Source organism: Zunongwangia sp. L-65 (genome assembly GCF_056859415.1).
Genome location: NZ_JBSXOK010000062.1, coordinates 1 through 115343 on the forward strand (window position 1 = coordinate 1; position 115343 = coordinate 115343).

Sequence of the window (115343 nt, forward strand, 5' to 3'; positions counted from 1 at the left end):
AGTGAGTAGTGAGTAGTGAGTAGTGAGTAGTGAGTAGTGAGTAGTGAGTAGTGAGTAGTGAGTAGTGAGTAGTGAGTAGTGAGTAGTGAGTAGTGAGTAGTGAGTAGTGAGTAGTGAGTAGTGAGTAGTGAAATTAAAAAACCAAATGTGAATCGTATGCTTTATTTCAAAAAAATTTACAGATTTCAACTTTAAAATTTAACCTTCAACACTGCCAACTTTCTACTGTAATTGCGAACTAAAATTACTCCGCTTTAATTACTATCGGCATTTTAAAAGCTGTAGAAACCGGAATTCCTCTTTTACTGGCTGGATAAATTTTAGGTAACGAATCGATACTTTCCCTTAGCCAGTTTTCTATTTTTGGTAATTGATTGGTCACTGTGCTATCTATGGCTGAAATAGAATCGATTTCTGGTTTTCCTTTTTTGGTGATTTCAAGGTAAATATAAATCGTATCGTCAATACTTTTACTAACTACCGGCTGTTGCTTTTCTAAATAAGCATAAATATTGTTGGCCACGGCTGTTTCAAAACAATTTCTGGCGGCAGTCAGTTCAGTTTCCTGCTGGCATTCTTCAAAAGCCGGATATTCATCGACTTCTTTCCAATTTAGAGACTTTGATTCCTGCTCTAAAACTTCTTCTGAAGAGATTTTTTTCGTCTCAAAATTGCAGGAAATAATTAATAATGCTAAAACTGGAAGTACTCTTCTTTTCATCAAATCTTCGGCTTGTAACTTCAAAAATAATCAAATTGCGCTTAACCCCAAGATTAGATGAATTTTATACTATTTTTTCTGGTTTGCCAGGTTTGTAGAATCATTTTCAACTTCTGCTAAAGAATCTTTTGAATTCGCTTTATCCAGTTTATCTTTTGCCATATGCTTTTTTTCTTTTAAATCGCTGATTCTGTTTTTAGTAAGATATAGCATGTCTTTAGCTAAATAGTTGGAATCTTCTCCGTAATATTTATCCCAAAAGGCCTGATAATAATTTATTCGGGTATCCACATCTTTAAAATAATTATCGGCCGCGACCGCACGCTCATAAAGCGCTCGGGTATGATCTGGATTTTCCTTTAAGGTTTTTTGAAACCAATCGAATGCTTTTTTATACGCTTCTAGGTACTTATAAGTTAGGGCCAGGGAAAAATACTCGGCATCCATAGGCTGATCTTTGATTTTGATAGCCATTAATAAATGTTGTTCGGAATTCTGAAAATCTTTCATTAATGCATACATTTTTCCTAGTAAAAAGTGCGTAGAAGAGTTTCCCGGCTCATATAATAAGGCTTCTTTATAATTTTCAATGGCCTGATCAAAATTACCATCTTTATAATAGGCGTATGCCAATTTAGTATGAATAAATTCGCTACCCTGCCCTAATTTAATGATCTTCTCGTAATGCGGAATAGCCTCGTAAAAGACGGCCATTGCCGAGTAGGTTTGCGCCGTTATTGAAAGTAATGATACATTATTTTCGTTTTTTGCCAGCCCCATTGCTGTATAAGCTAATGCCTGCTGATAATCCTTATTCCTAAGACTTTCTTTGGATAGTTTATATAAGGCATTTTGGTGATACTGGTCATATTTATGAGTTTTTTTATATAAGTCTAAAGCAATGCTATCATTCCCCAATCGCTCGTTTGCCAAACCTCTGGAATAATAGAATTGCGCATTCTCAGGAAAACGAAGGCTTATTTTTTTATATAAACTATCAGCCTCCTTTAATTGATTTAGACTTAAAAGTGTTTCCCCATAATTTAAAGCCGTAATTACTCGGTTCGAATCCAAATCAAGGATTTTCCTATAGGTCTTTAACGCTTTTTTCTCTTCACTATTCGCTTTGTAATATTTAGCCAGATCTTTTAAAATTTTTACTGAAGAAGTATCTTCTTTTTCCATTAACAAAACCGCTTCCTCATACTTGCCTACGGCATATAAACTATCGGCAATTTTTGTATTGGACTGTGCGTAAATCGAAAGACTTACAAAAACAAAAAAAACAGTAATATTTAAACGCATAAATTATACTTTTAGATAAAACGGAAGCACCTGCTTTCGCTTTTCATATTCTGAAATAAGAGTATCTCGAAATTCCTGATTATTAAACATGAATAAATACATCGCTCCCCGTGCTTCCAAAAGACGCTGTTCCTGGTTTTCTGAAAACTGAATTTTATTTAAGTTTTTCATCCCTCTTACAAATTGGTCATAAAGATTATTTCCCTTCTGAAAATTCTCTAATATAGCAGCTACCGAAAAAGCTTCGATAAAAGGATGTTTAATTGATGGGTTCGCTGAATTACCATTTAAACCACCACAAACTTTTCCTTCATATCGGTCTTGTTCGTCTATTCCCTTGATATAAAAATACTTTGAAGCCACATCGGTTAATTGATCTATAGTAACTGTATCTATAAATTTTCCATTATTTATTTTCTCAGAAATTTTATCCATTAAATCACCAAACTGGGCATCTGCATTTAAAAAACGGTAAAATTCATTGTGAAGTGAAACACTATCTTCTATTCCTTTTAGCTGAGAAAACTCACGAAAACCTGAATAATCGGTAAAAAGATTCAATAAAATCACTTTGTTTGCCTCGGTAAGTTCGTATAAAGGATCTGATTCCTCTAGCTTTTTAAGCGTAGGTTTTGGAAATTTCTGGTCTCCAAATTCCAGCATTTCAACACCAAAGATTTTCTCGTAATTATTTCTAATATCAACTTGTTTCGTTTGCGCCGACATAGTTTTTAAACAAAGAATCAGTACGACAAGAAGTAAGCCTCTCATTACATTTCTCCATTTAAAATAATCGGCAGCGAGTAAATCACATTTACTTTTTCAGAATTGTGTTCTCCCGGGATTAATTGCGGAAGCGCTTCTACGGCTTTAACCGCGGCGGTTTCTATAGCTTCACGGTTATTGCCCGCCAAAATCGCTCTGGCCCTTGCTTTTTCTATCTTTCCTGAAGCTGATATCCTAAACTGAACTACAATTCGTTGCATTCCCCTATTTTTCAGTCTTTCACTTAGATTTTTTTTGATCTCTTTATAAACAAAATTGCTTATTTTTTCTGAAGTACAGGTTTTTTGCTCTGTTTCAGATAGCTCTGCACAGCCTTTAAAAAGCGGAATTTGATCGACTACCGCAAAAGGAAAATCTATGGGCTGATTTTCGTTATTTTCAGCAATTATTTCAACATTAGCTGTGTTTTGTACGGGAGTAGCGCTTGCTTCAGAAACTTTATTTTGAATCGTATTCGCCGATACATTGGCCACAAAAATCAACATGGCAAAAGTTAACGGAATGGCAAATAAATATTGAAGTTTAGCCAAAGATCGGCTTTGTTTTTTCTGTATCATTTTGATGCGTTTTTTTAATGATGAATTATTTAAAAACTGACTCGAAAATATAAGATCTTCACTATCAAAACTAGCATTGAGTAAATACTGAAAATAGTTAGATTTCGAAGTCTTTTTTACCGACTCGGTGTCGGCAAGATACTCGTGGATCATCACAATTTTAGATTGATACACGAACACCATCGGGTTAAACCAAAAAACAACCTTAAAAACCTCAAAAATCAATAAATCTAAGCTATGTAATTGCTTGGCGTGTACTTTTTCGTGTACCAGGATCTGATCTCGCTCTAATGCTGAAAGTTCGCTTCCTAAAAAAATGGTTTTAAAAAAGGTAAAAGCAGTTTTCGTTTGCGGTAACTCTATAATTCTAAATTGACCTTCAGTACTTTTAAGATTTTGTGTAAAAAGTGACTTCAATTTAAACAATTTCAGGCTTAAAAAGATTGCGCTTATCACAACTCCAATCACATAAGTTACCTCCCACCAGTCTATAAAAATTTGCTTCGAAATTATCGAATTTCGGCTGGCTTCTGATTTTATTTCAGGTGCGGTAATATCTAAAATCTTTTGCGCCCTAAAAGCGCTTAGCCTTTCTGGAGAAACCACATCATAAAAAAGATCGAATTTCAGTAAAGGTAAAATAAGCGACAAACTAAAAGAAAGCAGCAAATACCAGCGATTATAGGAAAAAAAAGTAGTTCGTTTTAAACTAATCTCGTACACCAGCCAAAATAAAAACTGGAACACGATCACCTGAATACAATACTGCAACATCTTTTAATTTTTAAATGAAAACTGCCCGAAAATGGGCAGTCCATTATTTTAATTAATAATTAACCGTTCGTAAAACTTATTGGTAATGAATATACAACACCTACAGCTTTTCCTCTTTGTTTACCAGGAGTCATCTGTGGAAGGGAATTCACCACTCTTTTGGCCTCTTCTTCTAATTCTGGCACGGGAGCTCTGGCTCTAATATCACGAATATTTCCAGTTTCATCAATTTTAAACTGAACGATTACTCTAACCAAATCTCCTTCTTCCAAAAGATCCTTCCCTATTTTTGTATCAAATTCTTTTGCAACAAACTCTGCTATTTTTTGAGACATACATTCCTTACGTTCTTGATTAGATTTTAAATATTCACAACCGGGAAAAACAGGAACTTCTTCGATAACCGCGAATGGAACATCGTTGGTATCTGCCCACCCTCTAACTTCATATACTTTATTTTCCTCTTTGAAACTAGTCCCTTCCATTTTTTCTTCGACTGCTTGTAACACCTTTACTAGTTCGATCTTTTCATCTTCAGAAAGATTATCCTTATTTTGAATTTTTGAAATAAGATTATCGATATCTCCTGTTGGATCATCTGAGCTTACATCACGTTCATCTGAACAGGATACGTAAATCAACATCATAGCGAGCAAAGGAAGTACAAGTAAAAACTTGAATTTTGCGATGGTTTTTGATTTGCTTTTTTGTAACATAACTATTCGTTTTTTGATTAATGATTGATTAAAAAATTGATTGGTGAATGAGAGATTTTGAGTATCAAAAGCGCTGTTAAGCAACTGATTGAAATAATGCTTTTTAGAGGTTTTTTTTACGACTGCTTCATCGGCTATAAATTCGTGAAGTGCGGCTATTCTATTCTGAAAAAGATAAACTAAAGGATTAAACCAAAACAGCACTTTTAAGATCTCGAAAAACAATAGATCCAGGCTATGTTTTTGCGATACATGAATAAGCTCATGCGCCAAGATATGTTCGCGTTCTTTTGCTGAAATGTCGCTACCCAGAAATACAGTTTTTAAAAATGTAAATGCCATTCTGGAATTGGGAATTTCAACAATTTTAAAGTCTTTTTTATCTTCAGCTTTAAACTGAAATAACTTCCCTATAACTCGCCATCTTTTTAAGAATAACAACAAGCTCATAAAACTACCCAAAGCATAGGCCACCAACCACCAATTTACTGCCCCTGTCTTTTCAGCTTTAATATGTACTGTAGGTAATTGTTGAACTTGCGGCTGATTACCTCCTATAAACACCTCGGGCAATTTAATCGTATTATTAATTGCCGTGATGGCAGATGCAGGTACAACTTCAGATAATGCAGTAAAACTTGCAAATGGCAATATTAATGATAGTACAGGTGTTAGCAAGAGATACCAACGGTTCGCCGTAAAAAAAGTTTCTTTTTTTAGAAAAGATTCGTACACCAGTAAAAATACCAGTTGAAAAACTATAATCTGAATAATATACCGCCACATGATTATTTATCGTCTTTATTGATTTCTTTTAAAATGGCTTCTAGATCCTTAGTATCCATTTCGTTCTTTTTCATAAAAAAGGAAACCATGCTTTTAAAAGACCCATTAAAATAGTTATTGATAAGCTTGGTCATACTCTGGTCGCTATAGGTATCTTTCGCTACAACAGGAAAATAGATGTATCCTTTCCCCTTTTTACGATGATCTACAAATTCTTTGTTTTCCAAAATTCTTACAATGGTTGAAACGGTATTGTAAGCCGGTTTCGGCTCTGGCATCTCCTCGATTATTGTGGCAACATTGGCCTCTTTTAATTGCCAGAGAATTTGCATAATTTCTTCTTCTGCTTTTGTTAACTGCTTCATTCTTTATGTTATTAATAGAATCTCACTTAATCATCGATCCTTAAATACTATGCCTTTTAAGAAATAAAATTGTTGTAAAAAGACCACACTGCACCTGTTTTGATTGAAACTATATTATTGATTGATACTGCTAATATAAACTAATAGATTAGTTTAAACTAATCTATTAGTTGAAAAATTCAAACTTTAACATTTCACCCTTCTCCTTAAAACCAAACAAAGCCTTCTGTAAATTTTATTTTCATTCAACTTTAATAGAAAACTAACATAAATAGCTTGTAAAAGCACTATCTTGAAATTACAAATTATTAGATCTACAAATACCTGATATGAAAACTTTGCAAGACCCGAAGCAATTAGATTCGGCGATAAAAAACCTGGAAGAAATCCAATTAAAATTCAGCAAAAACAAACCGCTTATTTTTCTAGACTTTGATGGCACCCTGGCGCCAATTGTAGAGAATCATGAGGATGCAGGGATGGATGATGAAACCAGAGAAATTGTGAAGCAACTTTCTAACAAATACGCTATTGCCGTGGTTAGTGGTCGCGGATTAAGTGACGTGCGTGATAAAGTTGGACTCTCTGATATTTACTATGCCGGTAGCCACGGATTTGAAATTGCCGGGCCTAATAATTTTGAGAAAGATAATGAAGAGGCTAAAAAAATGCTCCCGGTTTTTACCCAAATCGAGCAAAAACTCCGGCAGGAATTAAACAAGATAGACGGTGTTCGCTTTGAGCGGAAAAAGTTCACACTGGCGATCCATTATCGACAAGTAGCGGAAGAAAAGATTTCAGAATTTCACAATCTCATAGAAAATGTGGTCGAAAATTATCCAGACTTGCATAAAGGCGATGGTAAAAAAGTGGTCGAAATAAAACCGAATATCGATTGGCATAAAGGCAAAGCAGTTAATTTTCTTCGCAAAGAATTAAGTACACATAAAAATCCATTTTCCATTTATCTGGGAGATGATACGACAGATGAGGATGCTTTTAGGGAAATGGAAAATGGCATTGGAATCCTTGTGGGGGAACATGGCAATGATTCTTACGCCGATTATCGTATTGAAAACATCGAAGAAGTAAAACAATTTTTAAGTGCGCTATTATAAGAATAGGTAATATTCTAAAAACCTTTGAACTATACTAAAATTGAACAATTTTATTCATAATTTTTAATCATGACGATCCTTCTTATAAGTCTGTCAGTTATTTGTTTAGTCGTTGGTATTATTGGCAGCGTATTACCGGTTTTGCCAGGCGTACCCATTAGTTGGCTGGGATTGTTATTTTTTTACATTATCCCAGGCATCAGCATTGATTACTGGTTTTTAGGAATTACACTGATTGTTGCTATCGCAATCTACGTACTGCAAATTATGATTCCTGCCATGGGAACCAAAAAATACGGCGGTAGTAAAGCAGGAATGATTGGCACCACCATAGGTTTAATTGTTGGTATTTTCACCCCAATTCCTTTCGCGATTTTAATTGGTCCTTTTGTGGGTGCATTCATTGGTGAAATTGTAAATAAATCTGATTCTAAAACTGCTCTACGGGCAGCTTATGGTAGTTTTATAGGGTTTTTGGCTTCTACCTTTATGGAATTTATGGTAGCACTAATTTTCTTTATTCTTTTTATTTACAAAGGATGGAGCTATAGAGATTTCATTTTTAGCTATTAATCCTTAAATATATCTGGGGATAGCTACCCTAAATGTCGTTCCTTTACTTTCTTCTGAAGTTATTTCCATTTGCCCGCCCATTTCCAGTACCAAATGTCTAACCAGTTTTAACCCCAGTCCATAATGATCTTCACCAACCAAACCTTCTTTAGCCTGCATTGATGAATCCATTATATCGGCAATAGCTTCTGGCTGCAGAAAAGTCGATCCATCCTCAATCTCTACACTAAGCTTTGCCATATCTGAGGTTCCGCTATTTTTTAATCCAATCACTACTTTAATTTCTGAAACTTTACTGGCATAGATAATCGCATTAGAGATAAGATTACCGGAAATTTGGGTAATTTTTTGCCGTGAAAATTTTTGTTTATGATTTCCAGGCAATAAATCTATGCTTAGTGATACATTTTTAGATATTGCCAAACTACTATACAAAGCCAGTAACTTATTCTTTAGTTCGGTTATCGTAATACTTGCTTTTGCAAATTCCAGAAAGTCACTATTGTTTTTCTCTAAAATGCCACTAATAATATCCAGAAGTTCTGTACTACTTTGCCCAGAGAGATGAAGATACTGCTTTAAGACGGCAACTTCATCCTCATCTTCGGCAAGTTTACTTAATCCTAAAACTCCACTTACCGGTCCTCTAAGATCATATCCTAACTCTCGCTGTGCGGCATGCATGTCATGAAAACGGCGATTTACTTCGGCCATTTTTTTAATTCCTTCCAGTTTTTCAACAATTTCAGCGCCTATGAGTTTTAAAGACTGTTGCTGATCTTTATTTAATGTATGCCCAACCTCATCAATAATACAAAGCGCTCCAATCGCATTCCCTTCAGAAGTTCTTAACGGTACTCCAAAATAATATCCATACTTGTCATCCAGGGGTACATTAAACTTATCATTATCTCTAAAATTTTTGACTTCCAAAGACTCTTTCTCTCCGATGGTAAATTGACAAACCGATAATTCTCTACGCATAACTGTGGGATCCATTCCGTTCGCAGCAATGGACCACTGCCAGTAAGAATCTAAAATATTCACTAAAGAAAGTTCTGCTCCTGTGATACCAGAAGCTAGTTCCGTTAAATTTTTAAACATTTCCTGTAGGTTCTGGTAATCCAGATCTAGTTGAGAAACTTCGAGAATTCTTTTAAACTCGGCTTCAGAAGAATCGTTGGGTTCTATCATACATGTGGTTGAAAGTCAAAGTAAATTACGTATTTTCAATCACATAGACAATATAAATCTTTTTCAGCAGTGAAGAGGCTCGCTTTTGCTAAAATCAAAAATAGCATATGCAATCCTAACACTAGACGATATAAAAGTATATGTTAATTCGACTAAAATTAGCTAAGACTATAATTAACAAAGGTTTATACGCCAATATTTAAGATCATAGATTGTGTTCCATACTTTTACTTTAAACCAAAAAGACTATTATTATGAAAAAGAATGTGATTAAATTATCCGCACTTGCTATTGGTCTTACAGTTGTTGTAAGTTTGTCTTCTTGTAAGCATACAGAATCTGATAAAGAGGCTCCGTTAGCTAATAAAAGTGATATGGAAATAGAGCAAAATGAAAATACAGATAACTCTTATCCAGCCAATCCAACCGCAGAATATCTAGCTTATGTAGATCGATCTACGCTTGAACCTGGAGAAGACCTTCATACCAAAGAAGCTATAAATAAGTTAGCAGCAGCCGTTGAAGAAAAATCACAGAACCTTAAAGCGACTCCAAATGATAGCCTAACAGCTATAGTGCCTAATGTGGATGACAATAATATCGAAACAGATACTACAATTACGACAGATAGTTTTTATTCTAAAGGACATGTAGTTGTAAACGTACTGGAAAATCTACAAAAAGAAAACTTCCCAGAATTATCTGATGATATTAACGAATTAAAAGAAAGTTGGAACAAATTAGAAAAAGCAAAAAAAACAAATTATGGCGAAATGGCCGTAAATTCTTTTTTTAATAAAGCGGCAGATCTTTTAGAGGAAATGAATACAAACACTCCAGATGGGACAGTCTCTGCCAGTTACGTGGGTAGTGATTCCACTCAATACAGCACCAAAGGGGATACCATCAAAATGAAGAAGCAATAATTAACATCAAATAAATTTAAAGTTGTAAGGGTCGTCTTTAGGCGACCTTTTTTAGTGGATAAAAATAAATAACCAATTTAAAATATACGGTGCTAATAAGGCCGTAATTAAACCATTAAAACACATCGCCAAACCGCTATAGGTTCCTGCAGAAATACTAATTTCAAAAGCTTTCGCCGTACCAATACCGTGAGCTGCTGTGCCTAAAGCGGCACCAATAGCTTTTTTATTTTTCACTCCAAGTCTTTTAAGCACTATAGATCCAAAAGCATTCCCCAGGATTCCGGTAATAATTACGATTCCCGCGGTAATCTCAGGAATACCTTCAAGAATTTTAGTGATCTCTATTGCAATAGGTGTAGTGACTGATTTAGCCGCTAACGAGCGACTAATAATGTCTGGAGTACCACAAAGAATTAAAATTAGGATTACTGAAATCATACCAATTAAACCACCAACAAAAACCGCAATAAGAAAAACTTTTAAATCATTTTTTACTTCTTCTAGTTTCTCATATAGAAATACACCTAATGCCACCACTGAAGGTCCTAAAAAAAAGCTAATGTATTTTGCGCCATTATTATAGGTTTCAAAATCGATATTAAACATCAGTAATACCATAATGATCAGTACCACCGAAACGAAAACCCTGTTGAAAAAGATTCGACCTATTCTCTCCTGCAGTTTCCCTGAAATAAAATAAGCTAAAAGAGTTAGCGTAACTCCGAATATAGGAAGGCTAAAAAAAACTGTCATTTTTTATCCAGTTTTTGATAAACCGCACCTGTCACATATAATGATAACAGTGTACTTAATAGCACTGCAATTGTCACCGGCATCCAGTACTCTGCAATTAGATTGGCGTAAACCATTAAGCCCACTCCGTAAGGTATAAAGAAAACAACCAGATATTTCACTAAAAAATCGGAGGCTGGTTTTACATCTTTAAGCTTTATAAGCTTAAAAAATAAGGCAAGAAAAATAAGAAGCATCCCAATAATATTTCCTGCAACAGGAACGTCTAAAAAATAATGGATCAATTCCCCTAAAAATAAAAAGCAAAAAATATAGATTAAAGATTTAAGCATTATTCGTACAAATTGTTGACATCTGCATGATGCAATTCTACAAGAAAATCTGCTATTTTTTTAGTTACCGCTTCTATAAATTTTTGACCTTTTTTAGCTGTTGCATTTTTAGGGTTGCCTACTCCGGTATCTTTAGTAACTGCTGTCCATTGTCGCTGGCTACTTACCCATCCTTCTCTTAATCCCTTTATTTTATAATTTTTAGCACTGCCATCACCAGCTTCTTCTAACGGCAAAACAAGATCTGGTGCCAGATGCATCACTACCGATGTTTCTAGTTCCCCTGCATGATCACCAGGATCATCAAAATAGGCTTTAGCATCTAAAGCCTGAAACCAATTTAATGTACAGGTAAAAATAGTGGGAAATTCTATACTTAGTTCGCGTATCATTTGTTTAAAATGATTCCCGCCGTGGGAATTAAAAATAACCAGCTTATTGACTCCACTTCGATGCAATACCTGGGCTACATCTTTTAAAATCGCATATTGCGTAGAAGGATTTAAGTTCATACAAAAAGGAATGTCCATTTGCCCTGTATTAACACCAAAAGGAATAGTGGGAAGCAACAATACTTTAGCCCCTTGCTCCCAGGCTTTACGGCAGGTTTCTTTGGCCACGCCATGAGCTTCAATATTATCGGTAGCATAGGGTAAATGGTAATTATGAGCCTCTGTCGCTCCCCAGGGTAAAATAGCTATTTCGTAGTGTTCGTCTTTTACATTTTTCCAATTGGTTTCAGCAAGGATATAGGGTTTCATAGATTTCTTTTATTTTAAAAGAATGGGGAATAATCATAGTTTCTTTTATCCAGCTTCCCCTTAAGATTGATATTAAAACGTGATTTAAAACTATACCAGTTTAAAGAATCCTGATTAGACCATAAAACTTCTGATAAGGCAGGCAGTCTTGGTAACAAATGTTTAAAAGCCAATTCTTCTGAAAAAATATAGTCTGACCTTAAAGTTGCCTCTGCTCCTAAAATAGTAGAATGTTTTTGAAATGTCCTATGATAAAGATAAACATCCTTTGTATTTAAATATCCTCCAAAGGATATTTGATCCTTATCTTTTTTCTTTGTAGGATATTTTGAAAAATCCAAAAAGTTTTGATTATCTAAAATAATAACATTCTTGTGTTTACCTGATTCCTTCTGAATATCCGCCATTAAAACCACTTGTGATCTTGATGTAACTGATACCGATGCTATGTCACCAATAATCATCTTTTTACCCGAGGTTTCACTCCAGTTTTTTAAATTATTAATAAAAAAATCATCCAAATCACTGGTCTTTTGAAAGCCTAGATTTTTTAATTCCTTATCCTTTATGTATTTAGAACGCCCCCCTAGACCCGAAACTTGTATATATTTAGAAGGAAACAAACCTTTTAGCTCATTAAAAACAGATTTAAAAAACAGTAAAGATTCAGAAGTAGGATAAATATAATTATCAAACTCTCCCCACTCTGTTTTCACATTATATTCCTTTTGGCCGCCCAACCCGGGATAAGCTGCAAGAATCGCCGAAGCATGACCAGGAAAACTAATTTCAGGAATAATTTCTATATGCCTGTCCTTAGCATAATCGACTATTTCACGAATATCCTCCTGCGTATAAAAATGAAAGTATTCTTTACCATCACCTTTAAAAGGATTAAAATTTTTACCTTCGATTGTTTCTGCTCTTCTAGCTCCAATAGCAGTAAGTTCAGGATAGCTTTTTATTTCTATACGCCACCCCTGATCATCTGATAAATGCCAAATAAAATAGTTCATTTTATGCATGGCCAGCACATCGATATACTTCTTAATAAAATCAATAGAAAAAAAATGTCTGGAAACATCTAATTTCATACCGCGAAATAAAAATTTGGGAGAATCATAGATCTCACAGGTCGGCACAGTCATGTTGTTTCCTATTATCCCTCTTTTTACATAGGTTATCAGTTTATTCTCTGAACCTGCATTTTCTTCTTCAGCAATATCTGGCATTAATTGCCTTAGCGTCTGAATTCCATAAAAAACGCCTTTTTCATTTTTGGCTACGATTTTTATATAATCCTTAGTAATCTTTAAACTATAACCTTCCTCCTCTTTCATTTTTCTATCTATCATTAAATAAATTCCATACTTATTTAAATGATCCATATCTTCATCTAAACGATATCGTATATTATTTGGTTGCCCTTTAAGGAAAGATAGCAGATAATAGGCCTCTGAAATTGTTTCTACAGCAGTATAAATTTTTGTTTTCGAATTCATTTGAAACTTCCCTTTTTCCATCTTAACGATAGAATCCGGAAGTGGAATTACTGCAAAATTTTTATCAGAATTGGACAAGTCAGCCAATACACGCTTCATGCCTTCATTTGGTTCTTCTTTATTCGCACATGAGGCCAAAACAAAAAGTAACATTATGAAAAAGTGATTTTTCATAGGGGTTTGAGGTAGAAAGATTAGGTTTCGGAAAATTACAACTTTGATATTGTAAAACTCACAAGGATATTTTAAAATTTGACAATTCTTCAGTAGTTTTCATAAGCTAAATTTTAAATTTGCAGCAAAACAAAGCATGTTCGATTTTATAATTATTGGGGCGGCGCAGGCCGGTCTTGCCATGGGCTATTATTTAAAAAAAGCGGGATATAATTTTCTTATTCTTGATAAAGAAGAGGAAATTGGCTCCTCATGGCTTAACCGCTGGGATTCCCTTAAATTATTTACGCCAACAGAGTTTAACCATTTACCCGGCATGGATTTTCCAGCCAAAAAGGGACATTATCCCTCTAAAACAGAAGTTGCGAATTACTTTAAAATCTATGCTGAAAAGTTCGAATTTCCGCTTCGGTTAAATACCCTTGTGACTTCAGTAAAAAAGGATAAATCTATATTCTTTATTGAAACAAAGCAACAACAAATTCAGGCTAAAAATGTAATTATAGCTACCGGGCCTTTTCATATCCCCTACACCCCGCCGTTTTATAAAAAATTAAGCCCTATCATAGTACAAATTCATAGTAATTATTATAAAAATCCAGAACAATTACAAAAAGGAAACACTTTGGTTGTGGGTGCCGGTGACTCTGGCTTCCAGATTCTAGATGAAATTTCAGCATTGGGACAACAAACCTATTTTTCAGGAGCTACCAATGTAAAAATACTTCCACAAGAATTTCTTGGTAAAACCTTATGGTGGTGGTTTAGTAAAACCGGATTTTTAAATTTCAGTAAAGATTCATGGATCGGAAAAAAAATAAATAAAAGCAGGCAACCTATTATTGGCACCGATGTAAAAGAAATTTTATCCAGACGAAATGTGGAAGCCGTAGGTAAAACCATCGATGCAGAAGACCAAATTATTTATACTGAAAAAAAAGAACTCACAGATATTAGCAATATTATTTGGGCAACCGGCTACCGACCAAATTTTAGCTGGATAGAGGGATTAGAGCTTACCAAAGAAGGTTATCCTAAACATAAACGTGGTATAAGCAATACCAAAGGTCTTTATTTTATAGGCCTCCCGTGGCTACATACCCGTGGATCTGCAACTTTGGGAGGCATTAAAAATGATGCTAAATATTTAATTGACTTTATAGAAAATTAAACTTCATGACGTTTATAATTTTCTGTAGGCAACACTAAAAATGGTATTTTTACATTGTAAGCTACCTCGTGTACCAGTGAGCTAAACAGCAGTTTTTCTATAAACGTATGTTTGTTTTTAACCATAACCAGCATTTCTACAGGGTTTTCTTTTTGGTATTCCTGCAAAGCATCCATCACGCTATCCCGGTTTATCCTTCCAAAAATATAACCATAATCATCAAAATATTTTTGGAGGGCTTCTTTAGATTTTTGCTGGTTCTCCTCCAGATCTTTACCAAAACTAACATTAAGAATATGAACTTTTGCTTCAAACTGCTCTACGATACTTTTTAATAACCATAAATCGTACTCAGCAAAGTCTAGTTTCAAATCGTTTGGAAACAAGATGTTTTTTGGTTCTTTATAAGTAGCTCCCGCAGGGATAGCGAGTAAAGGGCACTTAGCCACTTTAATAGCATGAACAGTATTCGTACCAAAAATAAGTTCGCTTCCATCCTGAGCCCCTTCGGTTCCCATGATGATCAAATCTATAGTCTCTTGAGCAACACGATCTTTAATTTCTTCATGTAACATTTTAAAGGTGGAAACTAATTCGAATTCATGGAGCTTATTGGGAGATTCTTCCTCGATTTTCTTTAGAAACCGCGATAAATTTTTAATCGAATTCTCTTTATATACTCCATACAAACTACTATAAATAATAAAATCTGCATTATAAAGCGTATTAAGCAGAATAAATTTGGTTCTGGAATTTTTAAATAGTTGCAATGCGTACTGAATAGCATTGTAAGAATTATCAGAAAAATCAGTGGGTAAAAGCACAGTTCTCATAACGAATAATTTTATATCTAATTTACAAATATTAGCACCACCAAACTATGACATAGATCATATCCACAGCTATCAAAAATTACCTGCTGAAACCTGAAAAGCGATTAAAAAATTCGACAATTAACAGGGTATTATGAACAAGCATGGATTTTATGCCTAATTTTTGTAGACGCCAATATTATTTTAATGAAAAGGGAAAATATAGACACTAAAAATAAGCACAATCCTTTTAAGCTTTCAGCCAAAGGCTGGTGGGAAGTTATAAAAGAGGTGAAAAATGAAATTAGCGCAGATAAGGTAAGTATCGTTTCTGCCGGAGTTGCTTTTTACGCATTTTTAGCTGTTTTCCCAGCAATTATGGCATTAATCTCTTTATACGGATTAGCTACAGATCCACAGGAAATTCAGCGACAGATTAACGAACTCTCTGCCATGATGCCTCGCCAGGCCTTTGAAGTTTTACAACAACGAGTAGATGTGTTTTTACAAACCCATGGCGATCAATTAGGTTGGGGAACCGTATTTGGGATTATTTTTAGTATTTGGAGCGCTAATAAAGGTACAAACGGTTTGCTAACCGGTGTAGATATTGCCTACGACACCATAGAAAATCATAACATTTTTAAACAATACTTAATGGCATCAGTATTTACGATAGGCGGGCTTATCATGCTTATTTTAAGTATGATTTTAATCGTAGGATTTCCGGCATTGGTGCATAAAATAGGATTGCCTGCAAAATTAGAAGATTTAATAAGCTGGTCGCGCTGGCTGTTATTGGCTTTTTTGGTAAGTATTTTTTTATGCTTAGTATATAAATTTGCACCGGCCAGGCCAAAACCTACAACAAGATGGGTAATCCCCGGTGCCTTATTTTCTACTATTGTCTGGTTGGCTGCCTCTTACGGATTCTCTTTTTACGTAAGCAACTTTGGTAATTATGGCGAAGTATATGGTTCTATCTCAGCAGTTGTTGTGCTTTTGCTTTGGTTATATATCACCTGTTTCATCATTTTATTAGGTGCCGAAATCAATACTGAAATCGTTGATTATCTTATCGCCGAGAAAATAGAAATAGAAAACAATTAATTATATTATAAATAATTAAAGGCGTTAAAAAATAAAATATGTTAAAGTAATGACCACAAAAATAATAATTCATTAAATTACAGTATATTCTTTCTAATCTCAGTAATGATGAAAAATGATGCTTTTAATGAAACCCTCGTTGAATACCGCGTAGCTAATTTTGTTTTTGCAAATCATCTTAAGTATCAAAAAAACAAAAAGGGAAAATTGTTAAGTGATAAAAAACTGGATTGTAGAAGTTTTAAAGCAAAATTTCTGAAATTGAAAAAGTCAAAAGTTCCCAAACATTCCATTACTGCCATTCCTGAAGTATATACCTGTGGTTATAAAGTGATCAAAAACACTTCCTGCATTTTAAATTAATTATAATTATTTTTGCGTTCAACTTTATCGGATTATCTTTAAACAAAAGTTGAATAATGAAAATTGCTGAAAAATTTAATCTATCTGAAAGACAGATCGATAGAATCATTGCTATGGCCTGGGAAGATCGTACGACTTTTGAGGCTATAGAATATCAATTTGGTCTTACCGAGAAAGATGTCATTAAATTTATGCAGGAGCAAATGCACCCTAAAAACTGGAAAAAATGGCGTGCAAGAGTGCAGGGTAGAAAAACAAAACACCAAAAACTTAGGAATTTTGAAACTGGACGTTTTAAAAGCAGCCGGCAACGTCCGATAACAGGTAACCGAATTTCTAAAAAGAAATATTAATCATCATGGCTCCAGAAAAAGATTATAACCTGTCTTCACTAGACCTTTTTTTAAATGAATCTTCAGAGCTTTTAAGCAATCTGCAGGTACAGCAATTGCATCCGTTGAGTAGTATGGATATTTTTGCTGATTACTCAGATAAAATAAAAGAACAGGCAAGACGTAAAACTGAAATGAAATCATTACAGAGTTTTGCCGAAAAATTTAATTGGAATACTCCTTTAAATTTTATGCTGGAAAAGGATTATGAAGCGTTAATTCTTACTCAAAAAGACCAGACCATAGTTTGGACAAACAAGGGTTTTAGCAGTATGACAGGATATCCTGCTAATTTTGCCAAAGGGAAAAAACCTAATTTCTTACAGGGTAAAAACACTTCTGCCATAACGAAAAAAAACATTAAAAATCTGGTGACTTCAGGTACTAACTTCTCTGAAGTTTTAGCCAACTATCGTAAAAACGGAGAGGAATATTTATGTAAAATCGATATTTACCCCATTAAAAATATCGAGCAACAAATCACACACTTTCTGGCGCTGGAAAAAGAAATTTATGAATATTGAAGAACGAATAGCAAAATCAACCACCAGTCTTTTTAAAGCGGTTTTTCCGAATACAACCAATCACTACGATACTCTTTTTGGGGGCACCGCCATGCAAATGATGGACGAGGTGGCTTTTATTACCGCAACAAGATTCAGTAGGCAGCGTATGGTAACCGTTAGTAGCGATCGTATAGATTTTAAAAAGCCAATTCCCGCAGGAACATTTGTAGAATTAATAGGAACAGTAACCAATGTAGGTAATTCCAGCTTAAAAGTAAGTGTAGAAATTTATATTGAAGAGATGTACTCTGATCAAAGGGAACAGGCAGTAAAGGGAGAATTTACCTTTGTGGCCATCGACGAGAATAAAAAACCTGTAAGTCTTAATATATAAATGAGGCTGTCCAAAAAATAATTTTAAGACAGCCTCATGATTTGGGACAAAAAAGTACTATTATTCTGTATAAAAATAAACGGCTGAAGCGCCAGATAAACTATTATTAATTTGTGGCGACCTGTTTCCACTTGAGGTGCTTACCTCAGAAAAAGCAAGGACTCTACCTCCACCATTAGCCACTTCAGCAATAAATACCGCATCATAGTTCGCATCGTAAGCAAGATTTACTGGATTTCCAAGATTGGTATTTCCGCCACTTACTCGCATTTGATCATCGATAGAAATCATTCCGCCATCCATCGTTGCATTAAACTTGCTGTCAAAATTTGTAATCACATGAAAAGCACCATCAGAATCTGAGGCAGCATCGCCAATATCGGTCATTACCATAGTTCCGCCATCATAATCTAAACCGTGTGTTCTTACAATGCCTTCAACTTCTACAGTTTTTGTTGCTGAAACATTCATATTGGTCATATAAGCCGAAGAAAAGTTGGTAAAAACCGCCAGTTTATTAGTCGTATCTACCACGGCATACAAATCGTCACCTATAAATTCGATTCCCCAAACTTTAAAATCTACCGTTACCACATTTCTTAATTGAAAGCCAGAAGATGTTTTAGTATAAATAAAGAATCTCCCGTCCGCAGTCGTATCGTCTCCATCTACATCTGCATTATCGGCCACAACATAAATATTCCCGTTTACAGCAATATCACGCGGACTTTTCAGATCGGAAGAACTTGATAGATCAATATCAATATTCAGATCTACGCCGGTTTCCAATTTATCAATCCCTATATAACTTTCTAAACTAGTTGAAGAGCGAGAAACTATGGTAAAAGAATCATCGTCACCATCATAATAAATTCCCTCTGCATCGTCTGATGAGGTTTGGTAAGTAGTAGTTTCAGAGGTATTAATATCATAACGGGTTACAGAACCATTATGGCTTGTAGCATAAAGATGTGCCGTACTTGAAGGCCGCACTGGATTTTCACCCATTCCGTCATCATCACTACAGGAAAATATCATCGTTCCTGCTACTAACATAAAAATTGGTTTAATAAAATTTTTCATAATTAATCGAATTTATGTTCTCCCAATATTTACGCAAATATGCTAATTATAGTTTTACAAAAAATTACACAAAAACCACCAACAAACAATAAAAGACTAAAAAACAGATAGTTAACCAACACCTTCCTATAATGTTTAACTTAGATTTATTAAAAGATTAAGATTGTTTTACCTGAGATTCGATAAAAAAATTGCGTCATTCATATTGGATAAAAGAAGTGTAAATCGATTTAAATGAATTGGAAGATTATATGATAGTAAAAGACAAAGTCGCTTTTATTACAGGAGCAAGTAGTGGCATAGGCAAAGCAATTGCAATTAAATTATCTGAAGAAGGATGTAAAATAGTTTTAGCCAGCAGAAACATAGAAAAACTTAAAGAAATTAAGCAGCATTTAGTGTCAGAAAGTATGGTTATAGAAATGGACGTAAGCCAGACCGAGAGTGTTGCCAAAGGCTTTAAAAAAGCAATTGCAAAATTTAAAACTATAGATATTCTGGTAAATTCAGCCGGGGTAATGCCACTAACCTATTTAAAAAACCGCCATCTGGATGAATGGCTTCAAACCATCGAGGTAAATGTAAAAGGAACCCTTCGCTGTATACATGGCGCTTTACCTTATATGAAGAAAAATGAAGGTGGTCATATTATAAATATTTCTTCAGTAGATGGTAAAGAGGTATATCAAGGCGGTGCGATTTACGGTGCTTCAAAATCTGCCATCATTACTTTATCGAAGGCAATGCGCATGGAACTTTCTCCAGACTATAATATTAGGGTTACCTGTATCGAACCTGGCACAGTAGACACCGCTTTAAGAAATAATATTACAGACGAAGAATTACTAAACGACAAAAATTATAACGATGCTTCTGAACCTAAACTGGAAGCTAAAAATATTGCCGATGCCGTATTATATGCCCTATCCCAGCCCGATAGTGTAAACGTAAACGAGCTCCTTATAAAACCAACAGGTAAATCTTAAAAAAGTAACTCTGGGCAAACAAGCCTCAAGCTTAAAAAACAATTAAATTAAAACAAAAACTATAAATTCTATGGAAAACCAATTGAAAAAAACCGGAAAATGGGCCGTAGGTTATCTTGCAGCAAAAGCAGGAAAAAGAATCGTGGCTAAAAGCGGTATGGTAGGACTGGGTATTGGTGCTGTAGCAGGCTTAGGATATCTGGGCTATAAACTTTTTAAAACTAAAAAAGATCAAAATGATATAAGTCAAAATTATCATGAAATTAAAGGGGAAAAGAAAATTGTGGTTTAAAACTTAAAATTCTAATAAACCCGGTTCAATTCGAATCTGGATAAGACTTGATAATTACAAAACATCAATCATAAAAAAAGCCGGAATTTCCGGCTTTTTTTATGATTACTTTTTAAGCAATGATTGTATATTTATTAAAATAATCTGTTATAATGAAAAAAATCATACTCTTATTTGCAGGATTAAGCCTTTTAACGTCCTGCAAAAATACCAGCGAAAACCAGGATTCTAAAAAGGATAATCTCATTGTTTCTACAGAAAATGGGGAAGTTGAAGGTTTCCTCAACGAAGAAAATTCGGTTAGAAAATATTTCGGAATCCCTTTTGCTCAGCCTCCGGTGGGCGATTTACGGTGGAAGGCCCCACAGGATACAAAAAGTTGGAAAGATACCTTATCAACTAAAGAGTTTAAGCATAAACCGGTACAGGCCAATGTTTTTGGGGATATGAAATCCCGTTCTAACGGAATGAGCGAAGATTGTTTATACCTAAACGTATGGACTCCTAAAGAAGCCACCCAAGAAAAGCTTCCGGTTCTGGTTTACTTTTATGGTGGCGGATTTGTAGCCGGTGATGCCTCAGAACCTCGCTACGATGGAGAAACCATGGCTAAAAAAGGAATGGTTGTAGTTACCGTAAATTATAGATTAAACATTTTTGGTTTTATGGCCCATCCCGAACTTAGCGAAGAAGCTTCATATCATGCCTCGGGAAATTACGGATTATTAGATCAGCAAAAATCGCTGGAATGGGTACGCGATAATATTGCTGCTTTTGGAGGTGACCCTAAAAAAGTAACCATTGCGGGAGAATCTGCCGGCTCTATTTCGGTAAGCGCTCAAATGGCATCGCCACTCTCAAAAGATCTTATTCATGGCGCTATTGGTGAAAGTGGTGCTGCTATACACCCTACACTTGCCCCGGTTGCCTTAGAAGAAGCAGAAAAAACCGGACTTGATTTTGCAGAAAAAATTGGCGCTAAATCTCTGGCCGAGCTGAGAGCGATGAGTACCGATTCTATTTTTATGCTTTACCAGAACTCTGGAAGATATGGTTTTCCCACAGTGATCGATAATTACTTTTTACCAAAATCACTTCCTGAAATATTCGAAGCGAAAGAACAGGCCCAGGTTCCTTTACTTGTTGGCTGGAATTCTGCCGAAATTCCCGGGATGGCATTAATGCAAGGCTTAGAGAATACCCCCGAAAATTTTATAAAAAAGGTAAAAGAAATTTATCCTGAAGATTACAAAGAAGTATTGAATCTTTACCCGCATACTGATAAAGAAGAAGTACGCTACTCAGCAACCAAATTAGCCTCAGACCGTTTTATCGTATATAGTACCTGGAAATGGTTTGACCTACATCGCAAAAATTCTGAAACTCCTGTTTATCGTTATTTATATAGCAAATTAAGACCTAAACTAAAAGACCAGTCCAAACAACCTGGTCTTGCAGGTGGGACTCAGGAAAAAGATAAAAATACACCTGAAGCGCCAAAAGCCATTGGTGCTCCTCATGCCGCAGAAATTGAATATTTTATGGGTAATCTAGACCGGATAGAAGATTATTCCTGGACCGATGAAGACTACAAAGTTTCCGAAACTATTCAGGAATATTTAGCGAATTTTATTAAAACAGGAAGTCCAAATTCCAAAAATTTACCGGAATGGCCAAAGGCTGAGTCCAGTGATAAAACACCTCCCGTCATGATTCTGGATACCGAATCTAAAGCTGAGAATGCCAAAGATGATAATCGATTCCTGTTTTTAGATAAAAAGTACACCGAATAATAATTTTTATAGTCTTTTGTAAAAGTAAAAGCCCTCTATTTTAGAGGGCTTTTAGCATACTAATTATTCTTTCTTCTTTCACGTGCACGTCCTATCATTTTCTTGCGACGCTCTTCCTGTAATTTTTCAAACTTTGCGAATTGTTCTTCTGAAAGTAATTCTCTTAAATCTTCATTACGCTTTTCAGAAAGTTTACGCATCTCAGCAAACTTCTCTGATCGGTCACCATCGGCCTCACGCAACTCTTTTAAACCCTCCATAAAAGTGGTATTGATCACTTTGTACTGCGGCATTTGTTGTTCAGTAAGGCTAAGCGCAGCCATTTCTTCATCCTGCATTTTCTTTAAAGAGGCTTCAGACATTCTCCCCTGAGCAAACATTTGTGTTCCCACGAGCAATAATAAACCTAAAATTACTTTTTTCATGATGTAAACTGTTATTAAGTTCCTACAAACCTTTGACTCTTAAATAATTAATTAGTTTAAACCGATTATCTTAAATTAAGAAGGTTTTATCAATAACTATTGATAACACTTATCACATAATCCTTTAACAACAAGATTAGCATCAGTAGCTTTAAAACCTTTTGGAAGGCTAATATTAGGAATGGTTTGATCTGTTAAACACTGTGTTTCTCCACATTTAGAGCAATGAAAATGCAGATGTAATTTATCGTTCGCCCCGTTTTCACCCGCTGTTTCTAAAGCAAATTTTGCAATACCGCTACCATCCTCGATTTTATGTACCAATCCTTTCTCTTCAAATAACTTTAAACTTCTAAAGAGCGTAGTGCGCTCTGTCTGGCCAAAAGCAGCTTCTATATCATTTAAACTCATCGCCAAAGATTCTTTTGCCATAAATTTATAAACCAGTAGCCGTACGGCAGTAGGCCGAATTCCCTTTGCTTTTAAAATAGTTTCAATTTCTTTCATAGCATTATTAGTGTGAATGGCCACCTTCTCCTTTATTCATTTCTGCCTGTAAATAATATGCATTATTTAAAGCAAATTTTACGTTTTTATCTTTTGGATTCATAAAGGTAATAGTTATCCAGTTGTTATCCTTTATTCCCGTTTTCACTTCTATAGGCGTAAAATACCACTTACCGTTATTTTCTTCCGCCTTAAAAATAAAATCCCGGTTATTTTCAGTAAAAATAGCTTCAGTTGGAATAGCCTCAATTAGATGATTGGTGGTAATGATTTTTCCGGTAAGGTACATCCCCGGGATTAAATTTTTGGGTTTGTTTTCAATTTCAGCATGAATATGCACTGCTTTCGGATTTTCTTCAAACACCCGTCCTACAGATATAATGTTTGCCATCATTTCTAAACCTGGCCTCGACTTTAAAGTCAATCGTACCTGTTGTCCTATTGCTACATTTTCAATGTCTTTTTCAAAAACCATTAAATCGGCATGAACATCTTCTACATTTAATATTTCAAAAAGTTCTGTTTGGGCAGAAACATATTGTCCGGTTTTCACTTTCACTTTTTCTACCGCACCGGTAATCGGACTCAAAATAGGGATTTTTTGCGCTAATTTTCCCTGCGTTACTCGAGCCGCATTAATATTCAATAAATGTAACTGTGCTTTTAATCCGTTCATCGTCTCTTTTGCATTCTGAAATTCGGTTGCAGTAACCTGAAAATTTTCTCCTGAAGCCACTCCGGCATCATAAAGCTTTTTCTGGCGCTCATATTCTTTTTCCTTAAGCTGAAATTGATTAAAAGCATTTAAAAATTTTGTTTGAATTGCCACAATATCAGGATGCGAAATATATGCCAGCACCTGTCCTTTTTTCACCTGCTGCCCCTCAATAACATTGATACTTTTAATAGTTGCGCCATAAACGGTAGTAACCGATGCTTCGTTTTGTGGCGGCACCTCTAATTGCCCATTAGCAGTGAGCGTCCCAGCCATATTCCTCTTTTTAACCGTACCCAATTTAATATTTAAAGCATCAAATTGAGATGTACTAATTTCAACGACGTTTAAAGCATGTGGATTTTCTTCAGATTCCTCGTTAATTTCAGTTTCTGCTTTATACTCAACATTATCTTTGGATGTTGTATTTCCGCAAGCTGCTAAAATGCCAAAAAACAGCAAACTTAAAATTGTATTTAATTTCATTGTATTTTATAATTTCTGATTTTTAAATATCATTCCCCAGGTAAAATTTCATGTCGGCATAAGCCAGTAAATATGATTTCGCAGCTTCAATCGCATCCAGCTCGGTTCGCAAAGCTTCTTCTAGGTTTTGAATAAAAGCTACATAATCCAAAGCTCCTTCTTTATAAGCCAGCAATGCTCCTTTTCGCTGTTCTTTGGCCACCTTTAAAGCTGCTTCCTGATAATACTGCCAATTATCCTTCCAGCTTTCGTAATTTTGCTCTGCTTGTTGTTGCTGTACTAAAAATTGCTGCTTTTTAAAATTTGCCTTTCGATTTACAATTTGGGTTTCAATCTTTGCAGCTCTTGCATCACCATAACTTTTACCACTTAAAAACGGAATAGAAATCCCTGCCTGATAGGTATAGAAACCATCCACCCCCTGTACTTCTTGTTTGGCGTATTGCAAATTCAACTTTGGTAAAAATGCTGCTTTTTGTTTTTGCAGGTTTGCTGAAGCAACTTCTGTTTCCTGTTTTGCGGCCCTTAATATCGGATGGTTGTCAGCGCTATTCTCTTCGGAATACTGAAAGGGTAGCAGCCGTATTGTCAAAGCAACAGTTTTATGATCCTTAGTACCCAGCCATAAGTTGAGCTCGCTTAAAGCATTAACATAAGCTGCTTTAAACTGTTGTGTCTTGATTCGAATTTGATTCCCCTTATTTTGGGCGTTTAATTTCTCTAATCTGGAAATGGCTTCCACTTCATAACGCAGCTCTACCGCTTCATTAAATTTTCCGTACATAGAGTCTAACTCTCTATACAGCAGAAACCTTCTTTTTGCAGCATAGGTTTTAGTCCATAATTTCCGAATTTGCCTGGCCACTTCAATTTTGGATAAATTCAGTTCATTTTCAGCTAATTTTAATTTTTCCTTTTGAAGTTTTAAGGCCGAAGCAATTCCGAAAACATCAATATTTTGTTGATTAACGCCTATCCTGGTATAAATTCCATTCCCATTTTTAAGCTCTTCGCCTCCGGTAAAAATGCTGGTTTTACCAAACTCCCAGGCATTCTTTTTTAAAGCTTCCTGCCTGTCTATTTGTAAGTACTTATTTTTTAATAGCGGATAATTTTGAAGCCCTAGTTCTACGGCTTCCTGCATATTTATTTCAGGAAGTACTTCATTTTGCTGAGCATTGGAAAAATTAGGAATTAAAATAGCTAAAAGCAGTCCTGCAGCAGCAATTTGGTCCTTTTTGATGCTCAAATTAAAAACACCTTCTTCTATCCACTTATACAAAACAGGTAGAACAAATAGGGTCAATAACGTAGAAGTTATTAAACCTCCAATCACCACCGTAGCTAACGGGCGTTGTACTTCGGCTCCTGCAGAACTGGAAAAAGCCATGGGTAAAAAACCAAGAACATCGGTAAGGGCAGTTAGTAAAATTGGCCGAATCCTTCGTTTTGTTCCCAGTAAAATTCGTTGCTGTAAATTGGCTGTTTTTCTCTCCGCTTTTAATTCATTTAAACTACCAATTAAAACGAGTCCGTTTAAAACGGCCACACCAAAAAGCACAATAAAACCAACGCCTGCCGATATACTAAATGGCATTCCGCGTAACCACAATGAGATAATCCCTCCAATGGCGGCCAGTGGTATCGCCATATAAATCATTAGAGTTTGCCTAAATGACTTTAAAGCAAAGTAGATAAGAATAAAAATAAGTAACAAGGCAATGGGCACTACTATTTGCAATCGCTGGCTTGCTCGCTCTAAATTCTCGAAAGCACCGCCATACCGTATAAAATATCCTGGTGGAAGATCAAAATTTGTCTCTAATTCTTGCTGAATGTCATGAACAACAGATTTTACATCACGGTCTCTGATATTAATCCCCACATAGGTTCTTCGATTGGTGTTATCCCGACTAATTTGCATAGGCCCCGGCTGATAACTGATATTGGCTAATTCCTCTAAAGGAACACTGCTGCCATCCGGTAAATTAATATACAATGCTTCAATATCTGATAACTCCCTGCGGTTTTCCTCGTCCAACCGAAGGACCAAATCAAATTTTCGCTCTCCCTCAAAAACAACTCCCGCTTTAGCCCCTGCAAAAGCCGTTTTTATCATTTTATTTACTTTTTCAATGTTTATTCCATAGCGAGCCATTCGAGCACGATCATAATCTATATTAATTTGCGGTAACCCGGCAGTCGCCTCTACTTTCATATCGGCAACGCCATCTATCCCGGCAATGATACCACCCATTTCCTGAGCCTTTGCTGCGAGAACATCTAAATCTTCACCATAAAGTTTTACGGCAATATCTTCCCTAATTCCGGTAAGCAATTCATTAAAACGCATTTCTACAGGCTGGGTAAATTCGTAGCTTACACCGGGAATTTCACTTATCGTATGCTTCATTTTTTTGATAAGTTCATCTTTATTATCGGCAGATGCCCATTCAGATTTTGGTTTTAAGATCACAAAACTATCGCCTATATCCATTGGCATAGGATCTGTTGGCACTTCAGAAACTCCAAACCGCGTTACTACCTGCTTTACTTCAGGAAAATTATTGAGCAGTAAATTTTCGATTTTTGTTGAAGTAGCAATTCCTTCATTAAGGGAGCTTCCAGGTTTTAAGATCACATGAAAAGCAAGGTCACCTTCATCTAGCTGCGGAATAAACTCGCCGCCCATTCGGCTAAAAAGATAACCCGCAAAAACCAGTAATAACAGTGCACAGGCTACAATCATTTTCGATCCTTTTAGTGCTTTTTTAAGTAAAGGCTCATATTTTTCCTGGAGCCACAGTACTAATCGATCACCCCATCCTTTTTTATCAGACTTTTTATTTTTAAGAAAAAGTGCAGAGATCATAGGCACATAAGTAAGACAAAGGATCATGGCCCCCAACATGGCAAAGATGAAGGTAAGCGCCATGGGTTTAAACATTTTCCCTTCCACTCCTTCTAAAGCCAAAATGGGTAGAAAAACAATTAAAATAATGGCCTGACCAAAGAAAGCAGCATTCATCATTTTTTTAGATGATTTGCTCACCAGCTTATTTTTCTGGCTTTGATCGAGTTTTTGTTTTAAAGCTTTTTGGCTAAAGACAAAGACGGTACTTTCTACGATGATCACCGCACCATCTACAATAATTCCAAAATCGATAGCTCCAAGGCTCATCAAATTGGCCCAAACATCAAAAATATTCATTAGGATAAACGCGAAAAACAGGGAAAGCGGAATAGTAGAAGCCACAATAAGACCTCCCCTAAAATTCCCGAGCAGTACCACTAAAACAAAAATCACAATAAGGCCTCCTTCCAGTAAATTATTTTTTACGGTAGCAGTAGTATTCGCTATTAATTCACTCCGGTCTAAAAAAGGTTTAATATGAACCCCTTCGGATAAGGATTTTTCGATTTGTGAAATACGTTTTTTTACATTCTCAACAACTTCGTTAGAATTTGCTCCTTTCAGCATCAAAATGCTTCCGCCAATGGCTTCGCCTTTCCCGTTTTTAGTAAGTGCGCCATACCTAATGGCATTACCCATTTGCACCTTGGCAACATCACCAATGGTTATTGGGAATTTTTCATTTTTGATAATGATATTCTCGATATCATTTATCGAGGTGACCAGGCCTTCTCCTCTAATAAAATTGGCACGGTGATTTTTCTCGATATAGGCTCCCCCAGTATTTTGATTATTCGACGTCAGTGCATTAAAAACTTCAGAAATCGTAACATCCATCGATCGTAAATGATCGGGATCTACAGCTACCTCGTATTGCTTTATTTTCCCCCCAATACTATTCACCTCTACAACACCTGGCACCATGGCAAACTGGCGTTTTACAATCCAATCCTGAATACTACGTAAACGGGTAACTGAATATTCAGCTTTAAATGCGGGATCAACTTCCAAAATATATTGATAAATTTCACCCAAGCCAGTAGAAATGGGTCCCATAAATGGCTCTCCAAATCCTTCAGGTATTTCTTTTTTTACTTTAGAAAGTTGCTCGGCAACCAGCTGTCGTGGTAAATACGTACCTGCATCATCATTAAAAACAATAGTTACCACTGAAAGTCCGAATCGGGAAACCGACCGAATTTCTGTTACCTCCGGAAGATTCCCCATAGCCACTTCTACCGGATAAGTCACAAACTGTTCGATATCTTCGACCCCTAAACTTGGTGCCTGGGTAATTACCTGTATTTGATTATTGGTGATATCGGGCTGAGCATCTACAGGAACTTCCTGCATACTCCACAAACCGCCGGCAATAAGGACCAGCGTTAGCAACCCGACGATAAATTTATTATTGACAGAGAAGTCAATGATCTTATTAATCATCAGATGATATATTTTAAAATTTAGATATAATAAATGGGAAGAATCTTAACTCTTAAATTTTAAGCTTAGAATCTTCAAAAGATGGATATATAAATCCATGAATCTAAATTAAGCTTGTGGGGGTGGGATATATTTTGTGGTAAACTGTGAAGTTTCTTTATTCAGATAAATAAAAGCAGCATTTATAGTCATGGCCATCGCCTGCTCAAAAACCGGATCATTATTAACCATAATATGATTATGGCAGCAGTGGCACTGGCAAAAAGGAGAACATAAATCTACTGAAGCCTCATGATTGTTATGCTGCTCTACAATAAGATCATCATCTTCAAAATTGGTAGTCGCATCGGCACAAGGCATAAAGCTAAGTGATAAAAAAAGTACAGATAATATGATTCCTATAATTTTCACTTTACAAATATAAATCGCTTCTTATGCAATACCATTGCAATAAACGGACTTTGTAAAAACAAATCGTTTGTATTAAAAATCATCACACCTAAAAATCCCAAAATTTTTATAAAATCCTAGGTGTACAAATCATATTCTGAGGCCACGCCCATTAATTTCTTTACCTTTAAAAGAAAACATCAACTATGAAATTTTTTATAAATAAACCCGAAAACGTTGTAAACGAATCTATAGAAGGTTTACTTACCGATCCTAAACTTACCAAACTGGATACTTTCCCTGAAGTTAGGGTAGTTACCCGAAAAGAAATTGATACCTCTAAAGTTGCCATTATTTCTGGTGGTGGTTCTGGTCATGAACCTATGCACGCCGGTTTTGTTGCTAAAGGAATGCTTACTGCTGCCGTTTGCGGGGATATTTTTGCATCCCCATCTGTAGATGCTGTACTAGCTGCCATTCTCGCGGTAAGTGGTGAAAAGGGATGTTTGCTAGTTATAAAAAATTATACCGGAGACCGATTAAACTTTGGACTGGCAGCTGAACAGGCCAGAGCGCTTGGCCATAAAGTGGAAACCGTTATTGTTGGTGATGATATTGCTTTAGGAGAAGATACACAACAACGCGGTCTTGCCGGCACTTTGTTGGTTCATAAAGTAGCGGGACAACTAGCCGAAGAAGGAAAATCTTTAGATGAAGTGACCAAAGCTGCAAAAAAAGTAGCAGAGAGTGCTATTTCTATAGGACTTTCACTTTCTGAAGGGCAAAAATTCAATAATCCTGAAGAATCGAGATTAGATAAATCTGAAGCTGAATTAGGTTTGGGTATTCACGGGGAGCCTGGCGTGGATGTCATTAAGATGGATGAGGCTGATGCCCTCGTAAAAAAGGCTGTCGATAAACTGAAAGAATACCTTCCTGATGAAAAACAAGACTATGTTTTGCTTTTTAATAATTTGGGAAGTGTTACCCCGCTCGAAATGAATTTACTGGTTCATAGCTTTGATAAAACCGATATTTCCGGCAGAGTAAAATACCTGGTGGGTCCTACTGCCATGACCACTTCTTTAAATATGAATGGTTTCTCGATAACGCTATTAAAATTAGATGAAGAAATCGAAAAAGCGCTCTTAGAAAAAACCGATACTCCCGAATGGCGAATTAGAGCTTATGGAAAACCGAGCAGTATTAAAAGTCCGGAACTACCTAAAACCATGCAATTTGAGCCTTCTGAAAATAAAAAACATCAAAAAATTGTAGAAAACATCGCTGATTACCTCATCGAAATGGAAAAAGAGATGAACGATCTGGACGAGAAAGTAGGTGATGGTGATGCAGGCTCCACTTTTGCCGCCGCCGGTAAAAAATTTAAAAAGGTTTCCGATAAATTACCCTATGCTTCATTACCTCAATTATTTACCACTATTGGTCGTGTTCTGGCAAGAGAAACCGGTGGGTCCAGTGGTGTGCTGTTATCGATGCTATTTACCAAAGCCGGTAGTAGCCTTGAAGAAAATGACAATGTGGGAAGAGCTTTGTTAAGCGGATTAGAAAAAATGAAATCCTACGGGGGTGCTGAGCAGGGAGACCGAACCATGATTGATGCCATGCAACCCGCTTTTGAAGGGTTAAGTGAAAAAAAATCTATTAAAGAGGCGGCAGAAGCTGCCAGAAAAGGAGCTGATAAAACCGCAAAAATCACCAATACCAGTGCAGGGCGTAGTTCTTATTTATCTGAATCTAGCCTTGAGGGTATCCCTGATCCCGGTGCTGAAATGGTAGCAAGAGTATTCGAAAAACTAGTTGATATCGTATGAGATAAATATCCGGAAATCCACAACGCCCAAAGGGTATAAAATGAAAAATTTAGCATTTGAAAGTATGCCTTGAGTATCAAATCCTTTGGCAGTGCTATAAAAAATCCGTCAGCAAAACTAACGGATTTTTCACTTTTACATAATATAATAAATCATAATGAGCTCTCGTCTTCCAGTTCCAATAGCTATTGAAATTGATTCGGGGAAAAATAACTTTATTTAAATCTACGTGCTAAAATCCTTGAATGAATTCAGAATAAGGTTTTAAACACTTTATACAATATCTTTTTGCTTTTTAAGCACTAAATTCTACTTTTTTAGATCCTGAAAGGAATGTGACTTTAACTTAAAAACATTCTTCTTTTTATCGAATTTCAGTTTAACAATTGCTGTTTTACGCGGGCTCACCTTTTCCTCAGAAAAATGCGTATGAAGTACATAATACAATGTATTTCTATTTTTGAACAAATCACCATGGCCCGGGCCATTCCTCCCTATATCTGCTGTTGATATTAACGGATTTGAGGCTGATTTTTTCCAGGGTCCAAAAGGACTTTTAGCCGTAGCAACACCAACTGAATAATCCGGGTTTCTAAAATCGTTCACCGAGTATAGCATGATATAGGTCTCTGCATTTCTAAAAACTGTTGGTCCTTCGCTTACCGGCCATTCGGCATTCGTGGTATTTTCCCAGGTTTCTTTAGCTGCAATACATTCTTTTAAAGTTTCAGGCTTTATCGCGCTAAGGTCTTCGGTCATTTCAGCAACAAAAATTCTGTTCCCAGCAGTTAATCTTACATGATATAGATATACTTTTCCATCATCAAAAAACACAAAAGGATCGATCTGCTTTACCGTAGCTTCTAAAGCTTTTCCTTTGTTTTTAAACGGGCCTAAAGGGCTATTGGCTGATGCTATGGCAATATTTTCGTTAGCAGTATACGCCATATAATAATGTCCATTTTGCTTAAAGACTTGTGGAGCCCAAAAACCCCTGGTGCCAAATGCATCTCCTTTTTTTAACGCATAGCCATCAGTCTTCCCTAAAGGACCTTCCCAGGTTTTCAGGTTTTTAGAAGTATACACTAGAAAACCTTCTCCGGGAATGCTATGATCTTCTTTTGTCCCGTATAAATAATAGGTACCGTTTTCTTCGAATATCGTTGGATCTGCCAAAAGAATTTGTGAATTTTGGGCATATAATTGCAGTGAAAAAACAAAGCTTAAAAACAACCAAAAGCGGTTTATCATTTTATATTTTTTGATCTGAATATTTCATCCTTAGCTTTTAAAAAAACCTTGATTATCAAGTAAAATGGCATCAAAAATTAATTTGATGCCATCTCTCCTAAAAACGCTGCACCCGGAATTTACTCTTATCTAAAACCAACCGGGTACAGGCATCAACAAAAAAACTAACTGTAATGTAGATTACACGGTACTAACTGGGTTACAACTCCAGTATTCGATAAAATATCTTTTTATTTTTTATATAGTTTCCCTCTCATGAGTACTTAAAAGTATTCGTTGCAATGCTTTATTCGTGAACAAAAATATCTTCAGTTTTTAGTGTATTGCCATCTGGATCGATCACTTCAAGGTTTAAACCTGAACCTCCTTCTCCCTGAAAATATTCTAATGCCATAGTATGATAACCTGCAGCTAACGGAATTTCAGCTTTTTTAAGTTCCATTCCATGAATACCATCATGATCTATAACCACTTTCCCATCAATACGTAATCGTACACCATCGTCTCCACTTAAACGAAAACCATAAATGCCCTGCTTAGCAACTTTCACAAATCCTTCAAATGTTAACGCATAGAAGTTTTCTCTTTTTCTTAATGCTGAAATTTTCAAAGATTTTGTTTTTCCGGAAGCCACTACTTCTTCCGAAGAAAAATCAGGTAATTTTTGCCATTCCCCTTCGTAAAGCGAATAGTTAAGACCAGCTTTCATCGTAGCTGAAAGAGCTTTTGAAGCTTCTTGATAATGATCTACTTTTTCAAATTTCTCGCTGGTGACATAACTTTCTTTATCATCGTCTATAGCCCTGGCTTTTACCTGTGAAGATGCGGAAATTGTAAAGGGACCGGTATATTTTTTAGAAGATGAGTTGGGCTCGCTTCCGTCTAATGTATAATAGATCGCTTCGTCTTTTCTAGAAGTAAGACTTACTTCTAAATGGTCTACAAAAAGACTATGTGCTGCCTGTATACTTACCGGAGAGATCATTTTATCGGTATGAATATCATGCAAATAATCTACCGGGATTTTAATCACTTCTCGATCATAAGTTACCAGTCCGTTGACCTCTCCCTCTACATCCGAAACCTGCGTATAGACTACCGCACTGGCATCTTTATCTTCTTTCATTTCCCAAACTTTATCCCAAAGCTCGGTATAGGATTTTCTGAATTCTAAAGAATCGGCCATATTACGATAGCCCCAGTTAGATTCTTGCCAAAGGTGACCTTTTAACGGCAATCCAAGCCCTCCAAATTCACCAAGAACAGTCGCTCTATCGTCTTCAACTGGATAGACATCCGGGCCGGGATAGCTGTGCATATCTATAATATCACCTACATTATGATCTGTCCAACCACTGGCATTACTTACCAGCCTTGTTTCATCTAAACCTTCTACCCAATTGGTTAAACGTTCGGTATCATACTGGCCCCAGCCTTCGTTAAAAACTACCCACATTACGATACTTGGATAATTGTAAAGATCATTGATCATATTTTGAAATTCTGCCTCAAACTGATCTTTATCCGATTCTGTTAAGCGTTCCAGAAAGTCTGGATGAGGATAGGCCTGCGGCATATCCTGCCAAACCAGCATTCCCATTTTATCACACAGGTAATACCATCTCTGGCTTTCGGTTTTGGCATGCTTTCTAAGTAAATTAAAGCCCATTTTTTTAAAAGTTTCAATATCCCAGACATACGCATCTTCAGTGGGCGGCGTCATTAAACCATCAGGCCAGTATCCCTGGTCGAGTACGCCTACCTGAAAATAAGGCTTGTTATTCAGGAATATCTTCGTTTTATCTTTTTCTTTACCTAAACTAATTTTTCGCATGGCTACATAGCTTTCAAAACTATCGGTGGTTTCTTCGCCGTTTACCAGTTGTACCTTCAGATCGTATAAAAATGGATGCTCAGGACTCCATAGTTTAGCGTCTTTTACTTTTAAAGTAATCGCATCTCCAGCACTCCCTTCAGCGGTTGCCACTTCAGAAGCTCCATCCATAAGGCTCAGTTTAATCATCCCTTCTACCTTATCTTCTGCAGTAAAACTTACTTCACCTTTATCGATATCTGGACGGATTTTGAAGTTTTCGATATGGTTTCTGTTTAAGGGTTCCATCCATACACTTTGCCAAATTCCGGTTGTAGAAGTATAAAAAATACCTTCTGGCTCTCTTACCTGTTTCCCTACCGGTTGCAAACCATCGTTAGACGTATCGTGAACTTTCACGACTACTTCCTGTTCTTTCCCTTCTTTTAAGTATGGGGTGATATTAAAAGTAAAATGATCGAAAGCGCCTTTGTGATCGCCAACTTTCTCACCATTTACATACACTTCTGTTTCATAATCTACCCCTTCAAAATTCAGCATAATTTCATCTCCCTTCCAGTCTTTTGGAATACTGACAAGCTTTCGATACACCAAATCATCTGAAGTTTTCATAATCCCTGATAAATAAGATTCTACCGCAAAAGGCACCAAAATCGAATCTTCTAAAGCTTCAGAAAAAGTAGTTTTATCGGTCTTTTCTAAACTTACTTCCCAATACCCATTTAGATTTTCCCAGTTTTCACGCTTTTGTATAGGTCTTGGATATTCTGGTAAAACATTTTGCGGATCTACTTTATTGGTCCAACGCGTAGTTAAGATCGCCTCTGGTTTATTCTGGTTATTTTCAGTTGATTTTTTTTCTTCCTTACAGCCTACACTAAGAACGCCTGCAAGTATAAATACAGCCGATTTTTTCAGTAAATTCATGTTATCTTGTTTATTTTTTTATGCTGAAATTCTAAAATTTCTATGTATATTTTTTATAGAATTATTCCCAGTTTTTAGCATTTTCACCTTCTCCAATCACCGGGAAAGCACTAATTCTTAACCTGGCAGCTCCCATTGGGACCAGTTCCACGGTTTCAATTACTTCAGATGATTTTACAGGACTATCCTGAAGCTCTCCCGCCAAATCATATTGATCTATCGTCCAGTTTGGGATTTGTTTTGCTTTGGTTTTTAAAACCAATGGTGCATTATTTACCGTGAACGGAAAATTATTTGCCGGCCAGGATTTTTTAATCACCTCAAAAGAATCTTCAGGATTTTCGTTTAAGACCAAAGCGTAATTCCACGGAGAATCCGGGTAAATCTCATACGAGGGCCATTTTGCCTGATCTACGCCTTCCTGCCATTTAGAATCCCAGATTGCGGTTTCATCACTTCGCTTTTCGATATATTTTTCATCGATTTTTAAGCTAAAGGTCAATGGTCCGTAATCTACGCTTGCGCTGTTATGATTTTTTTCCCATCGGCGAACTTTCAATTGCATCGGAAAAACAAGTGTAATTTGGTCTCCATCTTTCCAGTCACGGTTTAGCTTAATGTACTTCCCGGCTTCAGGAGTTGCTTCTATTTCTTCTCCATTCACTTTAACTGAAGCTTTTGTACACCAGCCCGGAATTCTGAAATACAATGGATATTCTTTATGTTCTTGCGAAGAAGTATGTATACTAAACTGCAACTGATCCTCAAATGGATATTTAGTTTCTGAAGTAATGCTGACCTCTTCCCCACCGGCAACTTTTGCCTTTACCGTACCTGGAGAATAAATTACCGCAGCCAAACCATTATCTGGTGTGGCCATCCAGAGATTTTCGATTAAATACGGCCAGCCCTGCCCGTGGTTATGCTGGCAACAACGGGAACTAAATGGATTCATCATTAAAAATGGTCCATCATTCATAATCCCCGGGCGATGATTTTTATCGTCATTTACCACCATATTGGGGCTCGTGATATAGCGTAATGATCTAAAATCGGGCATCATGGTTGCCGGAAAAGTATTAAATGCTACTTCCTCGGTATGATCTGCCCAAAAGGTATCCCCGGTAATTCTTATTAACTGTTCGTTACTGTTCATTTGCTCTACCACACCGCAGGTTTCGATTCCCTGTCTTGGATCATCGTAACCCGGTCTGGCATTTTCATCGGCTCCAAACATTCCGCCAGGAACCTGCCCAAAATGATCACGGATTATTTTAAAATCTTTATAAGTAGCCTCGAGGTCTTTTTTGTCATGGCTTAATTGTGAATACTGTGCCGGTTCTCTAAAAGCCTGCGCTACATTTACATTATGCCAGTCTACAAGATCACCAAACCAGTCTGGCCATTCTGTACCTTCTCGCGTTTCTTTCCAGTTATTTATTTCGTCTAAAGTATTGTCTCGCTTTCCCCAATCTGCTGTATTTCTATGAATTTTTTCTGCGAGTTCTAAAAGGAATTTATCTCCGGTACGATTATAAAGCCACATGACACTATATAAATTATCACCGCCTCGAATACGTTGCCAGTAATGACTTTTGCTTAAAAATTTTTCATCTGGAATTTCCAGCTGAAATTTAAAATAGTTCGTCATTAAATCAATTACTCTTTCATCCTGGCTATATTCATAGTAGGATTGCAAACAATACAACATGATCATGTTCGACCAGAAATCCTGAGTACCATCTTCGCCAAAACGCTTAGGGCCAAAATTTCCATCTTCACGTTGACTGGCAAGTGCTGCTTCTATCCAGGACTTGGTTTCTTCGATCATTTTTTGATCTTCCATGATATAAGCCATATTGCCGTAGCCTTTTAGCCAGTAAGGGACTTCTTCCCATCCCCAGGCGCCAGAGCCATCTTTGGAAAGCCAGGCATTATCTTCTTTTTGCAACCAGGCACTAATCTCACCAAGGTGACCATTTAAACCATCGGCCTGCCTGGATAGACACTCGGCTAACCAGCCTTTAGGTTTTACCGCTCCCACCGGAAGTTTTATAAAAACACTGGATTGTAAAGGCATACGATTGCCCCTATAAAATTGATTGGTTTTAGTAGTATCTGGAATATTTACTACTTCAGCAGTAAAAGAAGATTCAGCTTGCTCATCTTTTTTACAAGATATCAAGCCTGCTATTCCCAGAACAACTACTAAAGTTTTAAAATAGCCTCTCATTGTATGGTGGTGGTTAAATTGTCGGATGATTTTCGGATAAGATAAAAGGGATAGGCAAAGGCCTATTCCCATTTATCTTTTAATAGTTTGATATAATATCCTCCCACAACACTACGTGCCTGGAAACCTCTCTGATCACCGCTACTGGTATAGTGCCAGTCACTCATAGGTACCCGGTTTTTAGTTTCTACAGCGAATTTGTACATGGGATCTCCAAAATATTTAAAGCTTGTATCATTTCCCAAACTTGCCGTCCAGTATACCCAATCTGATTTTGTATAATCTGCACGGTTATCTAAAGGAAGTCCGTATTCATTTTGCATTTTTTTGTAATAAGCCAGTTCGGTATCAAAAACTTCCTGTGGGAAAATTTCCAGATTCATCACTTTATCCCAAACCAGATTATACTTTTGGCTCCAGGTACTTTTATCATCATAAGTTAAGGCATAATGATCACCGGCATCAGCAAGTTCCATCCATTCTTTAGCCATATTTCTGGCTTTAGTGGTATATTCTTGGGCAACCGTTTTCTCCCCTAATTTGTCGGCCATATATCCATAACTTCCTACTCCCATAATTGCTTTTACCGCTAGATTAGCGTTACGTGCCAGGTGACCTGAAAAATCATCGGTAGATAACTGGTTGGCGGGATCTAAACCGGCTTCGGTTAAATACTTGGTCCACTCGGTTAAGCTCTCCCAGTGTTTTTTAGCATAGGATGCATCATCTTCGGCCATTACGATTGCCGCGGTTAATACTACCATATTTCCAGATTCTTCTACGGGCATATCTTCGCCATACGTTTGCCCGGTGGCAATTGGATATGTTCCTAAATCGTGTGCCGGAAATGGTTTTTTCCATTTTCCACTTTCAGAATAATAGAAAATTCCGTTAAGCATCCCTTTTAAAAGATCTGGATTATAAATTAGAAATAAAGGCGCCGATGGATACGTAACATCTACAGTATTTATCGAGCCATTACTAAAATTTTCTTTAGAAAGAAAAAGGATTTCCCCATCTGGACTTTTGGTTAATTTATGTGCGGCAATGGCCTGACGATAGGCAATTTCTAAAACTTCAGCATATTTTTCGCCTCCGGCTTTTACACCGTCCTCATATAGTTTTTCATTGAAATCTTCACACTCATCCAAAACATCATCGTATTCGGTATACGCTTTTTCCAATTCAGCTTCAATCGTATTTTTACCATCGATGTTCCACCATGGTCGTAGTTTATTTCCGAAGTAATTAATTGAGTAAATATCATCGTACCCAAGCATGACCATATATTCTTTTTCCCCGGAAATAGTCTCTTCAGCAAAAACAGTATTCAGCATTAAATTGGTGCCTTTAGCTTTTGTTTTCATAACCTTACCTGAAGCAAAATTTGCAGTAGCCTCTGAAGCTGCGGTAACTGACTGACTTGCATTTGCGGATTTAGGAACTGCGAAGTACATATATCCCCAATCGATCCTTAAATTATCGCCTTTTTTCTCTAATATTGGCTGCTCTACCGTACCGGCTTTTAAGAAATCCAAGTCTTTCGTACTTCCCTTTTTTGAAGTAACTTCCTGACTGGATTCGTTTACGGCGATCGCTGACGCTGCTCCCAAATACACCTGAACTTTATGCGATTTGCCATCATTAGGTTTTGTTTTTACTGAAATGTAAGAAACCGGGCGCGCCATGAGATCAAGATTATCCATTAATAAAGGTGAAGTGAAAGTAAGATCTACATCTACACCGCCGGCTTTAAGCATATACTCGGTTTGAGTGGCTCGAAGATCAACAGCTGTTTGTTCTGCTACTAAAACCTTAGCTTTAGTTTCCTTAACTTCAACCAAGCCGGCATCAAGGAAACGTCCCCCGGCAGTATTTTTTACATGAATAGCTAAAACATTCCCCTTTTTCTTCAATTTTTGCTGAACAGCTTTGTCGATTTTTATGTAATCAAACTCGTGATTCCAGCCTTCTTTCTTGAAAATTTGTTCCCCGTTTAGATACACCACAACATTATCGTCATGATGAAGTTTTAGATATAATTCATCAAACTTGGTTGATTTTAAATCGAATGCTCTTCGGTACCAAAGATCATCGCTAGACCATTTTGTTTTATACTTACCGTTATCACCAAAAGGTGCTTTTTTAGATTTCCAGCTTTTGTCATTAAAATCTGGTTTCTCCCATCCTGATCCCGGATTGGACTCGCTGATCTTTACAGTATATGATTTATTGTTGGCAGCAGGTACTACCTCTTCGTAGTTTCTGGCCTCGCTACCTAAAAAACGGTAGGTTTTACCATCAACTTTTATAAGACCTACCAGGCTTTGATCGTTGCCAGTCCAGTGAACGGTAGTTGATTCATTAATTTTATCTCCAAAAGACCAGATACTAAAATTAGGGTCATGGGCAATTAAAGGATAGGCTGGTGCCTGTCGTTGCTGAGCGGTTATAAAACCACTAACCAGGAGGCTTAAGGCAAAAAGAAATCTTTGTTTCATCGTTAGGATTTTGATTCGTTTAATTATTTGTGGTGGAAAAATGATATTCGGATATGGTATGGTAGGTATCTCCCGGCTCTAAAATAATCGAGGGGAAATTTTCCTGATTCGGTGCATCTGGAAAATGCTGGGTTTCTAAAGCAAAAGCTGTTCTATAATCGTCCTTTACACCAGATTTAAAAGTGTTTTTACTTTGCATAAAGTTGCCGCTATAAAACTGCACTCCGGGTTCCTGTGTATACACATCCATAACAATTCCCGATTGATCTCCGGTAAAAGTTGCAGCGTGGTTCATCCCTTTATTTTTAGTGGTTTGTTGATCCGCATTTTTATCCTGGATCAATACAAAGTTATGATCATACCCACCGCCATTTTTAAGCTGATCGTTTTCAGTTTCAATTCGCTCGCCTATGGTATGAGCTTGAGTAAAATCAAACGGAGTACCTTTTACATCTTTCGACTCCCCCGAAGGAATTAGACCTGCATCTACCGGGGTAAACTGATTAGCAAAGATCTGTACCTTATGATCCAGAATGGCGCCACTACCCTCCCCATTTAAATTGAAAAAGGCATGGTTGGTGAGATTCACCGGTGTTGCTTTATCTGTCGTAGCTTCATATTCCATTAATATACTTTGATCATCCATAACCGAATAGGTAACCTTTACCTCTAAATTACCGGGAAAACCCTCTTCCATATCCGGAGAATCATAAGTGAATACCAAGGTTTTATCATCTGGCTGCTTAGCCTCCCAAACGACATACTGAAAACCTTTGTTCCCTCCATGCAATGTATTCCCGTTATTATTTTTGGGAATCGAATATTCTGTTCCGTTTAAAGTAAACTTTCCTTTGGCAATACGGTTTCCTACACGGCCAATGGTCGCTCCAAAATAAGGTTCGGTAGCATTGGCAAAACCAGATACGCTATTCATCCCAACAACAACGTCGGTCATTTTACCCGTTTTATCCGGAACCCAAAGTCCAACAATTCTCCCGCCATAATTGGTAAAAGCAACTGCTATATCATCATTTTTAATCCAATACAGTTTTACTTCTTTTCCGTCGATAATGGTATCGAACTTTTCCTTTTCCAACCCGTAGAAATTCTCTTGATGATCCGCAATTTCGGCTACGCCCTTTTCATCTTCCGAAGGCTTCTCCTTACAAGCCAAAGCCAGTAAAACCAAGAATGTTGCTAAAAATGTATTTTTAACATTTCTCATTATTTAATAACGTTTATTACTTATTTATAAAATAAAAACTACAACCCATAAAAGCTAAATCCTTTTAGGCAATTTAAAATTATTAATTTAATAATACTAATATTTTTAACGTATTTTTTACGCTTATTAATACTAGGCTGTCGATAAGGCTTGATAATACTGCAAAAAAACCTAATCTTTATTCAATTTCTTAATTAAATCTACTTCATCCTGACGGTAAGGAGTACCATCTTTTCTAAACACATCATGAAACCACTCGTTAGGTTCGCCTTGTTCTATTGGGGTATCCCAGGCAAATATGGTATTGGTCTTGCCATTAACCAGACCCCAGTTAATTGCGCCAACATTTTCTTCTTTTAGCATGGGCAGGGTATTCGAAAAACGGCTATTTCTTGTTCTGGCCATATATTCGGTACAGATCATAGGCCGCCCATGTGACTTTAAAAGCTCGATTACCCTACGGTGCCATTCCGGACCTTCGTAATCATGATAGGTGATAATATCGGAATGCAGTGCCTGGTAAGCATTTAAATCTTTTAATCCCCAGCTCCATAATCCTACAGATACGGGTTGGGAAGGGTTAATTTCCTTGGCCCAGGTAAACACCTTCTTTAGTAAAGCTAATGATTCATTGCCTTTATTATTATTTCCTGGTTCGTTGTATAAGTCCCATAACAGTATACGATCATCATCCGCAAAGGTTTTGATTATATCCTTTACATAGACTTCTAATTCGGCAAAATTGGATTCGTTTTTTGAAGCTGGGTAACCGGGATCCTGCATCCAACCAGAGTTATGGGTTCCTGTTTTTGGTGCGGGTTGCTTACCAATTTTTGGATCAGCCCCCCAAACATCGTCAAAAATCACCAATATCGTCTTGATGTTATGCTTGTCGGCAATTTCTAAATACGCATCTACACGATCTTTAAAGCCTTTTTTATCGGCTTTATAGGCCAGACTATGCAAGTAAACACGCATAGTATTGAATCCTATTCCCTCAGCATACCCTAACTCTCTATCGATGGTTTCAGGATCAAAGGTTTCTTCCTGCCACATCTCCAATTGATTAATGGCGGTACTTGGAATAAAATTAGCACCAGATATCCAATCATGTTTTTTATACCACTCGGCCGCTTTTTCTCGTGACCACCTATTCTTTAATACAATATCTTCCTGTTGGGCAAAGCTGTTTATCCCAATAAGAAAACTGATCAATAAAACTATTCTTTTCATTTGCTGTATATTGTTGTTATTCGAGTTCGTTTGTTATTCTTCGGAAGGAATTTCTAAGATGGTGTTCGTCGAAACCGGAGTCCCCAGATTTGGCGTTCCGTCTTTGTTCCAACTTATCTTTTGCATTCTTGGGGATCTTTTTCCGCCACAGCCATCTCCTGAATTATCATTGGCGTGATATAATATCCAATCTTCTTTCCCGTCTGGCGATTTAAAAAAGGAATTATGACCAGGAGCATACACTCCATTTTCTTTAGACCAGGCAAAAATAGGTTTCTTGTGTTTTTCCCAGTTATCAGGATCCATAAGATCTTCCCCTTTAAGCGCAAGTAATCCCAGGGTATAATAATCGGTCCAACAACCACTGCCGGAAAATACGATAAACACTTCTTCTCCATTGGATAAATATTGAGGACCTTCGTTTACCAGTACATGAGGCCCTCCTTCCCAACGGGTTTCCCAATCGTAAGTGGGGGTAGCGATTTTCTGTCTTTTTCCTTCCATCGTGGTTGGGTTTTTCATTTTTGCAATGAATAAATCCTGACGACCATTTTCATCGCCTTCCCAACCGGACCAGATCATGTATAACTGACCTTGATGCTTAAATACATTTCCATCGATTGCCCATTTATCTGAAGGAGTGGCCAGCTTTCCTTTAAACTTCCAGCTATTGTTCATAGGATTTCCCGAAGTGTTTTCCAGTACGTACATACGATGATTGTTATTATCACCATCGTCTGCAGCAAAATACACATACCAGTTCCCATCGATCATATGCACTTCTGGCGCCCATAATTCTTTAGAATACATGGTATTTTCAGGAGGCGTCCATATTGTTGTTTTTTCTGCTGTTTTTAGATGGGCCAGGTTTTTAGTCTTCCAAAGCACTAAACGGTTTTGTTGGGTATGAATGTAATAATAGTAACCTTCGTGGTAGGTGCTGTAGGGGTCGGCACCAGAGGCCAAGAGTGGATTGGTAAAGGTTTTTTGCTGTGCAAAACTTAGTCCGCAAACAAGTACCATCCACACACAAATAATGATTTTTAAACTTCTTTTCATTGTTGATGTTTAGAGAAGGAGGCTGCAGAGCAATTAAAGCCGCCCCGCAAGCTTCCTTAGGTTAACATGGGATTATAATTCTAATTTCACTGTTGGTGTAAATAAAAGATCTTCTATTCCTAGAATCTTAATCCCAACACGGGCAAAAATATAATCGCGCTCATAATTTACTGGATTTGGAAGATTTACAGATAAATTGATATTATTAATATCTGAAAGATCTCCGGGGCCTTCCTGTACAATACCGTAAGATTCGCTATCATTATACCGATCACCATCATTTATATTGTATTCTGCCCAATTAGAAACTAACTCGGTTTTATTAAGATATAGGTTTACATATTCGATTCCCCTTCCATTATCTCCTGTTATGATCTGATCCAGATCTACGGAAGCATTCACTCTTCCTCCATTAAGGCTAATTTCTGAGTTTTGAACTATATAATATGGGGTGACCTCAATATCCATCATAGTATCCCCATTTAAAGAAAAGAAAATGGTATCTCCGGCCTGTGCGCTTTGTTGCTGAGCGATCCATGGACCCTGACCGTTTACGAATTTTAGTTTATAATCACCATCAAAAAATCTCCCGCTATAAGAACCGTCCGGAGCAATATTTACATCAAGTGGTGCTAAAGCTCCAAAACCCGGTTGCCATAATTGGAATCTTACCTGGGACGGTCCTACCTCAATGGGCATTCCATCATAAACCACATTTCCCGTAAAGAAAGATTGTGGCTCTTCATAATTGTCAATCTCACAGGAAGCCAGACTTAAAACTAACCCCATGAATAATATATAATACTTCAATTTCATAATATTCGATTTTAGGTTATTGATTAGGGTTTCGAACAATTAGCGGATTATTAGTAAGTATATCCTGATTGATTTCAGAATAATAATTCCCTAATTGAAATCTATCAGCACCGGTTACCCGGTTTGGTTTTACAATCTTAAAGAGCCAGTCTCCATTGTTTGGATCTCCTGGATTAAAATATTTGTAAGGCCATAAACCGTAAGGCTGAGTTCTTCTTTTGGTAGCATCACCAATGTTTGAAAGCAAGTCATCCACTTCCATACTAATTCCATCCAATACCTTATCTGCAATTCTCCACCTTTTAAGATCGAAAAAATGAAGCCCTTCAAAAGCGAATTCTACATAACGCTCGTGTGCTATACGGTTAAAATTGATATCTGTTGCAGTTAATTCAGTAGTGATACCTGCTCTGCTTCTCACCCTGTTTATATAATTTGCAGCAAGCTCGTTTTGGCCAAGTTCAAATGCAGCTTCAGCAGCATTTAAAAGAACTTCAGCAAAACGATAACGTACAAACCAAACATCACTACGCACTCCGCGTTGCCCCGAACCCGCTTTTGGATCCTGATATTTTCTAATATAAAAACCTGTTTGTGCGGTAAACTCTACTCCATCGATTGGCCCATCAAAACCAACTACCTGGATAGGCCCGTCACTGCCCGGTACTTCTTTTTGCTGACCTCTTGAATCTCCACTTATAACCGTACCATCTTTAAGCTGAACGCCAGCCCAAATATCTGTTTCACGATCTTTAAAAGTTGATCCAGGAACAATTACAGTTCCCTCTAATCGCGCATCACGATTAGCAAAAAGGTCCTGTGGATCGTCATATAAAATATAATCACCACTTCCGTCCATTATTGGTAAGGGTTTATATTCTCCCTCTAAAGTTTCGAAAGACTGAACAAGATTTAAAGCAGGGTTTATTCTACCTCCTTCTTCTTCCTCTGCTCCAAATCTTGGCTGATTGGCAATAGTAAAACCGTGCGCTTTACCACTTTGAAGCATAAAATCCTCCACAAAAATCACTTCAGGATTATTTGATTTATCGTAAAAAAGTGCTGCGAAGTTATTCGATAAATTTGCTTCATCTTTTAGATACAGACTATAATTTCCTGCATTTCCATCGATAATTTGTTGAGCTGCACTTAACGCCTGCTGATAATATCCATCTGCTCTCGAAGCTGGAATTCCTATTTCTCCTCCAGGCAAACTAACACTTGGTGTATTCTGACCATATTTTGCAATCGAACCCGCATAAAGCGCTGCCCTTGCTTTCATTGCTAAAGCAGCAGCTTTTGTTGCTCTAGATTTCACATCTGCACTTGCCGGAAGATCATTCATAATTTCTTCTGCTTCAGCAATTACAAAATCATAAACCTCAGCTTCCGTATTTCTAGGGAATCTTAAATAGGTCGCATCCCCGCTAAAATCATAGGTTTTTGATTCTAAAATTATAGGTACACCTCCCATTCTTTTTACCATGGTGAAGTAGTAAGAAGCTCTTAAAAATCTACCTTCAGCCATAAATCGTGCTTGTTCTGAAGCTTCTAACTCGGTCGACTGTTCCAGGCGTTCAAGAAACAGGTTCATTTCCCGTATATATCCATAATCCCAGGTTCCCCAGGCGCCGTAGCCCCAGCCACCGTTCTGAAATTCACCGTATCTCCCGGCCTCAGACCAAAAAGCAACATTAAATTGTGCTAAGGTTGACCAGTCTTCTACCGTTCCAAAATCATAATAGCGATTATATAAATCTGCCAATACAGAAAGTACCAGATCTGGTCGATTAAATGTCTCTTCCTGCCCTAAAATGTTAGTGGGCTCTCTATCCAGAAATTCTGAATCTGATGTACAGCTACCCAGTAAAGCAGAAAAACTTAATATGTATAGAAGTTTTTTCATTGCAGTTTGTTTTTTAGATTGAAATGTTAACACCAACGTTCACGAACTTGTTTTGCGGGTATTGCAATCCGTTTTCGTCAGATATTTCGGGATCAATTCCATATTCTTCAAGATTATCTATAGAGAACAGGTTATAAGCATTCACGTAAAATCTTGCTCTTTTTAAATTGATCTTGTCCAGAATGCTTTCTGGTAAGGCATAACCTAACTCCAGTGTACGAGCTCTTAAATAAGTAACATTATGTAGCCAGAAAGTAGAATTTCTATTATTACTATGCCCTCCATCGTTATAACGAATTGCCGGATATTTACCTGGGATCCATTCACTATTAATATCTAATGGATCTGCACGATGCCATCTATCGAGAAAAATAGTATTTAAAGCACCTTCATTTTGATAAGGCCATCTTTGTTCCCAGTTTTGATTCCATGAGTAACCTGAAGCTCCTGAAAAATCTGCAGTAAAATCAAATCCTTTGTAAGCAAGGTTTAAACTAAACCCAAAATTTACCATGGGATTATAGCTGTTATAACCAATTGGTTTTTCATCGTACCAACCAATTCTACCATCTCCGTTGATATCCTCGTAAATAATATCTCCAGGTAATAAGGTACTATTCCCCTGTCCATCGATATCTACCGGATAATTATCAATTTCTTCCTGAGACTGGAACTGCCCGATGGCTTGCAAGCCCCAGAAAATATTGTTAAACCGATGTTCTCCTGAAGCTCTATATCTTTGGTACGAATTATCGAATCTTGGCTTGTAAGATTCCAGAAATTTACTTCTGGATAAAGAGGCATTACCAGAAACGGTTAAACTTACTTCTCCAAATTTCTTAGAATACGACAATGCCCCTTCGATACCATATTGTGCATCGCTATTTACGTTCTCATCTGGTAGGCCATAGCCAAGTTCGTTAGGAATAAGAATATCGTATTTTCTACCTCTTAAACCGGTTCTTTTACGGTAGAAGTAATCAAAAGATCCAGACAATTTATTGTTGAAAAGATAAAAGTCAGCTCCAATATCTGTAATTCTACTTTTAAACCAGGTTAGGTTGGTAATAGGCTGTCCTTTATCACGACTAGCGATAACCGCTTCCCCGTCTAAAATGGCCACGCCCTGATTATAATTATACCCCGTGAGATAGTCAAAAGCTCCAATATCAATATTATCATCCCCAAGCTCCCCATAGGAGGCCCTAAACTTTAGGTTATCCAGGACGCTGTTATTCCCTATCAGATTTTGGAAGAACGTTTCTTCTGTAATTCGCCAACCTCCTGAAATTGAAGGAAAATAGCCTACCCGCTTATTGGGCGCAAATTTCCAGGAAGCATCTCTACGACCCGAAATATCAAGATAATACTTGTCTTTATAGTTGTAGCTCACTTTGACGATATAACCAATCCTGGCTTCTTCATTTTCTGAATCATCATATTGATCCATATCAGAAAAATAAATCAAAGGAAGAGTATTCGTACTTGGTACTGAGTGTACATACTGTCTTAAAAATCGGTTTTCTAATCGCTCTGCTATAAAAACGGCATCTACGGCATGATCTCCAAAATCCTTTTTATACTGTAATTGTCCCTGATAGGTTTTTCTAAAAACTTTCTCGGCAGTACGTTCTCTAAACGGGTTAGTACTTCCTCCGGTAACCTTGTAGGTGTCATCATCTGGATTATAGGTATAGGCTTCGTAGGTATATTCGTGACCATTTTGAAAACGATCTGCGATATAATACGAATACATGCCTTTAAGCTTTAATCCATCTATAAATGGCATATCGTACTCCCCAGTAAAATTAGTTTGTAAAACCCTCCAGGTATCACGATAATATCCACCGGTCTTAAAATTATGAAGCCCCCAGTTGGTTTCGTTATGCCCAATATCATTTAGATATTCTGGATTATCATTGGCATAAGGACGTTCAAAAGGACGGTTCCTTAAAATGGCAAATCTTGGTAACCAGTAATCATCATATCCCGGGATTCCTGGATTTTCTTTCTTCTCTATCCTACCATTGATCTGAACACCTACTTTAAGACGGTCTGTAATATTTGCATCAACATTACTTTGAATATTATCTCGCATAAAGGTAAATTCATCACCTAAAACAGACTCCTGATCCAAATGCGTTAAAGAGAGGTAATAATTAATATTTTCTGATCCTCCGCTTGCGCTAACATTAATGTTTTGCATAGGCGCATTCTTCTTAATAATAAAATCCTTCCAGTTAAAAGACTGATAGCCTCGTTCTTCACCAATTCTGTATCGTTCTAATTCTTCAGCAGTGATACCTGTAGATCCAAACTGATTAATTTCAGCTGCGGCTCTACCTAACATCCACTGGTAGGAATCATTTACACTTTCGGGAAACCGAGACCAGTTTTGCCAGCCTACGTACGCATTTATATTTACGGCACTCCGCGTTCCTCTTTTTCCTTTTTTGGTGGTAACCACCACCACTCCGTTTGCCGCCCTAACCCCATAAATAGCGGCCGAGGCATCTTTTAGCACCGTAATACTCGCGATATCATTAGGTGAAAGATTATTAAATTGACCAGCATCCTGTTGCACTCCGTCTATTACATATAATGGATCTCCCATATTACGAATTTGGATGGATGCACTTGCACCGGGACGTCCATCATTCATTCTAAAGCTTACTCCGGGAATTTTACCGGCAAGACCAGAAGAAACGGTCGCTCCTCCATGAACTTTTTCTATATCCTCACTGGTAATGTTTGAGATTGCACCAGTAATCGATTTTTTATCCTGAGAAGTATATCCGGTTATAAGTACTTCGTCCAGCCCCGCAACATCTTCTTCTAACTGGATATTTATTTCAGTGCGTCCATCCACCTTAAGCGTTTTTGTCTTATATCCCAGATAACTAAATATAAGGGTGGCATCTGGAGCAACCTCTATACTGTAATTTCCATCAAAATCGGTTGTGGTTCCTTTATTAGTCCCCTGAACAAGAACATTAATAAAAGGTAATGCTTCCTGCAATTCTCCGGCTGAGGTTATATTTCCTGTAACGGTAATTGTCTCTTGCGCAAAACCTTTTTGAACTACGCCAAACCACAACAGAAAAAATAGCAAAACAGGCTTTTTAAGTGTTTGTAAATTTTTTTTCATCGAATTTTCATTTTAAAAATGATTAAATAGTAGGTAAATAGATCTCTACAAATAGAAATCATGCGAAAACGATTTAGTTTTTTAATTCATTAATAATTATATATTCATATTTAGTATTTAATAAATAATAGAAGTGATTATTGAGATATTCAAAGTAGATTCTTTTTAAATAATTTTTATATGATATTTTGTTTCATTCTTTCATCCAAATTGTTCAAATTTTAAGATTTCCTCAGAATTTCACCGAATTTGACACGATATGAAGTGATTTGAAACGAATAGTTGAATGATAATTCTTAATTTTCTCTAAAATTGAATGGGTTTGATGAAGAAAGTTTTATATGGAATAATTTGTAGCCTGTTTTTGACCAATTTGGCCACCACGCAGGAACTTTATTTTAAACACTACCAGGTTGAAAATGGATTAAGCCATAATTCTGTGATCACTATGTTACAGGATAAAAGAGGATTCTTATGGTTTGGTACAAAAGACGGCCTAAATCGCTTTGATGGCTATAACTTTAAATTGTTTCATCATAATAGCAAAGACGATAGAAGTATTGGCAGTAATTATATTCGTTGTCTTTATGAAGGAAAAAATTATTTATGGGTAGGTACCGACAATGGTCTTTTTAGATACGATAACCAAAAAGAAAGTTTTTGTGCCTTGTCCCCTGCTATTACCAAACCCATATTGGACATTGAGGCTGATAAAAACAACAATTTATGGTTTATCGCAGGAGGGACTTTATACTTTAAGCAGCAAGAGACCTTATCCAGCCTTAATCTTAAATCTTATGATGATTTCTATGCCATTTTGCTATCAAAAGATAGCAACCAAAATATTTGGGCGGCTTCAGGCGAAAATGTCTATCAATACTCCGAAGAAAGCAGAAATTTTAAACCAATAACTTTAGGTTTTGGCTCTATAGCGGACGATCTTCCTGTAATCATCACAGCTTTAAAAGGGATAAGTAAATCACATATGATTATTGGTACGCGTCATCATGGGGCATTCGTGTACGACATCAAAATGGGAACTACAAAAAAATTAATCAATAATTATAATGAACAGCTATACGTAAGGGACATCGTAGAAAAAGAAAACGGAACTATCTGGCTGGCCACAGAAAGCGGACTTCTGATCTATGACACCAAATCCAAAACATATTCAAATTTTAAAAAAAGCTATAATGACCCGTATTCATTAACCGATAATGCGCTTTATACGATGACAATAGATAAAGAGGGCGGTACATGGATAGGTAGTTATTTTGGCGGCGTAAATTATCTGCCAAAAGAGTTTACACCCTTTAAGAAATATTTCCCTAAAGAGGGCGAAAATAGTATCAGCGGAAATGCCGTAAGAGAAATACACCAGGACAAGAATGGTGATTATTGGATAGGAACAGAAGATGCCGGCTTAAACAAACTAGATGCTAACACCGGTAAATTTCAAACTTTCACTCCTAAAAACTCGAATATTGCCCATTACAATATTCATGGAATTTTACCTTTAGATAATGAACTTTGGGTTGGCACTTTTGAACATGGCCTGGATGTATTCGACATCAATAGTAATCAAATAATTAGGCACTATGAGCAGGAAGAAGGCAACCCTTATAGTATTGGAAATAATTTTATCTTGGATATTTATAAAGGAAGAGACGACAGCGTTTATGTCATGGCTTCCCTGGGTATTTATACCTACAATCGCAAAAAAGATCATTTTAATCCCCTAAAAGGTTTTCCTCAGGATTTTCATTATGCCGCATTTTTAGAAAGTAAAGACGGAACTTTATGGGCCGCAACATATTGGGATGGTCTCTATTATTATAATCCCAAAACACAAAAAAAAGGCTATTTTAGATACGATGGGCAAGATTCTACCAGCATTAGCAGTAATGTGATTAATGGCATTTTTCAGGATTCTAAAGAAAATATTTGGATCACTACAGAAAATGGACTAAACCTCTATAAGCCCACCTCTAATGATTTTAAAAATTATAATACCAGGGATGGTCTTCCCAGCAATGTTAGCTATTCTATTTTAGAAGATGATGATGCCAGTTTATGGATTAGCACTTCAAACGGACTGGTGCATTTTAATCCTTCAAAAGAAAGTTTTAAAACTTACACTAAAGCAAATGGCCTATTAAGTGACCAGTTCAATTATAGTTCAGCTTATAAAAATAACGAAGGCCGAATGTTCTTTGGGAGCGTAAAAGGTTTAGTTAGTTTTCATCCAGATGAATTTATAAAAAACAATTACGATCCGCCGGTTTATATTACCAATCTTAGTATTAATAATGAATCCATAAAAGTAGGAGCTCAAAATTCTCCGCTGGAAAAATCGATTACTGAAACCTCAAAAATCATCTTAACTGCAGATCAATCTACTTTTAGCCTGGATTTTGCGTCACTAAGTTTTACAGCACCAGAAATGACCGAGTATGCCTACCGCCTTATAGGGCTTAATGACAAATGGATACCACTAAAAACAAAGCATAGCGTAAATTTCACAGAGTTACCGTCAGGCAATTATATATTTCAGGTAAAAAGTACCAATAGTACAGGGGTAGAAAATAAAGAAACTGCCGCTTTAGAAATTGAAGTTCTTCCTCCCTTTTACTTTAGCAAGCTGGCTATTTTCTTATACACTCTAGTATTTATACTACTTTTTGCTCTTTCCCTAAGATATTATCATTATAGGGTACAACGTAAAAATAACCGAAAGATTAAAGCATTTCAGGATGAAAAAGAAAAAGAAATTTATCAGTCTAAAATTGAGTTTTTCACGAACGTAGCCCACGAAATTCGTACCCCGCTAACACTTATCAAAACACCTTTAGAAAAGCTCATTGGCCAAACCAAAGACCAGCCGATAATGCAAAAAAGCCTTTCTATTATGGAAAAAAATACCGAAAGACTTATTAATCTGGTAAATGAATTGTTAGACTTTAGGAAAACAGAAATTGAAAATATAAAACTCACTTTTGTTGAGATTAACATTTCAGAAACGCTTAGGAACACTTATACCAGGTTTAGCGAGCTTATTCAGGAAAAAGCGGTAGATTTTAGGATGAAACTTCCGCAGGAAGAGGTGATGGCTTTTGTTGATGAAGAAGCTATAAAAAAAATTATGAGCAACCTCTTTAATAATGCGATTAAATATGCTAAAAATGAAGTGATCCTGAAACTGGAAGTCACTGACTCCGAATTTATCTTAAAAGTACAAAACGATGGAAGTTTGATTCCGCAACACCTCAAAAAACGCATATTTGAACCCTTCTTTAGGACGGATGAAGTTTCCAATCAAACCGGTACAGGTATTGGCTTAAGCCTGGCTTACAGTTTAACCGAATTACACAGCGGGCAGCTCATCCTTGCCAATGAAGATACCCATTTAAACACCTTTATCTTAAAATTACCACTTCGGCAAGAGCAGGAATTTAACTCGTATAAAAAGGAGCCAAAAGTTATCGAACGTCAGCAAGAAGAAATTCCACAGGAAGAAATTATAAACGACACGGCTGAAAACTCAGGAATATTAATCGTGGAAGATAATAGAGAGTTGCTAAAATTTATTGCTGATGATTTTAAAGAAGAATACGCCGTTTTTAAATCTACAAATGCAGAAACAGCTATCGAAATTCTCAAAAAAGAAAATATCTATTTAATCATCAGTGATGTGATGATGAATGGAATGGACGGATTTGAGTTTTGTGAATACGTAAAAACCAATTTAGAGACAAGCCACATACCTGTGATCCTGCTTACTGCCAAAAATGCCATGCAATCAAAAATTCAGGGCTTAGAAGCCGGTGCCGACGCTTATATCGAAAAACCGTTTTCTTTAGAATATCTAAAGGTACAGGTAAGCAATCTTATTGAAAACAGAAGGCATATTATGGAGTTCTATTCCAGCTCCCCGCTTTCGCACATTAAGAGTATTGCTCATACCAAAACCGATGAGAGGTTTATCAATAAACTTGAAAAGTTAATTTACGATAATCTCTCCGATCAAAACCTGAATGTAGACAGCCTTGCCGATATTATGAATATGAGTCGTTCTACCTTATACCGAAAGATCAAAGACCTTTCGAATTTAAGTCCCAATGAACTAATAAACATCGCTCGTTTAAAGAAGGCCGCCGAATTATTACAGTCTGGAGAATATAAGATCTATGAAATTTCTGAAATTGTGGGGTATAAATCACAAACCAGTTTTGGTCGAAATTTCCAAAAACAATTTAAAATGACCCCTAGCGAATATATGAATGGAAAACAGCCTATCGAAGAATAGGCTGTTTTCCACATAACTAAACTACCCCAAGGCAAACCAATGAGGCATTAATTAGAAATTTTTACTTTATCTCCAGGTATTTAATGTTGATTATCAAATAATTGCAACTTTAAAAAGATATTATTGCCAGCCACCGCCAAGACTACGATATAATTCTACATTCGCGATTAGCAATTGATTTTTAATATTGATTAAATTAAGTTCACTTTCCAAAGCGTCACTTTGTGCCGAGATCACTTCCAGATAATTGGCATAACCACCTTTAAAAAGCATTCCGGCATCTTTTAGTCCCTTTTGAGTAACCTCAATACGCTCTTGCGCAATAGCAAATTCTTCCTTTAGCTTCTCCATTTTTGCCAAAGAGTTAGAAACGTCTGCAATCGCTGTAATAAGGTCATCTTTAAAATCTAATTGAGCAATTTCCTTTTGGGATAAGGCGACATTATAATTGGTTTTTAGTTTTCTATTATTAAAAATTGGCTGAAAAATAGCGCCGTTTAACAAAGCAAAACCAGAGCCCACAGGATCAAAAAATTCTTCTAATTTAAACGAATTTAAACCCGCTGAAGCACCAATACTCAATGAAGGATATCGCAACGCATTGGCAACACCGGCATCGGCGTTAGCAGTGATAAGCTCATATTCAGACATGGCCACATCTGGACGGTTTTTAATTAATTCTAAAGGTACTCCTGAAGTATATCTCTCTTGAAATTCTATATCCTCGAAATCGGTATCAATTTGTATTTCTCTAGGGGAGCGTCCTAATAAACGGTTCAGCTTATTTTCCATAATCACATACTGACGCTCTAACTGCGGAATTAAAGTTTTGGCCTTTAATTTTTGTGATTTTGTTTGCTGAATGGCCAGCGAAGTAGACTCTCCTGCATCGTATTGCAACTGTACGATATTTAAAGTACTATCGCTTAGGGCATAGTTTTTCTGGGCAACCTCTATCTGCGATTTAAGCATTACAAGATTAAAATAGGTTGCAGCAACTTCTGAAATTAGCGAAGTTTGCACTGCTTTTTTAAACTCCTTACTCTTCATAAACTGCGCACGGGCCGCTTCTTTTTGCCAACGTAATTTCCCCCATACATCAATTTCCCAGTTGGCCTGCAAAGCAGAGGCATATTCTAAACGCTCGGTATAAAAGCTCTCCGGAGGATTTTCCCCATGGTTTCTTCTGGCACGATTAGAACCATAGTTATTAAAATTTTCAGAATAATAATCCCTACGGTACTCTGCCGGTCTCGCATTTAAGGAGGGGAAAAAATTTGCCTTAGACTGCGCAAGTTCTTCCATTCCAATTTCCATGTTTTTCATGGCTTTTTGCAAATCGATATTGTTTACTAAAGCCGTATCGATTAGGTTTTGTAATGCCCTATCTGTAATATAATCTTTCCATGGAATTTCAGACATTGGGATGGTATCATTATTCACTTCGTTTGAATTTAGTGAATCTACAGCTAAGGTCTCCTCTTTCTCTCCTCCCGCGTAAAATTCTGAGGAAACATCATCACCAAAATCCGGGCGCGTATATTCTTCTCCTACTTTACAACTCACCACAAAGATGATTGCAAAAGCCCCTAGAGCAGCTTTTACAAGTCCTGCTGAAAGTTTTGATTTATTGTTTGAATTTATAGTTGAAAGAAAACTCGTTTTCATCTTCGTTTTTTTAATTGATTTTGGTTTACTCGGCATAACGTTCCAGATTCATTTTATCATGAAGTACCTGAAATACATAAGCCAAAACAGGAATTATAAAAATACCCAAAACAATTCCGCTTATCATTCCACCTGCAGTACCAATACTAACCGAGTGATTTCCCTGGGCTGATGACCCTTCGGCAAACATTAACGGTACTAATCCTACGGTAAATGCCAAAGACGTCATAATAATGGGCCTAATCCTTAATGCACTGGCCTCGATCACCGCATCGAAGGCGGTAAAACCTGCCCTTCGCTTTTGAGCTACAAACTCTACAATCAAAATAGAGTTCTTGGCCAGTAAACCAATAAGCATTATAATACCAATTTGGACATAAATATTATTGTCGATCCCTGCGATATTAATAGCTGTAAACACCCCAAAAATACCTACCGGCAATGACAACATTACGGCCAATGGTAATAAGAAACTTTCGTACTGTGAAGCCAGAATAAAATATACCAGTAAGATGATGATGATAAACACAATAATCGTATCCCCGCCAGAATTCTTTTCTTCTAAACTCATACTCGTCCACTCATAACTTAAAGTAGCCGGAAGTTTCTTGGCGGTAAGATCTTCGATCATATTCATTACATCCCCGGTACTATATCCTTTTGCGGGAGTAACATTTATTTTTGCTGCATTATAAAGATTGTAACGGTTAACAACCTCTGGACCGTAGGTTTGTTTAAGTTTTACAATCGTATTAACCGGCACCATTTCACCTTCATCATTTTTCACAAAAATACTATTAAATGATTCCGGGGATTCCCTGAACTGAATATCAGATTGCATGTAAACACCATACTGTCTGCTAAACCGGTTAAAATCTCCCGGCTGAACCCTACCAAAGTAAGACTGGATAGTAAACATCATATCTTTTACGCTTACCCCCATGTTCTTTGCCTTTTCGTAATCGATATCCAAACGATATTGTGGGAAATTAGGATTGAACGACGTAAAGGCATTTTCAACTTCCTTCTGATTATTAAGGGTATTCATAAATTCATTTACAATCTGTCCAAAATCACCTAAATCACCATCAGCCCTATCCTGAAGCATAAACTGCACTCCGTCAAAATTACCAAACCCCTGTACGGTAGGCCTTGGATACATATTGAAATCGGTTTCCGGTATTTCATCTAATTTTGACAATAAATCTTTAATCACTGCCTGAATCTCATGGATTTCGCCACGATCATCAGCGGGGTTTAATTGCACATAAGCTAAACCAGAAGAAGGACTATTAGCATTGTCTACTACATTAAAACCAGATACTGTATTCACTCCTTTTACTGCGGGTTGCTGTTGCAATATCGAATCAGCTTTTCTTAAGGCAACATTTGTTCGATGCAATGAAGATCCCTCTGGCATTTTCATGGATAAAATCAGGAAGTTATCATCCTCTGTAGGAATAAATCCACTGGGCGTAATTTTAGATAAAAATACGGTTAGACCAATAATAACTGCCAAGGCTCCCAGACCAACCCATTTTCTATTTAAAATCCAACGAACGGCATTTAAATATTTTTGCGTAAAACGATCAAAGAAAGTGTCGAATTTCCTAAATCCTTTTCTACGTAACACTTTAGCCTTTCTAAACTGCCTGTAATTCGAAATTGCTCTTGCAATACCTCGTTTATCCTTTTTTCTATCCTTTTTCCCGAAGAAAATTTTACTTAGAACCGGTGTTAAAGTAAGTGCATTGATCGCAGAAATTAATACGGCAAATATAATTGTGTAGGCAAACTCCTGATAAAATACCCCTACAGGACCGCTTAAAAATCCAACCGGCACAAACACCGCTGCAATTACTACCGTAATGGAGATAATAGCTCCGGTAATCTCGTCCATTGCAGAACTTACAGCCTCTTTAACCGGCATTTTATGATGTGTCATTTTTTCGTGTATAGCCTCCATCACCACAATGGCATCATCTACCACAATACCAATAGCCAACACCAGGGAGAACATACTTAAAACATTCATAGAGGCCCCTATGATATTTAAGAAAAAGAAAGTACCTAATAAAGATGCCGGGATAGAAATTGCAGTAATTAAGGTTGCTCTAAAATCCTGAAGGAAAATAAAAACCACCAGGAAAACCAAAATAAAGGCTTCGACAAGGGTGTGTTCCACCTGACTCATCGATTCGTCGATCTGGTTTCTTACACTATAGGTGATTTCGTAATGTACATCATCTGGAAATAAACGTGACTGCTCTTCTAGGATTTCACGAATACGACTATCGATTTCCATTGCGTTGGCTCCATTTTGCTGTACGATATCTATAGTTACCGATGGTTTTCCGTTTAATCTATTCTCACTGGTATAATTAGAAGCACCAAATTCTACTCTTGCAATATCCCTTAAATGCAACGAGGTTTCATCTTTAGTTTTAATTACCAGATTTTCGTAATCTTCGGGCTGGCTAAATCGGCCATCGTGCTTCATGATAATTTCAAAAAGCTCTTCTGAATTTTCTCCGAATTTACCTGGTGCCGCCTCGAAGTTTTGATCTTTAATCTGATTATAAACATCACGTGGCGTTAACTGGTAAGAAGCCATTTTCTGCGGATTCAACCAAATTCTCATAGCGTAATCACGCTGTCTTAAAATAGAAGCTTCAGCAAGCCCGTCTACACGCTTTAATTCCCTACGAATATTAATTCTGGTAAATGCGTTTAAGAAGGTTTCGTCGTAAGTAGGATCATCACTATAAATATTGATCGTCATGATACTCCCTTTCATCCTTTTCGTCACCGATATTCCTGCTTCAGAAACTTCAGGTGGGATCATAGAAGTAATGGTAGAAATTCGGTTTTGAATATCGACAGCAGCCAGATCTGGATCTGTCCCGGGTTTAAAATAAACGGTTACACGCCCTCTACCCGAGTTGGTTGCGGTAGAATTCGCATAAGACATATTTTCTGTCCCGTTAATAGCCTCTTCAATAGGCAATAAAACAGATTTTGCTACGGTTTCAGCGTTACCTCCTGGATAATATACCTGTACACTAACACTGGGCGGAGCAATTTCCGGAAAACGTTCTACCGGTAAAGAGGTGATACTTGCCGCCCCGGCTAAAAGCAATATGATAGTGATAACCAGTGTAAGGACTGGCCTTTTTATTATTTTCTTAAACATGCAATTTTATTTGATTGGGTAGTTAAAGTGAGCTTATTCCTGAACCTGGGATAACAAACGGCCTCTTTCAATAGGCTTTACTTTAATGCCGTTGGCCAACTTATCCAAACCAGAAAGCACGATACGATCGTCTGGGGATAAACTTTTAGAACTTACGATATAATTATCTCCAGATCTTCCTTCAGTTATAATCTCTTTACGTTGTGCTATATTATTTTCATCTAAAACAAAAACGAATTTTTTATCCTGAATAAATGTTGTGGCACTTTGAGGTACTAAAATAGCTTTTGGATAAATTTCTTCCATTAAAATTTTACCAGTATTCCCCGATCTTAACAGGGTATCTGGGTTTTGGAATCTCGCCCTTAAAGTAATAGAACCAGTATTACGGTCGATTTGCCCAGAATTAGCATCTACCTTCCCGGTATGTTCGTAAACAGATCCGTCGGCTAAAACCAACTTTACCTTATTATTCATTTTATTGTAAAGAGTATCGTTTTTTGCTCTTTCGTAGTACAAATAATCAGACTCGCTCATAGAGAAATACACATAAATATCATCTACTTTAGATAATATGGTAAGTGGTTTTTCATCTGTTTGCTTAACCACGTTACCTGGAGATTTAGGAATTCTCCCCATAAATCCGCTTACGGGAGCTTTAATTGTGGTAAAATTAAGATTGATTCTCATATTGGCTGCCTGTGCCTGCGCTCTTTCTAAGGAAGATAAGGCTACCTGATAATCGGCTTCTACAGATTTCTTTCGTACTTCAGAAATCACTTCGTTATCAATTAGTGGTTGTAAACGGTCTAAATCACTTTTTGCTTTTTCGACTTTTGCTCTCTCTAAGGCTACATTGGCCATTGCGTTTTTATAATCTTCCATATAAGGCTGACTATTAACTTTAAATAATGGCTGTCCTTTTTCAACAAAATCACCTTCATCTACATAAATTTCTTCTAAAATCCCATCTACCTGAGGACGAATTTCTACTGTTTCAACTCCTTCTATAGAACCGATATATTCAAAACCTTTAGAGGCATTTTGCTCTTTAAGGGATACCACTGGCAGCGGTAATCCTTCATCCACCTTTTCTTCTTCCTTGCAGGAAGTAAGGCTTAAAAGAGTACATGAAATGAAAAGTATTGCAAATTTGTTCACCATTGAAAATTTATATTTCTTATCCATAAGTAGAGATTATTTCTGTTATGGATGTAACAATTTACATACCTTTTAATTTCAAACGTTCTCGGATATGGTTTTTAATACTTTTTTATGAGTTTTTGGGGTATTCTGCACTTAGCACCACCACACAATTTGTTGATTAATGCCACACAATAATCCTATTTCTATGATTAACGTGGGATATTTTAAGCCTTAAATCTTATTGAGAAACTTCAATAAGCTATTCTGTACACTATATGGCTTACGTTTCCATAAACTATAATGCAGGGGAAAACATCTAATTCCCGTTCGGGCTAAGGTTTTATATCGCTCTAAGCTAAAAGCATTTTTAAAATTACCCGGATAACCAATTAAATCTATAAAATAATTTTCTTTTTCATTAGAAACAAGAATATCTAAGATACTACCAGCCACAGGATATCCACATTCGATATTATTGAATCCTTTTTCGTGAAGAAAGTTTACCACTTCTTCCTGAAAAATATCCCTTTCTTCACTATTATCTGCTTCATGATTAAAATCTTTTATAAAATTTAAATATTCAAAAAGTAGAGAATTTTGATTCAATTTTGAAATCTCCACTGAAGTAATTATGGCCTGGTAAGATTTAGCTCTCGTAATAGCTACATTAAATACTTCGGGTTTGTTTAAATGAATAAACGCAGAATGATGGGTTTCATTACATACACAAAAAGATAAAAGAACAATTTCTCTTTCAGACCCCTGAAAAGTATAAGGCGTTCCGCAAAGAAGTTGAAACTGTTTAATTTCATTTAATTCAAAATTACTGCGGATTAAACTTTTTATATATAAAATTTGTGAATTAAAAGGAGATATTATGCCTACACTGGGCTTTTTTGGAGCATCTTTATATTTGAAAAAAATTGATTTCAATTTTTTTATAATAAATTCCGCTTCGATTTTATTTACCCCTTTATCATTACGAAATCCATCTACCTTAAAATAATCTAATTGATTTTTATTTATGTGATCTGGAGTAGATTTTAAAACTTCTAGCTGCCCATTATAAAATTTCTGGTTACTAAATTCTACTAAAGATGGAGTAGATCTAAAATGTTCTCTTAAAAAAGTAATTTGATGCTGATCTTGAATTTTAGAAATATATAAATCTAAAATACTCCTGTTTCGATAGTCAAATATTTTATCTTCTGGTATGTTATACTTCTTTCTCAACTTACGTTGTTGAGCTTCTGAAACAAATGAATAATGCCTAAGTTGATTAGGATCTCCAATAATAACTACTCGTTTGGCCCTGTAAATTGCAGGCAGCGCTGAAGCAATATCGCATTGCGTTGCCTCATCAATAAGTACTAAATCAAAAATATCATCTTTTAAAGGTAAAATGGAGTTCAAATCTGAAAGATTTGCCAGCCAAACAGGAAATACCTTTAATATACTACGATGATCAACATCTTCTAAAATTTTCTTGTAAATCGAAAAACTAGTGGAATCCAAAGCATCGTAGAATTTAGAAATATCACTTCTATAATGCAATGAGTTCTTGTTAATGTTACTAGCAATTTTATGTTTAGAAAATATGCTTATTTCCCTTTCCAGTTGTTTAAAGACCGTATTCATTTTATCGAACTTAGGAAGTAATTGTTCTCCACTGTAGGTAATATTGGTAAAGTAAAACTTCTCTAACTTATCCCATAAACTTAGATTATCACTGAATTCCAGATTTGACAGTCTGAGTTCCTGCTCGATTAAATGCTCAAATTCCGACTCTAGCTTTTCAAGCTCAGTAATCAAAGTGTCAAGCCTGTCTAGATTAATGTTTGTTTTTCTACCTGCGATACCACTTAGATACTTTCTAATTTTTGACTTTAAACTAGCTTTATAATTAAATCCTGTAGTATGAATAAGATAATCTTTAAGTTTAAAATCATCCTCCAACATTCCCCTTATCACTTCTACAGCTTGCTTGGTTTTAGATACCACCAAAACCGATTCATTATTCATAACAGCATCTGCAACTATAGAATTTATCGTATAACTTTTTCCTGTACCAGGAGGGCCTACAATTACAGAATTAGAAAACTTATTGGCATTTTTAAGTGCTTCGTACTGCTCATAATTTAACCTGTTTTTATAAATACTTCTATAATCTTTAGGCGCAACCCTTTCTCCGTTTAGTAATTCTGCCAGATTTCGACTAAACATCTCATCTTCAGCCATCCCTTCTAAATCAGTCAAAATTCTGATTGAAGATTCTGATTTTTCAGCTAAAATGGTTCCAGCAGACGGAACTATTTTATAATTATAATCTTTAAAATGATCTTGGTTAAGATACTTTCTTACCCGAGTAATGGGCCATACGGTTGGAAATAACAAGAGATCCTCCGTATCCAAATTAAGCACACTGCGATCGAGGAAACTTTTTAACCCAATTAAATTATCATTCTCTTCTAATTTAAGAGAAAGCGCTTTTACGAAAGCATCTTTATCTAAATTATTATCCTTTAAATCCAGTAATTGAAGGGCATATCTATTGATTTCGTAATTGGAACGATCAATTCTTATATAACTAAGTTCATCGATGATCTCTAATTCGGCAGGAAATAAAAAGAGCGGAGTACAAATTCGATTATCCTTTGTTAATGGATTATTCCCTTTTCCTAAAATAAAAAAACAAGCGTAAAATAGCTGTTTTTCTAAATTATATAGACTTAATTCTTTATCTAATTCTTTATATTTCTTATTAGGGTAAGGGATTAAAGACAAGCCCTCATGCAATAATTCTTCCTTATTACTAATAAACCATTTGTAAGGATATTTACTGTATAAAATATTCTGAATAATAAATTCCTTATTATCCAACCGGTAACATTCCTTAAAATAAGAGTAAAAATCTTTTGGTTTAAACTTCACCCTGATAATTATATTGATCTCAAATTTACAAAATCTTTAAACGCCTTTTTAAGAAACACATTTTTAATAAGCCTTAAAAACAAAAAAGCCTCTTCCCGAATCAACGGAAAAAAGCTTCTCATTGGTATTCCCAAGGCTAAAAAGCCTTAAAAGGTTTACCTACAAGTTCCAATTTCTTGGAACAAACAACACAACTAAATTTTAAGATTCAAAAAATATTTTTTTAAATCTACGAGTGACCTAAATCACCTATATTTTTGTTTTCCCTGTTTTAGGAATTTTTTTAACCTCTTATTAATTGTCGAAAATTAAACAATAATTAAAAAAAGGGCTGACAAATCTACAATCTAATTTTAAATTAAACAAATCTGCTATTAATGATAAATTTAGATATAATTAAATTATAGCTATTAACGTTTTATAGAAAACCGCGTCTAATCGTTGATGGAAAATAACCAAAAGATCATTCTAGATTTAAAGAAAGGCAAAACAACAAGCTTTAAAGAGATCTATTTTCTTTATTACGATAAACTTTTTCATATCTGCAAAAAATTCAATTTTAAAGTATTCACCCCACAAGATTTTATTCAGGAAACCTTTTTAAAAATCTACAAAAACAGGCATCAGTTAAAAGAAGATGTGCCGCTAGAAGCACAGATTATAGTGATTTGTAAAAACATTATATTCAATCATCTTAACCGGGAGAAAAAAATAATTCCGCTTCAACCCGATTTTCTTAACAGTAAAATAGAAAACGACGAGCCGGAAAATGAGACCAACTTCAAAAAAGAAAAGCTACATAAATTAATAGAAGAACTTCCGGTTCAACAAAAAAAGATTTTCAAGTTACACAAAATCGACAATTATTCTTACCAGGAAATTGCTAGCCTTACCCAACTTTCACAAAAAACGATCGCCAACCATATTTACCTGGCAAATAATTTTATCCGAAAAAATATCAAAAAGGCTTAGGAACTTTTACGCTCCCAATTGTATTGTATAAAAATGCTCAATATGATTTTCGAGATTTATAAATTAGATATTATCGAACAGGAGCGATTGGTTTATCTTTTAAAGGTACTGGCGTTCAATTTTTCAGATTGTGAAATTCATCCTTTTACTCTAGAAGATGAAATTCTAATCATTGTATCTTCTAAGACAGAAATTATTAAAGATCACTTTCTCACTAGCATTAAAAGCGAAGGATTTAATTGCGAACTACTTAAAGCTTCCTGATGAAGAAAAGCGAAATCGAAAAAAAATTCGATAAGTACTGGAAAGAAAATTCACCTGAAATTCCTTCCACCGAAAAAGAAAAGTCCTGGGAAAAATTCTCTAGTAATCATTTAAAACATCCTTATCCTAAAACCTCTACTTTCATAAAGTATGCTGCTGCTATTGCGATAATGGTGATTTTAGGAACTGGTTTTTACATCCTAAATCGTATCAATCAACCAGCACAGCAAATTGCTTCCGTCATACATATTGAAAATCCAGGAAATAAACTTAAATTGATTTTTTTACCTGATAGTAGTGAAATTAGGCTTCAATCACATTCAAAAATCACTTATTCTAAAGACTATAGCAATAATCGGGAGGTTTCTTTGCAAGGAAATGCCTTTTTTAAAGTTAGAAAAGACAAAAATCATCCTTTTAAAGTGATTAATAACAAAACCATAACTACGGCTTTAGGAACGTCCTTTACCATTGCTGAAAATGAAATCCAGACGCGTGTGAAATTGCATGAAGGCAAAGTGAAAATGACTGTTCAGGGACAATCTAAAAACTGGATTTTGTTACCGGGAGAAGAATTTATTCTTGAAGATGGAGCGACTAAGATCCAGCATTTCAAAAACCATATAGACTTTGAAAAAGAGAGTGTAAAAAACATCATTAGTTTTCTTGAACAAGAATATGCATTTAAAATAGCTGTTCCAGAAGCTTTTTTAAGTAAACAAATCACACTGCGGATAAAGAAAGAAGAAGATATTGAGATCCCTCTAAAAATACTTGCAGAAATACACAATCTTAACTACAGCATAGATCGCTTCAATAACACGGTGATCTTTAGAAAACAAACGTCTGCACCAACCAATAATATTATTAAGAAATGAAATATTTTTTAATCTGTTTTGTATGTATTTATGGCTTCGGCCTTAACTGCCAAAATCTCACCATAAAGATTGAGAAAGGGAATACGATGAATACGCTTAAAGATCAGATCGAAAAACAATCTGATTATAAACTGGCTTATGCCGAAGAAATTAGTTCTCAACTCACTTTTAATATCGAGATGGATTATGAAAACATCAGTATCAGCGATTTAATCAAAGAACTTAACCATAAACTTCCGCACGATTTTAAGGCGCTGGGTAATAATATTACAATAAAACCCCATGGAATCAAGATGGATACTCAGTCACCCCACACTCTTTCGGGAAGTATTTATGACGAGAATAATCAGCCTCTTTTTGGAGCCAGTATTACAGTTCAGAAACTTCAAAAGGGGACGACTACCGATGAGGAAGGCAAATTCTCACTGCAGCTTCCGCAGGGAAGACATGAAGTCACCATTAGCTTTTTAGGTTATAATAGCATTACTAAAAGCATCTTACTTAATCGCGATATGGATTGGAGCCTTCAAATGCAACCTGGCGGTGAAACCTTAGAAGAAGTGATTATTGAACAAAATAATAAGGCGACTAATATTAAAAAACCCCAAATGAGCATGAACAGCCTTAGCATGAAAGAAATTAAGCAAATACCGGTAGCTTTGGGGGAACCCGATCCTTTAAAATCTTTACTTACACTGCCGGGAGTTACTAATGCAGGTGAAGGTTCGTCAGGATTTAATGTTCGTGGTGGCGCAGCAGATCAAAATCTAATCTTATTAGATAATGTTCCTATTTACAGTGACTCCCATCTTTTTGGATTTTTCTCGGTTTTTAACGCCGATGCGGTAAATTCCCTGGATCTTTATAAGGGGGGAATCCCTTCTAAGTACGGTGGCAGGGTTTCTTCTGTTCTAGATATCACCCAGAATAACGGTGATTATAAGGATTTTAAGTTTGAAGGTGGCGTGGGTTTAATTTCAAGTAAACTGAAAGTTGAAGGCCCCTTACAACAAGACAAAGCTTCCTTTATGCTGGCAGGAAGGACCTCTTATGCTCACTTGTTTTTGCAACTTGCCGATAATGAAAACTCAGCTAAATTTTACGATCTTAATGCTAAACTGAACTATCAACTCAACGAAAATAACAGTCTGCATTTTTCAGGCTATTTAGGAAAAGATGTTTTTGATATTAGTGATAGTTTCTCCAGCAGATATGGAAATACCATGGGAAAGATAAACTGGAAACATCGTTTTACTAAAGATGTCACCAGCGATTTATCGATTTTCTATAGTGACTACCAATTTGGGCTCAATTTAAATACCCTTAGTTTTAATTGGGATAGCGGTATAGCAAGTTATGGATTAAAATATGGCTGGCAACATTACATATCAAAAGACGTTCAGCTTAATTACGGTATAGAGGCTACTTACTACGATTTTAATCCAGGCATATTAATCCCTAACAGTAGTGAATCTACCGTAAATTACAGGGAATTAGATCGTAAATATGCACTAGAACCCTCTGCCTATATTGATGTTAACCAAAAGATCGGAGATCACTTAGAAATACGATACGGTCTTAGATACAGCACATTTTACAGATACGGGCAACAAGAGGTAAATATTTATGAAAACAGCCCAGTAGAATACAATCCTGTTTATAATATTTATCAGGAAGGAACGCCTATAGGAACAAAATTTTATGGGTCTGGTGAAGTGATATCGAGCTTTAATAATTTAGAACCAAGAGCGGCATTATCATATATATTAAATGATGAATCCTCGATTAAAGCAAGTTACAACCGGATGGCGCAATACTTACATATTGTTTCTAACAGCCAGTCACCAACCCCGGTAAACATTTGGACGCCCAGTGGACCATTTATCCAACCTCAGATTTTAGATCAATACGCTTTAGGGTATTTTAGGAATTTTAACAATAATAGATACAGTCTGGAAACGGAAGCTTTTTATAAAAACATAAGTAACCGAATCGACTATGTAGACGGCGCCAATCTTATTGCTAATAATGATATCGAGCAGGTACTGTTAAACGGTAAAGCCAGGGCTTACGGATTAGAAGTATTACTTAGAAAAAACAGTGGTGATTTAACCGGTTGGATTTCTTATACCTTATCCCGTGCTGAACAAAAAACCGAAGGAAGGACTCCAAAAGAACCCGGGATCGCTAACGGTAACTGGTATTTATCCCCTTACGACAAATTGCATAACCTTAGTATTACCGGCAATTACGAGTATACTAAAAAGTGGTCTTTTAGTGCAAACTTTGCGCTACAATCGGGACAGCCGGTAACCTACCCAAACGGCTATTACGAATTTGGAGGCATCCCAGTGCCTAATTATTCTATAAGAAACGAAAATCGATTACCCCTCTATCATCATTTAGACCTTGCGGCAACGCTTACCCCAAAGCCTAACAGGGAGAAAAGTTGGAAAAGCTACTGGGTATTTAGTATTTACAATGTTTATAACAGAAAGAATGCAGCATCTATAAGATTTACTACCAACGATGATACCGGAATAAACGAAGCCAGAAGGTTATCGATTTTCGGTATTTTACCAAGCGTTTCTTATAATTTTAAGTTTTAACTCTATGAAATCTCTAATATCAACATATCCCCTACTTTATATTTTTATACTGCTGTTAATGTTTAGCACTTCTTCCTGCGAAGACGTTGTTGATGTGAATCTGGAACAAGGAGAGCCCAGACTGGTGGTAGATGCAGAAATTCTTTGGCTTTCGGGTGCTACTGGAGAAAATCAAACCATCTATCTTTCCAGACTAACCGATTATTACAATACTGAGGTCACTCGTGTTTCCGGAGCAACTGTAACCATTAAAAATGAAAATAATAAAATTTTCTATTTTACCGAAACCGAAACTCCAGGAAGCTACACCTGTACGAACTTTGATCCTGAAATAGGCGGCAATTATACCTTAAATGTTATTGTAGACGGAGAAGTGTATACGGCTACAGAAAGCTTAATCGCCTCTCCTGAAGTTACCCGAATCGAACAATATGAAGATGGCGGTTTTTTAGGAGAGGATAAGGAGGTTAGGTTTTATTATAATGATCCTGAAGAAGAAACCAATTTTTACCTGGCCGACTTTCAAAGCGATGTGCTTAATTTTCCGGAATATGATCTTTCCAGTGATGATTTTTTTAACGGCAATGAAATGTACCAAAATTTCTCTCATGAGGATCTGGAGCCCGGCAGTGAAATAGATATTACTTTTCGTGCAATTTCAGAGCAGTTTCATGATTATATGGAACTAATCCTGGAAAGCGCGGTGGCCAATCCGTTTGGCACTCCACCTGCAAACATTCGTGGTAATCTTGTAAACGAAACGAATCCTGAGAATTTTGCTTTTGGTTACTTCAGGTTATCACAGGGAATACGTTTTAGATATACCATACAATAGTGATATCGATTAAACATCAAAGGTGTATATTTCACTAAATAATTCCTATCCCGTACGTATTTTTAATTTCAGTCATTACAAAAGTACTGTGCGTACTGCCAATACTTTTTACTCCGCCAAGTTTATTAAATACAAAATCCTGGTAATGCTTCATATTCCTGGCATACACTTTCAGTAAAAAATCAAAATCTCCAGAAGTGTTATAACATTCCACAACCTCATCGATCTCCATAATATCGGCCACAAATTGATTGCCGATAGTCCTATCATGTTTTTTTAGCTTGATATTACAAAAAACAATAAATCCCTGATGCAGCTTTTCTGCATCCAAAATAGCAATATACTTTTTTATATACCCATTTTTCTCCAGTCTTTTTAATCGTTCAAAAACCGGAGAAGCAGATAAGTTTACTTGCTTTGCCAACTCTTTTACGGTAAAATTGGAGTTATTGTGAAGTATTTTTAAAAGTTTAAGATCAACCTCATCTAAGTTTTCCATAGGATAATATTCTGTTTAAGATTGCAAATTAGTCAATTAAAAATACAATATTCCTAAAAATCAAGCTTAAGAAGTTATTAAAACTGAATTTAAACCAAAGTTTAGATAAAAAAACCTCAATATATAACTTTGGCCAATATAAAAACCTAAAAAATAATTATGTGTATTCACTCAAGTATCCAAAACAAAACTGATATCGTAGGTAGTTTTTTACGTCCCGACCGCTTAAAGAAAGCCAGGGAACAATTCGCTAAAAAAGAGATTACGGCAGAGGAGCTAAAAAAGGTCGAAGACGAAGAAATTATCAACCTAGTCGAAAATCAAAAAAAAGCAGGACTTACATCTTTATCTGATGGAGAATTTAGGCAAAGTTACTGGCATCTCGATTTCTTCTGGGGATTTGACGGTATTGAGCATTTTTTAAAAGATCAGGGCTACTTATTTCAGGGAGAAGAAACCAGAAAAGACTCTGCTAGATTATCGGGAAAATTAAAATTTAATCCTGATCATCCTGTATTTGAAAGTTTTTCATTCCTAAAAAAGCACTGTGGTAAAGATCATATCGCCAGGCAAAGCATTCCCGCCCCTGCACAGTTATATGCAGAACTGGTTAGAGGTGATAATGAAGATTATGTAAACAAATTTTATCCAGAAAGGCAAGCATTATTTCAAGATATCGCAGCAGCTTATCATCAAACTATTTTAAAATTATATGATTTGGGATGTCGCGATCTAAAGATTGATGACTGTACCTGGGCTATGCTATGTGATGCCAATTTCTGGAAAACTATGGCCGGTGAAGGTTATAACCGTGATGAGCTTAAAGAAACTTATCTCAAGTTAAACAATCTGGCCCTGGAGAATTTACCAGAAGATCTTCGATTATCAACCCATGTTTGCAGAGGAAATTATCATTCTACCTGGGCGGCTTCAGGTGGATACGAGCCGATAGCTGATACGCTTTTTGCAAAAGAAAACGTAGAAAACTTTTACCTGGAATTTGACGATGAACGTTCTGGAGATTTTAAGCCTTTAAGATTTGTCCCGAAGGATAAAAAAGTTGTTTTAGGATTACTTACCAGTAAAAATGCAACTTTAGAGAATAAGGAAGTAATTATAAATCGAATAAAAGAAGCGGCAGAATATGTAGATTTAGAGCGTTTAAGTTTGAGTCCGCAATGCGGTTTTGCTTCCACTGAAGAAGGAAATATCCTAACAGAAGAAGATCAATGGAAAAAAATAAAATTAATTAAAGAAATCTCTCAGGAAGTCTGGGCATAAGCCTTCAGAAACGGCTCAAAATTAAAGCTTCGTTTGTACTTACAGCGAGGCTTTTTTATTCAGAAAATATACCCTAAAACAAAAAAGATCACCACTAACCTAAATGTTAGTGTTAGTTTTTGATAGCATTAGAGACCATTATACTACAAGAATAAATAAAAAAATAATGAGCTTAATTGACGATTTAAAATGGCGTTATGCCACTAAAAAAATGAATGGGACGAAAGTACCCCAGGAAAAAATAGACTACATTTTAGAAGCTACTCGATTATCACCTTCTTCATCAGGTTTGCAACCTTATAAAGTGTTGGTAATTTCAGATAAAGCCTTATTAGAAAAAATAAAAGACATCGCCTGGAACCAAAATCAGGTTATTGACTGTTCTCATCTTCTTGTTTTTGTTGCATGGGACAAATATACCAACGAGCGTGTTTCTGAAGTTTTTAACTACACCATGGATCAGCGTGGGCTACCGCACAGCAATATGGACGATTACAAAGCTAACATTCTTAGCATTTATGAACCTCTAGGCCAGGAATGGCATGCACATCATGCTTCTAAGCAAAGTTATATTGCTTTTGCCATGGCCATTGCCGCCGCAGCCGAACAAAAAGTAGATACCACACCTATGGAAGGTTTCCTTAATGAGAAGCTGGATGAACTCTTACAACTAGAAGGCACAGGATATAAAAGTACCTTGTTATTACCATTAGGTTATCGTGAAGATGAAAATGACTGGTTAGTAAACATGAAAAAAGTAAGAACCCCTAAAGAGGATTTTATTACTGAAGTTAGCTTAGAAGACCTGAAATAAAAGATTGCTAAAATCCCCAATATTAAATTTAAGATCCTGTCAAAAATTGGCGGGATCTTTTGGTTTGGGAATTAGATATTAAGTATTCCATCCTGAGTGATTAAACATGTATATTACGGTTATATAATTGAATTTACAGCGTATGTATATAAGAAAATAACCTTATTTTCATCGGATAAAATGTAAACGAAATATTACTGTTTTTTAGAACCTAACTGAAAAGATTAAAAATGAAAACTACTAAAAATGCAATCTAACGTAGGTCTTATTTTAGAAGAAAAAGCGGCCGATATTGGAAACTTTATAGTTGGCAGGCTGCTACCTTTCCGGCAAAAACGAGCCGTTGGTCCCTTTGTATTTATCGATCACATGGGACCGGCATGCTTAAAGGAGCATCAAAATTTAGATGTACCACCACATCCCCATATTGGACTTTCTACTCTCACTTACCTTTTTGAAGGTGCAATTTTCCATAGAGATAGTTTAGGAAATGCTATAGAAATTAAACCAGGAGAAGTTAACTGGATGACCGCCGGTAAAGGTGTGGTGCATTCTGAAAGAACTCCTGAATATTTACGGAAAGAAGATAAGTTCTTACACGGACTGCAAATTTGGATTGGTCTTCCCAAAGAATTAGAGCAATCTGAGGCTTCATTTTTCCATATCAGTAAAGATGAAATTCCTACCTGGGAAGAAGGCGGTGTTACCTATAAACTAATTGCAGGAAAAATAAAAGGAAAACAATCCCCGGTTCCTGTGCATAGTCCTCTTTATTTCATCGAAATAAAAACAAAAACTCCACAAAAGGTAAACATCGGAGATAAACTTTTTGGAGAAGTTGGTATGTACGTGCTAGATGGTACAGTAAAAATTGAAAATAATGATTATGGAACCAAACAGTTATTGATCGCTAAAAATGCCAGCTTATGTGAGTTTGAAACCAATGGAGCAACCACCTTATATTTGTTTGGAGGAGACGCTTTTGAAGAAGAACGCTTTATGTTTTGGAATTTTGTAAATTCAGACAAATCGATTTTAGAACAGGCAAAACAAAATTGGAAAAATCAAAATCTTAAGGCTTTTCCTAAAATACCAAATGACGATAAAGAATATGTGCCTTTACCGGAACCCAAATTTAAATAAATCCCCTCAGGGCAAATTCTTGAGGTGATTTACTTTCGATTAAGAAAATTTCTAAAGCTTAAAAATTCGTTTCATAGGGATCCATTTTTCGCCCTCATGAGCAAACGGGATGGCCTGTTGATAATTCCACATTAAATTTTCCCATTCCTGCACTTTTGGGTTATCAAGATCCATTTGTTTTTTAACCTCAGGATCAAAATCGGCTGAAGTTTCGGTAATCATAAAAAGGCGGTTTCCACATCGGTAAATTTCCATATCGGCAATGCCTGCCTCAAGAATACTTTTTTCTATTTCTGGCCAAATCTTTTGATGATAAGTTTCATACTCTTCAATAAGCCCGGCATCATTAATAAGATCACAGGCATAACAAAGTCTATTTAATTTCATAAGGTAGTTTCTAAATTATATTTTTTGTAAACATCCCTGCCATAAATACCGATAATTATAAAACAAACCAGCGGCAGAATAAACGAAAAATTGACTTCGGGGACACCTAAAATCTGAACGTCGGTATAGCCTGCGCCCCCCAGATCTAGAATTAATCCCTGCAGGGTAGGCATTAACGCACCTCCCACAATAGCCATCACCAAAAAAGCAGCACCAAATTTAGCATCTTCTCCCTGCCCCTCAAGTGCTATCCCGTAGATTGTGGGAAACATAATCGACATAAAGAAAGAAATAGAAACTAATGCGATTAAACCTATCATTCCCGGTACCAAAATCGTAATCAAGGTTGCGATAGAAGCACCCAGCGCAAAAAACAACAATAATTTACCGGAATCTATATACTTTAGTAAACCGGTTCCTACCCATCTACCAATAAGAAAAACCACAAGAGCGGCTATCCCATAATTGACCGCTTTGGTATTATCAATACCAAATGATTCTGCATACTGGTATAAATAGGTCCAGCACATAATCTGTGCTCCTACATAAAACGCCTGTGCGATAACTCCTCCAGTAAATTTACGTGACTTAAAAAGACGTTTAATTGCCCCCCCTATCTTTACCTTGGTTTCCTGATGTGCATTTTGCGGCATATTCACAAGACTGATTACCAATAAAAAGCCTATTACCACAATCCCTAATAAAACATAAGGATCACGTATCACGGCCAGATCAGCTGTACGAACAACAGCCTTAGCCTCATCCCCCAGCGTAGAATAAACCGTAGTCCCATCGGGTAACAGGTCATCTGATTGCAGGGAAGCTAGAATAAACTTCTGGGCAACAATCAGGCCCAACAGCGCGCCCATAGGATTAAAAGCCTGAGCAAGATTAAGACGTTGGGTCGCGGTTTTTTCGGCTCCCATAGACAGGATATAGGGATTTGCCGTGGTTTCTAAAAAAGCCAGGCCAAAGGTTAAAATGTAAAGCGCAGCCAGAAAGAAACCAAACTCCTCATAGGCTGCGGCAGGATAAAAAAGTAATGCTCCTATAGCGTAAAGGCCAAGGCCAAGCAAAACTCCTTTTTTATAAGAAAAGCGGTTTACAAAAATTGCCGCCGGTAGTGCCATGGTAAAATAGCCACCGTAAAATGCAAGCTGTACGAGCGAAGCCTGAAAATTATCAAGCTCCAGTACTTTTTTAAAAGCAGAAACCATGGGGTTTGTGATATCGTTTGCGAAACCCCACAATGCAAATAAAGAAGTGATTAAGATGAATGGCAGTAGTACCGATTTGGCTACCACGGGCACTTTAGATTCTTTTTTTTCCATAAACTAGTTTTTAGCCGGAAGCAGTGCGCGATCCAGATGTACATACCCCCCATCAACAAAAATAAACTGACCGGTAGTATGTGAAGATTTTTCAGAAATGGTAAACAAAACCGTATCTGCAATTTCCTGAGTAGTGGTCATCCGGTTTTCAAAGGGAATGGTTTTCTTTATAGCTTCAAGTTTTTCGGCACCATCATCTAAGGTTTCAATCCAGTTTTCGTAAGCCGGTGTATAACTTTCAGCAATAATAAGCGCATTGCTACGGATGCCGTATTTAATTAAATCTACGGCCCATTCACGCGTTAATCCAAGCACCCCCCCTTTAGCTGCAGCATATCCTGAAGTTCCTCCCTGCCCGGTTATCGCTACTTTGGATCCCACGTTTAGAATATTACCCCTGCTTTTTTTCAATAAAGGCAAAGCATATTTAACAGTAGCGTAAAAGCTTACGAGATTCAGCTTAATTGAATACATAAAATCTTCTACTGAGTCTTCGAGCGAAACTCCATCGTTCACTCCCACATTATTAATAATAGCATCAATGCGCCCGTAGTGCGCCGAAAGTTTTTCAATCGAAGTTTTAATTTGATCTGCATCAGACAAGTTGGTTTGGTAAAATTTACTATCTAATCCTTGTTCGCGCAGCTGACTTTCATATTCAAAACCGCGGGCATTTCGATCTAACAAAACCGGGATTGCTCCTTCTGACGCTAAAGCGAAAATAATATTATGACCTATGCTTCCTGGCATTCCGGCCGAACCGGTCACTACAATGATTTTATCTTTTAAATTTAAATTCATAGCTTATATAGTATAAATGCGCTGGGCATTTTTATAGAAAAAAAGTTCGCGTTCCTCCTTAGAGAGCTGTCCGGCAAAATCTCTGGATACGTTTAAGACCTGGGCATAACTACCGGCAACCAGACACACCGGCCAGTCTGAACCATATACAATTCGTTGCGGACCAAATGCCTCCAATACCACATTTACGTATGGCATGAGATCAATGGTTTTCCAGGTTTTATAATCGGCTTCAGTGATCATTCCTGAAATTTTGCAACTTACATTTTCGTGTTTTGCGATAGCACGCATCAATAACGCCCAGGAGTCTATATACCCCTCCTTGATATAGGGTTTAGCCATATGATCAATTACGAATTGCTGCTCAGGAAATAATTTTATAAATTCAAGTACCGCCGGAAGCTGATGAGAAAAAACTAAAATCTCGTATACAGCACCCGTATTTTTCAATTTAGAAATACCATTTAAAAAAGATTTCCGAAGTAAAAAAGAATTATCCGGCTCTCCCTGTACCACGTGTCGATAGCCTTTCATCAAAGGCATTTCCGCATAATATTCCAACTCATTTTGTACAGAATCACTTTGAAAATTTACCCAACCTATGACTCCTTTTATAAAATCATGCTTATGGGCAAGGTTTAGTAAAAAACTATTTTCATCAAGAGTTTGATCAGCCTGTACGGCAATACATCCTGTAATATCATGTTCTTTGTAAACCTGTTTTAAATCCTCTGGAAGGAAGTCGCGGCGTATTGCCGCCATCTCATCATCGATCCAGTCATGATTGACAGGATTGTAATACCAAAAATGTTGATGGGTGTCTATGATCATCGTACCAACTTATTCATTAAGTTCAACCAGAGCCTTGATTACATTATTCTCTGGAGCCATTAAAGTTTCAAAATCCGCAGGCAGGTCTTTAAAGTTAATGCGATGCGTGATATACTTCTTTGGGTTGATTTTCCCGCTTTTAATACTTTCGATCACATATTCAAAATCCTCTCGAGTTGCATTACGGCTACTCATAAGGGTTGATTCGCGTTTATGGAATTCAGGATGACTAAAGACAAGTTCACCTTTTTGTAAACCTACCAGTACATATCGACCACCGTGTGCAAGATATTGAAAAGCATTATTCATCACATTACGGTTACCTGTAGCATCAATGACGACGGTAGGCATATCATCATTGGTTAGTGCTGACAATCGCTCTATCACATCCTCATTCAAGGGATTTATCTTGGCACAAACGCCCAGTTCATTCTTGCAAAAATCAAGACGATGTGTATTCACATCAAGCACGATCACTTGCGCCCCCACTTGTTGTGCAAACTGAATCAAGCCAATACCTATAGGCCCTGCTCCCATAACCAAAACCGTTTCTCCCGCTCTTACTCCTGCACGGCGTATGCCATGAGCAGCGATTGCTAGTGGTTCTACCAGAGCAAGTTCATCAAAATCAAGACCTTCGCCATGTAACAAATAGGCATCGGGCACTACAACATACTCGGCCATGCCGCCATCTATATGCACCCCAAAAACCTGAATAGAACTACAGCAATTGGTTAATCCATTGCGGCAGGCCACACAAGTTCCGCAATTAAAATACGGAATAAAACTTACAGCATCTCCTTTTTTAAAACCTTTTGCTTTTCCAGACACATATTCTGCTGCAAGCTCGTGTCCTAAAACACGCGGATAATTAAAGTAAGGCTGTGTCCCGCCAAAGGCATGGATATCGGTACCACAAATCCCTATTTTACGAATCCGCAAAAGAGACTCTCCTTCTTTAGGCTGCGGCATATCCCCTTCTTTTAATAAAAATGTACCGGGTTCCTGACAAACAATATAATTCATGATTTTTCTTAAATATTAACTGATCTCCAAAGGGTTCGCATAAGATAGGTCTGACTGTTCCTGCGGAAAATAAACCTCGAGTCCCTCGGTGCTTTGCTTAAACTTTAGGTTTTTACCGCTACTTACCAGTTTTACTTTTTTAACTTGATTCTTGTGATATTGCGAACCTGATTTTAGCGATTTTATAATCACTTTTCCGTCGTCGGGCCAACTCATTACCGTAGCGTAGAGTTTATCTCCTTTAGTAACAAATCTAATATCCTGTGAAGTAAAGGCTTTGCCTTTACCTTCGTTAAAACCCTGAGCTTTTAACGCAGCTGCACTTTCCTGTTGAGGTCCTTCTCCAAAAATTTTCCACGGTCGGGTTCCATAAATGCTATCTCCATTTAAATTCATCCACACACCTATTTCTTCAACAATAGCCCGCTCTAATTCATCAATACTTCCATCTCCCTTTACAGGGATATTAAGCATCAAATTACCGTTTTTACTTACCACGTCAATAAGACTATGAATAACCTGCTTAGCTGTTTTATAGCGCTTGTCGCGATAAACCCCTTTATCATAATGCCAGCTACCTATACAGGTATCGGTTTGCCAGGGTAAAGGTTCAATAGTATTACTCTGTCCTTTTTCAATATCCCATACCAATGCTTTGCGCTGCTCTTTATCCAGAATTTTACCGGTGATTACACTTTGCGGGTTGCCCTGCCTGTCAAGGCTTTTATTATACAGGTATGCTGCTATCTCAAGACCTACGTTACTCACCGGCCATAAAGGCAAAGCTGTATCATCAAAATATAATAGATCAGGATTAAATTTATCAATAAGCTCAATAGTACGATTGTAAAATTTTTCACAGTATTCATCAGAGGGTGGAGTAACACCATTCCTCCAGTTCCATTGGCTGTGTATTTTCCCGTTATCATAACTATCTTCACTTAAAGGATGATTTTGTGCATACAATTCCTGTGGATCTATACCTTCCCACCAGGTTCCTTCCCCGTCCTCTAAGCGCAAATTACCGTCATAGGGTACTCCCGCCAGAGGTCCGTTTTTATCTGCACGCTGGGAGGTTTCAAACCAACTCCAGGCATGAGCCGCATGAACACTTAAAGCAAAAGGGAGCCCCTCTTTACGGGCAGCTTTTTCCCAGCCGGCTATAATATCTTTTTGCGGCCCCATTTTAACAGAATTCCATTTAGGCTGATAGGTACTGTCCCACAAGTCAAGATTATCGTGATGATTGGCCATGGCCATAAAGTATTTAGCCCCGGCCTTTTTATAAAGACTCACCAGTTCTTGCGGATCCCAGTTATCTGCTTTCCAAACATTGATCACATCTTTAAAACCAAATTTAGAAGGATGTCCATAGTTTTCAAGATGTGACTTGTATTGCCAAGTTCCCTCCTGGTACATCCCTCTTGCATACCAATCTCCGGCTTCAGGCTCGCACTGAGGTCCCCAATGTGCCCACATCCCAAACTTGGCATCTCTAAACCAAGAGGGGACTGTATATTTTGATAAAGAATCCCAAGTGGGTAAAAAAGGCTCTCGTTCTTCTGTATTAAAAAAATTTGCGCTAGCCAGGTGTGGGCTTAAGTAAAGTCCGGCAGTAGCTAAACCTCCTAATTTGATTGCACTTCTACGTTTCATTTCCTATTTAAAAATTCTAAAATTTCCATTCCTCGAATTCATTCCATTATACATTTACGCAGCATCATCAAGAATTTCGTGACAAATCGCAAATTATTATACATATACACATAGCCTTTTGATAATATCAACAAGCTTATTCATCGAGTTGATCAACTCAAAAAACAAATAAATTCTGAAATCAAACGATTTCGTTAAAAATCTTATTTTTGATTCTAAAATCAAATATAAGTTTACTAAAAAGCAATTGTATTATACAAAAACGACTTATTTTTATTCAATTAAGATGAAGTTAATATTCATTATAATAGTAAAACCTTGAACAGTCAGCTATTTACACATTCATTTTCCCTGCTTAATGTTGATTATGTGCAACTTAACCATCGGTGGAATTATAAAAACATAATAAGCCCCTATTATAGACTATATTATATTGATGACGGTGAAGGAGTTGTGTCAAATCCAGATGAAAAAATTAATTTAAAACCAGGTTACCTGTATTTGATACCAAGTTTCACCCTCTGCAATTTAAAATGCACTAACTTTTTGAGTCAGTATTTTTTACAGTTTTTTGAGGAATCCCCAGATGGAATATCCCTGTTTAAAGACAATAGAAGTATTATGGAGATTAAAGCGACTGCTCTGGATGTTTCTATTTTTAATAGAATTCTAAAAATAAATCCGGGTAGAGGCATTAACCGATCAGACAATCCGAAAATATATGAAAAGGAAGCTTATTATAAAGAATACAGAGCACTTAATAACAATATGAAACCTTCTGTTCGCTTTGAAAGTCAGGGGATTATTTTAATGCTGATATCGCGCTTTATTCAGTCTGTACGTTTTAAATCCCCAAAAAGCGAGAAAATCCCCTCTGTAGTACTTGATGCGATTAATTATATACAACTTAATCTCGGAAATTCCATTAGCATTAATGAGCTTGCTAAAAATGCTAACCAAAACAGAGATTACTTCTCAAGGGAATTTTTGAAACATACAGGCCAAAGACCCCTTTCATATATCCACGAAAAACGTATTGAAAGAGCGCAATATCTCATTGTCACCACCAATAAAACTTTACTGGATATTGCTATTGAAACCGGATTTAATAATCTACCTCATGTGACTAAAATTTTTAAAAAATACCTAAAAACCACGCCAGGAGCTTATAGGAAACAAAGCTTGCAGATTACCTGATTATGAAATTATTTAAGATAGATCGCAAAAATTACCAGGACAGTTCGTTTAGCATCAATAAAGTAACGGATGATCATTTTCTAAAAATATGGCACTTCCATCCAGAAATGGAACTGGTTTTAATTTTGGAAAGTACCGGCACCCGCTTTATAGGCGATTCTGTTTCCAAATTTTGTGCTGGTGAGATAATTCTTCTAGGACCAGATCTTCCTCATATGTGGTTAAATGATCCGGAATACTTTAAACCTAACAGCTCTTTAAAAGCCAGGGCCATTGCAATTCATTTTACAAAAGCCTTTTTAGGAAAGGATTTTTTTTACAAAACTGAATTTCAAAAAATCAACCAACTTCTTAGAAAAGCAGAACTTGGCCTAAAGTTCAACAATATAAATCAAAAACTTTTAGATCGTCTTAAAACCTTAGATCAATTTTCCTCTTTTGAACGAACCCTCAGGTTTTTGGAAATCTTAAATGCATTATCCTACGAAAGCTTTTCTCAAATTTCAAGTAGCACCTATTTGAAAAATATTCAGTCTTCTAAAAATCAGGAATTAAATAAAGTCTATGAATACATTTTTAAGAATTTTAAAAATCAAATAACACTGGAGGATGTTGCTTCCCTAATCCCTATGAATACCTCTGCATTTAGCCGGTTTTTTAGTAAAGTCCATAAAAAAAGCTTTACCCGCTATCTTAATGAAATACGTATAGGATACGCTTGTAAAATGTTAATGGAACAATATTACCCTATTACTATAATCTGTTTTGAAAGTGGATTTAACAGCCTTTCTAATTTCAACAAACAGTTTAAAATTATTACCGGAAAAACCCCATCAGAATATGCCAATTATCACTCATCTAATTTATAAATCCATGAAATTGCAAAAAAAGTAGGAGGCACTGTAAAAAAAAGAGCAGTGGCGACTATGTTGGATCACTACATTTGAGAAAACTATCTTTTAATATACTCTAATGAATACCGATTTGCTTATTACCGGCTATGAAGTTGTAGACGTTCGCTTCCCCACCAGTCAGTTTCTTGACGGCTCAGATGCCATGAATCCCGATCCGGATTACTCTGCCGCTTATGTTATTTTAAAAACTTCACAAGATGATTTAGAGGGACACGGGCTCACCTTTACTATTGGTCGCGGTAACGAGCTTTGCGTAGCCGCCATCGACTCGATAATGCCTCTTATTCTTCATAAATCGCTAGCATCTTTTACTTCAAATATGGGTGCTTTTTGGAAAATGATTACCGGTGATAGTCAACTGCGCTGGTTAGGTCCCGAAAAAGGAGTGATTCATCTGGCCACAGGAGCTGTGGTAAATGCTGTTTGGGATTTATATGCTAAAGCGGAGGGCAAACCACTATGGAAACTGCTGGCCGATATGAGTCCGGAACAATTGGTCTCTTGCGTGGATTTCACTTATATTACTGATGCTATTACTCCTGCTGAAGCTACGGCGATGCTTAAAAAGATGGAATCTACCAAGCAGGAACGTATAGATTACCTACTACAAAACGGTTATCCAGCCTACACCACCTCTGCCGGCTGGCTGGGGTACAGCGATGAAAAAATGCGCAAATTGTGCCGGGAAGCAAAAGCCGAAGGCTTTAAGCATATGAAGATTAAAGTAGGTAAAGACCTTAAAGATGATATGCGTCGAGCCCAGATTATTCGTGAAGAGATAGGCGACGACCTTAAATTAATGATGGACGCCAACCAGAAATGGGATGTAACCGAAGCCATCGCAAATATGGCTGAACTCAAGAAATTTAATCCCTGGTGGATTGAAGAACCTACCAGCCCTGACGATGTGCTGGGGCACGCCGCCATTGCAAAAGCCATTGCTCCCATCAAAGTGGCAACTGGTGAGCACTGCCAGAACCGTGTGATCTTCAAACAACTGATGCAAGCAGGTGCCATCGAAATTTGCCAGATAGATAGCTGTAGACTGGCCGGGGTAAATGAAGTACTCGCCGTATTACTAATGGCTGCAAAATTTGAGATTCCCGTATGCCCGCATGCGGGTGGCGTTGGGCTATGTGAGTATGTACAGCATTTGTCTATGATTGATTTTATTGCTATAAGCGGCTCACTTGAAAATCGTATCATTGAATATGTAGATCATTTACATGAGCATTTCTTTGATCCGGTAGTGATTATGAATGGTGCTTATATGCCCCCAAAAATGCCTGGTTACAGCATTACCATGAAACCTAACTCCTTAAATGATTATCAATTTCCTACAGGTAAAATCTGGCAGGAAATCGCTAAAAATAAATAAGATTATGAAGAAACGAGCTTATATCACAACCTTGCTTTTCTTAAATCTCTATACGGCATTAGCCCAGGCTACCTACAAACCTTCCGAAGCAAATCTGGAAAACAGAGCATGGTTTCAGGATGCCAAATTTGGGTTATTCATTCACTGGGGGTGTATACAGCATTCTGGGGGACGGTGAGTGGGTTATGGAACAGCAAAAAATTCAAAAAGACCGGTATGAGCTACTCCCCTCTTTTTTTAACCCTCAGCAATTTGATGCTGAAGAACTGGTAAGTCTTGCCAAAGCTGCCGGCATGAAATACATCACTATAACCACCAAACATCACGACGGCTTTGCTATGTATGACTCTCAGGTTTCAGACTACAATATTGTAGACGCAACACCTTATGCTAAAGACGCGTTTAGATTACTGGAGCAAGCCTGTAAAAAAGCCGGAATTAAACTTTTTGCTTATTATTCGCAGGTTGACTGGCATCATCCCGATTATTTTCCGAGAGGCAAAACCGGTCACGGCTTAGTTAGAGAAGAATCAGGTGACAGGAATACTTATCTAAAGTATCAAAATGCCCAGATTAAAGAACTTGCCGAAAATTATGATATCGCAGGCTTTTGGTTTGACGGATATTGGGATCAAAACGATTTGAAAAAAGCAAATAAACCTTATCAGGAATTTGATTTAGAGAAAACCTATACAATTATTCATGATGTAGATTCGGGGTTACTTATAGGCAACAATCATCACTTATTACCTGTTGCAGGAGAAGACTTTCAGATGTTTGAAAAAGACCTTCCGGGAAAGAATACAGCTGGATTTAGTGAAGGTTCTCAAATAGGTAATCTACCCTTAGAAACTTGTGAAACCATAAATCATTCCTGGGGTTTCAACTTACAGGATGATCATCATAAATCTACAAAAGAACTCATACAGTACCTTATCAAAGCGGCTGGTAATAATGCTAATTTTCTTTTGAATATAGGACCTATGCCCAATGGAGCTATCCAGAAGGAGCATAAAGAACGCTTAAAAGAACTGGGAGCTTGGATGGATATAAATGGTGAAAGCATCTACAACACACGTGGCGGCGAATACCAGAATGAATATATGGTTTCCACTAAAAAGTCTAAAATTCTTTATTTGCATATTTTAGATAAAGAAGTAACATCTGTCTCTATACCTGAATTTAAAGACAAAATAAAAGATGTTGTATATTTTAGTGATGCTACGCCTGTAAATTATACCCTAAGAAAAGGAAAGCTAAGTTTCAAAATCGATTCTGACTATCTCAATGACCTAGATACCATTATTAAAATAACTTTAAAATAAAAACATGTCGGCATTTCAATTAACAGGAAGAACAGCAATAATCACCGGAGGTGCCAGCGGTATTGGCCGTGCCATCGCACAGGTGTTCGCACAAAACGGAGCTCGAGTTCACATCTTGGATTTTAATGAGAAACAAGCTCAAGCTACTGTAGAAGCTTTTAAAGCAGAGAACTTAGAAATTTATTATAATATATGCGATGTTTCAAATGCAGGGGAAGTACAACAAATTGTTGATGAGATTGCTATGCAAGGTAGGATTGACATTTTGGTGAGCAACGCCGGCGTGGCTCATGTGGGAAATATTGAAAATACCACTGAAGCTGACCTGGACCGGATTTACGCCATCAATATAAAAGGGGTATATAATTGTGCCAAAGCAGCAATTAAACACATGAAGGGTAAAAGTGGCGTCATTATCAACATGGCTTCCATCGCTTCATCGGTAGGAATTTCAGATCGTTTTGCTTATTCGATGTCTAAAGGCGCTGTACTCACGATGACCTATTCTATCGCCAAAGATTACGTAGATGAAGGGATTCGCTGTAACAGCATTTCCCCTGCCCGTGTGCATACACCATTTGTGGATGGTTTTATCGAAAAAAATTATCCGGACAACCAGGAAGAGATGTTTGAAAAACTATCAAAAACCCAACCTTTGGGCCGTATGGGTAAACCGGTGGAAATTGCACATCTCGCTCTTTATTTGGCCTCTGATGAAGCTTCCTTCATCACCGGAACCGACTTCCCCATCGATGGAGGATTCATAAAATTAAATGGATAACTTTTTAAATAGAAGATTATGAAATTAATACGTTTCGGCGAAGCCGGAAAAGAAAAACCAGGAATACAATTAGATGCCGGCAAACGCATCGATATATCGGCTTTTGGTGAAGATTACACCGAAGCTTTCTTTGAAACTGATGGTCTTGACCGTCTCAAAGCCTGGTTAGAGAAAGAACAGGAAAATTGCCCTGAAGTTTCTCAGGAAACACGCCTGGGTGCACCTCTGGTAAGGCCCTCTAAAATTGTTTGTATTGGCCTTAACTATATCTCGCATGCAAAAGAAACCGGAATGGACGTGCCAAAAGAACCTATATTATTTTTTAAAGCAACTTCTGCTATTGTAGGTCCCAACGACGATGTAATTATACCCAAAGGAAGCGAAAAAACAGACTGGGAAGTGGAACTTGCTGTGGTCATTGGCAAAAAAGCCTCCTATGTAAGCGAAGAAGATGCCCTGGATTATGTGGCGGGTTATACGCTGCACAACGATTACAGCGAACGAGCATTTCAAATAGAGCGCGCCGGCCAATGGGTTAAGGGAAAAAGCTGCGACACTTTTGCTCCTTTAGGCCCTTTTATCGCCACCAAAGATGAAATCAAAGATCCCAATAACCTCAACCTTTGGTTAAAACACAATGGTGAACAGCTACAAAACAGCAACACTTCAGACTTTGTATTTAATGTACAACAGGTAGTAAGTTATATCAGTCAGTTTATGAGCCTGCTTCCAGGAGATATCATTTCTACAGGTACGCCTTTTGGTGTGGGTATGGGTTTTAAACCGCCACGTTATTTAAAACCGGGTGATGTGGTCGAATTAGGTATTGAAGGCCTGGGAACTTCCAAACAAACTGCTAAAGCCTGTACCTAATCTTTTTTATATTGGTGTAAATACATCAACTGAAAGTATAGATAAATAATCCTTGAGTAGCCATCCAAAAAAATACTTGAGGATTATTTTAGATTTTCTTTAAAGAGTCAGCCTTTAAATTGAGTGGCTGTACTGCCAGTTCGTAACTGTAAAAGTTTAAATTCTTTTATAAAGGACTTTTCTTTTTAAGCATTACCTGACTTTATGCTATAAGAAAAAAATAGAAACCAAAAAAGCAGGTATTTCTACCTGCTTTCCAATCAATATTCTAACTAAAGAATCATCATTTAGTGATCATCTTCAGCAAAACCAGTATCTCTATACCCTGCTACGATATAAGGACTATTAGGGTCGTTTGCCAATTCTATCTGAAACGATAGACTATCAACAACTGTTCTACTTCCAGAAGCTTCAGTTCCATTAGGAATAATTAAACCTTCAGTAATCGTGGCAACTCCTTCTTCATCATAAAGGTTTACAGCGTCCGTAGTAGAAAAATTTAAATTTTCCACATCACCGGTAGCCTTTACTTTTAAAGGAAACCAATTTTCATTATCATCAACAAAAATTGTATTATCATTCTTAGCCGTATTATAAGTAGACAAAAGAAAATATGCCGATTGCACTTCACCGCTCATCGAGTATACACTTACATACCACTCTCCACTTAATTCTTTTGTATTTGTTTCACCGGCATCATAATCTGCATATCCATCATCCTCACATGAAAATAGGAAGCAGGACAGTAATACCAGCAGTATCGCATTATATCTTATATTCATTTCTTTTAATTTTTAAATTTACTTAAGGAGTTACTTTATCAAGCCTTAATCCAGATAAACTAAAACTCTGTGAAGCGAGTGTTGCTCCCCAGGTCATTGTCGTTTTATCTGCTGAAATTGAAGGGGCGTCAACAGTCCACACACCAAAGGCATTTGATCCTCCAGGGGAGCTGATATTATCTCCATTCACCGTGATCGTCGATGGCACTGCATAATTGGGACCATAGTTTACACCATATTCATAATGTCCTACAAGAACATCTGTAATATCAAAAACGTTCGGGTCTTCAGTCGAGCTGATCAATACCGGAAATTCAGATCCATTACCCGAAGAGCCATACCAGAATCCGGCAATGCTACCATTGTTTTCATAAACATATACAGTTCGATCCAAAGTAGCCTCGAAACCATCTTCATTCTCAACACTATAAGTTAGGGAATACATCCCAGGAGCAGAAACATCTACATCTCCATTCGTTTTATAATCCACATTTTCCCCTTGAATAATAGCCTCGATACCGGGATCGTCAAAACTTGTCCCTTGTTCTACTAAAACCGTTTCATCACCTAGTAATGTTAATTCAGGATAGTAGGTTACTTCCGAGGTTATCGGGTCTTCCGGGCTACAACTATTAAAAAGCGTTGTCATAGCCATTAAGAATAATATACATTTTATTTTATTCATTTTATCTTTTTTTAATTAGTCCTGATTCCACCAAACTTCCTGTAAAAGATTTGGTTTTTGCGTCAAATTACTATTTCTCTGAACTTCATTATCGGGATAATAAATACTTGCAGGAATCTGACCTTCCGGTAATACAGAGGCCAAAGAATAGATCCTTCTTCCTTCTTCATAAGCTGGATCCTGAGTATCTACTAACAGAGGATATCCCGTTCTTCTGGTTTCTATCCATGCCTCTATATTATTTACATTGGCAAGAGCAGCCCATTTTTGATTGATAATCGTTTCTAACTGATCTTCAAGATCGGCTGTGGCATCAAAAGCATAAGCTCCATCGGGACTGATAAGATCCATAGCATCTGCAGTAGATAGCCCATATAATTCAAAAGACCTTATCACTCCTTCCTCATATTTTTCCTGCGCCTGCTCACTGCTGCCATATCTTGCATAAGCTTCTGCCTGAAGGAAAGAACTCTCCGGTAAGCTCATAAGATATACTGGAGTTGTTGGCTGGATATCAGGACGGGCAAATTCCTGAGCCTGATAACCACCATAAGGTTCTGCCAAAATTCCAATTCCCTGTTCAATTCCGATATATTCACCTTCTGTATTAGGTTTAAAAACTCGTTCCAAACGAGGATCATTATTTCTTGTATAAAATTCAAGTAATGAATTACTCGCTACATCATTAACATCACCTAAAGCCTGAATTTGTACTTCGTAATATGGATTTCTTTTTGAAGTTGCATCTGTAAATGCCGTAAAAGATGCATTTTCAGTAAGAAAATTTCCTTCACTTAATAAAGTGGTAACAGCAGCACTATTCGCTTGATCTGTATTAGACATTCTTGAATACAATTTTAACTTTAATGTATTCGCAAATTGCACCCATTTGTCCATATCTGCAGCAAAAATTAAATCCTGCTGTCCTACGTCACTATTAATATTATTTCCTTTATAAGAAGCTAATGCTTTATCAATTTTACTCAAAAGATCCAAATAGATTTCCTCACCTTCATCTGTCGATGGAGAAATATTAGAGCTTCCCTGAAATGCTTCATTATAAGGAACATCTCCAAAAACATCTACAAGATATTGCATTGTATATGCCTTTAAACAAGTAGCTATTAAATAAGTACCAGTATCTCCTTGATCTTCAGATTCACTAAGTACAAATTCTAAATCATTTAACGCTCCCGCATATAATTCTGTCCATAAACGGTTGGCATAATCTGTATCCAAATTATACTGATCAATAGCATCATATTGCCCTGCACTAGGTGCCTGCGTATAAAACTGTGCAAACATTCCTCCAAGATTAAAGAACTCGCCTCCCATAATCGTTGTAATAGAACCCTGGGCTGCAGAAAGTGCTAATCCTTTATTAATTTCCTGGGGGGTATTAGGATCTGTATTTATATCTAAATCATCGCTACAAGAGGTTAATGCCAGCAATGAAATAAAAATTAAGTTAACTAATTTCTTCATAATAATATTGTCTATAATTAGAATCTTGTTTTTATACTAAATCCTAAGCTCCTTGTACTTGGATTAGCACTAAACTCTCCGAATTGACTGGATAAATCAGTACCAAAAGTTGAAATTTCTGGATCGATAAATTGGTTACTTTCTGGTGTCCACAAAAATAAGTTTCTTCCTATAATTGAAAGAGATAGGTTATCCAAAGGTGTTTTATCCATTAATTTACTAGGTAAACTATAGCTTAATACTACCTCTCTAAGCTTTAGAAAAGATTTATCAATAACTGTATTTCTGCTTAAAGCAGTAGCACTATAATAGTCATCCATATTCGCTCTGGAAATTGCAGTAGTGTTTTCCACATAAGTAATACTTCCATCATCAGTCACAGATTGCTGAACGGAATTAGGCACAATAAAAGGTTGCCTGTCATTATACATCGTAGTTACAGAATTTCCAACAAATCGGGTAATATCCGCAGTACGACTGTACATTAATCCCCCCTCACGGAGATCAAATGTAAAATTTAATGATAAGTTCTTATATGAAAATTCATTGGTAAAACCTAGCGTATAATCGTATTGCGTATCACCGTAAATCTCTTTAGTACTCGCAGCGATTGGAATACCATTGGAATCTACCACAATTTGTCCTTCATCATTTGTCTGTGGTACAGATCCTTCAATCAGAGCTAAAGGCATACCTTCCAGAGCTACCAGCGATGTTGTACTTAAACCTCCTAGTGAAACCTGAGTTAAACGCTCATCCAATTCTTCTAATCTTGAGTCGTTCGTAGCAAAATTGAACGCCATATTCCAATTGAATCCTCTAGAGTTTCTGAACACCGCTAATTTTAAAAGCGCTTCGATACCTTCGTTACTAATCTCTCCTAAATTTGCAGTTTGGCTAGTGTAACCAGTTGTTGCTGCTAGAGGTAAGAACAAAATTTGATTCTCTACACGTGCATTATAATAAGTAAAATCAAGTGTAATTCTACTTTTGAAAAATTCAAGATCTAGGCCTACTTCAAATTCCTTTCTTCGTTCCGGTTTTAAATTTGGATTTGCAGCGCGATTTCCTACCTCATAAGCATTAACTCCACCTAAAGGAAAGTTAAGATTGCCAAATCCCTGGTTATCAGCACTTCCCGATACATAAACCGGATTGATCTGATATGGATCAGTATCTACCCCTACTTCACCATAGCCTGCTCTAAGCTTACCATAGTTAAGTACATCGCTTATACCATCAAAAGTTTTTGTGAACAACCAACTCGCATTTACGCCTCCATAAAGTACAGATCGATTTTCTTCTGGAAGCGTAGAATACCAGTCATTCCTAATATTTCCAGTTAAATACAACTGATCCTTAAAACTAAACGTAGTATTATTATAAAGTCCATAAAGTCTTCGTTCACTTTCAGATGAACTTGCTTGTGGGTTTTCGCCAGAATTACTTAAACTGTAAAAACCGAATAAATCCTGACTTCCTACAGAAGCTGCAAGTGATCTTGAAGTCCTGATATTGTAATTGAATCCAAAAGTAGATTGAATTCCTAAGTCGTTGTTCACCTCAGCATTCAAATCATAAAGAATATCATGGTTTAATTGCTTCACCATTCTGGTACTTTCAGAATAGGAGCCTGGTTGAACCGTAGAAGCTCCTGCGTTTGGCGATCCCGGTTCAGGATCTACAATAGCAGTCCAGAACTGGGTATTATCGGTATATTGATCCAAACCAAATCTATAGGTTACTTTAGACCAATCAGTCAGATCATAAGATGCCTCTAAAGCCCCATAAACACGCTCCTTTTCATATGCGGATCCATCTTCATTTAAAGTAAAATACGGATTGGTGATTCCATAAGGAGTATAATAATTTGATATATTATTGAATTTATTATTATAGTCTTTAAATTCATTGATATTCAGATCATTAGGTATCTGCAACAAATTGTTTAATACCGTTAATCCTTGCCCGGTGGCTACAGAAGCACCTTCGGTATTTACATAATTCAAATTCCCGGAAATCTTTAATTTCCCCATTTTACTTTGGGCGTTTAAACCAATAGTATTACGATCATAACTATCAGCATCTGTTGGATATATTCCATCTTGTCGTAAATTGGAATATGACAAACGTACAGTAGAATTTTCATTTCCTCCTGAAACCGCAACGTTATTTTGGAAGAATGTTCCTGTGTCAAAAAAATTCTCTAATTGATCCTCCTGAAATAAATAAGGCTTTAGACGTTGTGAATTATCCACAACATTTCCCCATACGCGGGGAGTACCATCAAACCTTGGTCCCCAGGACCCATTCTCATTTAAACGGTGAGTAAAATCCCACCCTTGTCCGTAAGTTGATTGATAATTTGGTGTTCTGGAAATTCTAGTAAAAAATGACGTACTACCCAGCTCAACACTTAATTTACCGGACTGACCACTTTTAGTTGTAATAATAATTACCCCATTAGCTGCTCTAGAACCATATAAAGAAGTGGCAGATGCTCCTTTTAAAATTGTCATACTTTTAATATTATCCGGGTTGATGTCCTGTGAACCACGACCAAAATCATATCCCCCACCAAGACTACTTGAAAATGCAGATCCATTATTGATCGGCACTCCATCAACTACATATAAAGGCTGATTTGAACCTCCCATAGTGCTAATACCGCGAATAATAACTCCAGATGAAGCTCCTGGATCTGTTGAAGCCGCAGAGATATTAACCCCGGCTACTTTTCCTTTAAGGGCATCGGCAATATTGGATTGCGCACCTCTTGTAATTTCTTCTGCATTAACGGTGGTTGTGGCCGAACCTAAAGAAGCTTTTTCTCTTTCAATACCAACAGCAGTAACGACAACTTCATCAAGCTGTGCCGTATTTTGCTCCAAAGTGGCATCGATAGTTGTGGCTTGCTGAACGGTGATCTCTGCAGTAATCATTCCTACGAATGAAAATACTAACACATCACCTTCCGATGCTTTAATGGAATACTCTCCATCAAAATCTGTTTGAACCCCATTATTGGTTCCTTTCACAATTACATTAACCCCTGGTAACGGCATCCCATCCGTATCAGAAACCGTCCCAGTAATGGTATTGCTTTGTGCAAATGTGGAGATGCTTGTTAGCAAAAAGAGTAACAAACACCCAAGATTGTAGTGAATTCTCATAAATTTTTACTTCGTTAAAAATTAGGTCGGCTAATCTAACAGTAAAAAAGTCGCGAATTTGCAATATGATTCCAGCGGTTAAGTATCTGATACCAATAACAACATTTATGAATCCGTTTGCAAATATTAATCTTTGTTTGGCATATTAATTTCTTTAGATTTTAATAAAAATCTTATTTTTGAAATTATTTTTTATCAAATATTCAAACAATTAATTTGTTTGTCACTTACCGAAAATTATAATTCGGAATCTAATACGGAATAATTCAACTAATTATACATTTTTCCTATTTTGTCAGTCTTAAAAAAATCACATCAAACATCTCTTTCTCTTTATGCAACATTTTGTTTTTCAGAACAAAGACTTTAGATCACATCCCTTATTCATCAATCTATCTTTGATTCAATATTTAGCCACTGTTGACAAAGATTTATTGATCGGATCTGGAAAAGTGTTTATATGCTTCACTTATGGCAATTTCAAGAAAATCACTTCTGATGGATCTAAACCTGAAATTGAGCCTGTAGAAATCCAACCTGTAGAAAATTTTTACAAGATAGGAGCTTCGAAAGAATCCAAACTCGTCGCTATTAGCATAAAACCGGATTTATTATACAATATGGTTAAATTGCCCAAAAATCCAATTTCTGCAAATTTATTTCCTCTACTACCTCTTGATCTTCAAGAACTCTTTCTACAATTAAGAAGCAAACTTTCTCATGTGACTGATATTAAAGAGGCTGAAAAAATTATACTCGAACATTTATCCCCTTTTATTAATGAATGGTCAGAGCCAACTCCTATTACTCCAATAATCAATTTGATTTTTGAAAAAGAAGGAAAAACAACAATTCCGGAAATCTTAGATCAATACCCGCTGTCGAAAAGTAGTCTTCATGCACACTTTAAGCGATATATTGGTTTTCCTCCAAATTTTTACATTCGTCTAATACGGTTCAATTTCATTCTTAGAGGCATTCTTAGAAATTCTTACAGCATTCAGGAAGCAATCTATCAAAATGATTATTTTGACTATTCACATCTTAAAAAAGATTTTGCGCGATTTACAGGAATCAGCCCAAAAGAGCTAAATAAAATTAAAAATAAAAGCTTGACAGAAGTTTTCGAAAAAATTAATTACCGAATTAGTTAAAAATCTTTAACTTATAGTACTAATTAGAAAAGTTCACTTAAGGAAAATGAATTTATTTACAGTTTTTTTCTACATGATCTATATACTTTTGTAATCGAACATGTCATTTACATCAAAATGACGAACGCAAAATGAAGGATTATGAAGATATTAATTGTAGATGAAAATCTCGATAAGAGAATAGAGATATGTAAACTACTCAACACTAAGCCAGAAAACTTTAAAGTATTTGATGCAGAAGACTTTAATTCCGCAATCGATATTGCTGAAACAAAGGAACCCGATCTTTTTTTCTCAATATGGATATTGACTCGAGCGCTACCTCCCGATTTATTTATCAGATAAGAAATAAGCCTAAAAAGTCCATCTTTATTCTATACTCGAAGGAACCTAAAAATGCTGTACATGCGTTTGATTATGGCGCTCAGGATTTTTTAATTGAATCCTTCAACAAACAACGTTTCTATAAAAGTATAGACAAGGTGATGTTGATTAGAGAATATCTGAAACTTAGTGATCAGTCATTTGGAAATCTGAAACTTAATGCACAGGTACCCATTATTTTGAAGTCTCTACCTGTTAAACTGGGAAACAAAACCATGTTCATTAAAGTGAATACTATTAAATATATTATAGCAGACCGTTATTACGCTGAAATCTATACAAAAGATAAAAAGCATGTCATCAGAGAATCGCTAACGAAGCTATTTCAATTACTCCAGGAAGATTACTTTTTTAGAATTCACAGATCATATATTATCAATATTAATTTTTTACAGGAAATCATACATTCTGAGAAATCTGAGTTAGATGTTCGTATGGAAGATGGCAAGCTATTACATGTAAGTAGATCACATCGGAAATCTTTTGCTGAAAAACTGGCAATTTAGCACACTGGTAAATTTCGAACGTCAAAACAACCAACTTAAAAGACATTTCTTTAGTAGGAATACATCTTTTAAAATTCAAAAATAACACAAACCTTTCTATCAGCTACATTATTTTAAAGCAAAAAAGCCTGTGAAAACACAGGCTTATTTTTTTAGGCTAAATCAAATAATTTTAATATGAAAAAAAATATATTCTGTTTTTTCTAAAATTATTTTTTTAAATGTACAATCAATTATGTTCCATTCTTTTGATATGATTCGAATGGCCCCGGAAATGATTTAAATGGACATAAAGAAAAAACTAAAATTTTTACACTCTAATTATCACTATTTTGTATTTCAAATGGCTATTTCTTAGTAAATAAGTAATCTAAATATTTCTTTGATAAACCATTAGGTATGATTGATAATATAAAAAAATTAATACCCTAAAATTCTTGTTTCAATAAATATTCTATGGATTCAATTTCTTTTGCTATCTATATCTGACTGTCTCTATCCCTCTAATAAAAGTTGGTAGTAGGATAATATTCTTACTAGGTTATTCCATTTTAATAAATGCAGAAAGTCTTAATCCCCTTTTTGAGAGATTAGAAACTTTTATCTCTGTTTAGAAAAAATAACGAAATTAATATCAAAAAATCTGAACTTTTAAATGAAGTAACTATACAATCATTTTTTTATAATCCAATGAATTCTTTTATAAAAGACTTTTCTTTTAAAGCTATCATTTTCTCTTTTAGCTTTTATTCTTTAAACAGGCAACACTTTTGCCCATCGCTTATAACCTTGTCAAAAAGAAGTCTTACCTTAAATAGCCGTTAATAGAAGGATTATCCCGATCTGCTTCATAATCGAAAAAAATATACCCTATATTTTTTAATGAGCCATATACCTCACAAAGTTTACTTCCTGAATAATGGGTTTTATTTACAGTTTGACTTGTGGCATTAAAAAAATCTTCGGTTATCAAAAAATAAGAATTGCTTTTTATTGGATTTTTTAATAATTGGTGAGCTTCTATCACTGGCTTACCATACAATTTCTCAAAACCACCTATCGTATAAGTTGATATTTCCCCATAGTGAGCCACCAGTTTTAATGAAAGCTTAATTTCAAAACCATATTGTAAACTAAGCGTATTGACCTTATGGCTAAAGGCTGATAGCATTTGCTCGTATTGCTTTTTAACCTGTTGCAAGGTGAGAGTAGATTTTTTATAGAACAAGATCGCATCACCTTCTATTTCTGAAATCGTAAGGTTTAGAATATTTTGATCGATTATCACCTGAAGCAGCTCAATAGTGATCTCTTTTCCTAAGGAAAAATCCATGGAATTAACAAAACTGGTAAAACCACTAATATCAGGAATAATAATTGTCCCCTCAAATGAATTGGACTTTACTCTAAATTCAGTATTCTTTAATGGCCTTATGATTCCTTTTTTATCCCCTTCCATAGTTAAATTTAGAAATTCTTTCTAGTATATAGGTTATTTTTCCCGGTTATTGCACCAAAGAAATAAACCGATCTTTCACTTCATCACAAATGATCACCGAATTGTACGTACAGTTTTTAAGGGCTACCGGATCGAAACTGTAAATATTGATTTTATCGGGTTTAAATTCTTTGCACTGTAAGTGGGTATACATATTTAGTGCTGCCTTCGCACATGAATATCCTGTAAGATCATAATTGGAATAACAAAATGTCTCGTCATTCATCTTGGAAAGATCTCCCAAGGCACTGGTTACATTTATTATTTTGGGAGCTTCACTGTTTTCCAGTAAAGGTTTCATTAACTGAATGATTCTTAAAATCGAAAAGAAGTTGATTTCAAACAAATATTTTACTTCACTAATATCCAACTGGTCAATTTTATGGCCAAAACCATTCACCGTCTCTGCATTATTGATCAGTAAATCCAGTTGTCCATATTCCTTTTTTATTTTATCTCTTAGATGTAAAAGGCTATGCTCTGAAGTAAAATCAACCAGGATAAGATCAAAATCCCTCACACTATTCCCCTCCTGCGAAAGTTTATTATAGCTTTCTTCGCCTGCTGCAATGATCACTTTATAATTCTGATGTAACAAAAGGTTAGCCATAGCTTTACCTAAGCCATTTCCTGCTTCTGTTAATACTGCAACTCTTTTCCTATCCATATCATACTACCTTTTTAACTTTACAAATTTACGAATGCTCCACAAGTAAAAATATTTTAGTTCCTTAATTATTCTGACTTTATGCTTTACAATTACGACTTTCTAAACTGATTAGGAGTTATTCCACTATGCTTTTTAAAAAAGCGGGTGAAATGAGTGGGCTCCTGAAAATTTAAACGATAAGAAATTTCTGCAATATCAAGCCCCGAATACTTCAGTAAACTTTTACTTTCATTAAACAGGCGTTCACTAATAATGTCCTTGGCCGTCTTACCAGTAAACTGCTTTAATGTAGTGGTTAGATAATTGGGGGTGATATTAAGTTTTTCCGCATAGTCTGTTACATTTTTGGTATCTAAATACATTTTATCAACCAATATTTCAAATTGATTCGTAATGGACTGCGGTCTGGAGACATAATTATCTGTTCTGCTATTCTTTTCGAAAATCGCCTTGCAAAAATAAAGTAAAGAGACCAGCATGCCTTCCAGCATTTTTTCCTGATAAGGATGTGGATTTCTGGAAACCGAATAAATACGCTCCATATCAAAGGATAAAGAACGGTACTCTTCTGATGATAACATCATAAAGTTATTCTCTGATATTTTTAGAAAAGGAAAATCATTAACCAAATCTGAAAAAGAATTGCCTAAAAACTCTTTTTTAAACATGATAAAATAGCCTTGTAGGTTTTTATCCCGAAACCAGGAAAAAAACTGCCCCGGCACCACAAAAAATAACGGATGTCCCTCCAAATTCAAAATGTCGGTATTCAGGTTAAATTCTGTATCTCCAAAATTATTTAAAAGACCAATTTGATAAAAGCCCTGACGATAAGGGGGCATACAACGTCTTGTTGTAGGCTCCAGGCTATCGGCCTTAAAAATATCGAAATAAGGAATCTGACTCCTATGAGGGAAATCAATCGCTTCATAGTAGTCATTAAATGTATCAAAAACAGGGATGTTCCCTTTATCCATGAATTAACAATTCTTATAATTTGGGTAAACTCCGGTAACTATTTACCGTAATTCACAAATAATCAGTGCTGATTTTATATGCTGAAATTAGTGTTTCCCGTCAGATTAGCGTTCAATAGTTTAAAAATAATATTTAATAACATTAGTGCTGACTTAATTTCATCTTTTCAAATTTAATTTTCAGTTCTTCATCAGAGATAATCTCCCAACCTCCGCCTAATGCTTTATATATAGCTATAAGCGAAGTTGCCGATGATATCTCACTCATCGCCAACGAATTTTCAGCAATAAGCAACGCATTGTCTGCACTTAGATAATCAATAAAGTTATCAAGGCCTGCATTAAATCTTTTCTGGGCAATTTCTGCAGCTTTAGCACTAGCCATTGAGGAATTTTTTAAAATCTCCCTTCTTTTCAGCTCATGAGAATAATTGCTCATACTGGTTTTTATTTCTTCTAAGCTTTCCAAAACCACTTTCTCATATTGCGCCAGAGCAGCCAGGGTTTCAGCATCATTTTTTCTTATTTGCTGTTTAACCCTGCCCAAATTAAAAGCGGCCCAGCTAATGCTTGGCAGCAGGCTCCAGGTAAAAGATTCCTTACTCCCGAAATTGGCAAAATCTACAGCAGAAAAACCTACAGATCCTCCAAATTCAATTTTTGGGTATAGATCCGCAACAGCGATATTATAGGCCGAGATTTTGACCTGAAGTGCTGCTTCGGCTCTTCTTACATCTGGTCTGCGACGCAATAATTCCTTGACATTTCCCAGGTGTACTGATGCCGGTAAATCTGGCAAAGCCTGTTTGCCAATGATATCCCCAGAAAGCTTGCCGGGAATCTCACCGGTCAAAATGCTTAAACTATTTTTAAGTGCTTCTATCCTGGCTTCTAGCGGAGGAATACTTGCCCGGGTGCTTTCTAATTGCGCAAGGGCACGGGAGACATCAAGAGTATTACTGGTTCCTGCATCAGACAGTTTAAGGGTTAGATCGTACGTATCCTGCTGCCCCTTAAGGTTTCGTTGTGCGATATCCAGTAAATATTGTGTTCCCCGTAACTGTAGATAATTTGTAGCCACTTCAGCAAATATACGCAGATAAACGCCGTGCATATCAGCCAGCATCTGCTGATTATAAGCATAAGATCCTTTAACCCTATTGGAAACCCTTCCAAAAATATCTGTCTCCCAGACGGCATCCATACTTCCACTATACGTACTATAAGTAGGGTTCATACCCGGTACAAACACATTTTCTCCTAAACGGGTCCTGTTATAGGATCCATTCATTGTTACCACAGGCCAACGATCAAATTTACGTGCCTTTAATGAAGCTCTGGATGCTTCAAAATTTGCGACAGCAGTATTAATATCTAAATTATTGGTACCTGCTCTTTCAATCAGCGTATCCAAAACAGGGTCTTTAAACGCAGACCACCACCGCGTGATATGCTCCTGATCATTAAATATAGTATCCTGAAGTGCTTTGGTTAAATAATCATTATTCACCTTAACGGGATCAGAAACCTGATACGCTCGTTTTTGAATTCCACAGGAAACTAAAACCAATAAACTTACTATTACTATTAAATTTTTCATATCCTTTTTTACTCTTCCTTTGTTTTTTGATTCTCTAAACCTATTGTTCCATTACGGCGTTTAGTAGTCCATTTTCTGCCCAAATAATAGAATACCGGAGTCAGAAATATTCCAAAAATGGTCACACCTAGCATTCCGCTAAATACCGCAATTCCTAATGACACCCGAAGTTCTGCGCCAGCTCCGGTTGCTAAGGCCAGCGGTACTACCCCCAATATAAAGGCCATTGCGGTCATTAAAATGGGACGTAATCTCAGTTTTGAAGCTTCGATTACTGCTTTCTTTAGCTCCATTCCCTGTTCTTCCAGTTGTTTAGCAAACTCAACGATTAAAATAGCATTCTTACTTGCCAGACCTACCAAAACAACCAAACCTATCTGCACCATGATATTATTATCCAGTCCGGCGAGATCGATTCCCAAAATTGCGAATAACAAGACCATAGGCACTATAAATATGACGGCTAGTGGTAATATCAGGCTCTCAAACTGGGCGGCTAATAGTAAAAAGACGAATACCACAGCAAGGAAAAATGCAACACCTGCAGTATTTCCTGCCTGCTTCTCCTGATAAGCGATCTCAGTCCATTCAAATGAAACTCCATCGGGTAACACCTCGTTGGCTAATTGTTCCATTCGTTCAATAGCCTCTCCAGAGCTATAGCCTGGTGAAAAATCCCCGTTTAGAGAGGCTGAAGGATACAGGTTAAATCTTGGAATTCTTGAAGCTCCGGCAGTATTTTCATGACTGGCAATAGTCCCCATGGGAACCATTTGCCCATCACGGTTTCTGATCCGAATTTTATCAAGATCTTCCGGAGTTAAACGATTAGGGGAATCGGCCTGAGCGGTAACCTGAAATGTTCTTCCCAGATAATTGAACTCATTTACAAAAGCAGAACCCATATAAATTTCCAGAGATTGAAAAATATCCTGTACATTAATTCCCAGTTTTTCTGCTTTTACCCGGTCAATATCCAAAAATAACTGAGGTGTCTGGTTATTAAAAAACGTAAAAACATTACTTAAAACAGGATCCTGGTTAGCGGCCATTGCCAGTGTGTTGGTGGCTTCCAATAATTTTTCGGTTCCCAGATTGGCCCTGTCCTGAACCATCATTTTAAATCCTCCTGCATTCCCGATACCACTTACCGATGGCGGAGGAATCACCAACACCATGGCGTTGTCTATTTGCCCCACTTTTGCGCGAATGCTTCCCATAAGTTCGGTATAATCGATATTCTTATCGTTTCTTATATCGAAATCTTCAAGTACCTGAAAAACTACTGCTGAATTTGATGCTATCGTATTAGAAGTAGGATCAAATCCTGTAAAAGAAATTGCATTCGCTACCCCATCAATTTCCAGTGAGATATCAAGAACATCCTGTACAACAGCATCTGTCCTGGATAAAGATGATCCCGGGGGCAACTGTATCACCGTTATAAAATACTGTTGATCCATCGCAGGAATAAAACCTTTGGCCACTCTATTAAATTCGAATCCCGTAAAAGCTACAAGTCCAAAATAGACAATCATAACCAGCATGGCTGTTCTTACCAGTTTCTGAACCGATTTCCCATAATTATTGGAAAGGGAAATCATAAAATGGTTAAACTTGTCTCCTATAAAAACGAAAGGCCTTAACAAGATAAAAGGTTTTTTATCCGTTTTTTCTTCATGACGCATCAATAATGCAGCCATAGCAGGACTTAAGGTTAAGGATACGAATACAGAGATTGCCGTTGCCACCGCAATCGTCATCCCAAATTGTTTATAAAACTGTCCTGATATTCCTTCCAAAAAGGCCGTAGGTATAAACACCGCAATTAATACCAGACCGATGGCCACAAGTGCGCCTCCAACTTCATCCATGGTTTTTATAGCGGCTTCTTTTGGTGACAGGCCTTTGCTTAAATACCTCTCCATATTCTCTACCACTACAATGGCATCATCTACTACAATCCCTATGGCAAGCACCAGCCCAAATAAGGTTAACGTATTTAGCGAAAAACCGATGGCCTGCATTACTGCAAAGGTTCCGATTAAGGAAACAGGTATGGCTAATATTGGTATAACGGCGGCCCGCCAAGATTGGAGAAATAGCAAAATAACAAAGATTACCAGTACAATGGCTTCAAAAATTGTGTGATATACTTCGTCAATAGATTTCTGAATAAACTTTGTAGGGTTATAGGCGATATCATAATTAAGGTCTTCAGGAAAACGTTCTGAAAGTGTCTTCATCTTTTCCTGAATCTCATGAGCTGTTTCCAATGCATTTCCACCCGGTTGTTGAAAAACAGGCATCGCAATAGCAGGCTTTTTCCCCAGATAGCCTCGTGTGGTATAATTTTGGGCGCCCAGCTCTGCTCTCCCAATATCTTTTAGGCGTACAATACGCCCGTCATTATCTTTTATTATAACATCTTCAAATTGCTGTGGCGAAACAAGTTTTCCCTGAGTTTGAATATTAATTTCAAAGGCAGACTGATTTCCCGAAGGTAAAGTGTTCAAAGTTCCTCCTGCTATCTGAACATTCTGGGCTCTTAATGCTGCAACAACTTCAGCCGCCGTAAGATCAAGACTTGCGATTTTATCAGGATCCAGCCAGATGCGCATGGCGTATTCTGCTGCGCCAAAAAGTTGAATATGCCCAATTCCTTTAATACGGGCCAATTCGTCACGAAGCTGTAATACGGCATAATTTGCCATATAAGTTTGATCATAAGTCTCTTCTGGAGAATAAAGGTTGATTACCATAAGCATATCAGGAGAAACTTTTCTGGTGGTCACTCCCAGCCTTCTAACCGACTCCGGCAAACGCGGCTCTGCTATGGCTACACGGTTTTGCACCTGTACCTGTGCTTTATCCAAATCTGTCCCAAGCTTAAATGCTATTTGTACAATAACCCGACCATCTGCAGAAGATTGGGAAGTCATATAGATCATGTCTTCCACCCCATTAATCTCTTTTTCGATTGGAGCAGCAACGGTTTCAGATAAAGTTTTGGCATTGGCGCCGGGATAGCTTGCAACTACTTCAATGGTGGGGGGAGCTACATCCGGAAACTGTGAGGTGGGTAAGGACACATATGCCAAGCCCCCAACGATAAGTATAAGCACACTTAGGACAGCGGCAAAAATAGGCCGCTTTATAAATATTTGACTGAATTTCATAGAATTTTAATTTTGGCGAAACACTCCCTTATTCTCTATTTGGTTTATAAAGTTTTAAGGGAATAGCTAATATCCAGCAAAGGATGTGATATGTTCTTAAATCATGCTGTTTCAAATCTTAGCAGTTGATCTAACATCCAGTATCGAATACTTACATGATTTGAGAGGTTGATTTATTTTTTTTGATCCGGTAAAGGGATGTCTACCACTTTTGGCGAAACCGGCATTCCAGGCCTTATCTTTTGAAGATTATTAATAATAAGTTGATCCTTTGGCTGAAGACCGCTACGAACAATACGTAAACCATTAGAATGTAATGGTCCTAAAGTAAGGTTTCGACTACTCACTTTATGTTCTCCATCTAACACATATACATATCTAAGGGACTGATTTGTTCCAATAATCTCGTCTGGGATCATAAGCGCCTTATGCTCTTCACTTCCAGAAATCCTGGCTTTTCCAAACATTCCAGGTTCCAATAAGTGATCATTGTTATCCATAACGGCACGACTTTCTATCGTTCCCGATTGTTCATCTATTTCGTTATCCACGAAGTCTAATAATGCGGTGTGCATAAATTGTTCTTCATCAGAAAGTTTGATCATTACAGGTATCCCTTCAGATCTAGCATTGCCGCGCTTACCTTCTTTGGCCAGACGTACATATTTAAGATATTCCGATTCACTCTCGGTGAAATAAAAATGGATAGGGCTAGTCGCTACGATTGTAGTGAGCAAGGTTGAATTTGCACTGCCACCATCGATAATGTTTCCTTCATTCACTTTATCCCTACTTACCAAACCTGAAATAGGCGCTTTTACTTCGGTAAATTCCAGATTTAATTTTGCATGATCCACACTGGCAGCTGCCAATTCTAAACTTGCCCTGGCATGAACAAAAGCTTGCTTACGGCGGTCATATTCTTCAGTGGATAATGCACCGGTTTCTTTTAAAGATTCCACTCTTTTATAATTATCCTCGGCAGTTTTTAAACTTGCGAAAGCCTGCTCATACCCCGCTTTTGCCCGCTCTAGTTCAATTCGAAACGGTCTTTGATCAATAACAAAGAGAACCTGCCCTTTTTCTACCATTTGTCCATCACTAAAATTGACCTTTTCTAAAAAGCCACTTACCCTTGCACGAACCTCAACTCGATTACTAGCTTCAAAACGTCCTGAATATTCGTCCCATTCAGTGATTTTATCGTACACAGGCGTAGCAACCTGAACCTCTAGAGCAGAAGAATCAACCTGAGTTATATTTTCCTCCTCTTTTGTTGTAAATGCCAGGATGATCAATAAAACGATGATGCCGGAAATGGCAAAAAATCCAATTTTTTTAGTATTAAAATTTAAATTCATCATGGTGACTTTGATTTATATATTAGAATTTCGAAGCAAAATTAGGACAAGAGGTCACCTGATTAGTAACCAATACTTTTCCTAAAATGACCAAAATCTAATATTGTCTTATAATATGATGAATTATGTCATAACTTCTACCTTGCACTAAAAACTGACAGCAGCTATATACTTAATTATTTGGTATCATAAGCAACTTTTTTATCCATTAACCTAAATGATAACTACCCCGGTTTTGGCACCAAAGGCTACCATGCTTATTAAAAAAAACCAATACTTGTATATGGATAAACAGGCACAACGCACTCAAAATCAAAGTATATTCGTAAAGAAAGCAGTATGTTGCTTTTATTTTGAACTAAAATTTATATGCTTTTTTATATCCGATCCTAAATGAAGGAGTATTGCACAGAAAAGTGCAAAGCCAATACCAATCCATTTGCTCAATGTCATACCCAGCCCAAATCCAAGATCACTATCATAAAAAATATAAGTAATCACTACACTGGTTATAAAGACTGCCGGTACGAGCGGAATCCAGTAATAATTCCCCTGCCGGTAAAGATAAGCCGTACCCGTCCACAGTGCAATAGCAGCAGTAACCTGATTCGCCCAGGAAAAATAACGCCATAACATATCGAAATCGACCACGGTAAGTAACAGAAAAGAAACTGCAAAAATTGGTATCGCAATCATAAACCGATTTTTAAGTTCTTTCTGCGGCCGTTTAATGTATTCTGCGACAATCATACGCGCCGCTCTAAATGAAGTATCCCCAGAGGTAATGGGTAATACGATAATTCCTATCACGGCAATAGTCCCGCCTATAGAACCCAGTATTATTGTAGCCAAATGGTTTACCACTAAACCGGGGCCACCATCTTGTATAAGCTGGTATATTTCCTGCTGGTCTGTTATTGTCATTGCCGCTGCCGCCCAGACCATAGCTATAACCCCTTCGGCGATCATCATTCCATAAAATACGTAACGCCCGTCCTTCTCATTATTAAGTGTTCTGGAAATTATAGGGGATTGTGTTGCATGAAATCCCGAAAGAGCTCCGCAGGATATGGTAAGGAAAATTAACGGATAATAGGGAATATTATCGGGGTGCAAATTTTCAAAATCGATTTCAGGTATGGAATTACTACTAAAAAATATTCCAATCCCAATACCCAGTGCACTTAATAAAAGCATAGCACCCAGAAAAGGGTATATGCGACCTATAATCTTATCAATAGGTAATATCGTAGCAATGGTATAATAAAGAAAAATTGCCGCTGTGATAAGCATTAGAGTTTGCTGGCTACCGTCTAATAATTCACTAATCATCTCTGATGGTGCTACTACAAACACGGTTCCTACCAGTAAAAGTAGCAATAAGGCAAAAAGGTTCACCAGATGACTAAAAGGTTTACCGATATATTTCGCCGCAAGCGCGGGAAGTTGCAAACCTTTGTTCCTTACCGATATCATTCCGGTAAGATAATCATGTACCCCACCCGCAAAAATACATCCCAGTACGATCCATAAAAAGGCTACCGGCCCATAAAGTGCTCCAAGGATAGGCCCAAAAATGGGTCCCACACCAGCAATATTGAGCAATTGTATAAACGCATTTTTTTGCTTTTTTAGGGGTACAAAATCTACTCCATCGTTTTCGGTATGAGACGGAGTATCTTGCTCTTTGTCCCTAGCTCCAAATATTTTTTCTACGAATTTGCCATAAGTAAAATATCCCAGGATGAGTAAGAGGATAGAAACGATAAATGTGAACATGGATATAGCAGTCTTTTAGTACACAAAATAACCTTATATTTAGTCTCTTGCAAATACATTTAATTTTAAATTCCAGCGATAAAATTTAGAATAATCTCAAAAGAAGAAGATTAGGTAGTCCAAAAAGAGGCTAAAGACAAGTTTACGATTTATATTCTTTAAAAATAATCTTATTTTTAAAGAATATCGTATTTAGAGTCTTTTAATAAAAAGAAAAGTGATTGATCATACATCGATAGTTTTCCCTATCAAATAGCTACGTATTTTTTGAGCCGAATAGACATTCTAATCGGCTCATGCTCATTATTTATAACTTCTATTTTTCTTTTGAAAGATAAAATATACAGAAAACACATATAGTGCACTTAATACCAACAATCCAAAACTTGCTAATATTCCAAATGCACTATTTAATATACCCATTAATGGCGGAATAACCGCTCCCCCAACAACAGCCATAATCATTAATCCTGAAATTTCGTTTGCCCTGTTTGGTATTTGACTTATAGTTAAAGAAAAAACTAAAGGGAAAAGATTTCCAGAACTTAGTCCTATCAAAAAAATACTAACTTTTGTAAACGTAGGATTTGGTGAAAATATGAGAAATACTAAAAATAGTACAGTGCTTAGTGCAGACCATAGTAAGAATTTATAATTATCGATTTTACTAAGTAGCATTGCTCCACCAAAACGACTAATCATTAAAGAGGTAAAGTAAATGCTAATGCCAAGGGACGCATTTTCTAAAGAGACGCCAAACCTTTCTACTAAAAGATTTTGGATGTTTGTATTCATCCCCACATCAAGCCCCACAATTAAAAAAATAGCTAATACCATACTCAAGACAAAAGGATCCTTAAGTAATTTAATAGAACTGGAAAAAGAAGCTTTGACCATCGACTCACTTTCTTCAATTGAAGTAAGACCAAGACCTATTCCTGTAAGAATTGAGATGATACCATAAACCAGAAAAACAAGCTTCCAATCGCCAAACAGGCTTACCATATATGTAACGATAATTGGACCAAAAAGAGAACTTAGTGCTTTGATAAACTGAGATAAACTCATAAAACTTGCAAACTTCTTGTCACTTACCACATCTTTTAAAAGAGGATTAGAAGCAACCTGAATTATAGTATTACCTACTCCTAATAGAATAAAAGACCCTAATAGGGTAATATAGGTATATACGATAAAAGGAATAAACATACCTATACCTGTAAGCGCAATACCCATTAATAATAATTTTCTTTTTCCGTAATTATGCTGTAGGATACCTATAGGTATAGAGAGAAAAAAGAACCAAATAAATACCATAGAAGGTATTAATTGAGCTGTTTCTGGAGAAAGATCAAAGTCCCGTTGTGCATAGCCTGTACTTACTCCAACAATGTCGACAAACCCCATAACGACATAGGTAAATAAAACGGGGAATAAAGCTTTATAATTTAGTTTATTAGTTGCCATTACATCAGTTTTATTATTGGGGTTATCTCTTTGTAATAGTGATCATCTAATAAAATAGCACTACCAATAACAGCCGATTGTTCACCAAATTCCGATATTTCAATATTAATTTGAGGAAGTTGTTTGCTTAACGAGCTTTCAAAATATGGATAAGCTTTTGAGATATTGCCTCCTAAAACTAAAACCTCTGCATTAAACTTATTCAAAAAAGGCGCTAAAAAAAGCCCCAGATCTTTTCCGAATTGATCCATAGTGTTTTGTGCAAATTCATCTTCTCTAGCCAGTTCAGAAATCCTACGGACATTCGTCACACTCTTACCTGTACGCTCTTTATAATCACGAAGAATCCCCCGAGTAGAAAAAAGCTCATCTGCTACTTTTCCTTTATACAATTGATTATATAAAAATCCCCCCTTGGGCACCCTATCATCTTCAATTATAGGCTTGCCAGAGGCCAAAAAACTGGCCCCAAGCCCCGTTCCTAATGTAATGGCCACCACCCGCCTATAATCCCTGGCACATCCAATCATCGCTTCTGCAATCGAGAACGCAGTGGCATCATTTATAAATCGAATTTTAGAAGGATCAATTTTTAAGTGTCTTGCAAGTTCAGTTCGGATATCCACTTTATAAAGGGCACTTAATTTATCTACATTTTCTATAAGACTTATACCGTTATAATAATCAAAAGGGCCAGGCATAGCAACACCAACACCTTCAACTTTAACATCTACCTTCTTCCTACAGGAATCAATGGCGCTAGCCCATGCCTCGATGATTTCATTTTTTGATCCCCTGGAATTTACTTTTCGGTAGATTAAACTGTCTGTAGCTATGGATTTACTGGTATGGTCATAAATACACGCAGTAATATGACTTCCCCCAATATCAACTCCTATACTATGCATTATTTTTTTAAGATTAATAGTTTAACTTTTACAGTGATACCCCAACTGTTATTTGATAAAGGCTTTTATAAGTTTTATAGGCATATCGGTTAGATTTTCAATCGTATAGTTTCCTACAATAGCGGGCATTATAAAAGACTCTGCATAACTGAATAAAAAGCTCTTTTCTGAAGTCTTTATTAGCATTTTTTGCCCTTCTACCAGGCTTAAAATATGTGTTTTGTTTTCGGTATCTATATTTACTTTGGTATTTATTGTATAACGATGCACGTCGTATAAATGCTCCGAATGTGTAGCCAGATGTTCTAAGGTATAATTCTTATTTTCCTCCAGAATCTCTGGCGATGCAATAAGTTCTTTAGCTACGCTTTCTCCAGAACGTTCGAAAACCAAATTATCCATTCCCCGTTCTATATTGATTGGTCTTGGCTTTCCATCCAGGTCTAACCTAAGCCAATCATACATTTTGAATGTATAAATGTACGGTGTAGAACTAATCTCTAAAACCAGATTATCTGTCCCAGAGCCATGTATTGTTCCCGGTGGGATTAAATAAAGGCCATGCTTTTTGGCATCAAAAGCCTGTACGTATTTAAGAATATCCAATTCTTTATTAAGCCGAACGCTTTCTTCCAAAGCATGTTGAAAACCAGATGGAGTGACCCCTTCCTGAAAACCTAAATAAACCTGTGCATTATTTTTTCTATCCAGTATGTAATAGGTTTCTTCCTGGGTAATATTTTCTCCGAAATGTTCCTTCATATATTGCTTTTGAGGATGACATTGAATGGATAGGTTTCCTCCATCAAAAGTGTCCAGAAAATCAAAGCGTATAGGGAATTCGTACTGATAAGTTTCGAAATCATCACCAAGAATTTTACTCCCGGCATGATACATCAAAAAGTCAAAAGAAAATTCTAGTAAATACCCGGAACTTTCAAAAATAACGCCGTTTTCGGGAACGATAAGTTCAAAGGACCAGGCATAATTGATCACATCTTCCGAAAGGCCTTTAATATGCTTTTCTATCCAGTGTCCTCCCCATGCACCGGGTTCGAACCATGGTCTAACTCTAATTGGATTTTTTACATATTCCTGAATGCCTTTTCTCCAATTATCCCCTGTCATCCAGGTTATTTCTATAGATCGTTGGCCATCGATCATAAAATCAATCCTATCCTTAAGAGCATTTTTATGTTTGTTTAGCACGGCCCAATCCACAAAATAAAATCTTTTGTACATCTTTTTAGGATGAAAAGATTTTGAAGCTCCCAAGTTAAGTACTGCCCCCGCTCTAGAGCGGTACTGGATTTCATTCTTACTTACTTCCACAAAAAGATTCACTCCTTCCACTGGTACAAGTGCTGCTCCTGTTCCATAAAAAATAATTGGATTTTTACCCGTAGTTTTACTTAATGCTTCTAATTTAGAAGGATCAAAAAAATCAATCAAATCGAGGGTACTTAGCTTTCCAAATACCGGATCATCTCCACCTAAAAAAGGGGCTACCAGCGTATCGATCTCTTTTTCTTCTTTTAAAGCGTTTTCTACATTTATCCATTGGGCCTGGATATCCAGATTACTAAAGGCTTCGTCAAGTTGGTGCTTTACAGCTTCAAAAATTACCCCCACATAACCGTCTATTTTGAGTACCGGAATACCTACTAGCGACTTGGCTAACGAATCATACCCACAGTTAATGGTGCTATCACCAATATTAAAGGAAGGATAGATATTGTACCCTTCTCTTTCATCCTTGTCTTTAACCGGTAATTCGATTTGACTTGTTTCTCTAATTTCCCTTTTTAAATCAATCATTTTTTATTGGTTTTCGTAAATAGCAATTCTTCCAAAAGCTTCTACCAGGGCCGCCTGATGTAGCAACCAGTAAAATCTCCCTTCGTTGTTTCCAGACCAATCTTCATAAAACTGACCTTCGTTATTCCTGGCATTTTCCCATGCATAATCCATATTATCTTTAAATACCTCCACATAATCTTTAGTTTTGGAATCATATTGCGATAATTGAATATAAGCTGTAAGCAACTCTACATTAAACCATGAATCATTAGGAGGATAAAATATCCTTCCGTTAGTCACCTTTGTAAATTTAGAGTGGGCAGATCTAGCCGTAGTAACGGCTTCATCTAAATATTCCTGATCGTCACTGATTTCATAAAGATTTACGGCAGACATTATCATCATGGCCGCATTATACGTCCATTTAGTGGTATTTATTTGCTCAGATCCAATATTGATATCGTTCCAATATAAATTATCAGAAGGATCACGAAGAGTGGTATACGTCCATTCATAAACCCTCTTGGCAAAAGTTAAATAGGCTTCATTATTGGTTAACTGATACATTTTTGAAGTCACATAAGCAGCATATGCACTGGTATTGGCTGCTTTCATACAATTAGGACCGTTAGTACAGTTATCTGATTGTCCTTCAAACCAGTATAAGCCACCCCCCATTCTGGAATCTTCTCCAGACATAATAAAATCGGTAACTGTCTTTGCCCTTTCCAGATAAAAAGACTCGTTAGTAAGCTCATAGGCATTAATAAGCTCCATGGCTACGATTGCACTATCATCATAATAATGATCGGTAGCCCCCCCAGAAACGGGGTAAGCCTGATAGGTAGGTAGATGATCACGATTGTCGTAATACTCTTCAAGTCCTGTAAATTGTTTATCTAAAATCTCACGATCATAGCCCAACTCATATAGAACGTTTCCGGCTGTGAGCATCCCTACATATGGCCAAAGATAACTATACTCCCGATCTCCGTTTTGTTCCGGAAAATTTTCTTTATATAAATCGCCTTTCTTATATAATTGCTGAATCATCTCGTAAGTGGCAAAAGCTTTTTCTTGGTAGCTCAATTCTTCACCCTCATCGGGATTTTCATTTTGTCCGTCATCACCTGGGTTGTCTACCATTTGGTCTTGTATGGAAGGTTCGCTGTTACAGCTAAAAACACTTAACAACATTAGGTAAATAACCCCTAATACTTTCGTTTTCATATTATTATTGGTTTAATTGAAATTCATGATAATAATGTTCTGCCTTGGGGTCAAAAACTATTCTCACCGTAAAAGCTTGTCCGTTAAATCGATCAGCAAATTTCCATGCCCCTTGCCAGTATTCTGCATCCGCCCCAAGAAAATATACATTATGATAATAGGCTGGTTCTCCTCCATTGGGCCTTGCATTATATGCATCGAGACCTGCTACCAAAGAGCCATTCATATCTGGATTATGAAAACTACCGATATATGATGTTTGATTTTCTCCTAAAGTAAAACTAAAGCGGTAGCGTTCTTCCTCCCATCCAAGCCAAGATGGTGCTTCTGGTGCTCCTGGAGTTAAAAATTCGAAATAGGCGTCATCGGCTTCAAAAGTATGATTCCCTATATAATTCAAATTCGCTTTTACCACCTGATTAGCAATAATATATAATTGAACATTCGATATTGGTGTAAAACTAATGGTGGATTGTGACAAATTCATTCTCACTCTGTACACTCCTTCTTCCAGATCAAAACTTGAAGCCTGGTCTCCTCCTCTAATTTTACCTTCTTCATTAATATAATAATAGCTTAAACCTTCGGCATTAAGCGAGTTATTGTTTGCAATATGAAACTCGCCAGGGCTAAGCTTCGTAATCGATTCGAATACTCCTGGCTGGATGTTCTGATGCGGCAGCTCACTGGATATTTCTTTAAAGGCGATTGCGTTTTCAATATTCTCAGATTCTGTAGCCGATCCATAGATATACATATATTCCGGGAATATAGCCAATCCTTCCGGCCGGCTAAGTTGAACACTGGCCTGAGTATCAAAACGCAATCTGTTATAACTGCTTAACACTTCTACTGTCCATATAATTTCTCCGGTTTCAAGTTGAGCAATACCGGCCTGAGCAGCCATTACATTTAGGCGCGCAGCACTTGCTGTATAAGAGGAAGCACTACCACCATTATCTGATGTCGCTGCAAACAAAGGTTCGCTAAAATCGCCATCCTTTTCATCAAATAAAATACGGTAGCTCAAAGCTCCCCCATCTGCAGCTTTTGCCGGGGTCCAGGAAAAGCTAATTCGGTCGTCATTTTCAACATCTAATACAATTGTAGCGTTACTTTCGGGAAACACAAGATTTCCCATTTCAACGATCTCGGGATTTAGATCATAATCTTCCTCATCGCATGATGATAATGTACATACCAATAGCAGTACAATCATCATTCTATTTAATAATGCTTTCATTACCAGTTTGGGTTTTGAGTTAAGTTGTTATTGATATCTCTTTCACTTTGTGGAATGGGCCATAGATAGTGCCTAGAAGGATCAAATGTTCTTAAGCTAACTCTTATATATCCGTCATCTGCTGTAGATTCATCGGTTTTTATACCATGCGTCCAGCCTTCCAGAACATCTTCTGCAATTTTCCATCTGCGAATATCAAAGAATCTATGTCCGGCCTCAAAGGCTAATTCAATTCTGCGTTCGTTTCTTACAATTTCTCTTAATACGTCTTGATTAGTACCCGGAAATTCTAAAGCAGCTCCCTGTAGTCCTGCACGTTCTCGAAGAGCACGGATAGTGGTATTCCAATCCTGCTCATTAAATTCTCCCAGTTCGATTTTAGCTTCGGCATAATTTAATAGTACCTCGGCATAACGAATTAAAACAAGGTTCAATCCCGAATTTGTTTGATTACGCGCCATAGGATCATAAAATTTATGCACATAATATCCGGTTGGAGTAGAATTAGAGGAATAATTTAAACCGTCTGGAGCAACTCCGGGAGCGGTATTGATCGTAACTTGATTTCCGTCGAAACCGGTCATTTGATAACCATCATAAATAATAGTGGCTTTTAATCGCGGATCCCGATTTTGATAAGGGGCATCTTCATCATAATTTGCCATTGGATCATCGATAGCATACCCGTTAAGGGTAGGATAACTGTCTACCAGTTCCTGTAATGGCGAGAAGTTTGCATATCCTCCCAGACTAGGAGGAATCAATGAATATTGTATATTATGTTCTCTGTCTACCGGCACGTACTGCAAGCTTAAAATAATCTCGTTGGCGGTTTCATTTTCTGTTTTAAAAAGTGCGCCGTAATCCGGAAATAAGGTGTATTCCCCTAAAAGTTCTTGAGCCAAACTTGCTGCCTCCTGATACTCTTCATGATATAAATGAATTCGAGATGTTAGTGCTATTGCCGCTCCCTTTGTGATCCTCCCATTCTCTTCGTTAGAATAGGTTCGTGGTAATTCCTCTATAGCCTGATTTAATTCGCTATAGATAAAAGACAATATAGTCGCTTCATCTGTTCTTTCTAAATTCAAAGATTCCTCGATGCTAATTTCATCAGTAATGAAAGGGACATCACCATAGAGTTCTGTCAAATAAAAATAATGTAAAGCCCGAATAAATCTGGCCTGTCCTTTAAACGAAACACGTTGTTCTTCGGTAATTTCAGACACGTTATCAATATTATTAAAGAAGATATTCGTTCTGCGGATAGCTTCGTACCTACCAGACCAAACACCGGTCACCACACCATTGGTGGGTCCATAGCTCCCGCTGGCAATATTCCTGTACTCTTCTCTACCTTTGGTATACGCATCGTCAGAAAGTGAATTCAGGAACAGGTATTGGTCGGCATTCATGAGATCGGCATAGATTGCGTTTAAATAAACATTTGCATCCTCCTCTGTTTGCCAAAAGGTTAATTCACTTTGGGAATCATAAGGAGTAAGGTCCAGATCTGAACTACAGCTAACTTGCATAGCTATAGCTATAAGTATTATTATTCTTTTCATCATTTACCTTTTTAGAAATTGATATTTAATCCTAGTGAGAAAACTCTGGTTACGGGATATACACGACCGCTGGATCCAACACTTTCTGGATCTACGCCCAAATCATTTAACGGACTAAAAGTTAAGAGGTTTAAACCTGTTAAGTATAAGCGCGTACTTTCCAAACCAATATTATGTACTGCCGCATCGGGTAAAGTATATCCTATCTGAAGATTTTTAATTCTCAGGTATTGCGCGTCATAGATATAAAAATCAGATTTAGCCGCATTATTTACTGATTCTGCACCTACCGTTAATCTGGGGTAAGAAGCATCTAAATTTTCTGGGGTCCAACGATCTAAATGACGCTCAAAAACGGGACCTTCATTGTTATTATGGAAAGCCTCAACGATTTCGCCGCGAAGCCATTGTTGTCGTTTACCTACTCCCTGAATAAATACTGAAAAATCAAAACCATTCCAATCCATGGCATAAGTCGCTCCAAAAGTATATCGGGGAAAAGCATTTCCTAAGATGAATCGATCATTTTCATAATCAATCTCTCCGTCGCCATTACGATCTAAATATTTAATATCTCCCGGTTTTACATTTGATGAAAAAATAGGGGTAGCACTATTATTGATCTCGTCTTCTGAATTAAAAAATCCATCAGCTTTTAGGGCATAATAAGAGTTGATCGCATAGCCTTCCCTTAAAATCGTATTAACATCAAAACCATTGATAAACTCTCGTCTTCTTAGATCTTCTATTTCATTCCTATTATCAGAAATATTAAAATTAAAAGAATGGTTTACAGCACCCGTTTCAAACTGATAGTTCATGCTTAATTCCCATCCCCTGTTTCTCACAGAACCGGCATTTTGAAATGGTTGTCCCAAACCATAGGTTGCCGGAACAGGAAGCTGTAATAAAATATCTTCAGTAAGATTATCAAAAACCTCAAAAGTGACATCAAGCTTTCTTTTAAAAAACGATAAGTCTATCCCCAGGTTTTTCATAGTTGATGTTTCCCAGGTTCTATTTTGATTAGAAACCGAATAATAAGCTCCAGAAACACCTACACCTCCAAAACTATATACATTTCTACCGGTGCCCACTAAACTTTGGTAACCATATAGATCGCTAATATCCTGATTCCCTAATTGTCCCCATGAAGCTCTAATCTTTGCGAAAGAAACCACATCCTCTAAAGGAGTAAAGAAGTTTTCTTCACTTAAAATCCATCCGGCAGAAACCGATGGGAATACTCCCCAACGTTTTGCTTCAGCAAACCTTGAAGAACCATCATATCTTAAATTGGCTTTTAGCAAATACTTATCATCAAAAGTATATCCTATTTTACCAAAAACAGATTGAATAGCCCATTCATTTCCCGATCCATTTGCACTTTGCAAATCTCCTGCATTATCGATAACTCCAAAATCATTACCAGGGATATCAATTCCTGTTACTCCAAAATATTCTTCTTTATATTTCTCTGATGAACCTCCCAGAAGCAAGTCGAAATCGTGCTTCTCTGCAAAGGTTTTAGTATATGTCGCTGTAATAAAGGGATTAAGATATAGAGACCTGTTATAACTATCTGTTACCGAATTTTGGTTGTTTCCTCCTCCCGGATAGGCAAATTCTATAGCCTTTCGAAACTGATGGGTTTTGTTACTGGTTATATTGCCTCCTAAAACTGCTTTAAGTACCAGATCTTCAATTGGCTTATATTCCAGACTAAAATTACCCAGAAATTCATCGTTTTGCGTATTGGTAACGCCTCCCTGCTCTAATTGCGCCAGTGGATTACTATTACTTCCACTCGATAAGGTGTAGTTTCCGTTTTCATCTACAATATTATAAATAGGGGGCATACGAACGGTTGGCTCTATAATCCACTCTTCAAAATAAGCATGATCTTTTATATCATTTCTGGCGAAAGACATTCGACCACCCATTTTGAATTTATCATTAATTTCTTTTTCTAAATTAATCCTGGCATTGTAACGTTGATAGCCGTAATCAGGACCTTTAAACAAACTTTCCTGATCTAAGTATCCCAGAGAAACTAAATAATTTAGTCCATTATCAGCTCCGCTCATGGATAGGTTATGATTATTTTGCAACGCGATATCCTTATAAATTTCCCGGTTCCAGTTTACATCCGGACCATTTTCCTTAAAATTTAAAATCTGTTCTGGTGTAAAGGCCGGCGCCATACCTGAATTAATTAAAGCCTCATTTCTTAAGGTAGCATATTCCCAGGAGGAAGCAAATTTCGGGAAATTTGTAGGTTCCTGGATTCCAAACATGGTTTGATATGTAAAGCGTGGTTTCCCTTTTTTCCCATTTTTTGTAGTGACTAAAATAACGCCATTAGCCGCCCTGGATCCATATATAGCAGCCGATGCGGCATCTTTTAGTACACTTATGCTCTCAATATTACTGGGATTAATATTGTTTAAAGAACTAATCACTCCATCCACTACAATTAATGGTGTATTCCCGTTGATGGTACTAATTCCACGAATATTAATCTGCGGAATGGACCCCGGCTTAGAAGTAGTATTCTGGATAATCAAGCCCGAAGATTCCCCCTGTAACGCCTGATATGAGTTCGTTACCGGCTTTCCCTCTATAGCCTTTTCATCAATAGTACTTACCGCACCAGTAAGATTGGCTCTTTTTTCGGTACCATAACCAACAACTACTACGTCGTCCAGTTGATTTAAATCACTTTCAAGCAAAATCTCATAATTTTGTTGATCAGCACTTATAGCTACTTCCTTTGTGCGGTACCCCACAAAACTTACCACCAACACATTTTGGAGGTTAGGATCAACTCTTAGACTAAACTGGCCCTCAAAATCTGTAGTGGTACCATTATTAGTTCCTTTGATTATGACTGAAGCCCCTGGTAAAGCACCAGATTCATCACTCACTGTTCCTTTTATCTCGATCTCCTGCGAAAACGATTTAGAAAAAAGAAGTAAAAAGAAAATCAGAATTACATGCGCATATTTATTTTTCATAATTAGCTACAATTAAGTTCATATGTCTATACATATTTAAATTATTAATTTTTCCAAGAATTATTCTGTCTTAAACAAATTTCGATTAGGTTGGTCTCCCATTACAAATTCCAGGGTTGCACCTTTTTTAAGCGTAGATAGCGGTACGCTATTTTCCTTTAAGGGTTCTCCATTAAGTTTCACTGATTGTACATAATAGTTATTTGGCTTATTATTCTTAGTTTCTATCACTATGCGATGGCCATAACCATTCTCAATCTGGATATTATCAAACATTGGGCTTCCAATTTGAAAAGATGGATTTGTCTCGGTAAGTCCCTTTACGTCAAACAACCCCATAGAAGACATCACATACCAGGATCCAAGTTGTCCCTGATCTTCATCCTGACCGTAGCCGTATCCATGAATACCCTCTGTCCCGTAAAACTCATCACAAATTTTTCGCACCCATTTTTGGGTAAGCCAGGGATGATCGGTAAAATTAAACAACCAGGAGATATGTAGATTGGGTTGATTTCCCTGATTATAAAGGTATTTCACTCCTGCAAAGGCATCGATCTCTTCTCCGCCAAATTTTGTTTTTTCAGAAACGCTAAATATAGAATCCAGACGTTTTACAAATTTTTCTTCTCCCATCTTTGCCACTAACTCTTCTGGAGCATGTGGCACATAAAAAGTATACTGCCAGGCGTTACCTTCCTGAAAACCTGCCCAGGGTTCAAAAGGATCAAATTCTTGCAAA

The 115343-nt window shown here is 36.7% G+C and carries 89 protein-coding genes (1 of these 89 running past the window's edge); 31 read left to right on the forward strand and 58 right to left on the reverse strand.

What is annotated here, in order from left to right:
- Positions 1–244: 244 nt before the first annotated feature.
- The 6 genes from AC13DP_RS10635 to AC13DP_RS10660 all read right to left on the reverse strand — a co-directional run bounded on the left by AC13DP_RS10635 (position 245) and on the right by AC13DP_RS10660 (position 6010).
- Complete coding sequence (locus AC13DP_RS10635) at positions 245–721, reverse strand: hypothetical protein (RefSeq protein ID WP_041579252.1); 477 nt, start codon at positions 719–721, stop codon at positions 245–247.
- A gap of 69 nt (positions 722–790) precedes the next feature.
- Positions 791–2026: a tetratricopeptide repeat protein gene (locus tag AC13DP_RS10640; protein WP_483067760.1), complete on the reverse strand. Its 1236-nt coding sequence runs from the start codon at positions 2024–2026 to the stop codon at positions 791–793.
- A gap of 3 nt (positions 2027–2029) precedes the next feature.
- Entirely contained in the window at positions 2030–2752 is a 723-nt protein-coding gene (locus AC13DP_RS10645; RefSeq protein ID WP_483067761.1) for a hypothetical protein, read from the reverse strand.
- Positions 2753–2796: 44 nt separating this feature from the next.
- Positions 2797–4143, reverse strand: coding sequence for a M56 family metallopeptidase (locus AC13DP_RS10650; protein ID WP_483067762.1), 1347 nt, complete (start codon positions 4141–4143; stop codon positions 2797–2799).
- Positions 4144–4202: 59 nt separating this feature from the next.
- Positions 4203–5645 (reverse strand): M56 family metallopeptidase, encoded by a 1443-nt coding sequence (locus tag AC13DP_RS10655; protein WP_483067763.1) that lies wholly within the window; start codon positions 5643–5645, stop codon positions 4203–4205.
- 2 nt (positions 5646–5647) lie between these two features.
- Complete coding sequence (locus tag AC13DP_RS10660) at positions 5648–6010, reverse strand: BlaI/MecI/CopY family transcriptional regulator (RefSeq protein ID WP_013073668.1); 363 nt, start codon at positions 6008–6010, stop codon at positions 5648–5650.
- Between the two features lie 329 nt (positions 6011–6339).
- On the opposite strand from AC13DP_RS10660, the gene otsB reads away from it, so the two are divergent.
- The gene (otsB, locus tag AC13DP_RS10665) at positions 6340–7128 is read left to right on the forward strand and encodes a trehalose-phosphatase (protein WP_483067764.1); all 789 of its coding nucleotides are present in this window, start codon (positions 6340–6342) and stop codon (positions 7126–7128) included.
- Between the two features lie 69 nt (positions 7129–7197).
- A complete protein-coding gene (locus AC13DP_RS10670; RefSeq protein ID WP_013073670.1) occupies positions 7198–7701 on the forward strand; it encodes a DUF456 domain-containing protein in 504 nt (167 codons plus the stop codon).
- 3 nt (positions 7702–7704) lie between these two features.
- Here AC13DP_RS10670 and AC13DP_RS10675 read toward each other — a convergent pair whose 3' ends face one another.
- Positions 7705–8895 (reverse strand): GAF domain-containing sensor histidine kinase, encoded by a 1191-nt coding sequence (locus AC13DP_RS10675; RefSeq protein ID WP_013073671.1) that lies wholly within the window; start codon positions 8893–8895, stop codon positions 7705–7707.
- Positions 8896–9149: 254 nt separating this feature from the next.
- Here AC13DP_RS10675 and AC13DP_RS10680 point away from each other — a divergent pair, with 254 nt between their 5' ends.
- Positions 9150–9821, forward strand: a complete 672-nt coding sequence (locus tag AC13DP_RS10680; RefSeq protein ID WP_483067765.1) for a hypothetical protein — start codon at positions 9150–9152, stop codon at positions 9819–9821.
- Between the two features lie 51 nt (positions 9822–9872).
- On the opposite strand, the gene AC13DP_RS10685 is transcribed toward AC13DP_RS10680, so the two are convergent.
- From AC13DP_RS10685 to AC13DP_RS10700, 4 genes are read right to left on the reverse strand one after another with little or no spacing between them, the layout of a single operon-like run.
- A complete protein-coding gene (locus AC13DP_RS10685) occupies positions 9873–10577 on the reverse strand; it encodes an LrgB family protein (protein ID WP_483067766.1) in 705 nt (234 codons plus the stop codon).
- Positions 10574–10909, reverse strand: coding sequence for a CidA/LrgA family protein (locus AC13DP_RS10690; protein WP_013073674.1), 336 nt, complete (start codon positions 10907–10909; stop codon positions 10574–10576). The genes AC13DP_RS10685 and AC13DP_RS10690 overlap by 4 nt, the downstream gene beginning before the upstream one ends.
- Positions 10909–11670, reverse strand: coding sequence for a creatininase family protein (locus AC13DP_RS10695; RefSeq protein ID WP_483067767.1), 762 nt, complete (start codon positions 11668–11670; stop codon positions 10909–10911). Before AC13DP_RS10695 ends, AC13DP_RS10690 begins: the two co-directional genes overlap by 1 nt.
- A gap of 14 nt (positions 11671–11684) precedes the next feature.
- Positions 11685–13346 (reverse strand): beta-N-acetylhexosaminidase, encoded by a 1662-nt coding sequence (locus tag AC13DP_RS10700; RefSeq protein WP_483067768.1) that lies wholly within the window; start codon positions 13344–13346, stop codon positions 11685–11687.
- A 136-nt stretch (positions 13347–13482) separates the two neighbouring features.
- Here AC13DP_RS10700 and AC13DP_RS10705 point away from each other — a divergent pair, with 136 nt between their 5' ends.
- Positions 13483–14517 (forward strand): flavin-containing monooxygenase, encoded by a 1035-nt coding sequence (locus AC13DP_RS10705; RefSeq protein WP_483067769.1) that lies wholly within the window; start codon positions 13483–13485, stop codon positions 14515–14517.
- Here AC13DP_RS10705 and AC13DP_RS10710 read toward each other — a convergent pair.
- Positions 14514–15350 (reverse strand): universal stress protein, encoded by an 837-nt coding sequence (locus AC13DP_RS10710; protein WP_483067770.1) that lies wholly within the window; start codon positions 15348–15350, stop codon positions 14514–14516. The two genes, AC13DP_RS10705 and AC13DP_RS10710, sit on opposite strands and share 4 nt — an antisense overlap.
- A 186-nt stretch (positions 15351–15536) precedes the next feature.
- Between AC13DP_RS10710 and AC13DP_RS10715 the strand changes: the two genes are divergently transcribed.
- The 5 genes from AC13DP_RS10715 to AC13DP_RS10735 all read left to right on the forward strand — a co-directional run bounded on the left by AC13DP_RS10715 (position 15537) and on the right by AC13DP_RS10735 (position 18094).
- Positions 15537–16439 carry a YihY/virulence factor BrkB family protein gene (locus AC13DP_RS10715; RefSeq protein ID WP_483067771.1) on the forward strand — a complete coding sequence of 301 codons (903 nt, stop codon included), beginning with the start codon at positions 15537–15539 and terminating at the stop codon, positions 16437–16439.
- A gap of 105 nt (positions 16440–16544) precedes the next feature.
- Entirely contained in the window at positions 16545–16802 is a 258-nt protein-coding gene (locus tag AC13DP_RS10720) for a hypothetical protein (protein WP_483067772.1), read from the forward strand.
- 56 nt (positions 16803–16858) lie between these two features.
- A complete protein-coding gene (locus tag AC13DP_RS10725; protein WP_013073681.1) occupies positions 16859–17155 on the forward strand; it encodes a TIGR03643 family protein in 297 nt (98 codons plus the stop codon).
- A 5-nt stretch (positions 17156–17160) separates the two neighbouring features.
- A complete protein-coding gene (locus AC13DP_RS10730) occupies positions 17161–17718 on the forward strand; it encodes a PAS domain-containing protein (RefSeq protein ID WP_228249358.1) in 558 nt (185 codons plus the stop codon).
- Positions 17708–18094: an acyl-CoA thioesterase gene (locus AC13DP_RS10735; RefSeq protein WP_228249357.1), complete on the forward strand. Its 387-nt coding sequence runs from the start codon at positions 17708–17710 to the stop codon at positions 18092–18094. The genes AC13DP_RS10730 and AC13DP_RS10735 overlap by 11 nt, the downstream gene beginning before the upstream one ends.
- Positions 18095–18154: 60 nt before the next feature.
- Here AC13DP_RS10735 and AC13DP_RS10740 read toward each other — a convergent pair whose 3' ends face one another.
- The gene (locus AC13DP_RS10740; protein WP_483067773.1) at positions 18155–19177 is read right to left on the reverse strand and encodes a hypothetical protein; all 1023 of its coding nucleotides are present in this window, start codon (positions 19175–19177) and stop codon (positions 18155–18157) included.
- 251 nt (positions 19178–19428) lie between these two features.
- On the opposite strand from AC13DP_RS10740, the gene AC13DP_RS10745 reads away from it, so the two are divergent.
- The 3 genes from AC13DP_RS10745 to AC13DP_RS10755 all read left to right on the forward strand — a co-directional run bounded on the left by AC13DP_RS10745 (position 19429) and on the right by AC13DP_RS10755 (position 22248).
- Positions 19429–20163, forward strand: a complete 735-nt coding sequence (locus AC13DP_RS10745; RefSeq protein ID WP_483067774.1) for an SDR family oxidoreductase — start codon at positions 19429–19431, stop codon at positions 20161–20163.
- Between the two features lie 70 nt (positions 20164–20233).
- Positions 20234–20455, forward strand: coding sequence for a hypothetical protein (locus AC13DP_RS10750; RefSeq protein ID WP_483067775.1), 222 nt, complete (start codon positions 20234–20236; stop codon positions 20453–20455).
- Positions 20456–20607: 152 nt separating this feature from the next.
- Positions 20608–22248, forward strand: coding sequence for a carboxylesterase/lipase family protein (locus tag AC13DP_RS10755; RefSeq protein ID WP_483067776.1), 1641 nt, complete (start codon positions 20608–20610; stop codon positions 22246–22248).
- A 59-nt stretch (positions 22249–22307) separates the two neighbouring features.
- On the opposite strand, the gene AC13DP_RS10760 is transcribed toward AC13DP_RS10755, so the two are convergent.
- From AC13DP_RS10760 to AC13DP_RS10780, 5 genes are all read right to left on the reverse strand, one after another.
- The gene (locus AC13DP_RS10760; RefSeq protein ID WP_013073687.1) at positions 22308–22673 is read right to left on the reverse strand and encodes a hypothetical protein; all 366 of its coding nucleotides are present in this window, start codon (positions 22671–22673) and stop codon (positions 22308–22310) included.
- A 96-nt stretch (positions 22674–22769) separates the two neighbouring features.
- Positions 22770–23180 (reverse strand): Fur family transcriptional regulator, encoded by a 411-nt coding sequence (locus AC13DP_RS10765; protein WP_228249351.1) that lies wholly within the window; start codon positions 23178–23180, stop codon positions 22770–22772.
- A 7-nt stretch (positions 23181–23187) separates the two neighbouring features.
- Complete coding sequence (locus AC13DP_RS10770; RefSeq protein WP_483067777.1) at positions 23188–24381, reverse strand: efflux RND transporter periplasmic adaptor subunit; 1194 nt, start codon at positions 24379–24381, stop codon at positions 23188–23190.
- A 22-nt stretch (positions 24382–24403) separates the two neighbouring features.
- Positions 24404–28738: a CusA/CzcA family heavy metal efflux RND transporter gene (locus AC13DP_RS10775; protein WP_483067778.1), complete on the reverse strand. Its 4335-nt coding sequence runs from the start codon at positions 28736–28738 to the stop codon at positions 24404–24406.
- Between the two features lie 108 nt (positions 28739–28846).
- A complete protein-coding gene (locus AC13DP_RS10780; protein WP_013073691.1) occupies positions 28847–29149 on the reverse strand; it encodes a DUF6660 family protein in 303 nt (100 codons plus the stop codon).
- Between the two features lie 185 nt (positions 29150–29334).
- Between AC13DP_RS10780 and AC13DP_RS10785 the strand changes: the two genes are divergently transcribed.
- Positions 29335–30963, forward strand: a complete 1629-nt coding sequence (locus AC13DP_RS10785; protein ID WP_483067779.1) for a dihydroxyacetone kinase subunit DhaK — start codon at positions 29335–29337, stop codon at positions 30961–30963.
- A gap of 309 nt (positions 30964–31272) precedes the next feature.
- Here AC13DP_RS10785 and AC13DP_RS10790 read toward each other — a convergent pair whose 3' ends face one another.
- The 10 genes from AC13DP_RS10790 to AC13DP_RS10835 form a co-directional block, all read right to left on the reverse strand.
- The gene (locus tag AC13DP_RS10790; RefSeq protein WP_483067780.1) at positions 31273–32214 is read right to left on the reverse strand and encodes a glycoside hydrolase family 43 protein; all 942 of its coding nucleotides are present in this window, start codon (positions 32212–32214) and stop codon (positions 31273–31275) included.
- 286 nt (positions 32215–32500) lie between these two features.
- Positions 32501–34975, reverse strand: a complete 2475-nt coding sequence (locus tag AC13DP_RS10795; protein WP_483067781.1) for an FN3 associated domain-containing protein — start codon at positions 34973–34975, stop codon at positions 32501–32503.
- A gap of 61 nt (positions 34976–35036) precedes the next feature.
- The gene (locus AC13DP_RS10800; RefSeq protein ID WP_483067782.1) at positions 35037–37208 is read right to left on the reverse strand and encodes a beta-L-arabinofuranosidase domain-containing protein; all 2172 of its coding nucleotides are present in this window, start codon (positions 37206–37208) and stop codon (positions 35037–35039) included.
- Between the two features lie 62 nt (positions 37209–37270).
- Positions 37271–39709 carry a glutaminase family protein gene (locus AC13DP_RS10805; protein ID WP_483067783.1) on the reverse strand — a complete coding sequence of 813 codons (2439 nt, stop codon included), beginning with the start codon at positions 39707–39709 and terminating at the stop codon, positions 37271–37273.
- Between the two features lie 19 nt (positions 39710–39728).
- Entirely contained in the window at positions 39729–40934 is a 1206-nt protein-coding gene (locus AC13DP_RS10810) for an aldose epimerase family protein (RefSeq protein WP_483067784.1), read from the reverse strand.
- A 171-nt stretch (positions 40935–41105) separates the two neighbouring features.
- The gene (locus tag AC13DP_RS10815) at positions 41106–42167 is read right to left on the reverse strand and encodes a cellulase family glycosylhydrolase (RefSeq protein WP_483067785.1); all 1062 of its coding nucleotides are present in this window, start codon (positions 42165–42167) and stop codon (positions 41106–41108) included.
- Positions 42168–42200: 33 nt separating this feature from the next.
- Entirely contained in the window at positions 42201–43226 is a 1026-nt protein-coding gene (locus tag AC13DP_RS10820; RefSeq protein ID WP_483067786.1) for a glycoside hydrolase family 43 protein, read from the reverse strand.
- Between the two features lie 72 nt (positions 43227–43298).
- Positions 43299–44042, reverse strand: coding sequence for a DUF3823 domain-containing protein (locus AC13DP_RS10825; protein ID WP_228249340.1), 744 nt, complete (start codon positions 44040–44042; stop codon positions 43299–43301).
- A gap of 16 nt (positions 44043–44058) precedes the next feature.
- A complete protein-coding gene (locus AC13DP_RS10830) occupies positions 44059–45948 on the reverse strand; it encodes a RagB/SusD family nutrient uptake outer membrane protein (protein ID WP_228249339.1) in 1890 nt (629 codons plus the stop codon).
- A gap of 13 nt (positions 45949–45961) precedes the next feature.
- Positions 45962–49096, reverse strand: a complete 3135-nt coding sequence (locus AC13DP_RS10835) for a SusC/RagA family TonB-linked outer membrane protein (RefSeq protein WP_347407131.1) — start codon at positions 49094–49096, stop codon at positions 45962–45964.
- Between the two features lie 325 nt (positions 49097–49421).
- Here AC13DP_RS10835 and AC13DP_RS10840 point away from each other — a divergent pair, with 325 nt between their 5' ends.
- Positions 49422–53402, forward strand: coding sequence for a hybrid sensor histidine kinase/response regulator transcription factor (locus AC13DP_RS10840; protein WP_483067787.1), 3981 nt, complete (start codon positions 49422–49424; stop codon positions 53400–53402).
- Between the two features lie 120 nt (positions 53403–53522).
- On the opposite strand, the gene AC13DP_RS10845 is transcribed toward AC13DP_RS10840, so the two are convergent.
- From AC13DP_RS10845 to AC13DP_RS10860, 4 genes are all read right to left on the reverse strand, one after another.
- Complete coding sequence (locus AC13DP_RS10845) at positions 53523–55070, reverse strand: efflux transporter outer membrane subunit (protein ID WP_272959625.1); 1548 nt, start codon at positions 55068–55070, stop codon at positions 53523–53525.
- Between the two features lie 25 nt (positions 55071–55095).
- Positions 55096–58263 (reverse strand): efflux RND transporter permease subunit, encoded by a 3168-nt coding sequence (locus AC13DP_RS10850; protein ID WP_347407128.1) that lies wholly within the window; start codon positions 58261–58263, stop codon positions 55096–55098.
- Positions 58264–58296: 33 nt separating this feature from the next.
- Positions 58297–59451, reverse strand: coding sequence for an efflux RND transporter periplasmic adaptor subunit (locus AC13DP_RS10855; protein ID WP_013073708.1), 1155 nt, complete (start codon positions 59449–59451; stop codon positions 58297–58299).
- A 189-nt stretch (positions 59452–59640) separates the two neighbouring features.
- On the reverse strand, positions 59641–62340 hold the full coding sequence (locus tag AC13DP_RS10860) for a DEAD/DEAH box helicase (RefSeq protein WP_483067788.1): 2700 nt from the start codon (positions 62338–62340) through the stop codon (positions 59641–59643).
- 444 nt (positions 62341–62784) lie between these two features.
- On the opposite strand from AC13DP_RS10860, the gene AC13DP_RS10865 reads away from it, so the two are divergent.
- From AC13DP_RS10865 to AC13DP_RS10885, 5 genes are read left to right on the forward strand one after another with little or no spacing between them, the layout of a single operon-like run.
- Complete coding sequence (locus tag AC13DP_RS10865) at positions 62785–63312, forward strand: sigma-70 family RNA polymerase sigma factor (RefSeq protein ID WP_272959623.1); 528 nt, start codon at positions 62785–62787, stop codon at positions 63310–63312.
- Between the two features lie 42 nt (positions 63313–63354).
- Entirely contained in the window at positions 63355–63576 is a 222-nt protein-coding gene (locus tag AC13DP_RS10870) for a hypothetical protein (RefSeq protein ID WP_228249332.1), read from the forward strand.
- Positions 63576–64454, forward strand: a complete 879-nt coding sequence (locus AC13DP_RS10875) for a FecR family protein (protein ID WP_483067789.1) — start codon at positions 63576–63578, stop codon at positions 64452–64454. Before AC13DP_RS10870 ends, AC13DP_RS10875 begins: the two co-directional genes overlap by 1 nt.
- Complete coding sequence (locus AC13DP_RS10880; RefSeq protein WP_483067790.1) at positions 64451–67063, forward strand: TonB-dependent receptor; 2613 nt, start codon at positions 64451–64453, stop codon at positions 67061–67063. The genes AC13DP_RS10875 and AC13DP_RS10880 overlap by 4 nt, the downstream gene beginning before the upstream one ends.
- A 4-nt stretch (positions 67064–67067) precedes the next feature.
- Positions 67068–67898, forward strand: a complete 831-nt coding sequence (locus AC13DP_RS10885) for a DUF4249 domain-containing protein (RefSeq protein ID WP_272957620.1) — start codon at positions 67068–67070, stop codon at positions 67896–67898.
- A gap of 34 nt (positions 67899–67932) precedes the next feature.
- Here AC13DP_RS10885 and AC13DP_RS10890 read toward each other — a convergent pair whose 3' ends face one another.
- On the reverse strand, positions 67933–68397 hold the full coding sequence (locus AC13DP_RS10890; RefSeq protein ID WP_013073714.1) for an Lrp/AsnC family transcriptional regulator: 465 nt from the start codon (positions 68395–68397) through the stop codon (positions 67933–67935).
- Between the two features lie 159 nt (positions 68398–68556).
- Between AC13DP_RS10890 and AC13DP_RS10895 the strand changes: the two genes are divergently transcribed.
- The 3 genes from AC13DP_RS10895 (at position 68557) to AC13DP_RS10905 (ending at position 71635) form a co-directional block, all read left to right on the forward strand.
- On the forward strand, positions 68557–69678 hold the full coding sequence (locus tag AC13DP_RS10895) for a 5-methyltetrahydropteroyltriglutamate--homocysteine S-methyltransferase (protein ID WP_483067791.1): 1122 nt from the start codon (positions 68557–68559) through the stop codon (positions 69676–69678).
- Between the two features lie 166 nt (positions 69679–69844).
- Complete coding sequence (locus AC13DP_RS10900) at positions 69845–70492, forward strand: nitroreductase family protein (RefSeq protein WP_013073716.1); 648 nt, start codon at positions 69845–69847, stop codon at positions 70490–70492.
- 246 nt (positions 70493–70738) lie between these two features.
- A complete protein-coding gene (locus AC13DP_RS10905; protein ID WP_483067792.1) occupies positions 70739–71635 on the forward strand; it encodes a pirin family protein in 897 nt (298 codons plus the stop codon).
- Positions 71636–71686: 51 nt separating this feature from the next.
- Here AC13DP_RS10905 and AC13DP_RS10910 read toward each other — a convergent pair whose 3' ends face one another.
- Genes AC13DP_RS10910 through AC13DP_RS10935 form a run of 6 tightly spaced genes read right to left on the reverse strand, consistent with a single transcriptional unit; the run spans position 71687 to position 77667 of the window.
- Positions 71687–72022 (reverse strand): L-rhamnose mutarotase, encoded by a 336-nt coding sequence (locus AC13DP_RS10910; protein WP_013073720.1) that lies wholly within the window; start codon positions 72020–72022, stop codon positions 71687–71689.
- On the reverse strand, positions 72019–73353 hold the full coding sequence (fucP, locus tag AC13DP_RS10915; RefSeq protein ID WP_483067793.1) for an L-fucose:H+ symporter permease: 1335 nt from the start codon (positions 73351–73353) through the stop codon (positions 72019–72021). The genes AC13DP_RS10910 and fucP overlap by 4 nt, the downstream gene beginning before the upstream one ends.
- 3 nt (positions 73354–73356) lie before the next feature.
- A complete protein-coding gene (locus tag AC13DP_RS10920) occupies positions 73357–74154 on the reverse strand; it encodes an SDR family oxidoreductase (protein ID WP_483067794.1) in 798 nt (265 codons plus the stop codon).
- 3 nt (positions 74155–74157) lie between these two features.
- The gene (locus AC13DP_RS10925; protein ID WP_483067795.1) at positions 74158–74985 is read right to left on the reverse strand and encodes an amidohydrolase family protein; all 828 of its coding nucleotides are present in this window, start codon (positions 74983–74985) and stop codon (positions 74158–74160) included.
- 9 nt (positions 74986–74994) lie between these two features.
- Positions 74995–76011, reverse strand: coding sequence for a zinc-binding alcohol dehydrogenase family protein (locus AC13DP_RS10930; protein ID WP_483067796.1), 1017 nt, complete (start codon positions 76009–76011; stop codon positions 74995–74997).
- Between the two features lie 15 nt (positions 76012–76026).
- Entirely contained in the window at positions 76027–77667 is a 1641-nt protein-coding gene (locus AC13DP_RS10935) for an alpha-L-fucosidase (RefSeq protein ID WP_483067797.1), read from the reverse strand.
- A gap of 546 nt (positions 77668–78213) precedes the next feature.
- Between AC13DP_RS10935 and AC13DP_RS10940 the strand changes: the two genes are divergently transcribed.
- From AC13DP_RS10940 to AC13DP_RS10970, 7 genes are all read left to right on the forward strand, one after another.
- Positions 78214–78864, forward strand: a complete 651-nt coding sequence (locus AC13DP_RS10940; RefSeq protein ID WP_483067798.1) for a helix-turn-helix domain-containing protein — start codon at positions 78214–78216, stop codon at positions 78862–78864.
- A 2-nt stretch (positions 78865–78866) separates the two neighbouring features.
- Positions 78867–79733 carry an AraC family transcriptional regulator gene (locus AC13DP_RS10945; protein ID WP_483067799.1) on the forward strand — a complete coding sequence of 289 codons (867 nt, stop codon included), beginning with the start codon at positions 78867–78869 and terminating at the stop codon, positions 79731–79733.
- Positions 79734–79836: 103 nt separating this feature from the next.
- On the forward strand, positions 79837–81156 hold the full coding sequence (locus AC13DP_RS10950; protein WP_483067800.1) for an L-fuconate dehydratase: 1320 nt from the start codon (positions 79837–79839) through the stop codon (positions 81154–81156).
- 4 nt (positions 81157–81160) lie between these two features.
- Entirely contained in the window at positions 81161–81334 is a 174-nt protein-coding gene (locus AC13DP_RS10955) for an alpha-L-fucosidase (RefSeq protein ID WP_483067801.1), read from the forward strand.
- Positions 81335–81341: 7 nt separating this feature from the next.
- Positions 81342–82481, forward strand: coding sequence for an alpha-L-fucosidase (locus AC13DP_RS10960; RefSeq protein ID WP_483067802.1), 1140 nt, complete (start codon positions 81342–81344; stop codon positions 82479–82481).
- Between the two features lie 4 nt (positions 82482–82485).
- Positions 82486–83262 carry an SDR family NAD(P)-dependent oxidoreductase gene (locus tag AC13DP_RS10965; RefSeq protein WP_483067803.1) on the forward strand — a complete coding sequence of 259 codons (777 nt, stop codon included), beginning with the start codon at positions 82486–82488 and terminating at the stop codon, positions 83260–83262.
- An 18-nt stretch (positions 83263–83280) separates the two neighbouring features.
- Complete coding sequence (locus AC13DP_RS10970) at positions 83281–84135, forward strand: fumarylacetoacetate hydrolase family protein (RefSeq protein ID WP_228249313.1); 855 nt, start codon at positions 83281–83283, stop codon at positions 84133–84135.
- A 287-nt stretch (positions 84136–84422) separates the two neighbouring features.
- Here AC13DP_RS10970 and AC13DP_RS10975 read toward each other — a convergent pair whose 3' ends face one another.
- From AC13DP_RS10975 to AC13DP_RS10990, 4 genes are read right to left on the reverse strand one after another with little or no spacing between them, the layout of a single operon-like run.
- Positions 84423–84917, reverse strand: a complete 495-nt coding sequence (locus AC13DP_RS10975) for a lipid-binding protein (protein ID WP_483067804.1) — start codon at positions 84915–84917, stop codon at positions 84423–84425.
- 22 nt (positions 84918–84939) lie between these two features.
- A complete protein-coding gene (locus tag AC13DP_RS10980) occupies positions 84940–85602 on the reverse strand; it encodes an immunoglobulin-like domain-containing protein (RefSeq protein ID WP_483067805.1) in 663 nt (220 codons plus the stop codon).
- Positions 85603–85617: 15 nt separating this feature from the next.
- The gene (locus tag AC13DP_RS10985; protein ID WP_347406726.1) at positions 85618–87087 is read right to left on the reverse strand and encodes a SusD/RagB family nutrient-binding outer membrane lipoprotein; all 1470 of its coding nucleotides are present in this window, start codon (positions 87085–87087) and stop codon (positions 85618–85620) included.
- A gap of 17 nt (positions 87088–87104) precedes the next feature.
- Positions 87105–90260, reverse strand: a complete 3156-nt coding sequence (locus AC13DP_RS10990; protein ID WP_483067806.1) for a SusC/RagA family TonB-linked outer membrane protein — start codon at positions 90258–90260, stop codon at positions 87105–87107.
- Between the two features lie 335 nt (positions 90261–90595).
- Between AC13DP_RS10990 and AC13DP_RS10995 the strand changes: the two genes are divergently transcribed.
- Positions 90596–91414, forward strand: a complete 819-nt coding sequence (locus AC13DP_RS10995; protein WP_483067807.1) for an AraC family transcriptional regulator — start codon at positions 90596–90598, stop codon at positions 91412–91414.
- 299 nt (positions 91415–91713) lie between these two features.
- Positions 91714–92304: a LytR/AlgR family response regulator transcription factor gene (locus AC13DP_RS11000; RefSeq protein WP_483067808.1), complete on the forward strand. Its 591-nt coding sequence runs from the start codon at positions 91714–91716 to the stop codon at positions 92302–92304.
- A gap of 805 nt (positions 92305–93109) precedes the next feature.
- Here the strand turns inward: AC13DP_RS11000 and AC13DP_RS11005 are convergent.
- The 15 genes from AC13DP_RS11005 to AC13DP_RS11075 form a co-directional block, all read right to left on the reverse strand.
- On the reverse strand, positions 93110–93763 hold the full coding sequence (locus AC13DP_RS11005) for a DUF2652 domain-containing protein (RefSeq protein ID WP_228249306.1): 654 nt from the start codon (positions 93761–93763) through the stop codon (positions 93110–93112).
- Positions 93764–93809: 46 nt separating this feature from the next.
- Complete coding sequence (locus AC13DP_RS11010) at positions 93810–94469, reverse strand: SDR family NAD(P)-dependent oxidoreductase (RefSeq protein ID WP_272958276.1); 660 nt, start codon at positions 94467–94469, stop codon at positions 93810–93812.
- Between the two features lie 92 nt (positions 94470–94561).
- The gene (locus tag AC13DP_RS11015; RefSeq protein WP_013073734.1) at positions 94562–95449 is read right to left on the reverse strand and encodes a helix-turn-helix domain-containing protein; all 888 of its coding nucleotides are present in this window, start codon (positions 95447–95449) and stop codon (positions 94562–94564) included.
- Between the two features lie 142 nt (positions 95450–95591).
- Positions 95592–97049, reverse strand: coding sequence for an efflux transporter outer membrane subunit (locus AC13DP_RS11020; RefSeq protein WP_483067809.1), 1458 nt, complete (start codon positions 97047–97049; stop codon positions 95592–95594).
- Positions 97050–97057: 8 nt separating this feature from the next.
- Positions 97058–100228 (reverse strand): efflux RND transporter permease subunit, encoded by a 3171-nt coding sequence (locus AC13DP_RS11025; RefSeq protein ID WP_483067810.1) that lies wholly within the window; start codon positions 100226–100228, stop codon positions 97058–97060.
- 173 nt (positions 100229–100401) lie between these two features.
- Entirely contained in the window at positions 100402–101592 is a 1191-nt protein-coding gene (locus AC13DP_RS11030; RefSeq protein ID WP_483067811.1) for an efflux RND transporter periplasmic adaptor subunit, read from the reverse strand.
- Positions 101593–101937: 345 nt separating this feature from the next.
- Positions 101938–103368, reverse strand: coding sequence for a carbon starvation CstA family protein (locus AC13DP_RS11035; protein ID WP_483067812.1), 1431 nt, complete (start codon positions 103366–103368; stop codon positions 101938–101940).
- A gap of 303 nt (positions 103369–103671) precedes the next feature.
- Positions 103672–104835: an MFS transporter gene (locus AC13DP_RS11040; protein ID WP_483067813.1), complete on the reverse strand. Its 1164-nt coding sequence runs from the start codon at positions 104833–104835 to the stop codon at positions 103672–103674.
- Positions 104835–105743 carry an ROK family protein gene (locus AC13DP_RS11045; protein WP_228249299.1) on the reverse strand — a complete coding sequence of 303 codons (909 nt, stop codon included), beginning with the start codon at positions 105741–105743 and terminating at the stop codon, positions 104835–104837. The genes AC13DP_RS11040 and AC13DP_RS11045 overlap by 1 nt, the downstream gene beginning before the upstream one ends.
- Before the next feature lie 48 nt (positions 105744–105791).
- Positions 105792–107561, reverse strand: a complete 1770-nt coding sequence (locus AC13DP_RS11050; RefSeq protein WP_483067814.1) for a class I mannose-6-phosphate isomerase — start codon at positions 107559–107561, stop codon at positions 105792–105794.
- A gap of 3 nt (positions 107562–107564) precedes the next feature.
- The gene (locus tag AC13DP_RS11055; RefSeq protein ID WP_228249297.1) at positions 107565–108773 is read right to left on the reverse strand and encodes a glycoside hydrolase family 76 protein; all 1209 of its coding nucleotides are present in this window, start codon (positions 108771–108773) and stop codon (positions 107565–107567) included.
- A 4-nt stretch (positions 108774–108777) separates the two neighbouring features.
- On the reverse strand, positions 108778–110016 hold the full coding sequence (locus AC13DP_RS11060) for a SusE domain-containing protein (protein WP_483067815.1): 1239 nt from the start codon (positions 110014–110016) through the stop codon (positions 108778–108780).
- Positions 110016–111587 carry a RagB/SusD family nutrient uptake outer membrane protein gene (locus tag AC13DP_RS11065; protein ID WP_483067816.1) on the reverse strand — a complete coding sequence of 524 codons (1572 nt, stop codon included), beginning with the start codon at positions 111585–111587 and terminating at the stop codon, positions 110016–110018. Before AC13DP_RS11065 ends, AC13DP_RS11060 begins: the two co-directional genes overlap by 1 nt.
- Before the next feature lie 8 nt (positions 111588–111595).
- Positions 111596–114601, reverse strand: coding sequence for a SusC/RagA family TonB-linked outer membrane protein (locus AC13DP_RS11070; RefSeq protein ID WP_483067817.1), 3006 nt, complete (start codon positions 114599–114601; stop codon positions 111596–111598).
- Between the two features lie 60 nt (positions 114602–114661).
- Positions 114662–115343 carry the 3' end of a GH92 family glycosyl hydrolase gene (locus AC13DP_RS11075; protein ID WP_483067818.1) on the reverse strand. Its footprint extends 1676 nt past the window's final position, so only the last 682 of its 2358 coding nucleotides appear in the window; its start codon lies off the right edge, out of view; the stop codon is at positions 114662–114664.

What these genes read in the sequence shown, in the direction of transcription:
- AC13DP_RS10635 (WP_041579252.1), bottom strand. Translation starts at nt 721, where the DNA reads ATGAAAAGAAGAGTACTTCCAGTTTTAGCATTATTAATTATTTCCTGC.
- AC13DP_RS10640 (WP_483067760.1), bottom strand. Translation starts at nt 2,026, where the DNA reads ATGCGTTTAAATATTACTGTTTTTTTTGTTTTTGTAAGTCTTTCGATT.
- AC13DP_RS10645 (WP_483067761.1), bottom strand. Translation starts at nt 2,752, where the DNA reads ATGTCGGCGCAAACGAAACAAGTTGATATTAGAAATAATTACGAGAAA.
- AC13DP_RS10650 (WP_483067762.1), bottom strand. Translation starts at nt 4,143, where the DNA reads ATGTTGCAGTATTGTATTCAGGTGATCGTGTTCCAGTTTTTATTTTGG.
- AC13DP_RS10655 (WP_483067763.1), bottom strand. Translation starts at nt 5,645, where the DNA reads ATGTGGCGGTATATTATTCAGATTATAGTTTTTCAACTGGTATTTTTA.
- AC13DP_RS10660 (WP_013073668.1), bottom strand. Translation starts at nt 6,010, where the DNA reads ATGAAGCAGTTAACAAAAGCAGAAGAAGAAATTATGCAAATTCTCTGG.
- otsB (WP_483067764.1), top strand. Translation starts at nt 6,340, where the DNA reads ATGAAAACTTTGCAAGACCCGAAGCAATTAGATTCGGCGATAAAAAAC.
- AC13DP_RS10670 (WP_013073670.1), top strand. Translation starts at nt 7,198, where the DNA reads ATGACGATCCTTCTTATAAGTCTGTCAGTTATTTGTTTAGTCGTTGGT.
- AC13DP_RS10675 (WP_013073671.1), bottom strand. Translation starts at nt 8,895, where the DNA reads ATGATAGAACCCAACGATTCTTCTGAAGCCGAGTTTAAAAGAATTCTC.
- AC13DP_RS10680 (WP_483067765.1), top strand. Translation starts at nt 9,150, where the DNA reads ATGAAAAAGAATGTGATTAAATTATCCGCACTTGCTATTGGTCTTACA.
- AC13DP_RS10685 (WP_483067766.1), bottom strand. Translation starts at nt 10,577, where the DNA reads ATGACAGTTTTTTTTAGCCTTCCTATATTCGGAGTTACGCTAACTCTT.
- AC13DP_RS10690 (WP_013073674.1), bottom strand. Translation starts at nt 10,909, where the DNA reads ATGCTTAAATCTTTAATCTATATTTTTTGCTTTTTATTTTTAGGGGAA.
- AC13DP_RS10695 (WP_483067767.1), bottom strand. Translation starts at nt 11,670, where the DNA reads ATGAAACCCTATATCCTTGCTGAAACCAATTGGAAAAATGTAAAAGAC.
- AC13DP_RS10700 (WP_483067768.1), bottom strand. Translation starts at nt 13,346, where the DNA reads ATGAAAAATCACTTTTTCATAATGTTACTTTTTGTTTTGGCCTCATGT.
- AC13DP_RS10705 (WP_483067769.1), top strand. Translation starts at nt 13,483, where the DNA reads ATGTTCGATTTTATAATTATTGGGGCGGCGCAGGCCGGTCTTGCCATG.
- AC13DP_RS10710 (WP_483067770.1), bottom strand. Translation starts at nt 15,350, where the DNA reads ATGAGAACTGTGCTTTTACCCACTGATTTTTCTGATAATTCTTACAAT.
- AC13DP_RS10715 (WP_483067771.1), top strand. Translation starts at nt 15,537, where the DNA reads ATGAAAAGGGAAAATATAGACACTAAAAATAAGCACAATCCTTTTAAG.
- AC13DP_RS10720 (WP_483067772.1), top strand. Translation starts at nt 16,545, where the DNA reads ATGATGAAAAATGATGCTTTTAATGAAACCCTCGTTGAATACCGCGTA.
- AC13DP_RS10725 (WP_013073681.1), top strand. Translation starts at nt 16,859, where the DNA reads ATGAAAATTGCTGAAAAATTTAATCTATCTGAAAGACAGATCGATAGA.
- AC13DP_RS10730 (WP_228249358.1), top strand. Translation starts at nt 17,161, where the DNA reads ATGGCTCCAGAAAAAGATTATAACCTGTCTTCACTAGACCTTTTTTTA.
- AC13DP_RS10735 (WP_228249357.1), top strand. Translation starts at nt 17,708, where the DNA reads ATGAATATTGAAGAACGAATAGCAAAATCAACCACCAGTCTTTTTAAA.
- AC13DP_RS10740 (WP_483067773.1), bottom strand. Translation starts at nt 19,177, where the DNA reads ATGAAAAATTTTATTAAACCAATTTTTATGTTAGTAGCAGGAACGATG.
- AC13DP_RS10745 (WP_483067774.1), top strand. Translation starts at nt 19,429, where the DNA reads ATGATAGTAAAAGACAAAGTCGCTTTTATTACAGGAGCAAGTAGTGGC.
- AC13DP_RS10750 (WP_483067775.1), top strand. Translation starts at nt 20,234, where the DNA reads ATGGAAAACCAATTGAAAAAAACCGGAAAATGGGCCGTAGGTTATCTT.
- AC13DP_RS10755 (WP_483067776.1), top strand. Translation starts at nt 20,608, where the DNA reads ATGAAAAAAATCATACTCTTATTTGCAGGATTAAGCCTTTTAACGTCC.
- AC13DP_RS10760 (WP_013073687.1), bottom strand. Translation starts at nt 22,673, where the DNA reads ATGAAAAAAGTAATTTTAGGTTTATTATTGCTCGTGGGAACACAAATG.
- AC13DP_RS10765 (WP_228249351.1), bottom strand. Translation starts at nt 23,180, where the DNA reads ATGAAAGAAATTGAAACTATTTTAAAAGCAAAGGGAATTCGGCCTACT.
- AC13DP_RS10770 (WP_483067777.1), bottom strand. Translation starts at nt 24,381, where the DNA reads ATGAAATTAAATACAATTTTAAGTTTGCTGTTTTTTGGCATTTTAGCA.
- AC13DP_RS10775 (WP_483067778.1), bottom strand. Translation starts at nt 28,738, where the DNA reads ATGATTAATAAGATCATTGACTTCTCTGTCAATAATAAATTTATCGTC.
- AC13DP_RS10785 (WP_483067779.1), top strand. Translation starts at nt 29,335, where the DNA reads ATGAAATTTTTTATAAATAAACCCGAAAACGTTGTAAACGAATCTATA.
- AC13DP_RS10790 (WP_483067780.1), bottom strand. Translation starts at nt 32,214, where the DNA reads ATGATAAACCGCTTTTGGTTGTTTTTAAGCTTTGTTTTTTCACTGCAA.
- AC13DP_RS10795 (WP_483067781.1), bottom strand. Translation starts at nt 34,975, where the DNA reads ATGAATTTACTGAAAAAATCGGCTGTATTTATACTTGCAGGCGTTCTT.
- AC13DP_RS10800 (WP_483067782.1), bottom strand. Translation starts at nt 37,208, where the DNA reads ATGAGAGGCTATTTTAAAACTTTAGTAGTTGTTCTGGGAATAGCAGGC.
- AC13DP_RS10805 (WP_483067783.1), bottom strand. Translation starts at nt 39,709, where the DNA reads ATGAAACAAAGATTTCTTTTTGCCTTAAGCCTCCTGGTTAGTGGTTTT.
- AC13DP_RS10810 (WP_483067784.1), bottom strand. Translation starts at nt 40,934, where the DNA reads ATGAGAAATGTTAAAAATACATTTTTAGCAACATTCTTGGTTTTACTG.
- AC13DP_RS10815 (WP_483067785.1), bottom strand. Translation starts at nt 42,167, where the DNA reads ATGAAAAGAATAGTTTTATTGATCAGTTTTCTTATTGGGATAAACAGC.
- AC13DP_RS10820 (WP_483067786.1), bottom strand. Translation starts at nt 43,226, where the DNA reads ATGAAAAGAAGTTTAAAAATCATTATTTGTGTGTGGATGGTACTTGTT.
- AC13DP_RS10825 (WP_228249340.1), bottom strand. Translation starts at nt 44,042, where the DNA reads ATGAAATTGAAGTATTATATATTATTCATGGGGTTAGTTTTAAGTCTG.
- AC13DP_RS10830 (WP_228249339.1), bottom strand. Translation starts at nt 45,948, where the DNA reads ATGAAAAAACTTCTATACATATTAAGTTTTTCTGCTTTACTGGGTAGC.
- AC13DP_RS10835 (WP_347407131.1), bottom strand. Translation starts at nt 49,096, where the DNA reads ATGAAAAAAAATTTACAAACACTTAAAAAGCCTGTTTTGCTATTTTTT.
- AC13DP_RS10840 (WP_483067787.1), top strand. Translation starts at nt 49,422, where the DNA reads ATGAAGAAAGTTTTATATGGAATAATTTGTAGCCTGTTTTTGACCAAT.
- AC13DP_RS10845 (WP_272959625.1), bottom strand. Translation starts at nt 55,070, where the DNA reads ATGAAAACGAGTTTTCTTTCAACTATAAATTCAAACAATAAATCAAAA.
- AC13DP_RS10850 (WP_347407128.1), bottom strand. Translation starts at nt 58,263, where the DNA reads ATGTTTAAGAAAATAATAAAAAGGCCAGTCCTTACACTGGTTATCACT.
- AC13DP_RS10855 (WP_013073708.1), bottom strand. Translation starts at nt 59,451, where the DNA reads ATGGATAAGAAATATAAATTTTCAATGGTGAACAAATTTGCAATACTT.
- AC13DP_RS10865 (WP_272959623.1), top strand. Translation starts at nt 62,785, where the DNA reads ATGGAAAATAACCAAAAGATCATTCTAGATTTAAAGAAAGGCAAAACA.
- AC13DP_RS10870 (WP_228249332.1), top strand. Translation starts at nt 63,355, where the DNA reads ATGATTTTCGAGATTTATAAATTAGATATTATCGAACAGGAGCGATTG.
- AC13DP_RS10875 (WP_483067789.1), top strand. Translation starts at nt 63,576, where the DNA reads ATGAAGAAAAGCGAAATCGAAAAAAAATTCGATAAGTACTGGAAAGAA.
- AC13DP_RS10880 (WP_483067790.1), top strand. Translation starts at nt 64,451, where the DNA reads ATGAAATATTTTTTAATCTGTTTTGTATGTATTTATGGCTTCGGCCTT.
- AC13DP_RS10885 (WP_272957620.1), top strand. Translation starts at nt 67,068, where the DNA reads ATGAAATCTCTAATATCAACATATCCCCTACTTTATATTTTTATACTG.
- AC13DP_RS10890 (WP_013073714.1), bottom strand. Translation starts at nt 68,397, where the DNA reads ATGGAAAACTTAGATGAGGTTGATCTTAAACTTTTAAAAATACTTCAC.
- AC13DP_RS10895 (WP_483067791.1), top strand. Translation starts at nt 68,557, where the DNA reads ATGTGTATTCACTCAAGTATCCAAAACAAAACTGATATCGTAGGTAGT.
- AC13DP_RS10900 (WP_013073716.1), top strand. Translation starts at nt 69,845, where the DNA reads ATGAGCTTAATTGACGATTTAAAATGGCGTTATGCCACTAAAAAAATG.
- AC13DP_RS10905 (WP_483067792.1), top strand. Translation starts at nt 70,739, where the DNA reads ATGCAATCTAACGTAGGTCTTATTTTAGAAGAAAAAGCGGCCGATATT.
- AC13DP_RS10910 (WP_013073720.1), bottom strand. Translation starts at nt 72,022, where the DNA reads ATGAAATTAAATAGACTTTGTTATGCCTGTGATCTTATTAATGATGCC.
- fucP (WP_483067793.1), bottom strand. Translation starts at nt 73,353, where the DNA reads ATGGAAAAAAAAGAATCTAAAGTGCCCGTGGTAGCCAAATCGGTACTA.
- AC13DP_RS10920 (WP_483067794.1), bottom strand. Translation starts at nt 74,154, where the DNA reads ATGAATTTAAATTTAAAAGATAAAATCATTGTAGTGACCGGTTCGGCC.
- AC13DP_RS10925 (WP_483067795.1), bottom strand. Translation starts at nt 74,985, where the DNA reads ATGATCATAGACACCCATCAACATTTTTGGTATTACAATCCTGTCAAT.
- AC13DP_RS10930 (WP_483067796.1), bottom strand. Translation starts at nt 76,011, where the DNA reads ATGAATTATATTGTTTGTCAGGAACCCGGTACATTTTTATTAAAAGAA.
- AC13DP_RS10935 (WP_483067797.1), bottom strand. Translation starts at nt 77,667, where the DNA reads ATGAAACGTAGAAGTGCAATCAAATTAGGAGGTTTAGCTACTGCCGGA.
- AC13DP_RS10945 (WP_483067799.1), top strand. Translation starts at nt 78,867, where the DNA reads ATGAAATTATTTAAGATAGATCGCAAAAATTACCAGGACAGTTCGTTT.
- AC13DP_RS10950 (WP_483067800.1), top strand. Translation starts at nt 79,837, where the DNA reads ATGAATACCGATTTGCTTATTACCGGCTATGAAGTTGTAGACGTTCGC.
- AC13DP_RS10955 (WP_483067801.1), top strand. Translation starts at nt 81,161, where the DNA reads ATGAAGAAACGAGCTTATATCACAACCTTGCTTTTCTTAAATCTCTAT.
- AC13DP_RS10960 (WP_483067802.1), top strand. Translation starts at nt 81,342, where the DNA reads ATGGAACAGCAAAAAATTCAAAAAGACCGGTATGAGCTACTCCCCTCT.
- AC13DP_RS10965 (WP_483067803.1), top strand. Translation starts at nt 82,486, where the DNA reads ATGTCGGCATTTCAATTAACAGGAAGAACAGCAATAATCACCGGAGGT.
- AC13DP_RS10970 (WP_228249313.1), top strand. Translation starts at nt 83,281, where the DNA reads ATGAAATTAATACGTTTCGGCGAAGCCGGAAAAGAAAAACCAGGAATA.
- AC13DP_RS10975 (WP_483067804.1), bottom strand. Translation starts at nt 84,917, where the DNA reads ATGAATATAAGATATAATGCGATACTGCTGGTATTACTGTCCTGCTTC.
- AC13DP_RS10980 (WP_483067805.1), bottom strand. Translation starts at nt 85,602, where the DNA reads ATGAATAAAATAAAATGTATATTATTCTTAATGGCTATGACAACGCTT.
- AC13DP_RS10985 (WP_347406726.1), bottom strand. Translation starts at nt 87,087, where the DNA reads ATGAAGAAATTAGTTAACTTAATTTTTATTTCATTGCTGGCATTAACC.
- AC13DP_RS10990 (WP_483067806.1), bottom strand. Translation starts at nt 90,260, where the DNA reads ATGAGAATTCACTACAATCTTGGGTGTTTGTTACTCTTTTTGCTAACA.
- AC13DP_RS10995 (WP_483067807.1), top strand. Translation starts at nt 90,596, where the DNA reads ATGCAACATTTTGTTTTTCAGAACAAAGACTTTAGATCACATCCCTTA.
- AC13DP_RS11000 (WP_483067808.1), top strand. Translation starts at nt 91,714, where the DNA reads ATGGATATTGACTCGAGCGCTACCTCCCGATTTATTTATCAGATAAGA.
- AC13DP_RS11005 (WP_228249306.1), bottom strand. Translation starts at nt 93,763, where the DNA reads ATGGAAGGGGATAAAAAAGGAATCATAAGGCCATTAAAGAATACTGAA.
- AC13DP_RS11010 (WP_272958276.1), bottom strand. Translation starts at nt 94,469, where the DNA reads ATGGATAGGAAAAGAGTTGCAGTATTAACAGAAGCAGGAAATGGCTTA.
- AC13DP_RS11015 (WP_013073734.1), bottom strand. Translation starts at nt 95,449, where the DNA reads ATGGATAAAGGGAACATCCCTGTTTTTGATACATTTAATGACTACTAT.
- AC13DP_RS11020 (WP_483067809.1), bottom strand. Translation starts at nt 97,049, where the DNA reads ATGAAAAATTTAATAGTAATAGTAAGTTTATTGGTTTTAGTTTCCTGT.
- AC13DP_RS11025 (WP_483067810.1), bottom strand. Translation starts at nt 100,228, where the DNA reads ATGAAATTCAGTCAAATATTTATAAAGCGGCCTATTTTTGCCGCTGTC.
- AC13DP_RS11030 (WP_483067811.1), bottom strand. Translation starts at nt 101,592, where the DNA reads ATGATGAATTTAAATTTTAATACTAAAAAAATTGGATTTTTTGCCATT.
- AC13DP_RS11035 (WP_483067812.1), bottom strand. Translation starts at nt 103,368, where the DNA reads ATGTTCACATTTATCGTTTCTATCCTCTTACTCATCCTGGGATATTTT.
- AC13DP_RS11040 (WP_483067813.1), bottom strand. Translation starts at nt 104,835, where the DNA reads ATGGCAACTAATAAACTAAATTATAAAGCTTTATTCCCCGTTTTATTT.
- AC13DP_RS11045 (WP_228249299.1), bottom strand. Translation starts at nt 105,743, where the DNA reads ATGCATAGTATAGGAGTTGATATTGGGGGAAGTCATATTACTGCGTGT.
- AC13DP_RS11050 (WP_483067814.1), bottom strand. Translation starts at nt 107,561, where the DNA reads ATGATTGATTTAAAAAGGGAAATTAGAGAAACAAGTCAAATCGAATTA.
- AC13DP_RS11055 (WP_228249297.1), bottom strand. Translation starts at nt 108,773, where the DNA reads ATGAAAACGAAAGTATTAGGGGTTATTTACCTAATGTTGTTAAGTGTT.
- AC13DP_RS11060 (WP_483067815.1), bottom strand. Translation starts at nt 110,016, where the DNA reads ATGAAAGCATTATTAAATAGAATGATGATTGTACTGCTATTGGTATGT.
- AC13DP_RS11065 (WP_483067816.1), bottom strand. Translation starts at nt 111,587, where the DNA reads ATGATGAAAAGAATAATAATACTTATAGCTATAGCTATGCAAGTTAGC.
- AC13DP_RS11070 (WP_483067817.1), bottom strand. Translation starts at nt 114,601, where the DNA reads ATGAAAAATAAATATGCGCATGTAATTCTGATTTTCTTTTTACTTCTT.